The 115,343-nt window shown below is 48.4% G+C and carries 91 protein-coding genes, 2 tRNA genes, 5 pseudogenes and 1 CRISPR repeat array (2 of these 99 running past the window's edge); of the genes and pseudogenes, 59 read left to right on the top strand and 39 right to left on the bottom strand.

What is annotated here, in order from left to right:
* From JOY44_RS21125 to JOY44_RS21060, 15 genes and pseudogenes are all read left to right on the top strand, one after another.
* On the top strand, positions 1-176 hold the 3' portion of the coding sequence (locus tag JOY44_RS21125; RefSeq protein WP_171575487.1) for a type IV pilin-like G/H family protein. Its footprint begins 1,648 nt before the window's first position; the window shows 176 of its 1,824 coding nt (coding positions 1,649-1,824); its start codon lies beyond the left edge, outside the window; its stop codon occupies positions 174-176.
* Between the two features lie 208 nt (positions 177-384).
* Positions 385-630 (top strand): toll/interleukin-1 receptor domain-containing protein, encoded by a 246-nt coding sequence (locus tag JOY44_RS21120; protein WP_171575486.1) that lies wholly within the window; start codon positions 385-387, stop codon positions 628-630.
* Positions 631-664: 34 nt separating this feature from the next.
* On the top strand, positions 665-1,039 hold the full coding sequence (locus tag JOY44_RS21115) for a hypothetical protein (protein ID WP_171575485.1): 375 nt from the start codon (positions 665-667) through the stop codon (positions 1,037-1,039).
* Between the two features lie 9 nt (positions 1,040-1,048).
* Entirely contained in the window at positions 1,049-2,548 is a 1,500-nt protein-coding gene (locus JOY44_RS21110) for a caspase, EACC1-associated type (RefSeq protein WP_171575484.1), read from the top strand.
* Positions 2,549-2,787: 239 nt separating this feature from the next.
* Positions 2,788-3,162 carry a hypothetical protein gene (locus tag JOY44_RS21105; protein WP_171575483.1) on the top strand — a complete coding sequence of 125 codons (375 nt, stop codon included), beginning with the start codon at positions 2,788-2,790 and terminating at the stop codon, positions 3,160-3,162.
* A 9-nt stretch (positions 3,163-3,171) separates the two neighbouring features.
* The gene (locus JOY44_RS31570; RefSeq protein WP_197985633.1) at positions 3,172-6,261 is read left to right on the top strand and encodes a caspase, EACC1-associated type; all 3,090 of its coding nucleotides are present in this window, start codon (positions 3,172-3,174) and stop codon (positions 6,259-6,261) included.
* Between the two features lie 46 nt (positions 6,262-6,307).
* Positions 6,308-6,721: a hypothetical protein gene (locus JOY44_RS21095; RefSeq protein ID WP_171575482.1), complete on the top strand. Its 414-nt coding sequence runs from the start codon at positions 6,308-6,310 to the stop codon at positions 6,719-6,721.
* Positions 6,722-6,779: 58 nt separating this feature from the next.
* A protein-coding gene (locus JOY44_RS21090; RefSeq protein WP_171575481.1) for an IS630 family transposase occupies positions 6,780-7,648 on the top strand; the annotation gives its coding sequence in 2 pieces (ribosomal slippage) (positions 6,780-7,106 and positions 7,109-7,648; 867 coding nt in all).
* 49 nt (positions 7,649-7,697) lie between these two features.
* A pseudogene (locus JOY44_RS21085) lies at positions 7,698-8,092 on the top strand (IS1 family transposase); the annotation flags it as partial.
* 864 nt (positions 8,093-8,956) lie between these two features.
* The gene (locus JOY44_RS21080; protein WP_171576172.1) at positions 8,957-10,867 is read left to right on the top strand and encodes a Mu transposase C-terminal domain-containing protein; all 1,911 of its coding nucleotides are present in this window, start codon (positions 8,957-8,959) and stop codon (positions 10,865-10,867) included.
* A gap of 3 nt (positions 10,868-10,870) precedes the next feature.
* Complete coding sequence (locus tag JOY44_RS21075) at positions 10,871-11,737, top strand: AAA family ATPase (protein ID WP_171575478.1); 867 nt, start codon at positions 10,871-10,873, stop codon at positions 11,735-11,737.
* A gap of 30 nt (positions 11,738-11,767) precedes the next feature.
* On the top strand, positions 11,768-12,298 hold the full coding sequence (locus JOY44_RS21070; RefSeq protein ID WP_171575477.1) for a hypothetical protein: 531 nt from the start codon (positions 11,768-11,770) through the stop codon (positions 12,296-12,298).
* A 278-nt stretch (positions 12,299-12,576) separates the two neighbouring features.
* Positions 12,577-15,522: pseudogene (locus tag JOY44_RS21065) on the top strand (caspase family protein); the annotation flags it as partial.
* 5 nt (positions 15,523-15,527) lie between these two features.
* Positions 15,528-15,617: pseudogene (locus tag JOY44_RS32925) on the top strand (hypothetical protein); the annotation flags it as partial.
* 102 nt (positions 15,618-15,719) lie between these two features.
* Positions 15,720-16,349, top strand: coding sequence for a WD40 repeat domain-containing protein (locus JOY44_RS21060; RefSeq protein ID WP_203032078.1), 630 nt, complete (start codon positions 15,720-15,722; stop codon positions 16,347-16,349).
* A 330-nt stretch (positions 16,350-16,679) separates the two neighbouring features.
* Here the strand turns inward: JOY44_RS21060 and JOY44_RS21055 are convergent, their stop codons facing one another.
* Entirely contained in the window at positions 16,680-17,069 is a 390-nt protein-coding gene (locus JOY44_RS21055; RefSeq protein WP_171575476.1) for a CU044_2847 family protein, read from the bottom strand.
* Between the two features lie 81 nt (positions 17,070-17,150).
* Between JOY44_RS21055 and JOY44_RS21050 the strand changes: the two genes are divergently transcribed.
* Positions 17,151-21,437, top strand: a complete 4,287-nt coding sequence (locus JOY44_RS21050; protein WP_171575475.1) for a caspase family protein — start codon at positions 17,151-17,153, stop codon at positions 21,435-21,437.
* 2 nt (positions 21,438-21,439) lie between these two features.
* Here the strand turns inward: JOY44_RS21050 and JOY44_RS21045 are convergent, their stop codons facing one another.
* The 5 genes from JOY44_RS21045 to JOY44_RS21025 all read right to left on the bottom strand — a co-directional run bounded on the left by JOY44_RS21045 (position 21,440) and on the right by JOY44_RS21025 (position 23,316).
* Positions 21,440-21,733, bottom strand: a complete 294-nt coding sequence (locus tag JOY44_RS21045) for a hypothetical protein (RefSeq protein WP_171575474.1) — start codon at positions 21,731-21,733, stop codon at positions 21,440-21,442.
* Between the two features lie 97 nt (positions 21,734-21,830).
* Positions 21,831-22,031, bottom strand: a complete 201-nt coding sequence (locus JOY44_RS21040; RefSeq protein ID WP_171575473.1) for a hypothetical protein — start codon at positions 22,029-22,031, stop codon at positions 21,831-21,833.
* Positions 22,028-22,291, bottom strand: coding sequence for a hypothetical protein (locus JOY44_RS21035; RefSeq protein ID WP_171575472.1), 264 nt, complete (start codon positions 22,289-22,291; stop codon positions 22,028-22,030). The genes JOY44_RS21040 and JOY44_RS21035 overlap by 4 nt, the downstream gene beginning before the upstream one ends.
* 102 nt (positions 22,292-22,393) lie before the next feature.
* Complete coding sequence (locus JOY44_RS21030) at positions 22,394-22,705, bottom strand: helix-turn-helix domain-containing protein (RefSeq protein WP_171575471.1); 312 nt, start codon at positions 22,703-22,705, stop codon at positions 22,394-22,396.
* Positions 22,702-23,316 (bottom strand): hypothetical protein, encoded by a 615-nt coding sequence (locus JOY44_RS21025; protein WP_197985629.1) that lies wholly within the window; start codon positions 23,314-23,316, stop codon positions 22,702-22,704. The genes JOY44_RS21030 and JOY44_RS21025 overlap by 4 nt, the downstream gene beginning before the upstream one ends.
* Positions 23,317-23,489: 173 nt before the next feature.
* On the opposite strand from JOY44_RS21025, the gene JOY44_RS21020 reads away from it, so the two are divergent.
* Complete coding sequence (locus JOY44_RS21020; protein ID WP_171575470.1) at positions 23,490-23,705, top strand: ribbon-helix-helix domain-containing protein; 216 nt, start codon at positions 23,490-23,492, stop codon at positions 23,703-23,705.
* 89 nt (positions 23,706-23,794) lie between these two features.
* Here JOY44_RS21020 and JOY44_RS21015 read toward each other — a convergent pair whose 3' ends face one another.
* The 3 genes from JOY44_RS21015 to JOY44_RS21005 all read right to left on the bottom strand — a co-directional run bounded on the left by JOY44_RS21015 (position 23,795) and on the right by JOY44_RS21005 (position 27,530).
* Positions 23,795-24,085, bottom strand: a complete 291-nt coding sequence (locus JOY44_RS21015; protein WP_171575469.1) for a hypothetical protein — start codon at positions 24,083-24,085, stop codon at positions 23,795-23,797.
* A 148-nt stretch (positions 24,086-24,233) separates the two neighbouring features.
* Complete coding sequence (locus JOY44_RS21010) at positions 24,234-26,324, bottom strand: DUF262 domain-containing protein (RefSeq protein WP_171575468.1); 2,091 nt, start codon at positions 26,322-26,324, stop codon at positions 24,234-24,236.
* Positions 26,325-26,345: 21 nt separating this feature from the next.
* Complete coding sequence (locus tag JOY44_RS21005) at positions 26,346-27,530, bottom strand: type IIL restriction-modification enzyme MmeI (protein WP_307822077.1); 1,185 nt, start codon at positions 27,528-27,530, stop codon at positions 26,346-26,348.
* A 335-nt stretch (positions 27,531-27,865) separates the two neighbouring features.
* Here JOY44_RS21005 and JOY44_RS21000 point away from each other — a divergent pair, with 335 nt between their 5' ends.
* The gene (locus JOY44_RS21000; protein WP_197985628.1) at positions 27,866-28,792 is read left to right on the top strand and encodes a transposase family protein; all 927 of its coding nucleotides are present in this window, start codon (positions 27,866-27,868) and stop codon (positions 28,790-28,792) included.
* Positions 28,793-28,803: 11 nt separating this feature from the next.
* On the opposite strand, the gene JOY44_RS20995 is transcribed toward JOY44_RS21000, so the two are convergent.
* Complete coding sequence (locus JOY44_RS20995; protein ID WP_171575466.1) at positions 28,804-30,897, bottom strand: class I SAM-dependent DNA methyltransferase; 2,094 nt, start codon at positions 30,895-30,897, stop codon at positions 28,804-28,806.
* 213 nt (positions 30,898-31,110) lie between these two features.
* Positions 31,111-31,344, bottom strand: a complete 234-nt coding sequence (locus JOY44_RS20990) for a hypothetical protein (RefSeq protein WP_171575465.1) — start codon at positions 31,342-31,344, stop codon at positions 31,111-31,113.
* 110 nt (positions 31,345-31,454) lie between these two features.
* On the opposite strand from JOY44_RS20990, the gene JOY44_RS20985 reads away from it, so the two are divergent.
* Both JOY44_RS20985 and cas12k read left to right on the top strand, forming a co-directional pair.
* Complete coding sequence (locus JOY44_RS20985; RefSeq protein WP_242541813.1) at positions 31,455-31,967, top strand: DUF4385 domain-containing protein; 513 nt, start codon at positions 31,455-31,457, stop codon at positions 31,965-31,967.
* Between the two features lie 768 nt (positions 31,968-32,735).
* Positions 32,736-34,631: a type V CRISPR-associated protein Cas12k gene (gene cas12k, locus JOY44_RS20980; RefSeq protein WP_171575463.1), complete on the top strand. Its 1,896-nt coding sequence runs from the start codon at positions 32,736-32,738 to the stop codon at positions 34,629-34,631.
* Positions 34,632-35,212: 581 nt separating this feature from the next.
* Positions 35,213-35,612: a CRISPR direct-repeat array (repeat unit 37 nt; unit sequence GTCGCAATCGCCTTCCCAGAGATGGGTGGGCTGAAAG).
* Positions 35,613-35,846: 234 nt separating this feature from the next.
* On the opposite strand, the gene JOY44_RS20975 is transcribed toward cas12k, so the two are convergent.
* Together JOY44_RS20975 and JOY44_RS20970 are read right to left on the bottom strand one after the other, a co-directional pair.
* Positions 35,847-35,918: transfer RNA gene (locus JOY44_RS20975), tRNA-Thr, on the bottom strand.
* A 17-nt stretch (positions 35,919-35,935) separates the two neighbouring features.
* Positions 35,936-36,017 (bottom strand) — tRNA-Tyr (locus JOY44_RS20970).
* A gap of 421 nt (positions 36,018-36,438) precedes the next feature.
* Here JOY44_RS20970 and JOY44_RS20965 point away from each other — a divergent pair.
* The 4 genes from JOY44_RS20965 to JOY44_RS20950 all read left to right on the top strand — a co-directional run bounded on the left by JOY44_RS20965 (position 36,439) and on the right by JOY44_RS20950 (position 42,454).
* On the top strand, positions 36,439-38,292 hold the full coding sequence (locus JOY44_RS20965; RefSeq protein ID WP_171575462.1) for an aspartate kinase: 1,854 nt from the start codon (positions 36,439-36,441) through the stop codon (positions 38,290-38,292).
* A gap of 1,120 nt (positions 38,293-39,412) precedes the next feature.
* Positions 39,413-40,474 (top strand): SpoIID/LytB domain-containing protein, encoded by a 1,062-nt coding sequence (locus tag JOY44_RS20960; protein WP_171575461.1) that lies wholly within the window; start codon positions 39,413-39,415, stop codon positions 40,472-40,474.
* Between the two features lie 102 nt (positions 40,475-40,576).
* Entirely contained in the window at positions 40,577-41,077 is a 501-nt protein-coding gene (locus JOY44_RS20955) for a hypothetical protein (protein ID WP_171575460.1), read from the top strand.
* A gap of 252 nt (positions 41,078-41,329) precedes the next feature.
* On the top strand, positions 41,330-42,454 hold the full coding sequence (locus JOY44_RS20950) for a Gfo/Idh/MocA family protein (RefSeq protein ID WP_171575459.1): 1,125 nt from the start codon (positions 41,330-41,332) through the stop codon (positions 42,452-42,454).
* A 341-nt stretch (positions 42,455-42,795) separates the two neighbouring features.
* Here JOY44_RS20950 and glyS read toward each other — a convergent pair whose 3' ends face one another.
* The 3 genes from glyS to JOY44_RS20935 form a co-directional block, all read right to left on the bottom strand.
* Entirely contained in the window at positions 42,796-44,943 is a 2,148-nt protein-coding gene (gene glyS / locus JOY44_RS20945; protein ID WP_171575458.1) for a glycine--tRNA ligase subunit beta, read from the bottom strand.
* Positions 44,944-45,137: 194 nt separating this feature from the next.
* A complete protein-coding gene (locus JOY44_RS20940; protein WP_171575457.1) occupies positions 45,138-46,124 on the bottom strand; it encodes an endonuclease/exonuclease/phosphatase family protein in 987 nt (328 codons plus the stop codon).
* A 203-nt stretch (positions 46,125-46,327) separates the two neighbouring features.
* Positions 46,328-46,738, bottom strand: coding sequence for a YkvA family protein (locus tag JOY44_RS20935; RefSeq protein WP_171575456.1), 411 nt, complete (start codon positions 46,736-46,738; stop codon positions 46,328-46,330).
* A 254-nt stretch (positions 46,739-46,992) separates the two neighbouring features.
* On the opposite strand from JOY44_RS20935, the gene JOY44_RS20930 reads away from it, so the two are divergent.
* From JOY44_RS20930 to JOY44_RS20915, 4 genes are read left to right on the top strand one after another with little or no spacing between them, the layout of a single operon-like run.
* Complete coding sequence (locus tag JOY44_RS20930; RefSeq protein ID WP_171575455.1) at positions 46,993-47,721, top strand: DEAD/DEAH box helicase; 729 nt, start codon at positions 46,993-46,995, stop codon at positions 47,719-47,721.
* Positions 47,708-48,052: a helix-turn-helix domain-containing protein gene (locus JOY44_RS20925; RefSeq protein WP_171573986.1), complete on the top strand. Its 345-nt coding sequence runs from the start codon at positions 47,708-47,710 to the stop codon at positions 48,050-48,052. Before JOY44_RS20930 ends, JOY44_RS20925 begins: the two co-directional genes overlap by 14 nt.
* A complete protein-coding gene (locus JOY44_RS20920; protein WP_171571819.1) occupies positions 47,965-48,606 on the top strand; it encodes an IS630 family transposase in 642 nt (213 codons plus the stop codon). Before JOY44_RS20925 ends, JOY44_RS20920 begins: the two co-directional genes overlap by 88 nt.
* On the top strand, positions 48,578-50,593 hold the full coding sequence (locus JOY44_RS20915) for a helicase C-terminal domain-containing protein (protein ID WP_171575454.1): 2,016 nt from the start codon (positions 48,578-48,580) through the stop codon (positions 50,591-50,593). Before JOY44_RS20920 ends, JOY44_RS20915 begins: the two co-directional genes overlap by 29 nt.
* 232 nt (positions 50,594-50,825) lie before the next feature.
* On the opposite strand, the gene JOY44_RS20910 is transcribed toward JOY44_RS20915, so the two are convergent.
* The 4 genes from JOY44_RS20910 to JOY44_RS20895 form a co-directional block, all read right to left on the bottom strand.
* Positions 50,826-52,181, bottom strand: a complete 1,356-nt coding sequence (locus tag JOY44_RS20910) for a DNA methyltransferase (protein ID WP_171575453.1) — start codon at positions 52,179-52,181, stop codon at positions 50,826-50,828.
* Between the two features lie 130 nt (positions 52,182-52,311).
* A complete protein-coding gene (gene asnS, locus JOY44_RS20905) occupies positions 52,312-53,700 on the bottom strand; it encodes an asparagine--tRNA ligase (RefSeq protein WP_171575452.1) in 1,389 nt (462 codons plus the stop codon).
* Between the two features lie 88 nt (positions 53,701-53,788).
* On the bottom strand, positions 53,789-54,280 hold the full coding sequence (locus JOY44_RS20900; RefSeq protein ID WP_171575451.1) for a peptidoglycan-binding domain-containing protein: 492 nt from the start codon (positions 54,278-54,280) through the stop codon (positions 53,789-53,791).
* A gap of 59 nt (positions 54,281-54,339) precedes the next feature.
* A complete protein-coding gene (locus JOY44_RS20895; RefSeq protein ID WP_197985627.1) occupies positions 54,340-55,587 on the bottom strand; it encodes a hypothetical protein in 1,248 nt (415 codons plus the stop codon).
* 255 nt (positions 55,588-55,842) lie between these two features.
* Here JOY44_RS20895 and JOY44_RS20890 point away from each other — a divergent pair, with 255 nt between their 5' ends.
* The 3 genes from JOY44_RS20890 to JOY44_RS20880 all read left to right on the top strand — a co-directional run bounded on the left by JOY44_RS20890 (position 55,843) and on the right by JOY44_RS20880 (position 57,854).
* Entirely contained in the window at positions 55,843-56,694 is an 852-nt protein-coding gene (locus tag JOY44_RS20890) for an ABC transporter ATP-binding protein (RefSeq protein WP_171576166.1), read from the top strand.
* Between the two features lie 239 nt (positions 56,695-56,933).
* Positions 56,934-57,467 (top strand): SMC-Scp complex subunit ScpB, encoded by a 534-nt coding sequence (gene scpB / locus JOY44_RS20885; protein ID WP_171575450.1) that lies wholly within the window; start codon positions 56,934-56,936, stop codon positions 57,465-57,467.
* A 39-nt stretch (positions 57,468-57,506) separates the two neighbouring features.
* The gene (locus JOY44_RS20880; RefSeq protein WP_171575449.1) at positions 57,507-57,854 is read left to right on the top strand and encodes a DUF760 domain-containing protein; all 348 of its coding nucleotides are present in this window, start codon (positions 57,507-57,509) and stop codon (positions 57,852-57,854) included.
* A gap of 110 nt (positions 57,855-57,964) precedes the next feature.
* Here the strand turns inward: JOY44_RS20880 and JOY44_RS20875 are convergent, their stop codons facing one another.
* Positions 57,965-59,173 carry an HhoA/HhoB/HtrA family serine endopeptidase gene (locus JOY44_RS20875; protein WP_171575448.1) on the bottom strand — a complete coding sequence of 403 codons (1,209 nt, stop codon included), beginning with the start codon at positions 59,171-59,173 and terminating at the stop codon, positions 57,965-57,967.
* Between the two features lie 164 nt (positions 59,174-59,337).
* Between JOY44_RS20875 and JOY44_RS20870 the strand changes: the two genes are divergently transcribed.
* Positions 59,338-60,285: a LysM peptidoglycan-binding domain-containing M23 family metallopeptidase gene (locus JOY44_RS20870; RefSeq protein WP_171575447.1), complete on the top strand. Its 948-nt coding sequence runs from the start codon at positions 59,338-59,340 to the stop codon at positions 60,283-60,285.
* 941 nt (positions 60,286-61,226) lie between these two features.
* Here the strand turns inward: JOY44_RS20870 and JOY44_RS20865 are convergent.
* The 6 genes from JOY44_RS20865 to JOY44_RS20840 form a co-directional block, all read right to left on the bottom strand.
* Positions 61,227-63,431, bottom strand: coding sequence for a prolyl oligopeptidase family serine peptidase (locus JOY44_RS20865; protein ID WP_197985624.1), 2,205 nt, complete (start codon positions 63,429-63,431; stop codon positions 61,227-61,229).
* Positions 63,432-63,521: 90 nt separating this feature from the next.
* On the bottom strand, positions 63,522-64,760 hold the full coding sequence (locus tag JOY44_RS20860) for a hypothetical protein (protein ID WP_171575446.1): 1,239 nt from the start codon (positions 64,758-64,760) through the stop codon (positions 63,522-63,524).
* A gap of 210 nt (positions 64,761-64,970) precedes the next feature.
* A complete protein-coding gene (locus JOY44_RS20855; protein ID WP_171576163.1) occupies positions 64,971-66,212 on the bottom strand; it encodes a Zn-dependent hydrolase in 1,242 nt (413 codons plus the stop codon).
* A gap of 54 nt (positions 66,213-66,266) precedes the next feature.
* Complete coding sequence (gene uraD, locus JOY44_RS20850; protein WP_171575445.1) at positions 66,267-66,764, bottom strand: 2-oxo-4-hydroxy-4-carboxy-5-ureidoimidazoline decarboxylase; 498 nt, start codon at positions 66,762-66,764, stop codon at positions 66,267-66,269.
* A gap of 27 nt (positions 66,765-66,791) precedes the next feature.
* Positions 66,792-67,205, bottom strand: coding sequence for a gamma-glutamylcyclotransferase (locus JOY44_RS20845; RefSeq protein ID WP_171575444.1), 414 nt, complete (start codon positions 67,203-67,205; stop codon positions 66,792-66,794).
* A 117-nt stretch (positions 67,206-67,322) separates the two neighbouring features.
* Positions 67,323-68,051: a GntR family transcriptional regulator gene (locus JOY44_RS20840; RefSeq protein ID WP_171575443.1), complete on the bottom strand. Its 729-nt coding sequence runs from the start codon at positions 68,049-68,051 to the stop codon at positions 67,323-67,325.
* Positions 68,052-68,223: 172 nt separating this feature from the next.
* Between JOY44_RS20840 and JOY44_RS20835 the strand changes: the two genes are divergently transcribed.
* The 4 genes and pseudogenes from JOY44_RS20835 (at position 68,224) to JOY44_RS20825 (ending at position 71,813) form a co-directional block, all read left to right on the top strand.
* Entirely contained in the window at positions 68,224-68,919 is a 696-nt protein-coding gene (locus JOY44_RS20835) for a queuosine precursor transporter (protein ID WP_171575442.1), read from the top strand.
* 154 nt (positions 68,920-69,073) lie between these two features.
* Positions 69,074-70,270: a hypothetical protein gene (locus tag JOY44_RS20830; RefSeq protein WP_171575441.1), complete on the top strand. Its 1,197-nt coding sequence runs from the start codon at positions 69,074-69,076 to the stop codon at positions 70,268-70,270.
* Positions 70,271-70,608: 338 nt separating this feature from the next.
* Positions 70,609-70,791 (top strand): annotated as a pseudogene (locus JOY44_RS32920) (IS1 family transposase); the annotation flags it as partial.
* A 131-nt stretch (positions 70,792-70,922) separates the two neighbouring features.
* A complete protein-coding gene (locus tag JOY44_RS20825; RefSeq protein ID WP_171572156.1) occupies positions 70,923-71,813 on the top strand; it encodes an IS982 family transposase in 891 nt (296 codons plus the stop codon).
* On the opposite strand, the gene JOY44_RS20820 is transcribed toward JOY44_RS20825, so the two are convergent.
* Entirely contained in the window at positions 71,761-73,743 is a 1,983-nt protein-coding gene (locus tag JOY44_RS20820) for a sensor histidine kinase (protein WP_171575440.1), read from the bottom strand. The genes JOY44_RS20825 and JOY44_RS20820 overlap by 53 nt on opposite strands.
* Positions 73,744-73,817: 74 nt before the next feature.
* Positions 73,818-74,711 (bottom strand): PhnD/SsuA/transferrin family substrate-binding protein, encoded by an 894-nt coding sequence (locus JOY44_RS20815; RefSeq protein ID WP_171575439.1) that lies wholly within the window; start codon positions 74,709-74,711, stop codon positions 73,818-73,820.
* A gap of 750 nt (positions 74,712-75,461) precedes the next feature.
* Here JOY44_RS20815 and JOY44_RS20810 point away from each other — a divergent pair.
* A complete protein-coding gene (locus JOY44_RS20810; protein ID WP_171575438.1) occupies positions 75,462-76,565 on the top strand; it encodes a hypothetical protein in 1,104 nt (367 codons plus the stop codon).
* A gap of 323 nt (positions 76,566-76,888) precedes the next feature.
* On the opposite strand, the gene urtE is transcribed toward JOY44_RS20810, so the two are convergent.
* The 7 genes from urtE to fmdA all read right to left on the bottom strand — a co-directional run bounded on the left by urtE (position 76,889) and on the right by fmdA (position 83,620).
* The gene (gene urtE / locus JOY44_RS20805; protein ID WP_171575437.1) at positions 76,889-77,602 is read right to left on the bottom strand and encodes an urea ABC transporter ATP-binding subunit UrtE; all 714 of its coding nucleotides are present in this window, start codon (positions 77,600-77,602) and stop codon (positions 76,889-76,891) included.
* On the bottom strand, positions 77,577-78,377 hold the full coding sequence (gene urtD, locus JOY44_RS20800; RefSeq protein WP_171575436.1) for an urea ABC transporter ATP-binding protein UrtD: 801 nt from the start codon (positions 78,375-78,377) through the stop codon (positions 77,577-77,579). The genes urtE and urtD overlap by 26 nt, the downstream gene beginning before the upstream one ends.
* Before the next feature lie 62 nt (positions 78,378-78,439).
* The gene (gene urtC, locus JOY44_RS20795) at positions 78,440-79,528 is read right to left on the bottom strand and encodes an urea ABC transporter permease subunit UrtC (RefSeq protein WP_171575435.1); all 1,089 of its coding nucleotides are present in this window, start codon (positions 79,526-79,528) and stop codon (positions 78,440-78,442) included.
* 64 nt (positions 79,529-79,592) lie between these two features.
* Positions 79,593-80,555 carry an urea ABC transporter permease subunit UrtB gene (urtB, locus tag JOY44_RS20790; protein ID WP_171575434.1) on the bottom strand — a complete coding sequence of 321 codons (963 nt, stop codon included), beginning with the start codon at positions 80,553-80,555 and terminating at the stop codon, positions 79,593-79,595.
* 93 nt (positions 80,556-80,648) lie between these two features.
* Positions 80,649-82,049, bottom strand: coding sequence for an ABC transporter substrate-binding protein (locus JOY44_RS20785; RefSeq protein WP_171575433.1), 1,401 nt, complete (start codon positions 82,047-82,049; stop codon positions 80,649-80,651).
* Between the two features lie 78 nt (positions 82,050-82,127).
* Positions 82,128-82,388 (bottom strand): FmdB family zinc ribbon protein, encoded by a 261-nt coding sequence (locus JOY44_RS20780; RefSeq protein ID WP_171575432.1) that lies wholly within the window; start codon positions 82,386-82,388, stop codon positions 82,128-82,130.
* Positions 82,389-82,411: 23 nt separating this feature from the next.
* Positions 82,412-83,620: a formamidase gene (gene fmdA / locus JOY44_RS20775; protein WP_171575431.1), complete on the bottom strand. Its 1,209-nt coding sequence runs from the start codon at positions 83,618-83,620 to the stop codon at positions 82,412-82,414.
* Positions 83,621-84,176: 556 nt separating this feature from the next.
* Here fmdA and JOY44_RS20770 point away from each other — a divergent pair.
* The 18 genes and pseudogenes from JOY44_RS20770 (at position 84,177) to JOY44_RS20685 (ending at position 106,158) form a co-directional block, all read left to right on the top strand.
* Positions 84,177-86,957, top strand: coding sequence for an ATP-binding protein (locus JOY44_RS20770; RefSeq protein WP_197985622.1), 2,781 nt, complete (start codon positions 84,177-84,179; stop codon positions 86,955-86,957).
* Between the two features lie 30 nt (positions 86,958-86,987).
* Positions 86,988-88,193, top strand: a complete 1,206-nt coding sequence (locus tag JOY44_RS20765) for a MarR family transcriptional regulator (RefSeq protein ID WP_171575429.1) — start codon at positions 86,988-86,990, stop codon at positions 88,191-88,193.
* 307 nt (positions 88,194-88,500) lie between these two features.
* On the top strand, positions 88,501-89,586 hold the full coding sequence (locus tag JOY44_RS20760; RefSeq protein WP_171575428.1) for an aliphatic amidase: 1,086 nt from the start codon (positions 88,501-88,503) through the stop codon (positions 89,584-89,586).
* Positions 89,587-89,773: 187 nt separating this feature from the next.
* Entirely contained in the window at positions 89,774-91,321 is a 1,548-nt protein-coding gene (locus JOY44_RS20755) for a tubulin-like doman-containing protein (protein ID WP_171575427.1), read from the top strand.
* Between the two features lie 14 nt (positions 91,322-91,335).
* Complete coding sequence (locus JOY44_RS20750) at positions 91,336-91,662, top strand: hypothetical protein (RefSeq protein WP_171575426.1); 327 nt, start codon at positions 91,336-91,338, stop codon at positions 91,660-91,662.
* 145 nt (positions 91,663-91,807) lie between these two features.
* Positions 91,808-93,484 carry a hypothetical protein gene (locus tag JOY44_RS20745; RefSeq protein ID WP_171575425.1) on the top strand — a complete coding sequence of 559 codons (1,677 nt, stop codon included), beginning with the start codon at positions 91,808-91,810 and terminating at the stop codon, positions 93,482-93,484.
* 266 nt (positions 93,485-93,750) lie between these two features.
* The gene (locus tag JOY44_RS20740) at positions 93,751-94,746 is read left to right on the top strand and encodes a CobW family GTP-binding protein (protein WP_197985620.1); all 996 of its coding nucleotides are present in this window, start codon (positions 93,751-93,753) and stop codon (positions 94,744-94,746) included.
* Between the two features lie 144 nt (positions 94,747-94,890).
* Positions 94,891-95,067: pseudogene (locus JOY44_RS32915) on the top strand (hypothetical protein); the annotation flags it as partial.
* A 109-nt stretch (positions 95,068-95,176) separates the two neighbouring features.
* Positions 95,177-96,868, top strand: a complete 1,692-nt coding sequence (locus tag JOY44_RS20730) for an iron uptake porin (protein WP_171575424.1) — start codon at positions 95,177-95,179, stop codon at positions 96,866-96,868.
* A 113-nt stretch (positions 96,869-96,981) separates the two neighbouring features.
* Entirely contained in the window at positions 96,982-97,272 is a 291-nt protein-coding gene (locus JOY44_RS20725) for a tetratricopeptide repeat protein (protein WP_203032075.1), read from the top strand.
* Positions 97,273-97,564: 292 nt separating this feature from the next.
* Positions 97,565-98,260: an energy-coupling factor ABC transporter permease gene (locus tag JOY44_RS20720; protein ID WP_245404937.1), complete on the top strand. Its 696-nt coding sequence runs from the start codon at positions 97,565-97,567 to the stop codon at positions 98,258-98,260.
* 3 nt (positions 98,261-98,263) lie between these two features.
* Positions 98,264-98,560: an energy-coupling factor ABC transporter substrate-binding protein gene (locus JOY44_RS20715; RefSeq protein ID WP_171575421.1), complete on the top strand. Its 297-nt coding sequence runs from the start codon at positions 98,264-98,266 to the stop codon at positions 98,558-98,560.
* The gene (locus JOY44_RS20710; protein ID WP_171575420.1) at positions 98,557-98,976 is read left to right on the top strand and encodes a DUF1636 family protein; all 420 of its coding nucleotides are present in this window, start codon (positions 98,557-98,559) and stop codon (positions 98,974-98,976) included. Before JOY44_RS20715 ends, JOY44_RS20710 begins: the two co-directional genes overlap by 4 nt.
* Positions 98,977-98,983: 7 nt before the next feature.
* The gene (gene cbiQ / locus JOY44_RS20705) at positions 98,984-99,787 is read left to right on the top strand and encodes a cobalt ECF transporter T component CbiQ (protein WP_171575419.1); all 804 of its coding nucleotides are present in this window, start codon (positions 98,984-98,986) and stop codon (positions 99,785-99,787) included.
* The gene (locus JOY44_RS20700; protein ID WP_171575418.1) at positions 99,771-100,625 is read left to right on the top strand and encodes an energy-coupling factor ABC transporter ATP-binding protein; all 855 of its coding nucleotides are present in this window, start codon (positions 99,771-99,773) and stop codon (positions 100,623-100,625) included. Before cbiQ ends, JOY44_RS20700 begins: the two co-directional genes overlap by 17 nt.
* 76 nt (positions 100,626-100,701) lie before the next feature.
* Complete coding sequence (locus JOY44_RS20695) at positions 100,702-101,712, top strand: alpha/beta fold hydrolase (protein WP_171575417.1); 1,011 nt, start codon at positions 100,702-100,704, stop codon at positions 101,710-101,712.
* Between the two features lie 12 nt (positions 101,713-101,724).
* The gene (locus JOY44_RS20690) at positions 101,725-103,806 is read left to right on the top strand and encodes a thioredoxin domain-containing protein (RefSeq protein WP_171575416.1); all 2,082 of its coding nucleotides are present in this window, start codon (positions 101,725-101,727) and stop codon (positions 103,804-103,806) included.
* A 123-nt stretch (positions 103,807-103,929) separates the two neighbouring features.
* The gene (locus JOY44_RS20685) at positions 103,930-106,158 is read left to right on the top strand and encodes an FAD-dependent oxidoreductase (RefSeq protein WP_197985618.1); all 2,229 of its coding nucleotides are present in this window, start codon (positions 103,930-103,932) and stop codon (positions 106,156-106,158) included.
* A gap of 12 nt (positions 106,159-106,170) precedes the next feature.
* Here the strand turns inward: JOY44_RS20685 and JOY44_RS20680 are convergent, their stop codons facing one another.
* The 3 genes from JOY44_RS20680 to JOY44_RS20670 are packed head-to-tail and all read right to left on the bottom strand — an operon-like array spanning position 106,171 to position 108,624.
* Positions 106,171-106,872, bottom strand: a complete 702-nt coding sequence (locus JOY44_RS20680) for an ABC transporter ATP-binding protein (protein WP_171575415.1) — start codon at positions 106,870-106,872, stop codon at positions 106,171-106,173.
* A complete protein-coding gene (locus JOY44_RS20675; protein ID WP_171576158.1) occupies positions 106,872-107,591 on the bottom strand; it encodes an ATP-binding cassette domain-containing protein in 720 nt (239 codons plus the stop codon). Before JOY44_RS20675 ends, JOY44_RS20680 begins: the two co-directional genes overlap by 1 nt.
* The gene (locus tag JOY44_RS20670; RefSeq protein ID WP_171575414.1) at positions 107,584-108,624 is read right to left on the bottom strand and encodes a branched-chain amino acid ABC transporter permease; all 1,041 of its coding nucleotides are present in this window, start codon (positions 108,622-108,624) and stop codon (positions 107,584-107,586) included. Before JOY44_RS20670 ends, JOY44_RS20675 begins: the two co-directional genes overlap by 8 nt.
* Positions 108,625-108,953: 329 nt before the next feature.
* Between JOY44_RS20670 and JOY44_RS20665 the strand changes: the two genes are divergently transcribed.
* The 4 genes from JOY44_RS20665 to JOY44_RS20650 form a co-directional block, all read left to right on the top strand.
* Positions 108,954-109,838, top strand: a complete 885-nt coding sequence (locus tag JOY44_RS20665) for a nitrilase family protein (RefSeq protein ID WP_171575413.1) — start codon at positions 108,954-108,956, stop codon at positions 109,836-109,838.
* A 46-nt stretch (positions 109,839-109,884) separates the two neighbouring features.
* A complete protein-coding gene (locus tag JOY44_RS20660; protein ID WP_171575412.1) occupies positions 109,885-111,174 on the top strand; it encodes a substrate-binding protein in 1,290 nt (429 codons plus the stop codon).
* Between the two features lie 140 nt (positions 111,175-111,314).
* On the top strand, positions 111,315-112,172 hold the full coding sequence (locus JOY44_RS20655; protein ID WP_171575411.1) for a branched-chain amino acid ABC transporter permease: 858 nt from the start codon (positions 111,315-111,317) through the stop codon (positions 112,170-112,172).
* Positions 112,173-112,273: 101 nt separating this feature from the next.
* Positions 112,274-115,343, top strand: the 5' portion of a protein-coding gene (locus JOY44_RS20650; protein WP_171575410.1) for an ATP-binding sensor histidine kinase. The gene runs 2,489 nt beyond the window's last position; only the first 3,070 of its 5,559 coding nucleotides appear in the window; the start codon lies at positions 112,274-112,276; its stop codon lies off the right edge, out of view.

Genomic DNA, 115,343 nt, shown 5'->3' with positions numbered 1-115,343 from the left:
TGAAGAGCTACGTTGGCGGAGTATACTTTGATGGAGTATTTCGGGCAATGACCAATACGCTTACGGCAGCTATTCTCTGCGAAAGCACAGAGCCTTCCAGGTCTCCTCCTATGTCACCTCAGCTCGTTGGAAATGATCCCCAATGTGCTCCAGGCTCAGTAGATTTGTCAAAATAAGAACATCAGATATATGGGCAACGATCCCCCTTGAAGAGACATTCTTTGGGAGCGCGATCGCGCGTCATCCAATCGCAAACGCAATCGCGTTACTCTAGGATTCCCATCCCTCACGGTAGGCGATCGTACCCTACTCGCCTCTGACCCACAATCGCCAAAAAATCGTGGTTAAAATGATGCCAACCCCTGCCATGCTTGGTCGAGAACCATGAAAGACTTTTTCATCAGCCACACGGGCAACGATCGCACCTGCGCAGAATGGGTTGCGTGGATTCTAAAAGAGACAGGCTACTCGGTCGTCATCCAGGCATGGGATTTTCGGGTGGGTGGCAATTTTGTGCTGGATATGCAGCGAGCTACCATTGAAGCAAAACGGACGATCTCAGCCCTCTTCTCTTTAATCTTTCTTGCTTTTGACGGATGTGGAGTTTTTAGCTGTTATAAACAGGAATGAATGCTCCAGATCTTTCTTCGCAGATAGGATTCACATGACAGATACTGCAAACGTTAAGCTGACGATCGCCTTCAATGACCCTGACCTCGACGCAGAAGAGCGGGAAGAGCAGGCGCAACAGTTCATGGCTGAATTGCAGCAGATGGACGAAATAGAGGTAGATCGGGTTCTCGATCCGAATCCACCGGAAGGGAACAAAGCAGTGGGCGCAATTTTGGTAGGACTGCTGACGGCTCAGGTGAATAAAGAGAATGCCCAAAAAGTGATGGGATTTCTGGGCGATCGCTTGGGTGGAAAGCCGATCGAGCTGGAAGTCGAAGCAAACGGCAAGAAGCTCAAGGTTTCAGCCCATAGCCGAGAAGAGCTAGAGGCGGCGATCGCAGCAGCGCAGAGATTTTCAGCAGCGTAGGGCACTGAAATGGCAAAGATCGCATTGCTGGTTGGCGTGAGTGAGTATGAGCCTGGGCTAAATCCCTTACCTGGAGCGGTGAAGGATGTGGATGCCATGCAACGAGTCTTAGCCGATCCAGAACTGGGAGGTTTTGCCGAGGCGGACATCACAGTGCTGAAAAATCCACAGCGGCAAGCGATGGAGGATGAGATCTATCGACTCTTCAGCGATCGTAAGAAGGATGATCTGCTGTTGTTTTACTTTTCTGGTCATGGCATTAAGGATGAGAATGGCAGACTTTACCTGGCAACCCGGGTGACCCGTAAGGACACTAACGGCAGATTGGTCAAACCATCAGCCGTAGCCACTGCGTCTCTCCATGAAAATATCAACGAAAGTCGATCACAGCGACAGGTGATTATTCTGGATTGCTGCTTTAGTGGCGCGATCGCTCAGGGCATGACGGTGAAGGATGATGGCACCGTCAACTTGAAAGAATATCTGGGTGGCAAGGGGCGGGCGATTCTGACCTCTTCCACTTCCACTGAGTATTCTTTTGGCGCAGCAGCAGGGCATGATGAAGCGGGGTTATCAATTTACACCCGTTACTTGGTTGAAGGGATTGAGACAGGAGCCGCCGATGCCAGCGGAGATGGTTGGATTGCGGTGGAAGAACTGCATGAGTATGCTGCTAGCCGGGTCAAGGAAGCAGCCCCAGCAATGACCCCTAAGTTTTACCCGGTGGAGGAGGGGTACAAAATTGTGTTGTCGCGATCGCGGCAAGACGACCCGAAGCTAAAGTATCGTAAGGAAGTGCAAGCGTCTGCTGAAGCAGGACAAGGTAAACTTTTGTTCTTTGCTCAGAAGTTACTAGAAGGTAAACGTGCTGAGTGGAACATTTCGGTTGAGGAAGCCAAAGCGATTGAAGACGAAGTATTGGAGCCATATCGCCAATATGAGCGCAAGCTATACGAGTACGAACAGGCGTTAACTGAAGCAGTGCAAATCGAGTACCCTTTTAGCGTTGCGAATGAAACTGCATTAAACAAATACCAACAGCAATTAGGGTTGCGCGATTCAGACATTGCAGCCATTGAAGCGCGAGTGCTGGCACCCTTAAGAATAGAGTCTGAACAGGACGCTGAACCGCAACGACAGGCAAAACCTATGCAGCCAGCGCAGGAATTAAGCTTTCCAGGGAATGTCACTGAGCGACAAGTGCCAGAGCCTGTTCTGATTCCAGAAACACCTGAACCAGCAGCACAACCCCCTCAACCTGTCCCGACTCAACCCGTGACTCAGAAATTAACCGCTTCTCAAAAACGACGCTTAGAGCAACGTCAGCAAGCCCTGGAGGAAGAACGAGGCATTCGCAATGAGAAACTAGGGCATCTACGGAAAAGCTTTGCGATCGAGGCAGGAGAAGCCGTCAAGTTCCAGCTACAGAAGCAAATTCAAGATGAGGAAGACAAATTAGCCGCTCTGGACGACGAACTGGATGCGATCGATCAGTCATTACAGAGCTGATTTGCTTCAACCTAACGATGTGACAAGCAGGACTGAATTCATCAGAGCACACTGATTTTGTAAAAGCGCTTACGACAAACAGCTTGTGATTTCAATTGAAGGGCTGCTACGACTAGTTTGAAGCTACTGGAAAGCTTTATAAAGTTCGTTAAAATTTCTTCCTTTTGCGGATGTGGAGTTTTTCGGCTGTTATAAAGAGGAATAAATGCGCTAGACCTCTTCACACAGATAGGAGTGACATGACAGACACCTCAAACGTTAAGCTGACGATCGCCTTTAATGACCCTGACCTCGACGCAGAAGAACGGGAAGAACAGGCGCAACGGTTCATGGCTGAATTGCAGCAGATGGACGAAGTAGAGGTAGATCGGGTTCTCGATCCGAATCCACCGGAAGGGAACAAAGCAGTGGGCGCAATTTTGGTAGGACTGCTGACGGCTCAGGTGAATAAAGAGAATGCCCAAAAGGTCATGGGTTTTTTGGGCGATCGCTTGGGCAATAAAGCGATCGAGCTGGAAGTCGAAGCAAACGGCAAGAAGCTCAAGGTAAAAGCTAGCAGTCGAGAAGAGTTGGAAGCGGCGATCGAAGCAGCACAGAGATTTGCAGCAGCATAGGATATCGAAATGGCGAAGGTCGCGTTGCTCATTGGGGTCAGTGAATACGAGCCGGGGTTGAATCCTTTACCTGCGGCAGTTAAAGATATTGAGGCGATCCAGGAAGTGCTGTTGGACCCCAAGATCGGCGGTTTTACAGGAGCAGATATTACCTCACTGAAGAATCCTGATCGGCAGGTGATGGAAGAAGCCATCTACAATTTGTTTGCCAGTCGAAATAGAGATGACCTGTTGCTGCTTTTCTTCTCAGGGCACGGTATCAAGGATGATGCGGGCAAGCTTTATCTGGCAACTCGCAGCACTCGTAAAACGCTTCGAGGCGAATTGATTAGCCCAACAGCAGTGGAAGCAAGGTTTGTGCATGATTGCATGAGTCGTAGCCGATCGAAGCGACAGGTTGTCGTGCTGGATAGCTGCTTTAGTGGCGCTTTTGCGGAAGGCTTATCAGCAAAAGATGACGGCACTGTTGATGTCCGCACGCAGCTAGGCGGCGAAGGGCGAGCGGTACTCACCTCTTCCAGTTCGACCCAGTACTCGTTTGAGCAAGAGGGGGAAGAGCTATCGCTTTACACCCGCTTCTTGATCGAGGGTATCAAAACGGGAGAAGCGGATCTCGATGGGGATGAAGTGATCTCAATCGATGAGCTTCATGAGTATGCCAGTCGTAAAGTACGCGAAGTGAAGCCAGAACTGAAGCCAGAGATTTATGCCATTCGGGAAGGCTTCAAGATTCGGTTGGCGAAAGTGCCTCCTGGCGATCCAGTGCAGAAGTATCGCAAAGAAGTCGCCCGGTTTATTAATCGGGGTGAAATTTCATTTGTTGGGCGCAGAACGTTGGATGTGTTTAGAACGCGGCTAGGACTGGAGGCAGCAACAACAGTAGCGATCGAGGATGACGTTCTCGAACCGTACCGCAAGGATTTTCGGGACAAGCTCCAGCAATACGAGCAAGTGTTTAGGGAATTAAGCGATCGCGATGAGCCAATCAGCGAAGGTGATCACGCTGATCTGCAAAATCTGCAACAAATTTTGGGGCTAAGGAACGAAGATACAGTGCCAATTGAGGCGCAGGTAACAGCCGCGTTGAAAGCTCACAAGCACAATCTGCAAGCCTACGAGCAAGCATTGGTAGAAGCGCTGCGACAAGCGTATCCCTTGAGTGAAACACGACAGCAACAGTTTCGTCAGATGCAGCAGCAGATGGAACTGACAAACGTTGAGGTAGAGGCAATTACAGCACGTGTTACGGCGGCTGTAGAAACTCACCATCAGCACTTACAGCAGTATGAGCAGACGTTTGCTGCGGCAGTGCAGCAGCAGTATCCCTTGAGTGAGTCTCAACGGTTAGAGTTACAGTCCTGCCGGGAAAGCCTGGGCTTAGCGGAAGTGGATGTTGCGCCCGTTGAAGCCAAGATCACGACTGAGATTAAGACCTATCAGCAGAAGCTCCAGCAGTACAAAGAGGCATTCATTCAAGCGACCCAAGGCAAGTATCAGCCGAATGAGGTGATTCGTCAGCAATTGCAGCAAACCTGGCACACGTTGGGCTTGGTTGCCGCCGATGTGCAGAGAGTGGAAGCGCCCATTCTGGCTCAAATTGAAAGGCATCAGGCAAGTCTGCGCCAGTATGAGCAAGCATTTACAGAGGCGACTCAGCAGCAGTATCCGCTTGGTGAAGAAACGCGACTGAGCTTGCAGCAACGCCAGGAGCAATTGCATCTGAGCGATGAGGATATTGCACCGATTCAAACCAGCATTACGACTGAGATCGAGGAACATCTGCAAAAGCTAGAGCAGTATCAGCAGGTGTTGAGTGAATCCATTCAGTTTGAGTACCCCTTAAGTGAATCGACCCGCGAGGAAATTCGACGCTTCCAGCAGGTATTGGAACTGTGTGATGAGGATGCCACACGCATCGAAGCGCAGCTTTTAGCAAGTAAAGAGGTTAATAATCTAGCGGATGAGCCTGTCGTTGAATTGCCTTTAGAGCCAGAAGCAGTCGTCATCCTTCCTCAAAGTGAAGTGACAACTGAAGACAGCTTCATAGAACTGCCTTCAGAACCGCTCCAACCTTTAGAGCCGCTAACGGTTGCAGAACCGGAAAGCCAGGTAAGAGAGGCAAAGACTGAGCCAAAAATTTTGCCGCTGCTGGAACCAGTGCCGAAACCGATCTCCAAACCTCGATCGCGGAAAACAATGGTGCTGGCTGGAATGGGTGTGGCAATTGTTGGTTTGGGTGGCATTACCACACTTGTGATCAATGGACAGGCTCGGCAAGCAGAAGAGTCAACCCTTAAACGCATTAAGGATTTAAAGGTTGCCAGCAAATACGATGATTGTGCCAATGCTGCACAGGGAATTAAGCAAGATTCCCGCATTTATGCTGATGCTCAAGCCTTGCTGAATGAGTGCCAAACTGCAAATGCTCAAGCGACCCTGGCAAAGACAAAACAACTGGCGAAAGACAGCAAGTTTAAGGAAGCTATTACCGAAGCTGGAAAAATTCCTGCGAGTGCACTCGTTGCCAGTGAAGCTAAAAAACTGGTTGGTCAATGGTCAGAGAGTTTGATTCAGCAAGCAACTAAGCAGTATGAGGATGGCAAGTTAGATGATGCTACTGCGGCTGTTCAGGTTATTCCTGCTGGCAGTGCTGCTGGAAAGAAAGTGCAGCCGCTTATAGCTCAATGGAAAAAGGAATGGGCTGCTAATGATACCAATTTGAAGGCAGCACAGAAGGCAATTGAGCAAAGAAAATGGCAAGCTGCACTTGATTCCGCAAATAAAGTAACCGCTCATCCTTTCTGGAAACAGAAAGCACAACCAATCATTCAGAAAGCAGAAACTCAAATTGCTGCTTCTATTCCTGCAACGGCACCAGTCATTACTACATCACCTGATCCAGGGTATACAGAACCAGCTAATTCACCAAGTCAACCTTCTGAACCAACACTTCAACCAACACCTCAACCAACACCTCAACCAACACCTCAACCAACACTTCAACCAACACCTCAACCAACACTTCAACCAACACCTCAACCAACACTTCAACCAACACCCACTCGACTTAGACTGAGAGTACAGTCCCCCAGGGGGTGAATTTCGTCCTAACAATGCAATCAGTCGAAAAGAGTTTGTTTCAATTTTGAATGCAGCCTTAGATCGAGCAAATGAAGTCATTGTTTCTGAAGCAACTGAGAAGTGTTCTGGTAGATGTTCAGAGCCAGAACCAAGCTCTGATGATTCACCAATATCCGTTCCTATTCGCTTTACCTTCAACACACCAGGAGTTTATAGCCGCTGTGTAAAAGACATTCTGCAACTCTATCAAGATCGGCGAGAATTGCAGAAGAACGGTAGAACGAGCGATTGTTTACCAGAAGTTTTTCAAACTTATACAGAGAAGGGGCTTTCTAGGAATCAAGCATTTGAGTTAATTCAAGCAGCAAATGCCTATGCGACAACAACCTTTTCATCGAAGTTGTTTCCACCTAAAGGGCAACGCTTAAGAATTCAGCAGCTCTTTGGTTTTGCATACACAATAGTGCGACTAGTATAGCGCTACAAATCAGTGCTAGGACATATCATAGGGATGAGAGTGCATAGAGAAATTGCCCATGCCAGGACCCTACAGCGATGACCTTCGCCAAAAAGCGATCGCGGCAGTTGAGCGCGGAGAAGGCAAAAGTCATGTGAGTCAGATGTTCAACATCAGTCGTAACACCCTCGACCTGTGGCTGAAGCGAAAAGAGCAAACAGGAGAGTGCCGAGCGATTACTCACTATCAGCAGGGATGTAGACATAAAATCACAGATTGGCAACGGTTTCGTGAGTTTGTCCGAGAGCATGGCGGCAAGAGCCAAGGGGAAATGGCGAAGTTGTGGGGAGACGGGGTGAGTCAGCAAAACATCAGTGATGCGTTAGGTAAACTTGGATTAAGTCGAAAAAAAAGACCTACGGCTATCAAGAACGCGATGACCTCAAGCGTCAAGAGTTTGAGGAACGCTTGAAGACAAAACCAACGGCTCAGGTGGTGTACGTTGATGAAGCAGGCATTGATAACCGAGAGGACTATGCCTACGGCTACTGCAAGGTTGGGCAACGCTTCCACGCGCTCAAATCGGGTAAACGAACTGAGCGCGTCAGTTGGATTGCCGCACTCTGTCAAGGAAAGCTGATTGCTCCACTAACCTTTGAAGGTTCGTGCAACCGAGACTTATTCGAAATCTGGTTAGAGCAATGTCTGTTACCTCAATTGCAACCCGGTGATGTCATTGTGATTGACAATGCCAGTTTTCATCGCTCTCAATACATCACTGAACTGGTGGCTGAAGCAGGATGTGAGATCTGGTATCTGCCGACCTATTCTCCTGACTTGAACAAGATTGAGCGTTGGTGGTTTGTGCTCAAAAACTGGATGCGGCAACGGTGGGATGAATTTGACAACTTTCGGGATTGTGTCGATGCCGCGTTTAAGAACTGGTAGTGCTCAAGATGTAATGATGGAGCAGTAGAGTTTATGCTTCTCTCCTGCCATGCCAGCCTGCCCCCTTTGTGGGTCCTCCCAAACGGTCAAGAATGGTCATATCCACAACGGTAAACAACGGTTCAAAGGCCAGGACTGTGGACGACAGTTTGTCGAGCAACCGACCAAAAAAGTAATCGACCAAGCCACACGGGAATTGATTGACCGCTTGCTGTTGGAGCGCATTTCTCTAGCTGGAATCGCTCGAGCAGCGCAAGTTTCTGAGCAGTGGCTGCAAACCTCCGTCAATGAGAAGTATGCAAAGGTGCCTCGCCAAGTGCAGGTGACACCCAAAAAAAGGGGCGGTTGACGATTGAGTGTGATGAATTGTGGTCCTTTGTAGACAACAAGCAGAACAAGCAATGGGTCTGGTTAGCGCTTGATGCCGATACTCGTGAGATTGTGGGTGTTTATGTACGTTCGCACATTAAATGTCGCAGTTCGCAGCCCATTTTCGCTCACCATAACCAACCTCAAACGACCGCTCACCAAGTAATCTAAGAGCTTTTTGCCAGAAAAGCGACATTCAACCGGATTCGCAAGTTGCGTGTCGTAAAGTTAACTTTGCAAATTAAGTGACGTTTTTCTGTGTCAACCCGCTTCGCAAATTGAGTGTCGTTTTTTAAGGTCATCGCCGCTCCGGCTGCTATGGCGATCGACCAGCCTTGCCAGTCGATCTACGCCTGGAAAGTGTGATGGTATAGCTGTCGCCGGGTGTGTTAGGACAGATTGGTGATGAACATCAACACCCGTGAGCTTTGTGAATTGACCCTTGTCCTAAGTCTTCCGTCCGTTGCTATATCCCTCTTGAATCACTTTCGGAAAAGCAAATTTAATCAAAAATGCTGAAGCTTCTATACGGCTTGAGTCTTAGCATACGCAGCTTATTTCCGATATTTCAAAACATTTGACAATGAAGCGTATATACCAGACAGCAGTCGGTGAAAGACTTTCAGCGTTTTGCCTGGATTTTACTTTAACTAGAGTGACATATGAGGGATATGAAGTTGCTGGGGGATGCTTGTCAGTGTCGCTTTGCTTCTTCCTGCACCATGTATGAGGAGCCTGTCGCCTCTTCTTTCGTGAGCTGGCGCTAGCGAGAATCGTCAATGAGCAGGAAAGAGCCTGAAAAAAGATGGCTGTCAGGCGAACTCAGGTCGCGATCTACGTTCCCTTAATCTCTCGCAAATTTCATGTCGCATACTCTAGCTGTATCGGGAGGATAGTGATACATTTTTACTACCTACGCTAGAAATGAGGCAATCTCCGATGGACGAAAGCCAAGTTGCCTGTTTAGACACTGATTCGCAAGCCTTGGATGAGGTTATGTTGAGCGATCGCGCTTTCGACACTGACCCAGCCAAAATCGTGCTGGACGCATCAGAGCCACAAAAGCTGCGTTTTCGGCTCATTGAGTGGCTGGCTGAGTCTCCCAATCGAAAAGTGAAGGCTGAACGGAAGCAGGCGATCGCCCAGACTCTTGCTATCTCAACGCGTCAGGTTGAGCGGATGCTCAATCAGTACCAAGAGGATCAGTTGCGCGAAACCGCAGGCATTGAGCGTGCTGACAAAGGACAGCACCGGATTGATGACTACTGGCAAGACTATATCCGAACGGTTTACGAGCAAAGCCTGAAGCAGAAGCATCCTCTCAAGCCCGCTGACGTAGTGCGCGAGGTGAAGCGACATGCTGTGATTGATCTGCGGCATGAAGAAGGTGACCATCCACACCCGGCAACGATCTATCGGCTTTTGGAACCCCTGATTGAGCGGCAAAAGCGGAAACAAAAAATCCGCAATCCGGGGTCAGGTTCTTGGATGACGGTTGAGACACGGGATGGGAAATTGCTCAAAGCGGAGTTCAGCAATCAAATCGTTCAGTGCGATCATACCAAGCTAGATATTCGGATTGTAGATCAGGAAGGCAACCTTCTACCTTGGAGACCCTGGCTTACTACGGTTGTTGATACCTTGTCAAGCTGCGTGCTTGGCTATCATCTGTGGCACAAGCAACCAGGGGCGCATGAAGTTGCTCTTACCCTCAGACATGCCGCTTTACCTAAGCATTATCCACCAGAGTATGAGCTTGAGAAGCCTTGGGATGTTTGTGGCTTGCCGCTACAGTACTTCTTCACTGATGGTGGCAAGGATTTAAGTAAAGCAAAGCTTATCAAAGCTATTGGTAAAAAGTTGGGATTTCAGTGTGAATTACGCGATCGACCGATTCAAGGTGGTATTCAAGAGCGAGTCTTCAAAACAATCAATACTGAAGTTTTAGCTCCTCTTCCGGGATATATATCCAAAGGCAAAAACGCAGAAGAGAATAAGGAAGGAGCAAGACGAGCCGAGAAGGAAGCTTGTCTCACCTTGGAGGATATCGACAAGTTTCTAGCTGAGTATTTCTGCGACGACTACAATCACGGGCTCTATCCTAAAGGTCCGAAAGATACCCGTTCTCCGAAAGATACCCGTTTTGAGAAATGGTTCAGAGGAATGGGAAGCAAACTGCCTGAGCCTTTGAGTGAGCGTGAGTTGGATATCTGTTTGATGAAAGAGGAGCAACGAGTCGTTCAAGCGCATGGATCTGTTTACTTTGAAAACCTGACCTACCGCTGTGAAGAACTGCGATCGCGGCAAGGTCAGTATGTGACGTTGGGCTATGACCCCGACCATATTCTGACCCTATACATTTACAGCCAAGCGACAGGTGATGCTGCCGGGGAGTTTATTGGCTTTGCTCACGCGATCAATATGGACACTCAAGACCTGAGCCTGGAGGAACTGAAGCAACTGAACAAAGTCCGGAGCACGGCTAAGCGTGCCCATTCAAACTATGATGCGCTCCTGGCTTTGGATAAGCGCCAAAAACTTGTAGAGGTACGGAAGCAAGAAAAGAAAGAACGGCAGCGCTCAGAACAGCGAAAGCTGCGAGGCAACAGTAAGCAGAACTCGAACGTGGTGGCCTTGCGGCAGGAGCGTGCAGGCAACGCTGCTGGCAGTAGCAACCCAATGGAACTCCTGCCTGAAAGGGTTACACCCGAACAAAGGAAGCCTCAAGCCCTTTTACCCCTCCCCGTAGCGACACCACAGATCCTTGAACCTGCTGCGTCTACTCCGCCACCAGAAGAGCGACACAAACTTGTAGTTTCCAAAAATCAGACGTTGAAGAGGATTTGGTAAGGCATGGCACAATCACAACTGGCAATTCAGGTTCCGGTGGAGGTTCTGGCACCTCAGCTCGACTTAACCGATGTGCTGAGCAGAACGGCTGCGATCGAGGAGCTATTCAAGACTGCTTTTATCCCGACCGATCGCGCCTCGCAATACTTTCGATGGCTGGATGAGTTGCGCCTGCTAAAGCAGTGTGGTCGAGTGATTGGACCGAGAGATGTGGGCAAGAGCCGCTCATCGGTGCATTACCGAGAAGAGGATCGCAAACGGGTGTCCTGTGTCAAAGCGTGGTCAAACTCAAGTTCTAAGCGGTTATTTTCCCAAATCCTCAAAGACATTCACCATGCGGCTCCGAGGGGCAGACGGCACGATTTACGCACCCGCTTGGCTAGCTGTCTGGAGCCTTTCGGCATTGAACTTCTGCTCGTGGACAATGCCGATAATCTGCAACGGGAGGCGTTGGTTGACCTGAAGCAGCTACATGAAGAGTCGGGGGTGTCCATCATCCTCATCGGTGGGCAGGATCTCGATAGCAGCCTGCAAAACTTCGATTTACTGACCTGCTTTCCGACGCTGTTTGAGTTTGACAGACTGGACTACGAAGACTTTCAGAAGACCCTGCGGACGATCGAACTGGATCTTTTGGCGTTGCCTCAAGCCTCCAATCTGTCAGAAGGGACTCTCTTTGAGCTTCTGGCAGTCAGTACTCAAGCCCAGATGGGTACGTTGATTAAGCTTTTGACCAAGGCGGTTTTGCACTCGTTGAAGAAGGGGCATCGGAAGGTTGATGAGGCGATTTTGCACAATATTGCCAATCGTTATGGCAAGCGCTATGTCCCCCCAGAATCCAGAAAGAAGTCAGAGTTGGGTGAAGGCTGAGCATCGATCGTTTTGAGAGGAGAGTCTGCGATGAGTCAGCTTGATGAAACGTTGCCCCGACTAGGGTCTGTGGAAACGTTGGAGCATGAGAGTATTAGCCACTACCTGGGGCGTTTAAGACGATTTAAGGCGAACAGTTTGCCCTCGGCTTATGCTCTAGGGCAAGCGGCAGGTATTGGTTCAGTAACTGCCCGTGGGGAAAAACTCTATTTCAATCCGTTTCCAACAGAGCAGGAGTTGGGAGCGATCGTCCGCTTAGTTGGACTCGAAACTGGACGACTGCAAGCTATGCTGCCGAGTCGAGAAATAACCTTGCAACCCCGCCCCATTCGGCTCTGTGGGGCTTGTTATGCTGAAGTGCCCTGTCATCGGATGGCGTGGCAGCACAAGGATATTGCTGCGGTTTGTCCACATCATCCGTTGCGTTTGCTGGAGCAATGCCCTAGTTGCAAAAAGCCCTTTCAGATTCCGGCGCTGTGGACCGACGGGAGGTGTCATCATTGTGAGATGCGTTTTACATCGATGGTGAAGTATCAAGAGAGAATTAAGAGAACTGGATGAGACGGGCGATTGCCTCCCAAAATGACTTCTCTCTAAATGCCCTCAGTGTTAGTAAATCTCTCCAATTCTGCCTTCATTAGGTTGAGGGGACATATCAGAACTGCTCTCTGCTTTTTGTCAAGATACCGAGGTTTTCAAGATCGCTGTCAGGGTGCATCATCTGAATAAACCTGCCGGGATACCTTACCTCCAAAAGCCAACGTTAATTTTTACTTCTGAAAAGTTTTAGGCTATGGTGATGGTCAAGTTCTTTAGCGATCGCCCACACACCCTTAAGCATGAAGCGATATGCCTTTGTCATTGGTATTGGCAAGTACGCCAATCTGAATGAATTGTCTAAGCCTGCAAGTGATGCCCAGGCTGTTGCCGAGGTGCTGAAAAAGCATGGCGACTTTCAGGAAGTCACGTTACTCAATGGAACCAAGGCAAAACCGGGATGGGTAGACTACGACACGCTGGACGCAGAGCTGACTAAATTCTTGAAACAGGCGGATATCCAGGATGCGCTGATTTACTTTACGGGGCATGGCTTCACTGTAGAGGAGAGCGAGTTTGATCAGCGGGGTTACCTGGCGACTTCGAGTTCAAAAGTGAAGTTCAAGGGGAAGCAAATTATCTCGCAGGAAGATGGCTTTTCCTTCAATAAGCTGAATGGGCTGGTGCAGAAGGCAAGTTTGAGCAGTTTGCTGCTGCTGATGGACTGCTGCCACAGCGGTTTTTTGATTGAGGATGACCTGGTCAAGCAGAGCTTACAGGCTTTTTCTAAGAGTAATTATTTTCTGATTTCGGCGTGCCGGAGCTTTCAGGAGGCTTATGCGCTAAAGCGGGAGACCCACAGCATTTTTACAGGGGCGTTGCTGGAGAGCTTGTTGCCGGAGCAGGCCAAGCAAGGGGTGGTGACGGCTTTGAATGCGCTTGATTTTATCGATCGCGAACTCAAGGGCAGCGGGCAGGAGCCAATTTTCTTGGGGATGGGCGGGGCAATTCCTGTGGTCAGCTATGCGATCGCGGCTCCGATCGAACCGGATGAGACTTGTCCATATCAAGGGCTAGAGGCCTTTACAGAAGCGACGGCACGTTTTTTCTTTGGGCGACAGACGGATGTGGAGGCGCTGTGGCAGAAGCTGGAAAAGAGTGCGTTTGTGCCGGTGATCGGAGCATCAGGTAGTGGCAAGTCGTCGCTGGTGCGGGCGGGGTTAATTCCAGCATTGCAGCAGAGTGGCACGAATTGGACGGTGCTGGAGCCGATTAAACCAGGAGAAGAACCGCTGACTCAATTGCGGAAACCATTGGAGTCACTAACACAGCAGTTAACAAGCAAGGTGCAACTGGCTAATTTGCTGCGGAAAGCACCGGAAGGCTTGCAACCCCTGCTTCAGCAGTTACCCGATACCGCTCGGTTTCTACTGGTGGTGGATCAATTTGAGGAGGTGTTTACGGTCTGTCTGGATGAAGCGGAGCAGGCACGGTTTATTCAACTGGTGACCCAGGTGGCAACGATGCCGCATTCGCGCCTGTCGGTGGTGATCACGATGCGGGCAGATTTTGTGGAGTCTTGTCTGCATTATGAGGCGCTGAAGCAGTTGATTCAGACGCAGGCGGTTTACCTGTCACCACTAACAGGAGCAGATTTGACGGATGCGATCGCCAAACCTGCTGAGCAACAGGGCTATCACCTGACTTCCGCGCTGCTGGCGGAGATCGTTAAAGACACCCGTGAAGAACCGGGATTTTTGCCGCTGTTGCAGTTTGCCTTGACGAAACTGTGGGAGTGTCGCGATAGTGAAGCACACGCACTGACCGCCGGGGCATACGTCACTATTGGCGAACTGGCGGGTGCTCTCGATGCCCATGCCGATCAGATTTACGAATGCTGTGAGTACATCGACCCCTATACTGGCGAGATTAATCTGTCTGCCGAACAGAACAGATCGCAGATAGAGCAAGACTGGATACGGGCAATATTACTGCGGCTGGTGCGCTCGGGGGAGGGCGAAAAGGATACCCGCCAACGCCAACCGCGATCGACTCTGGTGGCACTGGCGGGTGAGACACCAGAGGCTCAACAGCAGATAGGACTGGTGCTGGAAAGCTTGATTAAGGGGCGATTGTTAGTTTCAGAGCGGGAAACCATTGACCTGGCGCATGAGGCGCTAATTAAAGGCTGGAAACGACTGGATGGTTGGTGTCAGGAAAGTCGGGAGTTACGGCGGTGGAGCCAACGGCTGGAGGCAGCCCGATTGGAGTGGGAGAAAGACCAGCAGAACCCCAACCTGAAGCCAGCAGAAAAAGACCGTAACCTGATGATGGGTGGGCTGCTGGCGGAAGTGCGAGAGCAGTGGCAGGCGTTGATTCCCTACTTGCAAGACTTGAGTAAAGATGAACCCTTCTGGCAACGGAGTGATGCCCACGAGCAGGATCGAATTACCACTCTGCAACGGGCACTGACAGAGTCCAGGTTACGGGAGATGTCAGCAAGGTCACAACATCTTGTGCTAGCACAACCACGAATGGGATTGGAACTAGCAATGCAGGCAATGGGAGAAAACCTGGAGAACTTTCCAGCCCAGTTATTCAGTACGGTTCAGGGAAGCCTGCATCAGGCACTCGATCTGGCACGGTTGCCTGAGACCTTCCAGGGGCATGGATCCAGCGTCAGGTCGGTGGCGTTCTCCTCGGATGGCAAGACCCTTGTTAGTGGCAGTGATGACGACACGATTCGCCTGTGGAGCCTTGATGGCACCCCGCTAGGGCAACCCTTCCAGGGACATCAGGACCACGTCAGGTCGGTGGCGTTCTCCCCCGATGGTCAGATGATTGTCAGTGGCAGTTCTGACAAGACGATTCGCCTGTGGAGCCTTGATGGCACCCCGCTAGGGCAACCCTTCCAGGGGCATCAAAACTGGGTCAACTCGGTGGCGTTTTCCCCCGATGGTCAGGCGATTGTCAGTGGCAGTGATGACAACACAATTCGCCTGTGGAGCCTCAATGGTGCCCCTATCGGTCAACCCTTTCAGGGACATCAAGGCTCTGTCAACTCGGTGGCGTTCTCCCCCGATGGCAAGACCGTTGTCAGTGGCAGTAATGACAACACAATCCGCCTGTGGAGCCTCAATGGTGCCCCTATCGGTCAACCCTTTCAGGGACATCAAGGCTCTGTCAACTCGGTGGCGTTCTCCCCCGATGGCAAGACCGTTGTCAGTGGCAGTAATGACAACACAATCCGCCTGTGGAGCCTCGATGGCACCCCGATGGGGCAACCCCCTTCCAGGGGCATCAAAACTGGATCAACTCGGTGGCGTTTTCCCCGGATGGCAAGACCGTTGTCAGTGGCAGTAATGACAACACGATTCGCCTGTGGAGCCTCGATGGCACTCCGATCGGGCAACCCTTCCAGGGGCATCAAGTCTCTGTCAACTCGGTGGCGTTTTCCCCGGATGGCAAGACCGTTGTCAGTGGTAGTGAGGACAAAACGATTCGCCTGTGGAGCCTTGATGGCACCCCGCTAGGGCAACCCTTCCAGGGGCATCGATCCGGCGTCAAATCGGTGGCGTTCTCCCCGGATGGCAAGACCCTTGTCAGTGGTAGTGAGGACAAAACGCTTCGCCTGTGGAGCCTTGATGGCACCCCGCTAGGGCAACCCTTCCAGGGGCATCGATCCGGCGTCAAATCGGTGGCGTTCTCCCCGGATGGCAAGACCCTTGTCAGTGGCAGTTTTGACAACACGATTCACCTGTGGCGGGGCAACTGGCAGGCGTGGTTGGGGGTTTGCAGTGCGCGCCTGGGCTATCACCTGGTCTCAGCAGACCCGGAAATCGACCTGCTCACCGCCGACCCCGGTGCGATTCTGCGTTCGGACGATCCAGCCATCACCACGACACAAAAAGCCTGCGCTACCTGCCAAAAATATGCCTGGGCTGAGGGGTCAGGGCGCAGGGATCTGGCACAAATCCTGCGACGGCAGGGGAATGATCTGGCACGATTGGGTAACACTGCGCTGGCAGCGGAACGGTTGCGGCAGGCGGCAGAGTATGGGTTGGGTGAAGGCTAGCGGGCACTCACGCTCAAAGCAGCACTCTTCAGGCTCAAAGCTGAATCGCTCCTACCAAAACCTCGGAGGTTTAAGTGCCGAGGTTGGTCAGCGGTTCAATTTCTGGTCAAAACCTCCGAGGTTTGCGTAAGCCTTCCTCCTTAAACTCCAACCTTCACGCTTGAATCTCCAACATTCGCGCTCGAACCTCAACCATTCACACTTGAACCTCCAACATTCACGCTTGAACCTCCAACATTCACGCTTGAAACTGGATCATTCACGCTCGAACCTCAACCATTCACACTCGAAGCAGAATCATTCACGCTCCAACGATCGCAGCATAACCGCTTATCCTCCAGCTTGTTTCGGTTTATCGGGAAACTTGCATTTAACGGAAATCTCAAAGTTTGCTTCCGCCGAACCTTCCGTAACGATCGGCACTCCCGTTTTCCCGCCAATCTTCAGCCCAAACTTCAGGTTCAGTTCTTCTACCTCAGCATCGCCAAAGTTTTTGAAGGCACCGATCGCATACCAGGCATAGGCGCGAATCGTCCCGTGGATTTCTTTGAGTTTGGCGATCGCATCGTCGGTAATCCCCATCGACTCGCGCTCATCTTCATCTATTTCTCCCGGTGAGGGCAGATCGGGCGGCAAGATAATAGGCGCGGTCGATTCAACATAGATTGTGTAAGTAGTGCCGTCTTCGTCCTGAAGGAGCACGGGTTGTACGTCTGCCATGGGTGACCTGAGAGAAAATTCGAGGTTATCTTATTACTGAAAGTGTGCGATTGTCCGTCCTATCCCGGAAAACTTAACTTTATGGCTCGTCGTTATGCCCTTGTAATTGGCATTTCAGAATACCAGAGTCCTCTCAAGCCTTTGAGTAAACCTGCCAGCGATGCGGCAGCGGTTGCAGCGGTGCTGAAGCAAGGGGGTGACTTTCAAGAGGTGACTGTCTTGAAAGGAGCCGTCACGAGCGCCAAGCTGATTCAGGCATTACGAACTTTGCTTTTAGAGCAAGCAACTCAGAACGATGTGCTGCTTTACTTCACTGGGCATGGCATTCCAGTAGTTGATCCGGTGGTTGGTAAACCCAGAGCCTACCTGTCAACGTCAGATACCGCGATCGCCCTTGAAGGGAAGCAAGTGATCGAAGCACGGCGAGCAGTGCCCCTCGATAGCCTCAACGACCTGATTCAGGAATCCCAGTTAAGCAGCCTGGTCATGTTGTTTGACTCCTGCCACAGCGGTGATTTTCTGGAACGGAGTCTGGTCGAGAAGACCTTTACTGCTTTCAGTACCCACAAGGACTATTACCTGATCACCGCTTGCCGGGGCTTTGAGCAGGCATACGCCATCAAGCGTGAGCAGCACAGCATTTTCACGGGAGCCTTGCTAACAGGGCTATCTCAGGCAAATGCTAACGAAGATGGACAGGTGACGGGCGATCGCTTGTTTGAGTCTGTTGCCAGAGAGCTAAGAGGCAGTGGACAAGAACCACTCCGCATGGGTTATGGCGGCTTGATTACGCTCATGAACCATCAACCGCAGCCAACGAGGCTAACGGCGATCGTGGATGCAGCGGGAGAAACCATCTGCCCCTATCAAGGGTTGCAAGCGTTCACCGCAGAGCAACAAGCTTTCTTCTTTGGGCGGCAGCGAACGGTTGAAGACATCCGGCAACGGTTAGAGCAACAGCCGTTTGTTCCGGTGATTGGCGCATCCGGCAGCGGTAAATCTTCAGTGGTGCGAGCTGGATTGATGCCCTGGCTAGCGGCAACAGGTTGGCAGATACTTGACTCGATCAAACCAGGATTCGACCCACTGGCAGCGCTGAGAGCCGTCTTTGAACCGTTTTTCCCTCGCTCCAACCGCGACATTCAGCAACTCCATCAACTCATCAAAACTGACCCCGATCCGTTACCTGCTCTGGTCAAGCGACTCTCTAATGCAACGACTACCACCGATCAGGAAGTACCAGAACGCTTTCTATTGGTGGTGGATCAGTTTGAGGAAGTGTTTACGCTCTGCCCAGATGAGGGCGATCGCCAGCGCTTTATTGACCTGCTGACTCAGGTGGTCAATCTCCCTGATGCTCGTTTGGCAGTGGTCATCACGATGCGAGCAGACTTTCTTGAACCTTGTCTGCGTTACCCCGCACTGCACCAACTGATTGAAACGCAAACCAAGTACCTGGCATCACCAACCGGGGTTGATTTACGAGATGCGATCGTGGAACCTGCAAAACGGCAGGGATACAACGTCGAGGAACGCTTGCTCTTCAAGATTCAGGACGATGTGGGAAAAGAGCCAGGGTTCCTGCCCTTATTAGAATTTGCTCTGACTAAACTATGGGAGCAACGAGACACGGAGCAAAAGCTGCTGACCCTAGAACAGTATGAAAACCTGGGAGGCTTGACTGGAGCATTGAACTTCCATGCTGAGCAGGTCTACCACTTTCGAGACCTTGAGCGGGACACCCCGACAGAGCCACGAAGTGAGCAAGAGCAGGCATGGATTAAACGAATCTTTCTGCGGTTAGTGCGAACCGGAGAAGCAGAAAAGGACACCCGCCAGCGTCGCCCTAAATCTGAGCTATTGGCGATCGCAGACGCTGATCGCAATGCTCAAAACTTGTTGCGTGGATTACTTGAAGATGACGGTGGATTGGTACAAGGGCGTTTGCTGGTAACGGGGCAGGAACAAGCCAATTTAGATTCCTGGGTGGATTTAGCGCATGAAGCACTGCTAGATGGATGGGTACGGTTTGCCGAGTGGCGCAAGGGAGATCGGGATGTGCGGAGGTTGATAGACCGCATGGAAAATGCTCGCCGCGAGTGGGAACAGCATCAGCGGAGTGTTGACTTCCTGCTACCGAAAGGATTGTTAGTGCAAGTTGAAGTTCAAAGCAAAAATTTACAACCTTACTTAACTTCTGCATTAAAAGAATTTTATGAACTAACTAAGGCGCGAGAACAGGAACGGGAAGCAGCCATTAAATGGGCAAAATCGGAAGGAGCTTTAAATGCACGAGCCGACGAGGCAATTAAGTTACTACAACGCCAACCTCTAGAGGGCTTAGTCCTTGCTCTTCAATTGGTGAAGTTGAACCTTGAGAAACCGAATCAATGCCTTTTAGGAACTATCCAAAATAGCTTACATCAGGCAATGACTAATGCTCGTGAGTGTAATCGTTTTCAGGGACATGAGGATACTGTTTGGTCAGTCGCATTTAGCCCGGATGGTAAATCAATTGTCAGTGGTGGTCGGGACGGCACGATTCGTCTTTGGACCTTGGATGGTAAACCAATCGGGCGACCATTTGTGGGACATGAGTCTACTGTTACTTCAGTCGCATTTAGCCCGGATGGCATGAGAATTGTCAGTAGCAGTAGTGACGAAACAATTCAACTCTGGGACTTAAACGGCAATCCAATCGGGCGACCATTTCTGGGACATCAAGGCTCCATCAGGTCGGTAGTATTTAGCTCGGATGGCACCAGAATTGTCAGTGGCAGCAATGACAAGACGATTCGACTGTGGGACTTGAATGGCAACCCGATTGGACAACCATTTTTGGGACATCAAGACTCTATCAGGTCAGTGGCATTTAGTCCGGATGGTGCCAGAATTGCCAGTGGCAGCAATGACAAGACGATTCGACTGTGGGACTTGAATGGCAACCCGATTGGACAACCTATAGAACATGGAGACAGGGTTACTTCAGTAGCCTTTAGCCCGGATGCAATCAGGATTGTTAGCGGTAGTGATGATAGAACAATTCGACTGTGGGACTTGAATGGCAACCCAATTGGGCAACCGCTTTTAGGGCATCAATCCTTTGTCGTATCAGTGGCATTTAGTATTGATGGTACTAGAATTGCTAGTGGCAGTGTTGACAAGACGATTCGACTGTGGGACTTGAGTGGTAACCAGATCGGGCAACCGCTTTTAGGTCATGAGGCTGATGTTACTTTAGTAGTCTTTAGTCCTGATAGCACCAAACTTTTGAGTAGCAGTAGTGACAACACAGTTTGTCTATGGGATCTGCAAACTGGATCGCTCAATCAGCCGATTGCACGGCATGAAGATGCTGTTCAATCAATAGCGTTTAGCTCAAATGGTGAATTAATTGCAAGCGGCGATATCAGAGGAGCCATCTATCTATGGAATACTCACGGTACTTTGGTCAAGCAATCCTTTCAAGGGCATAAAGGCTCAGTGAAGTCAGTAGCATTTAGCCCTGATAGTCAAACAATCGTGAGTGGCGGAAGTGATCGAAAAATTCACTTTTGGGATATTGAGGGCAATTTGATAAGTTCATCCTTTGAAGAACATGGGGATTCTGTTGAATCAGTAGCATTTAGCCCGAACGGTGAGTTAATCATCAGTGGTAGTAAAGACGGGGAAATCCAACTTTCGGATGCTCAAGGAAATCGAATAAAAAGATTTTGGTGGAACTGTGAGGATAAACTTTGTCGGCATCACAGCTCGGTTTGGTCAGTAGCATTTAGTCTGGATGGTCAGACAATTGTTAACACTAGCTCCAATGGAACAATTTGGTTGAGAGCTATTGAGGGAACTCCAATTGAAAGAGCGTTTGAAGGACATGAGGGGAATGTTTGGTCAATTGCCTTTAGCCCAGGCGGAAGACTAATCGCTAGTGGTGGTAATGATGGAACAGTCCGGCTTTGGGATATGCGAGGCAACGCGGTAAGACAACCATTTAAGGGACATAAGGGGTCTATTTGGTCAATTGCATTCAGTCCAAATGGGGAACTAATTGCTAGTGGTGGTAATGATGGAACAGTTCGACTGTGGGATATACAAGGCAACACGATAGGGCAACCATTTAAGGGACATAAAGCTGCTGTCAAATCAGTAGGATTTAGTCCGGACGGCAAGATAATTGGCAGTGCGAGTGATGATCACACAATTCGTCTATGGACAGTTGGTACATGGGAAGACTGGTTAGCCATCTGCTGTAATCGCATCCGTCATCACCCTTATTTCAAAAATCCTCAAACTGAAGAAGCAAGAGCCGCATGTGAAGTCTGCCGCAAGTATGTCTGGGAGCGGGAGTCACTTGATATAAACAATGCTTAAGCCTACAGATTATCTGGCAGAGAGCGTAGGAGCATTACTTTTTTAAGCTTGACCGCAGTAAGGGCAGAACCAAAACTTGAGCGACACGATTGGTTCCTGCAACTAGCGCAGCGATCGCGCAACTGACTCCCACAGGCGAAGCAATGCTTAGAGCGCGGGTGTGTCCACATGGGGTCAGGTGGTGTTCCCGGCACCCAGCAGTGGGGGCAGAACTTGAGGGCAGCGATCGTGTCTACAGCCACTCCCTTACAGACCGCATCCACATACTCCACAGTGATACTCAGAGCATAAGCCAAGCTACTCTTGGGGTGCTTGCTTTAACCGAATCGTCTGCCCTGGCTCGACTTTGCCCATATTCTTACCAGGAAAGTGAGTGTTGAAACCCAAAGCCGTTCATCCCTCACCCGGCAGCTTGGCTTGGTGAGGGGCAGTATCAAACATGATGTCGTAGTGCAGGCTTGGAGCCTGTTGACGAAGGATGCGTAGATGGGCTTCGGCATCATTGCGGCGGCGAAAACGAGCCACTACACGTTGCTGCATCCTGGACAGCAAGCGGACGATGCACCAGGGATGGAGCTGTTGGTGATACGTCATGCTCGCCTCCTGTCGCTAGTGGCAAGGTTGTTGAGCGCCTGATCGATTACCCCCAGAAGGCGAGAAGCATTGTTGTCAGGCGGATGCAGCGACCAGGCACTGATAGGAACAGGCTGGTACGTCAGGCGGTAGGACTTGCCACTATGGTGATAAATAACCCAGACCGCCTGCCGGGGTAGTTTTTGGATGCGATCGCCCTGCTGCTTTAGAGCAGACCGAATTAGTTTGATTTCTGCGATGACTCGTTGACCCTGGTTCACCTTGAATGCCTCCAGTTGTTTGATGTCGTCAAAAGACTGAAGCCACCCTACAAAGAAGGTGGCGAGTCAAAACAGGTCAGGGTGGTATTGACATTCTGGAATTCAGGTGATTTTGTCTTCCGGTTGAGTAAAACAAAGTGTAGAGCGGAGGTCTTCGGGGATTTGCTCAAAATGCTCTAGCAGAAAGTCCATCAGGGCAAGGTGACGGAGGTCGATCGCAGTAGGACGACGATAGCTGCGACCACGACGGAACCAACAGCGCACGGTAGACGTAGAGCGAGAACAGATAGCCGCGATCGCTTCCTGGCTGACGTGCCACTTGGCATAGAAGGTCTGGGGTGTCATGCCAAGCTGGCAATAGCTGTAGCGGTCAATCAGGGCTTGTTCGCGTGGGGTAAGGGAACGGGGGTTCATAGAGTTTCCTCTGCTACCGTTGGTTCGAGGTCGTCTTCCCAGGCAATGTCAGCTTGCACCCATGCGGCACTAGGCGAGTCGGCATCGAGCCAAATGAGGTAGCACCAGTGCCAACAGCAGCGATGGGGAGCAAAGCTGTAGAAACGACCAATCGCAATGCCCCAATCAGTTATTTCCCCATTGGAAATCCAACGCAGGCGATCGCCGTAGAGAAACCGAGGCATTTCGACATCGGGGAAAGTGGTCGGTAGGTCAGTTGCAGGGGGTGGGAGTTGCAGGCTGGACAGAGCGTTCGAGGTGTCGAGTGTGCTGCTCCGTAAGGCATCCAAATAAGCAGCGAGAAGTTTACCGTCGAGATTGGCAGTCAGGGTTTGGATGAGGCTAGCAGCAAGGGTTTCGGCTTCCTGAGTTTTGATCACGACCCAGGCGGCATCGAAGCTGGCATCGGAGTAAGTTTTGAGGCGGCAAAGCAAATCAGCAATGGCAAAGTCAGCCAAGGCTTGCTGATAGCCTGCCTGGTAAGTCCCTGTAGATACTATGGCAGGGCTAGGAGTGCGGCAAGGTGGTGTTTGACGACACCACAGTCGAGTTGTTTTGGAACGATTTGGCATAGGATTGAAACTGCTCCTAATGAAGTGGGAGTAAGTGCCAGACCCCGTGCCGACCAAAGCTGTGGGTCTGGCCTTTGACGTTAGTTTAGAAGCTTTAAGGCGATAGGGCAATAGGGCATAGTGACAATTACCCTTTATGCATCTTGCGATAAGGGAGAATAGCCCTAGAGGAGATGTTTAGCCCTGACTCCGAAATGGCAGAGAAAAAAGCTCAAATCCGCGTTTACTTGCCAACTGATACCGACAAGATTCTCAAAATCTTGGCAGCGGTGAAGGACTCGTCTGTCAATGCTCTGGTAAATGAGGCGATCGAGCATTGGTTGGAGGAGGCAGAGCAAAAGGAAATTGTGGAGAAGTTTAACCTCGATCAGTTAGATGAGATCGGCTAAGAGATACCTTCAGGAGCAATTTTCACCTGACGGCTATGTGCTAGCTAGAGATGATTCATTGATGACTGACTAAGAGCGATCGCGTTCCCTCAAGCAAACAAGCTCTCCAAAAACTTCTCTCCTGCCTGCTGCAAGTCTCTATCAACCGCGAAGGTTAGGGTGCGGATACGAATCTCCTGGACTTTGGTATGTAGAGGCTTTTGTAACGGTTGTGGATAGATGAGAATCGCTTCGGAGCACCCTTGTGTAGTTGCATAGGCGATGATTTGCGCCACATTATCGGTTCCAGGAGTGCTTGGGGCTTTGTATTTGGTGTCCATCACATAGCGGGTCTGCCCCGTCATAATGTCAAAAAGCACAAGAGCGCTGTCTTTCAGCATTGCTCTTGTGCTTTTTGATGTGAACTTGATGTCGGGCTTTAACATCCTTGTCCTAACCAATCAGTTTTGTACCATCCGGTGCGATATGCTAGCGTACGATCGCTCCATGCGTAACGTCGGCAAGCATACGCACCATAGAAATTAGCTGTCAGGCGGTGACTTCGGCTTCTTCAAGGTTCCAGGCTGTTGCAGGCACTCCAACCGCTAACAAAAGACGGCGGCAGAAGCTTTTGTGCCCCCTAGCAGAGTCTGATTGGTAAACATAAGTTCCATTGGAGAGTTTATGCCAATCACGCGGGTATTTCTTGCCCGTGAGATCATCGCAAAAATGAGTTTCTAACTGCTGCCGGACATGCTTAAACTGGTCGGGATGGTTTTGAATCACCCATTCCACTACAGTTTTCATAAACTGCCGCCAAGTCTTATCTGAGATTGGTAAGGTTTCTCCACAGATCGTGACCGATTTGGGGGCACGATAGCTTTCCTGAGTCACGGCGCTGGCTTCTCCAAAGGCAGCCCAGATCGCAAAAAAGGTTTGAGCCAGACTATCTGCTCTTGCAAGGATAGCAGATTCGTTCCAAAGAGAGATTTCTTGAGAGAAGTAGTCCCTGTTCATTTTCAAAGCATGTCCCGACAGAGCATTCCTTTTGTCTTTAAATGGTCCATTCGAGAGTTGGGAGTTCCACTCCTGAGTCACCAGCGTGAGATTGCCTAAGGTGTGCAGATAATCTCGGTAGGTACGATCAAGGGCTTCACCCAATTCTTCTTTCCAGGAGGGACTAGGTTTTTGAGGTAGGATATGTTCAATCGTTGGAGATCCGTCCAGCACCGTATATCCCCCCATACCTTGATATAAGTGTCGATTGATGCTTTCTAGAACCAGGCACAGCTTTTCTTGACTGCCGGAGTCGTACTGTTTGCGCGTACGGATTGCCTGCTGCACATTGCGATCGCTGGGATAACCTTTGTTTGCAAGTAGCTGTCTCAGGGCATTTCTAAAAGTAAGACCGTTTTCCACCTCAATTTGGATATCGCGCCAGAGCGTTGGAAACATCTTGTTGAGGTAATTGGTAGGTTCTCCACAGACCTGTCGCCGAATGAGGTAATTCTCTAGAACACTTAGCAAATCTAGAAAATCATCTTTACTAACGGCGGTAGAGTGATAAGCAGCATAAGCAGCCAGTAGAAATGGATAGGCTGTTGAAAGTTCTAATTGGTTCAGCCGACGCAAAGCCTTCTGAATGGCTGGATCTGCCTCATGCTCCGGTCGCAAAAGCCGATCGTAATACTCTGCGAAAGTTCGCAAGGTACTAATTTCTTGAATGAATAGTTTAATTGCATCGAATTCGCGTTCACAGCGATCGCGAAAGCGCTCATAGATATGCTCCTGGCTGCATAGCACTCTAGAAGCCATTGCCAGGTAGTGGCGCAAAAATGCTGTTAGTTCACCAATCCGGGATTTGCCGACCATCCGCTTTTCTTGCAGCAAGTATTCTATTTTTTCCCAGTGGTCTTTGAACACCGTTTCCTGCTGCCGAGTGGGCAGCTTCATCGCAATATAGTTACGCACCAAGTCAGCTTGAGACAGCGGCTTGCCCTTGGCATTCAAACTCTCAAAGATTTTGTAGGGGCTTTCGTCGTGATTAAGGTCAATAAAAACAACCTGAAAGCAATTGGAGATAACAATAAAGAAGAATTCAGGCTGTATCTCTCCATCATTTATTTTCTGCTCTAGCTGTTTGCGTAAATAGTCATAAGCCGCAGGAATCCCAGACTCACTGAGGAGGGGTTTTTCACCTCGAATCAGGGCAGTGTAGGCATCGCGATCGCCATATTTTGTGGTTGGCAGGAGTTTGTAGCACACATCTCCTGTCTCATCCAGGTTCATCAAAAGCCGCTTTGTTCGCTTGGCGACTGCTGGGTGAGTATCTTGAACAAGGTCGTGCAAAGCGCAGAGTAGTAGAGAGATAGTCGTTAGGCGTTGCTGCCCATCCACTAAATTAAAGGCTGGGATCACACCATTGCGTATGCCATCGTTAATAACAACGAGAGAACCGAGGAAGTGCTCCGGTGGTTCCTTTTCAGGGTCATACTCTTCGTAAAGCGCAAGGGCATCATCCAGAAGCGTCTGCCAGTTTCTTTGCTCCCAGCTATACTGGCGTTGAAAGTGAGGTAAAACATAGTGGATATCACCCCCACTGCTAAATACTCTGGAAACTTTGAAACTATCAGCTTTCATGATTGGGAGCCTTGAGAAGAATTAAGCGGCTTGGGCAGATGAATCAGCAAACTGCCACCGTTTAGTGTGCCCATCTTCACGGCAGAGAAGTACGCCAAACCATTCGAGGCGTTCCAGGTTTTCGGCGATCGCCCCTTTATACCGCCCGCCCCCCTTGAACTGAGCGGCGATTTGTAGTACTGTCCATTCGCCGCCGCTGGTACGAAGCAGATCGCGGATGGCGGCAAGCTGTTCTTTGGGCTGTTTGGGGAAGGGCTTTTGTTCGACAGGCGCGATGACGGTTTCTTCGGCGACGATTCCCTCAAGAACTTGCTGGGTTCTCACTTCGTTGGGGGCTTGATACTCAGGACGAAGCCAGCGAATGATGCCGTTGCGTTCTTCTTCGGCACGTTCGGCATTCAGCTTGACCAGTCGTTCGAGAATTTCTTCATCGCTGAGGTCGGGTTGCCAGCCATATGCCTCAAAGACCGCGACATCAAGTTCGTCGTGGATTTGTTTGAGAGTAGAAACGAGGGCTTTGTCGTTGTAGGCGCGATCGCTCTCACTAAACGCTTCGCCTTTCCGCAGCTTTTCGAGCAGGTTATACATTCCGGTGATAGTGACTTCAGGATGCTGTGCCTGAACTCGCTTGCGGTGCGCGTCTAATCGTTCTCCCAATCCTCGAATTTTTTGTTCTTGTTCAGGGGTGCGATCGGGGAATGGGAAGGGATCAAAACAACGACTATGGTTATATACGGGATCATTGCCTACACCTAGCCACCCTCCTGCTTCTGTTGCCCACATCACATGGATAGAGCTTGAAAGAATACCAAGGAAATAGGGGTCGTTGAGAGCAATGACCACTAACTTTTGATCAGGAACAATTCGAGAAGCCAAAAATTGAAAAATTCGGTGCTTGCTAGTTTGAGTTGTTGCAATATACCTATCTAAATTTTCAATTGATGTACGCATTTTTCTATTAGATCTTCCAAACCTCCACCATTTATCGCGCCTTTGTTTATCCCGGTGTACTTCTCTTTCTGGCTTGACAGTCTCTAAAACACGCTGGAATGGTTCCAAGTACTGTGATGCTTTCTCCTCCGAAAAATCGTCAAAATCGATCACAAATACATCTCTCGATTTGCCCATCAAATCTTTACCATTTCTGTATTCTTTTATTACATTGTTATTTATTGCCAATACCCCGGCGGTTTGACCCAAACCCATTTCTAATGCTTCTTTTCTGTTCAGAATAAAGCCGTTACCAAGGAATTGTATCCCTGTAGAAGCCAACTCTGAATTAGCTTGCAAACTAGCCGAAACACTTACATCTGCTCCTGAGCGCAAATCACTAAAAATCTTTCCTATCTTCTTCCATTGCAGTTGAGTTTTATCCGAAGACTCTTCTGGAGCTAATATGTCTTCCTCCTCAGCAATAACTATGCCAAGAGTCGCGAGTTGAATTACATTGCCTAAATTGCTGGCTTCTACTGAAGTCATTAGACTTAATCGGAAATAGAATAGGATGCGAAAAAGATAACGCAAGTCGAACGGAACCAGCGATGTTGAGCTATAGCAAAGTTCAAGGTAAGCCCTACGTGTTGCAAAGTCTCACGGGATTAAAGCCTGCGGAATTTGAGCAATTGCTGGAAAGCTTTGAGGTGGCATGGCAAGAATATATCGAACGGGAATACATTAAGCGACCTCGTGCCCGTCGCTATGGGGGAGGACGACACGCTGAGGTGTCCAGCAGTGCAGACAAACTGTTATTTATTTTGGTGTACTTCCGAGTGTATCCCACCCAAACGGTGCAAGGGTTTTTGTTTGGGATTGGACAAACCCAAGCCTGGGAATGGATTCACAAGTTGAGCCGAATATTGAATCAAGCATTGGGCTATGAGAAACAATTACCGGAGCGAGAACCCGCACGGCTAGAAGCGGTGTTAAGGGAGTGTCCCAGTTTGGAGTTCATCATCGACGGCACTGAGCGCCCGATGAATCGGCCAAAAGACCCAGAGCGCCAGCAGGATTATTACAGTGGCAAAAAGAAGCGTCATACGATGACCAACAATATCATCAGTGAGCGGGGGGGAAAGGTTGTGTTTTTAAGCGACACCTACTGTGGCAGTGTGCATGACAAAGCCATTTGTGACGGCGAGGAATACCAGTTTCCACCCGGCAGTACCTTGTGGCAAGACAGAGGGTTTCAAGGGTTTGCACCCCCTGGAGTGACGATTAGACAACCGAAGAAAAAGCCTCGAAACCAGCAGTTAAGCGACCAAGATAAACACCACAACCGGGAGATTTCCAGCGAACGAGTCGAAATAGAACATCAAATCAGTGGCATCAAACGCTGCAACATTGTGGCACACAAGTTTCGCAACCGAACTGGCTATTATGCGGATGATGTGATGGAAACTGCCTGCGGACTGCACAACTTTCGGCTCACTCATCGTCAACTCACCCATCCTCAACTCAAAACCGCCTAAGCTTAAAATTGCTAGAAGTACTCTCTTGTCGTGCTTTCTAGTGCTTCGCTATTTCCAATAATGTCTATTGAAATTCTGACATCAGCGCCATTATCTGACCAAGGATGGTCTGGTATGGCAAAATTTATCCGAACGGGATTCTGTTTTGAGTTTAAGTGCTTTTCAATAACTACTCTTTGCCATGCTTGACGTATTGTATTTGTGGTGATTAGTCCGAATCTTAATGATTGATTGGAGCCTACCAGTTCTGCTGCTTTGTGCCACCAATACATGACATAGTCAATAGTCTCCGGTATCTCAGCGTAAGTTTTTCTGAGTGTCTCTGTATAGCCATCACCCAAGCTTTCTCTCATCCGCCTAGTGCCAATAAAGGGTGGATTGCTCACTATATAATCTGCTTCCTGCCACTCTGCGGGACGCGGATTGATATAGCAATAAATGGGAAGTTGATCGCTCGGATCGGGCACATTTTCACCTGTCACCGGATGCTTCATCATCCGACCGCCCCAGCGCGTTTTCACCTTGCCCGTTTTCGGGTCGATCGCCTCTTCCTTTCCGTCATACGCCAACACCGCATCGCGATATTCAATATTGTGAAAATCCTGCAAAATCGGTTCTGGTGGCGGCGTGCTGCCAGAGCGTTTGAAGTGCCACTGCAAATAGCCAATCCAGATCACCAGTTCTGCAATACCCGCCGCTCTAGGGTTAATCTCAATCCCCAAAAACTGTGACGGGTTCACCTGCTTTCGACCTGCCAAACGCGGATCAAACTCCTCCAGCAAATCCGTCGTCACCTGCCCCACCACATCCAGCAAGCGCATTTGCACCTCCTGTTCCAGCGTCTTCAGCAAATCCAGCGTCACATACAAAAAATTTCCTGTCCCACACGCCGGATCAAGAATGCGAATCTGCTGGAGCTTGTCGAGAAACGCTTGAATCTCGATCGCTGCCTTTTGCCGCTGCGCTTTGGTTGGCTCCTGCTGATTATCTTTGAGGATGAGCAGGCGATCAACCTCACTCTCCACTAACAGCCACTCCTCGCGCAACGGCTCCATCACCACCGGACGCACCAACCGTTCTACATACGATCGCGGTGTATAGTGCGCCCCCAATCGGCTCCGCTCCTTTTTATCCAACGCCCGCTCCAGCAGCGTCCCAAAAATCGCAGGCTCCACCGCACTCCAATCCTTGTCTGCCGCCTCATGCAAAATCTCTAGCTGCGCCTGGGGCAAATCAAACGCCGTTGCATTGGCAAAAAAGCTGCCGTTAAACCGCAAAATTCGCTCAAATCCAAAGCTACCGCCCGTATTCATCGTTTGCCACAGCGCCTCAACCTGCGGCTTAAACGAAGTTGGCTCAGCAATCCAGCGTTCCTTCAAGGCTTTGGTGAACACCTCACCCCTCAGCAAATCCACATCTTCCGCAAACATCGTAAAAATACAGCGCATCAGAAAACTGGAGGCTTCCTGTGGCTCATGTCCTTGCTCCTCCAGCCATCGCGCCAGCTTTGCCAGCGTATCAGCAACCTCGCGTGTCACCTTTGCCCGATACTTCTCCGGGTTCAGGCTTTGCGGATCGCTAAAGATAGCAACGAAGCGATCGAAGACCTTCTCATCAATCAGCTTGTCGAGCGGAATCCTTTCCCGTGCCCCATAGCCGCCATAGTTGCCGCTAAAACTCATCCACACTTCAAAGTGCGAGCCAATATCGCAGGTCATCACAAACGGTGGCTTATTCGCCAAAAACGGCGTGTAGCTAAGTGCCTGATAAAAGGCTTTCTCCATCGCCGTATCGTAGGTTTTCGTGCCCCGCTTCGCTGTGCCCTTGTTGGAAGCACTCCCACCCTGTTTCGCCTCAATCAGGAAGTGCCCGTCCTTGTAGAAATCGGCATAGTTCGTGCTAAAGCCATCTTTGTGAATGACGCGAATATCCTTATCAAAGGCATAGGGATCGCCAGTGATGTTCCCCTTTGGCGGTGGGCGATCGACTCCTAGCGCATCGCACAGGTCAAGAAAGAATCCCTGATAGTTGGCTCTCTCGTTCCCCTGAGAGCCTTTCCACGTTTTCAGAAATTTCTGAACTCGTTGCCTGTCTGCGTCATCCATCCGGCACTCCTTAACTTGAGTGAAGCAGCATTACCACGGGAAAAAGATCAATCACTCTATCCCCTAATACAGTGTTGACACAGCCACAGCCGGATGGAACAAATTCTTCAGAAAGTCATTGCAAAGTCTTTACAAATGGTTTCGGCACTCTTGAAAACTGGGGACTTTACGAGCTGGAGTAGCGCTGCTGAGAAGAGCGATCGCCCCTCGAAATTACTCCTTAAACGCCTCATCCACCTGATTGGATTGAATCTCCATCACGCGATCTGGGTTAAACCGCCCCCTCAAGTCCAATCCTTTACCCTTTTGAATACTCACAGGCACCAGCAGTAGGTAAATTAGCACCTGGTAGAAGTCGGAATTCTTTTTCCGTCCCGTTTTGCAGTCTTCCACAAGACCTTGCTGGTATGCGATCGCCAAAATATCTGGTTTCCCTGCCAACTTCATTGTCGCGACACCTATGAGCCTGACATTTAATACGTGCGGTATATCAGTAGGGCGATTGCAACGGTAATGGATTCAGTCAAGATAAAAAAACTGCATCAAAATTGGTCGTCTTGGATTTAGCTGAGCTTTTGCCGATGAAGGAATTTGATTACTCCCTCAATTTCAAGGCGATCGACTTTCGCCAGCATCCAGAACTATATCGGGTCGGTCGGGGCGAACAGGGTGTTTTGCTGGTTGAACCCTACAAGAGCGAGATACTACCCTACTGGAAATTCAAAACCCCAGACATTGCTCGTCAATCGGCTGACCAAATCTACAGTCTGTTTCTTCAATACAAAGCCGAAGGCGATTTCGTGGGTATGGACATGGCACGAAAGTTTTTGCAGATGGGTTATACGCGATCGCGTCGCTATGCCAATCACAAGTCAGGACGCAAGTATGCAGTAGGTTCCAAAACGGTTCTGCCCCGCGAGGAAGATCCAATCAAAGCTCAATCTGCCAAGATTTTCTATGAAAAGTGGCAATTGGCGAAGAGTGATCCAGAGTATGTGCGATTAGCCGCACGTCATCGCGAGCAGTACGAAGGCTTTGAAACGGTTGCCGCAAAAAGTCCAGGTTCTTAACAGGAGTAGAGAGGTGAAGTTCTCGGCTCTGAAAGGCATTTTCGCTCAGGAACAAACAAGCCAAAGCTAGTGTTTGTGGGTTAGAGGCAGAAGGGCGAAAAGTTGAGGTTCTCTTTCACGCCACTTATGAACCAAAAGCCAACTTATTGTCGCCACACCACTATGAACTCGACATTTAATACTCAGCCTCCAATTCAAAAATTCGCCGATGAGAAAGCGCGCGATCGCCCTACAATCTCAAACAGGATTCGGCAGAATAGTACAATTAAATTATAAATAGCGACAAGAAAATCTTGCCATTTGACAAGTCCTAAAACCATCACTTCCGTCTAGGCTTTTCTTGATATATTTCCCGCAAAACCTGTAAATATTCCGGTTCTGTTTCAATCGTTGTCCAAACATGGTGAGCCAAAGCCAACTTTTGCTGATGCCTCTCACCAGGAAATCTACGGTGTTCTCCCTGAGAGAACCAGTGATTAACCGTTGTCAGCGAGCAGTCACAGATGAACGCCAGTTCCTCCCGTGACACCTCCCAAATCCGTAGAAACTCCTCAAGCTCCATCACTTTGCTGTGCGCTAATTGCAAATAAAGTCGTAGCGCCCTCCAGTGTGTATGAGACGGGGTTCAAGGAGCAAGAGCCATGTCAATCAGCTTGCCATTTTGACAAGGTTTGATGTATGATGCCTCACAGAATAGCAGTATGCTTGAACTGCTGTCAGAAAGCCTAAAACTTCTTAGCAGTTTAGTAAGCTGGGTTGTTGCCAACCATGAGCCTGATCACGATTCACTGTCGCCTCATCGCCTCTGAGCCAGTTCGCCGTCACCTCTGGCACCTCATGATCGAGAGCAATACCCCCTTAATCAACGACCTGCTGAAGTGCGTGAGTCAGCATCCCGACTTTGGAATCTGGCAACGCAGAGGCACCATTTCAGAGAGCGTCGTCAAAGGGCTTTGTGAGCCACTCAAACTGGTTTACCCAGATCAACCTGGGCGCTTCTACGCTTCTGCCATCCTCATGGTGACGTACATTTATGAGTCATGGCTGTCACTTCAGCAGAACCGTCGCCTCCGCTTGGATGGAAAACAACGCTGGCTAAATGTGGTGAAGAGTGATGCTGAATTGCTTGAACTCAGCGGTTCCACCCTCGATGCGCTCCAACACCGGGCGCAAGACATCCTGAGCCAACGCAATACAGAGCGTCAGACTCAAATAGCTCATCTGTTTGCAACCTATGATGCTACAAACGACATCCTAAGCCGTTGCGCGATCTCATATCTGCTTAAAAACGGCTGCAAAATTCCTGAAACGGAAGAAGCCCCGGAGAAATTTGCCCACCGCATCCATCGCAAACAGAAAGAAATTGAGCAACTTGAGGCGCAGCTTCAGGCTCGCCTACCCAAAGGACGAGATCTGACCGGGGAAGAGTTTCTGGAGACGCTGGAGATCGCGACGCAGCAGATTTCCGAAAGCGTCACTCAAGCAAGAGAGTGGCAAGCCAAACTGCTAACCCGACCCGCCTTCCTGCCCTATCCCATCCTCTACGGCAGCTCTACGGACATACGCTGGGGCAAGACGGCAAACGGTAGAATTGCCGTCAGTTTCAATGGCATTGATAAATATCTCAAGGCGGCTGATCTGGACATCAAAGGATGGTTTAAAGCCCACAAAGAATATCCATTCCGGTTGTACTGCGATCAGCGGCAACTGCCTTTTTTCCGACGCTTCTTGGAAGATTGGCAAGCCTATCAAGCTAATAAAGATACGTATCCAGCAGGCTTACTCACCCTCAGTTCGGGCATATTGGTGTGGAAAGAAGGCGAGGGCAAAGGTGATCCCTGGAATGTAAACCATCTCTCTCTGCACTGCACCTTCGATACTCGCTTGATGACCGCCGAAGGAACTCTGCAAGTCCAGCAAGAGAAGCTAGCTAAAACTACTAAGAGTCTGACCCTTAAAACCCTTGAACATGAGTTAACCGACCACCAGAAAAAGTTTCATCAGCGTAATGCCTCTACTCTCAACCGTCTGACTAATTTGCCTTCTCGCCCCAGCCAGCAACCCTACCAGGGCAATCCCGAAATTTTGGTTGGACTCAGTATTGGGCTGGCTGACCCCATAACAGCAGCCGTGGTGAATGGCAGAACCGGAGAGGTGCTGACCTACTGCACCCCTCGTACCTTGCTGGGCGATCACTACCACCACCTCAACCGTCATCGCCACCAGCAGAAGCAAAACGCTCTGCAACGTCACAAAAATCAGAAGCGTGGGGTAACGTACCAACCGTCGGAATCAGAGCTTGGACAAACTATTGACCGTTTACTGGCAAAAGCAATTATCCAACTTGCTCAAACTTATCGAGCAGGGAGCATCATGATGCCCAACCTGACGCATCTTCGAGAATTACTCGCCAGTGAGATTCAGGCAAAGGCTGAACAGAAATGTTCCGGTTCCGTTGAAGCTCAAGATCAATACGCCAAAGAGTACCGCAGGACTATCCACCAATGGAGCTACAACAGACTCATTGAAGCAATTCATTGCAAGGCTCAACAATTGGGTATTCCGGTTGAGTCAGGATTTCAGCCGATCCAATTCAACCCTCAGAAACAGGCAAGAGATCTGGCGATCTCGGTCTATCACTCCCGTGCGATCACCACAAAATAATCCTGTTTTCCCAGTACGCCTGAACCTAGACAAGTTAATATACAAATCAACAGCGCCGCAGTTTAAGCTCTTTGAGCCGCTGAATTGTGAAAAATATGGGTCAGTTTGGTCGTTGTGAGACGACTGTGCTTTCCGACCCTAGTAGCTTGCCCGCTTGCTGACTGCATCCTGGTACAGATTTCATTTTGAGATGTGTGTGGGGATGGAAAGCTGCATTCGTTGAGTCTGTTTTTCAAATGTAGCGCAGGTGCGCACCCAGCAGAAGTGAGTTAAGCCTTCATCATCTGGAGGTACAGGAGCATTATCTCTTCAACTTGTTGATTGGGATGGTGTGACTGAAGTGGCAGTTACCGAATCGCCTCCGATCAAGGGGGAGTCCTCCAATAATTTTTGGCAAACCGAAGCGAGGGCGAAAACCCTGGGAGGTTTGCCAAAACCCTAAAATCTTCTCCTGGCAATGCTTTCATTAATTTGAAAATCGCTAAAGTCCAGCTTTCAAGCAAGTTGAAAGAGTACTTCTTATACAGGTTTGCCAAAAGCCAGCCTGGAGAGCTTACAGGAAAAGAATTCTAGCGCTGGGAGTCGCAATCGCCTTCCCAGAGATGGGTGGGCTGAAAGAAAAGAAGTCACGCCACTCTTCAAAGTAGATCGGGGTCGCAATCGCCTTCCCAGAGATGGGTGGGCTGAAAGTTCGGTATTGCCATCGCGGGAGTAGTGGGCAATGCTGTCGCAATCGCCTTCCCAGAGATGGGTGGGCTGAAAGACTTCATAGTGCTGGCAATGCCGGAAAATTGCTCACGTCGCAATCGCCTTCCCAGAGATGGGTGGGCTGAAAGTGATCTTTGCCATCACTGCCGATGTTTGTCTGTCCAGTCGCAATCGCCTTCCCAGAGATGGGTGGGCTGAAAGTGATGAGCTTGCTTGTAGCTTTACCAAAGCGTCTGGTCGCAATCGCCTTCCCAGAGATGGGTGGGCTGAGCTTTTTGTGAAATAGAGAGCATTTGCGATCACGCTTCTAAATTCAATAGGATTTGGTTTTAGTTCTAAAGGAGGACTGAAAGGAGCACACTCTTGGTAAGTAGCGACATTAATTTGCGAAAACCAGAAGTGCGATGATTAACGACACTAATTTGCGAAAAAAGCACCTAAAATGACAAATCGCGTCAGAAACGACACTAATTTGCGAATTGCGACATTTAATGTGCGAATGTACAAAGCCCGTGACGAGGATTGAACTCGTGACCTCACCCTTACCAAGGGTGTGCTCTACCACTGAGCCACACGGGCAGATTTGAAACTATGGATGGGCCGAGCTGGATTTGAACCAGCGTAGGCGTAGCCAGCGGATTTACAGTCCGCCCCCATTAACCACTCGGGCATCGACCCACATTCCACAGTTAACAACAATAGCATAAGAGCGATCGCATGTTGTAAACAATGTAGCCGTATTTTGGACTATTTTCTTCTCATTTTGGGATAGCATCAATCCTCAAAAAGATCATCCACTTTAGTCTCAGAATGAGATTTTTGGACTTCAAGCGAGTCTCATTTATGGTCTTGAAAATCTCTCCTCAAGACGAAATTGATCTCAAATCAAGATCTTAAGTCTCATATATAGTCTAACATCAAGTCTCGGAGTCTAGGTTTGCATATTTCTTAAGAATGTATGGTTTTATGGCAATCTAACGAGAGGATCGATGTATACCAAAGTGATTAACCTAGATAAAATTGAGGCTTAGTGAGTACTGTGTTTGGGTCAGTGTACGGATTTAAAAGTCTTTTGCGTCAGGTTTGGTGAGGCATAATCATGGCGCTTATTGTTCAAAAATATGGTGGTACGTCTGTTGGGACGGTAGAACGTATCCAAGCAGTAGCTCAACGAGTCAAGCAAGCCGTAGACGCGGGTAATTCGGTAGTTGTGGTCGTCTCGGCAATGGGCAAGACTACCGATGGATTGGTAAAGCTTGCTGTCGAAATTTCAGCTAATCCTGATCGACGTGAAATGGACATGCTGCTGTCTACTGGAGAGCAAGTCACGATCGCGTTACTGAGTATGGCGTTGCAGGAAGTAGGGCAGCCTGCTCTTTCAATGACAGGGGCACAGGTTGGCATTGTGACAGAGGCAGAGCATAGCCGTGCGCGGATTTTACGAATTGAACCTGATCGGCTGAAACGGCATTTGGCTCAAGGAAAAGTGGTGGTGGTGGCAGGGTTTCAAGGGATTAGCAGTACCAATGAGCTAGAAATTACAACGTTGGGGCGGGGTGGTTCAGATACGTCGGCGGTGGCTTTGGCAGCTGCGCTACGTGCAGATTATTGTGAGATTTACACGGATGTTCCGGGCATTCTCACAACCGATCCACGCCTGGTGCCGGATGCTCAGCTTTTGGCAGAAATTACGAGCGACGAAATGCTAGAGCTTGCGAGTTTGGGTGCAAAAGTGCTGCATCCTCGTGCCGTTGAGATTGCCCGCAATTTTGGTGTGCCGTTAGTGGTGCGCTCTAGCTGGACGGATGAGCCTGGAACTTGGGTGGTGTCGCCTCCACCTAAACCACGATCGCTAGATGGATTGGAATTGACTCGCGCAGTAGATGCGGTGGAATTCGATACTGATCAGGCGAAGGTTTCGTTGCTGCGGGTTCCCGATCATCCTGGTGTGGCGGCGCGGTTATTTGGCGAAATTGCATCTCAAGCATTGAATGTGGATCTAATCATTCAGTCTATTCATGAAGGGAATACAAACGATATTGCTTTTACGGTGACTCATGACTCTCTGCGGCAAGCAGAAGCGGTTGCTAGTGCGATTATTCCGGCTCTGTGTGGCGGTGACCCCGCAGCAACGGAAGCGGAAGTGATGGTAGAGCAGCAAATCGCGAAAGTCTCTATTGCTGGGGCTGGCATGATTGGTCGTCCGGGTGTAGCGGCGCAGATGTTCACTACGCTAGCAGCAGCAGGAGTGAATATTCAAATGATTTCCACATCAGAGGTAAAGGTTAGCTGCGTGGTGATGGCAGCAGATTGTGATAAGGCGATCGCGGCACTCTGCAACACGTTTAATCTCACTAGTTCTCCCTATCAAGAGATGAGAACTAGCGAACTGCCAGCATCTAGTCCCATCGGGCACTTTAAAGATGCCACCCATCATTCAGTCCTTCCCCCGGTTCGGGGTGTGGCGCTGGATCGAAAACAGGCTCGGATTGCGATTCGTGCAATTCCTGATCGTCCGGGTATGGCGGCACGAGTCTTCCAACTTTTGGCAGCCAAAAATATCAGCGTAGATATGATTATTCAGTCTCAACGGTGTCGCGTGGTCAATGATGTTGCAACGCGGGATATTGCCTTTACGGTGGCACAAATGGACGGGGAAACAGCCCGACTTGTTTTAGAAGAAGCAAGACCAGAGTTGAACTGTGATGACATTGTGCTGAATGCTGCGATCGCCAAAGTTAGCATTGTCGGATCGGGAATGGTGCAACAGCCCGGTGTGGCAGCTCGGATGTTTGCCGCCCTGGCCCATCATCAGATTAATATCGAAATGATTGCCACATCTGAGATCAAGGTTAGCTGTGTCGTGTCTGAAACTGACGGGGTAAAGGCACTTCAGGTGATCCATGCAGCCTTTGAGCTATCGGGCGATCGACAAATTCAAATGTTTGCATAAGGGCGAATGGAGAAGTTGTAAGTTTTGAGTTAAGCCGAAACAGAGCTGATATTGAGCAACAATCTGGAATTCTCTCTAGATTGTTGAAGCTTTTGATGGAAGCCCCCATACAAAAAGAGACAGCAATAAGCCCCCTTACCGCTGTCTCTTTGATTTCTCACATTCGGTTGATGCCACACAACCTATGTTTCAAAAATAACGTTGCTACTTCCAAAATAGGTAAAGCTAGAATGAACTCTCGATGATGAATGTGTAAGGTTTGCAATAGGGTTTGGGAGTCGAAATCTTATGCTAAAACTTGAAATCTGTACCTACTACCCGGTCATTATTTTTACATTGCCGAAGAAATTTTTGCTGTTGTCACACCTGAAAAGTTTTGACTATCGCAGGCGTGACTAAATCCATCAAAGTGACATGCTCAGTGCAGGGTCGGCGATGAAGGAATCTCTGCGCCTGCCCTGTGGCGATCGCTCTGCTTCACCAAAATAACCAGTTAATAATCTTACTGTTGCTGACATAAATGGCATTCAGGGCAAGTAATAAGACAATAGGCTGAGGCGATCGCCACTTTCACATTGAGCGACACTATATTGAAGTATCCGATACAGCTGATTCATGGATTTGTCAGTTTGCCTACAGATTACTCATAGCAGGATTAAGTAGGGGCAAAGTTAGCTGTATAACAACACAACCATACAGACGGCTGAATGAGGTATTTCCTTTAGTTGGTAGAATTACATCTTCAGAATGATGACAGCTTCAAAAATGAGAATGATATTAGATAGTTACTACTCTATGTATTGGACTGTATCTATTTTGTACGTGCAACTAACCGCCCAAACCATAAATGCTGCTCTTGATAGAAAAAAGCTTTTTGATGGGTCTTAAATACTTAGAATAAAATTCTTATTGTTGTTTCACTGTCTCATTTGAGTCTATAGTTTAGTCTCAAGTAAAGACGAGAGAATCTTGATTGATACAAATGTTCGATCGCTTTTAAATTTATAAATCTGACCGAAAAACTCACCAACATAGCTCTTAGACTTGTTTACGGAGCTAAAATGCATGAGGAAATTTTTGGCAGATATCATAATATGGGTCAAATGCAATGCCTGAAAACATGGATAGACATGCAATCTTTGATTGGATCAAGCAAAATCCCTGGTTGATTGTGCCAGTGCTTGGGCTAATTCCATTGCTCAATCTACCGTTTGCGAAGAGTCAACCATCACTTCCGCCTACTTCAGTGACAACTTCAACGCCAATGCTGCCAACGTCGGTGTCAACGATGCCATCATTGGTTTCGGCGTCGCCTTCCCCTCGCGTGACACCCTCTCCTCGTTCGGTTCCGGTCTCTGTTTCTGTTAAAAAGCTCCCTCAAAAAAAATCAACGGCTCCACTTCGTAAACCTGTCGCAGCGTCTATTCCTTTACCTGCCAATTTATCGGTTGATGCTGCAATTGAAATGAGGGTGGCGATCGCTTCGGGAGTAACGACTTTACCGATTAGCACGTCCATGGGCGGTGTGATACTGGGTGTGAATGGGCGGCCGATTCACACCCTTCCGGCTCAGTCTACCTACACTGTGGAAGCAGATGGACAGGGGCTGCTGCTGGATTCGATGCAACTTCCATCGGTTGTGGTGATTGACTCAACTCCCAATGGGTTAATTCGAGTCGGCGATCGCGATTATCGTGGACGAATGCTGCTCGTGCTTCAAGAAGGGCGTTTGTGGGCGGTGAACTATGTCAGTATGCAATATTACCTTTACAGTGTTGTGGGTAGTGAAGTGTCACCCAGTTGGCCAATGGAAGCATTGAAAGCTCAAGCTGTAGCGGCGCGATCGTATGCATTGACGTACCACATTAAGCCCGTAAATCGTCAGTTTTATGACATGGGTGATGACGAGTACTATCAAGTCTATAAAGGGATCGAGAGCGAAACAGACACTACTCGACAAGCAGTAAACTCCACGAGAGGAGAGTTTGTCAGTTATCGGGGTGGAGTGGTGGAATCACTTTATGCGGCGACAGACGATATTGTAATAGATGCGTTTCAAGGGAAGGGAATGAGCCAGGTTGGAGCTTTAGGACTGGCGGAGAAGGGCTACGGCTATCGTGCCATTCTGGGAAATTACTACGCTGGAACAGGAATCGGACGAATTGAGATGGATATGGAATAGTCCTGAAGGGGCAAAGCTTGGCGATCTCATTCTTACCATTGGTGGGTGGCATCTCTTGTGGTACGACCTACCGTGATAGGAGTAAAAGCGAAATGGACCACCATGAAAAAACTACTCTTTCAAACCGTTGCTCTCTTGATTAGTGCATTTGCCATTGCCCCAAATGGCTCTGCACAATCTCAAATTCCTTCAGGTGGCACTTTAACACCTGGTAATAGCACTCTCCCCACGTCACCTACTGGTCCTAGTACTACAACGCCTAGCATCACGACCCCTAGGACTACAACTCCCAGTACTGTAACACCCAGGACTACAACTCCCAGAACAGTAACGCCCAGGACTACAACCCCAAGAACCACAACGCCTACCACCATTACTCCCAGAACCACAACGCCTACACCTACTAGTACTTTTCCAATTACTTCCCCTCGTACCGTTACCCCCCCAAGCGGCACGGTTATAACCCCGTCTTCCGGCTCAGGAACGGTGACTCAACCATCCGGCGGAAGCACTCCTCAAGGTAGTACAATTTCTCCCCAGGGCGTTCAGACCTATCCCAACACCGCGCCCGGCGGAGCAGTAATTATTACGCCGGTGCAATAAAGGCTCAGTTTTAAGCTGTGGGTGATGAGTCTTATTCTCCCTGATCGGTGCTGACGTTTGTAAGGACTGGTCACATGGCAACCTTACAAACGTTACATTCTAGAGATTTTTTTCACGAAAATGATGGGCGAAGTAAGCCTTTCAAGCAGCGATACGCGTTAGCTAATTAAGTCGACACAAGAACAGGTGACTTGTTGCTAGGCACTATTTTGATTCAGGAATGAACGCAAATCACTCACTAAAAATTAAGCAATGACTTCAAATACTTCTAACCAAAAAATTCGTTATGCCGTAGTTGGACTCGGTTGGTTTGCCCAATCGGCTGCTCTACCTGCTTTTGCAAATGCTGAAAATTCTGAGCTGGTTGCTCTTGTTTCTGATGACCCCGTTAAGCTGACGGAGATTAGTGGTCAATATAGTTCAGTGCAGCGCACCTTTTCTTATGAGGAATACGATGATTGTTTGAGCAGTGGCTTGATTGACGCTGTATATATCGCGCTACCCAATCACTTACACCGAGATTACACAGTACGGGCAGCTAATGCGAAAATTCATGTGCTGTGTGAGAAGCCAATGGCAATCACTGAAGACGAATGTGAGGCAATGATTCAAGCTGTCCAAAAAAATGACGTGAAGCTGATGATTGCCTACCGCCTGCACCTAGAGGAAGCAAATTTGCAGGCAGTGGAGGTGGTTAATTCGGGACAACTGGGAGAGCCGCGGATTTTTAATTCAGTATTCACTCAACAAGTTGAAGCAAGCAATATTCGAGTTGACAAGGAGATTGGTGGCGGCACGCTGGATGATATTGGGATCTATTGCATTAATGCTGCGCGTTATCTGTTTCAAGATGAGCCAATTGAAGTTTTTGCGACTAGCGCAAGTAACGGAGAAAAGCGCTTTCAAGAAGTCGAGGAAATGACCAGTGTGATCTTGCGGTTCCCAGGCGATCGCTTGGCAAATTTTACCTGTAGTTTTGGAGCAGCAAAGGTTTCAACCTATCAAGTTGTTGGTACCAAAGGTGATTTGCTGGTTAAGCCAGCTTATGCATCTCAGGGAGAAATAAAACACTACCTGACGATTGATGGCGAAATGCAGGAGCGCAAGTTTGAACCACATGATCAGCTTGCTGCTGAATTTGTTTACTTTTCAGATTGCATTTTGAATAACAAAGAGCCAGAACCATCAGGTCAGGAAGGTTTAATAGACGTTCACATTATTCGTGCGCTCTACCGTTCTATTGAGACGGGTCGCTTTGTGAGGTTAGATGAGTTTGATCAAGATCAACGCCCTACGGTTGACCAAACTATCAAGCGTAAGCCAAGTCCGAAAGAACCAGAGTTAATTAATGTGGCTCCCCCCGGTGGCAAGTCCTAGAGAAGATGCTTGGGCAGTATACAGATGCGATCGCATCTGTATACTGCTACCAAAAAACACTAAGGTTAACATAGTATGTTTTACTTAGTATAGCTGTCGCCGGGTGTGTTAGGACAGATTGGTGATGAACATCAACACCCGTGAGCTTTGTGAATTGACCCTTGTCCTAAGTCTTCCGTCCGTTGCTATAAATTTGGATAAGGGAAGCTCGACTAATTGCTGCCCTCGCAATTAGTCACACCTTGTTTAAACCCTTGATAGACATTTATACAAGGCTTTTACAGCACTAATATATTTTCAAAAAAATCTCTGGACTGAATTTGGACTAAATTTTCAAGCCTTCAACTCTTCACGATCGCGCCAAAATCCGCCAATACCCGTGCATGGTTTCGCAATATGCCTAATAGATTCAAACGATTTTGCTTAATAGCTGAATCTGAGTCCATCACCAGCACGCTATCTTCTCCATCAAAAAAGTTAGCGACAGCGGGCGAGATCTGTCGCAAAGCTTCTATCAGCTTTTGGTAGTTCCGGGTTCCTTGCATTTGCTGATTCACGTGATTCAGTGCATCAAACAGAGCTTGCTCTGATTTTTTTTGAAACAGGGCTGGTTGAATCACTGTCGTTGGATCAAGCTGCTGTGTATCCAGCGTTCCTTGAGCCGCAAGGCGAGAAGCTCGATTGACAGTTTCATAGATCGTTGCCAACGTGCCGTCATTGCGAATGGATTGAAGGAACAAAGCGCGATCGCGCACTTCTAGCAAATCTGTTAGCGATCGCTGGGTATATTCCAAATCGTTTTCCCCTAGCACGGCGTTTACCAAGTCGTAATCAATCTGGCGATCGTCCTGTAGCAATGTGCGAATGCGCTGCAAGAAAAAATCTTGTAGCAATTGCCGCAGTTCCGCCACCTGATGCTTTAACACTGCTGCAAACGACTCCGCAAAATCAGCAATAACTTGATCCAGCAAAAGCGCCAGATTAATAGGCAAGTTCGCTGACCAAATGATATTGACGATCGCATTGGCAGCCCGACGCAAAGCAAACGGATCAGAAGAACCAGTTGGAATCATCCCTAGCCCAAAAATGCTGACCAATGTGTCCAGGCGATCGGCTAATCCCACTACCTGTCCCGTTGGAGAACCAGGCAAAGCATCTCCAGCACCCCGTGGCAAATAATGTTCAAAAATTGCATCCGCCACTGCTTTGGGTTTGCCTGATGCCAGCGCATATTTTTGTCCCATCACGCCTTGCAGTTCTGGGAACTCACCCACCATCTGCGTCACTAAATCCGCTTTGCAAAGCAGCGCCGCCTCTTCAACCAGGCTGCGATCGCAGGCTTCACTTTGGAGTTGATCTACAATATGCCCTGCCACTCGACCAATGCGATCAACTTTTGCCCGTACCGATCCTAAGTCTTGCTGGAACGTGACCGTTTCTAATTTAGGGAGATACTTTTCTAAGGAAATGGCGCGATCAGCATCAAAGAAAAACTTTCCATCTGACAAACGCGCCCGAATGACTCGCTCATTCCCTTTCGCAATCAGGCTTGCCTGACTCGGATTGCCGTTGGAAATCGTGATGAAATAAGGCAACAGTTCATCCGATGCCTGCTTTAGGACTGGAAAATAGCGCTGATGACTTTCCATCTCCGTGGTGATCACTTCCGTTGGCAATTCCAAAAACTCCGCATCAAACTTGCCCACCACTGCCGATGGATACTCTACCAAATTTGTCACTTCTTGCAGCAGCGTTGAATTGATCACCGCGACTCCATTCACCGCTTCTGCCGCCGCTTGAATTTGCTGCTCTATCAAGGCGTGACGTTTTTCAACATCTACTTGTACAAAGGCACTCTCTAAAATGTTCACATAGTCTTTAGCGTGAGTAATGTTCACGGCGGCTGGATGCAGCACGCGATGACCTTGGGAAACGCGATCGCTGTGGCATCCTTGCGATTCATTCCTCAGTTCAATCGGCAGTATCTCATCATTTAGTAAGGTCACCAACCAGCGAATGGGACGAGGAAACTTCAGCTCTCCGTCCGACCAACGCATAAATCGTTTGCCTTCTAGCTTCGTAATCCACTCTGGCACCAAGATTTTTAAAATATCTGCGGTTACTTGCCCCACAATTGTTTTACGCATAAAAACAAAGTCGCCCTTCTCCGTCGGACGAACTTCTAGATCCGCCAGGGCGACTCCCTGTTTTTGAGCAAACCCTACCGCCGCTTTTGTCGGTTGACCATCTTTAAAAGCCGCTTGTGCTGGAGGACCTTTCACTTCTTCCTCCTGATCAGGCTGGCGTTCTGGCAACCCCCAAATAATTACGGCAAGGCGGCGAGGGGTGCCAAAGTATTCAATTTTTTCTGGAGTTAGGCATCGTTCAGCAAGGCTGTTGGGAATGCGCGATCGCCATTGCTCCAACGCCTCATCCACAAATCTTGCTGGCAATTCTTCTGTTCCAACTTCCAATAAAAATGTCGCCATGACTAACCCTAAAATGCCAGATTTTATCCAATTAAATCTTTACCAGTGTACCGCTAGCAAAGAAATGCAGAGGTAAAGTAACGCAATGTGCAATTTTTTCTAAAACACCTGCAAAAACTGCCGTAGCCCTCTCACTGGGGCAAGAACTAGAATATCCACCTTGGAGGAGAAAGATTAAAAGGAGGGGTCAAGCATTATCGTCCCAGTTCGATCGCTGCCACCACCTGTCCATGATCAGATTGCCATAGTTCCACCCCATCGCGGCTGAGAGTCTGATCCATCAAGTGATCATTAAACACCGATACATAATTCACTCGCCCAACGCGATCGGGATTTTCGCTTACAAATTCTTGACTCACCATAATGTGATCCAGGCTTTCGTAATGTCCATTGTGAATATGCGTGTAGTAAAAATCCCCATAGCTGCGACGGGCTTGAATATCTTTAACATTGTAAAGCAGCACATCCCACAGTTCTGTTTTGCGCTCAAACTGCATCTTGTGAAACGGCGGCTCTCCCGAAACGATTTGCGACGTAACCGCCAAACCACCATCGTTGATGTCACCCATCAAAATTACAGGGTGAGCCTGTCCCTGCAAAAACTCCATCAAGATCGCCCGCAGCGCTGTTGCTTCTGCCGCTCGTTGAATCAGTGCCCTCACCTGACCTTTTGCTTTTTCAACCGGATCATTTCGGTCTATGTCATCTGGAAAAATCGGACGTTTCGATTTGAGATGAACCACAAACACCGTGCATTTCAAATGCTCAGTCAGCGCCAGGTCTACCGACAGCACCGCCCTAGAAAAACGATTAAAGGGAATGATGACCCCGTCCACATCTAGCTGCGCTTTTGCCGGAAACACCTCAATGACTCGGTGGTCTAGTACCGGGAAGCGAGACACCAGAGCGACTATGGGGCTTTCTCCGGTGCGGGTGGGTGCCAGCAGTTTAGCGTGGCGATACGAACCACTTTCATCTAATGCTTGCTGGAGCGCTTCGACGTGAAACACCTCCTGAAAACCCACGATGTCGGCATTCATGCCGTTAAGCTGGTGAGCGATCCAGCTTTTCTTTTTCGCAAATTCTTCGGGGCTATAGCGACGGTTCTCGTAGTAAGGGACGTTAGGCAAAATCAGATTAAACAGATTGAAGGTGCCAACTTTAAAGATCTTGGAAGTCATAAGTTTCAGTAGAAGGTGCGATCGCTCCTCTAAAATCTATCGGTAAAGCCTTTCACTACCCTGTTTCCTTGCAATTCCTTAAGGTGGGCGCTCTCGTCGGTTATGCTAACCCACCTGGAAACATAAAATCGTCTTATTCATCGTCAACTATTCAATCCACTGGAATATTGACGATTCTAGATTGCATCCACGTCATCATTCAATTACGCAGGCAAATTTTCCCGTTTGCTTTGTTTGCGCACCTTCAAACCGTCCAGAGCCACTTGAGACATTTCTGCCGCCAAAATCGTTACCACAACTGCATCATCAATCTCGCCAATTACCGGAAACACATCAGGCACAATATCAAATGGGTTCAGCACATACAGCAATGTGCCTGCAACGATCCACCAGCGCAGTTTGGGATGACGCAGCGTGTTGCGATACCCAGAGTAAACAAATTTGAGGGGAGACATGGCTAGCTTCTGTATGACTACAACGTAAGAATTCAAAAAATTTAGCGATCGCTCCGGCAAGCAATTTAAACGGATAGCCGCCTGAAACTGACTGGAGGTCAACACTAGATTTTTGAGTGCAGATTTACTTAACGCTTTTCTTGCACATGCTAAAGTCATCAGATCAGGATACTACACAGAAAGTTTCGTACTGCTCCACCCAATTTTTTCCACTACTCTACCCAATTTAAGGTGGCATGCGGAGATCATCTATTTATGTTTCCCAAATTTGGAATGATGTGCGGAAACTTTCTCTTTAAAGAGAAGTTATCTGGCTCTGCATCAAAGGTGTTGTACTACTGTAGAAGCACTCATGGCGGAGATGTATGAGATAACTTCTACATAAGCCCTAGTAAATTACGATATAAGATAGCATGGCATTTCGGAAAAAGAAAAAATTTACCACATCGTATGATAATCCTGAAGCACTTTTTCGTGACAGAAGAAACCGTACTGTACAGGGTTTAATTTCACATCAATCTGACATATTGAGGCGCTATCAAGATGAGGCATTCAATCAACCTAATGTTGCGCTTGAACTACCTACAGGCAGCGGGAAAACACTTGTTGGTTTGTTAATCGCTGAATTTCGTCGGGTGACACAAAACGAACGTGTTTTATACCTTTGCCCTACGAAGCAGTTGGCATTACAAGTTTGTGAGCAGTCAGAGCGTAAATATGGAATTACAGCCACACCTTTTATTGGAAAAGTAAAGGATTATAGCCCAAGCGACAAATCAAGTTATCAAACTGGAAAAACAATTGCGGTTGCACCATATAGTGCGTTTTTTAACACGAATCCGTTTTTTGATAGTCCTCAACTTATTATTCTCGATGATGCTCATGCTGCTGAAAATTATATTGCCTCAAATTGGTCACTCAATATTAGCCGTATTGAGCACAAGCTCATTTATTTCGGTTTTTTAGACATAATTAAAAAATTCTTGCCTCCATCGGAGCAGCAGCGTTTTCTCTCTTCTGATCCGGATACAGCGGATTGCAGTCAGATAGAGGACAATGAAGGATTACAACGTTGGGTCAAAAATGAAGCCGTATTCCATAGACTTTCGAGAGAAGATTGTAAGTGCTATGGAGAAGGGTGATAGCTCGATCCGAAAAGTTGCTGCCCGCTTTGCTGTCAGCAAGAGTTGCGTCGAGAGATGGATGATTCAGAAGCGCACAGAAGGTCACGTCGTTCCCCATAAGCAGGGTGGTTCGGTGAGTCCTGTGATGGAGCACAAAGACCAGTTAGTGGCGATCTTCGAGAACCAGCGCGATGCGACCTTAGCGGAATATTGTGAGCTACTCTTTGATGAGACTGGGCTATGGGTTAGCCAAAGTACTATGTGCCGAACCTTTCAGAGACTCAATTTACCGCGCAAAAAAAAACGCTCCGCTCCAGCCAAGCCACCAGCGAACGAGTCCAACTCCTGAGACAGGAGTACTGGGCACAGGTGACGAGTATAGAACTCAAAGATTTAGTGTTTCTCGATGAGATGGGTGTTCTACTGGGACTCATGCGAACCCATGCCCGTGCTGCACCTGGGGAACGAGCGTATGACTTCAAACCTTTTTATCGGGGCAAGAAGGTGAGTGTCATGGGCGCGATTACCGTCTCAAAGGTGCTGGCTGTGATGACGATAGATCAGTCGATGGACGCGGTTGTCTTTGAGGTGTACGTCTCAAAGTGTCTTGTGCCTCAACTGTGGAAAGGGGCTGTCGTGGTCATGGATAACCTGCCTGCTCACAAGGTAAAAGCCATTGCACCTTTAATTGAGGCGGTTGGAGCGAAGGTTCTGTATCTGTCTCCTTACTCTCCCGAATTTAATCCGATTGAGCATTGGTGGTCACAGTTAAAGGCTTTCCTAAGACAGTTCTCGCCGACAACCTCGAAAAGGGTAGATACCCTCATTGCCACAGCGATGGATTTGATAGATCCTCAACATTTGCACAACTGGTTTGCACACTGCTGTTACTGTCCCTCTTAACACTGCAATCCGCCGTAAGTTTAAATGGATAGAGAAAATTCCAACATCTTTCTTTATTGAAGTTTTGCCTCAGATTTATGCATTTCTGGCAGAAAACATTGCCCCAAAAAGTAATCTTTCTTATCCCTGGTCACTTCTACATGGACATCTAAAAGCATGTCACGTCTACGTGAGCTATAGCCATATTCTTATTCGTCCATATATTCCGCCTTCTTTATCTCATGAGCCATTTGCAAATGCGACTCAAAGGATTTTTATGTCTGCCACTTTAGGTCTTGGTGGTGATCTAGAGCGCATAACGGGAATCCCTTCTTTTCATAGGTTACCAATACCCACTGGTTGGGATAAGCAGGGTATTGGAAGACGGTATTTTGTGTTTCCAGAAATGAGCCTGCCAGCTGATGAAATTGATTCATTAACGAAGGCAGTTGTTGAACGTGCCGGACGTGCCCTGATACTAGTTCCAAACGATCATAGGACAGATAAATACAAAACTTTGTTTGAGAATTTTCCTGTATACAAGGCGCAGGATATCGAGGCATCTAAAGATAAATTTATATCAGCACAAAAGGGAGTTGCAGTATTAGCTAATAGATACGATGGAATTGATCTACTTGATGATGATTGCCGATTACTAATTATCGAAGGGCTTCCTAAAGCAGGAAACTTGCAAGAATTATTTTTTATGACACGCATGCTTGCAGGAAACCTGTTTAAGGATAGAATTCGAACCAGAATAATTCAAGCTTTTGGGCGCTGTACAAGAAGTGCAACTGATTACGCTGCCGTAATCATAATTGGACAGGACTTTCACGATTGGCTTGTCCTTAAAGAAAAACGCTCTCTATTTCATCCAGAACTTCAAGGCGAACTCATTTTTGGAATTGAGCAATCTGAAGAAAGAACTCATGACGATTTTCTTGAAAACCTTGAGATTTTTCTTGGGCATGGGAGTGATTGGGACGATGTAGATACGGAAATCCTAGAATATCGAGATGAGGCTTCGCAACTACAAATTCCCGGTCAGGATAAGTTGTTTGAAGCAGCTCGATTCGAAGTGGATTATTTATATGCACTGTGGAACGAGAACTATGAAAAATGCCTTGAACTTTCCCAACAAATAGCAAGTATTCTTTCTGGAGATGATTTACAGGGGTTACGTGGTTTTTGGTATTACTTAGCTGCATCAGGAGCTGAACTGGCTTATCAAAAAAATGAGAACCAAGTTTTCACAACTAAGGCAATAGATCTTTATAAAAGAGCTTCAGGTTGTCTACCTGCTCTCAACTGGCTTCGTGTTCTCGCTGCTCGATTAGCCAAAGATAATGATATGCAAGTAGTAGTAGAAGATGATGGGTTTCTAGATGCAAATGTTGAGCGAATAGAGTTTCTATTTGAAACTAGCTCTTTTGCTTCTCCGCAAAAATTCGAGGAAGCTGCAAAAGCCATTTTGGAAGGATTAGAGTCAAATGACAGTGAGCAGTTTGAAGAGGCGCATCGAAGATTGGGAGAAATGCTAGGCTTCACAGCGGCTAATTCATCTGGGCAAGCTACTCCTGACCCATGGTGGATTTCAAATGAAAAGCTGTGTCTAGTCTTTGAAGATAAAAGTGACTCTAATCCAGATCACGCTATATCTGTAAAGCACGTGCGCCAGGCTGCTTCTCATCACAAGTGGATTAAAGATAATGTTTCGCTTAGTCCTAACGCTGAGATTTACACAGCTATGATCACTACGCAGTCGAAGATTCATCATGATGGTCCAACATTTGCTGATGAAGTGGGCTGGTGGCACATTGAGAATTTTAGGAATTGGTCTCGTGAAGTAATAAGTTTACTCCGAGAACTACGGTCAACATTTACAGGAGCAGGTCAATCAGAGTGGAGATCCGTTGTACGAGAACAATTTCTGAGAAACTCCCTTGACCCAAAATCTATAGTTGCAAAAGCAAATCAAAAATTATTAAGAGATTTAGACATTGAATAGATTTAATTAAGGAAATACGAGCAATTCTAATTTTGGATTGATTACCTTCATTACTTGGGCTGCCAATAACTGAAATTTAGAGACCTGACTAGTAAACGATATAGCTAATAATGGCGTGTAAGGTAATGACCGATGTCTTTCTACTTCGTTCAAAAATGTTATCCACTATACAGCTTGAGCTATCTGTGTGGGTAGAAATTAACTTGGCGTTTTCCTTTTAGATGTTGAAAAGTCATAAGGGGCGATCGCTGAATGGATAAGACGTAGTTGGCATCTTTCCCGACCAGCGAAGCACCACCACTTCTTCACGAATTTGTTCCTTTAAAGCCGTTGCTAGACGGGTGCGAAATAGATCAATTCTGACCACTTCATAGCCTAAACCTTGAGCAATATCCGCCAGCAGTTCTCCTGTGCGGATCATCACCTGAAGATAGGATTTTTGATCGCCGACGACGTAAGCAAGCTGGGCATTGGGGCGGAGTGCCCACCGCAAATCTGCCAGATGTTTTGCCATTCCGCCAAAGTAATGCTTTGCCGCACGATGATAGAGTCGCTCAAAGCCGCTGGTTTTGCCCAGTTCCAGCCGGCGATCTTCAATTTCTTGGGCGATCCGTTGAATTTCAGCATGGCGAGAAACCCATTGATCATCTAAATCTGCTTTATAGACGTTGCGCGTATTCGATCGCATCAATCCTTGTTTCAACGCTCGTAGCTCTGCCTTATTGTTCAAAAAGCCCAGCAGCACAGACTCTAGCCGGGTCGTGCGGGTGTAATCTTTTTCGTTGGGATAGGGTGGCGAGGTGATCACCGCATCAATCGAGTTTGGCTCTAACACCTGCACCAACTGGCGAGCATCGGCATGGTGAATGGTGGCGGGTGCATTGGGCAAGGTTTGTAAATAGCGTAAGTCGGCTGCCATGGCTGCCACCCGTGCCAGCCATGCTTCAACCACGGGCACATCGGACTTGAGCTTGCTGCTTACGCCAACTTCTGGACCAAAGCGCAGATTGCTAATATCCGTGACGATCGCCCGTGCAAAAGCTAGCAGAAAATGGCGTTGATAACCCGACTTCTCCGCTAAAATCTGCTCTTTCAAAATTAGGGCTTTGTGCAGCGGCAAAGGACTAATGGAGTTTTTCAGGATAATTTTGGTGCCGTCTTCCGGCAGCGATCGCCAATCTTCTGATCGCTCAATTTCTCGGATTGCTCTTTCCGCAATTCGCTCAGCCTGATGTATCAGCTCATCAGGCTTGGGATTCCAATCTAACTTCACCGATCCGGCAAAGTGCGCCATTGGATTCGCTTCCACGCCGACACTAGCAATGCCTAGTTTTTTTGCATCCACCACCGTTGTGCCCGTGCCACAAAATGGGTCCAGCACGCGCTGATCAGCGTTGATGCCAAACCGCTCCAAATAGTCCTGCACCAAGTGAGGCGGAAAAGACAGCACAAATCGATACCAATCGTGAGCTGCGCGATCGCAGTCTTTCAGTTGGTTAAGATGCAGCAAACTAAAATCCGGTATTTGCTCCAGCGGATCAACAAGATTGGGCAAGTTTGTTTCGAGGTTAAAGGTAGCTTTATGCATTAAAGGAGATCAATTGCACTAATGCAACCTCAATTAATTTGAGTAACGTATCATACCTGTTCATTTCTGAAATGCAAGAACCTAATGACACTCTCCTTGTTTTGCTAATGCCCATCAACTCGCAGATCCTTTAAAATTCGACTTCTTGGGGAGCGCGGGGGAAGGGGATCACGTCGCGGATGTTGCCCATGCCAGTCATGAACTGCACTAGCCGCTCAAAGCCCAGCCCAAAGCCTGCATGAGGCACGGTGCCATAACGGCGCAGATCCAGATACCACCAGTAATCAGCGAGGTCGAGTCCTTGGGCGGTGATCCGTTGCTCCAACACATCCAGTCGTTCTTCTCGCTGAGAACCGCCGATGATTTCGCCAATTTTGGGGGCGACAATGTCCATCGCGCGGACGGTGTTGCCATCTTCGTTCATCCGCATGTAAAAAGCTTTGAGCTTGGCGGGATAATCCGTGATGACGGTGGGCTTTTTGAAATGATCTTCTGCCAGATAGCGTTCGTGTTCCGATTGCAGATCCAAGCCCCATTCCACCGGATATTCAAAGGTCTTGCTGGATTTTTCGAGTAGAGCGATCGCTTCGGTGTAAGTCACTCTGGCAAACTCATTGTTAATGATATTGTCTGCCGTCGCCAAGATAGAATCATCAATCCGCTGGTTAAAAAACTCCATGTCTTCTGGGCAAGTTTCCATCACAAACTTGAATACATCCTTGAGAAAAGCTTCTGCTAGTTCCATGTCGCCATCCAAGTCGCAGAACGCCATTTCCGGTTCTACCATCCAAAACTCTGCCAAGTGGCGTGACGTATTGGAGTTTTCAGCCCGAAACGTAGGTCCAAACGTGTAGACATTGCTGAACGCCATCGCCATGATTTCGGCTTCAAGCTGTCCGCTCACCGTTAAGTAGGCGTGCCTGCCAAAGAAATCACGACTAAAATCTACCTGTTTATCCTCTGTCAAGGGCACCTTATTCAAATCGAAACCCGTGACGGTGAACATTTCTCCCGCCCCTTCGCAATCGCTAGCGCTAATGATCGGCGTATGCACCCAGAGAAAGCCGCGCTCTTGAAAAAACTGGTGAATCGCTGTTGCCGCCGCATTTCGCACCCGAAACACCGCCCCCAAAGTATTGGTGCGTCCGCGCAAGTGTCCAATGTCTCGCAAAAACTCAAAGGAGTGACGTTTTTTCTGTAGCGGATAGGTTTCTGCGTCGGCTTCACCGTAAACAGTGACGGAATCAGCTTTCAATTCGATCCGCTGTCCTTTGGCGGGAGACTCTACTAAAATGCCAGAGATTTCCACGGAGGCTCCGGTGCTGAGCCGTTTGATAGTCGCGGCATACTCTGGTACATCCTGACTGATTACCGTTTGCAGCCCTGCCATGGAGGAGCCATCATTCACCTCAACAAAGCTGAATTCTTTTTGTTCACGTTTGGTGCGAACCCAGCCTTTGATGGTGACGGTTTCGGTGGGCTGTCCGTGGCGGAGGAGGTCGGCGATACGGCGAGTCATAAGGGGGAGGAAGTGAAGAAGGATGGAGAGCGAAGGCTGAACTTGAGTGTAGCAAAGTGCTTAGAATTCTATGCGATCGCATGAAGAACTAGTGACCGCGGTTTTGCAGCATTGCCCACATGACGCGATCAACCATGCCCGTGTCTCTAAGCTTGTGCTGGTGCTGAAATTCCATCACTGCTTGATAGGTCTGCTCTTCAAAAAATCCATCCCGCTCGATCGCGTAACCATTGATGTTTAACAATCCTTGCAGCTCATACACATCAAACCCCGAAAGACCTTTACGCAAAACCCGGCTGCCTGGTTTCACGCCGAGTTTAAGTGCTGCCCAAGTTTTGGGACCAATCACCGCATCAACTCGAAACCCATGGCGGCGCTGAAAAATCATGACGCAATCTTCGGTGCGACTGTCGTATGCACCCGTGACAACCAGCTTAAAACCAAACGCTTTTAACAATTCTTGCAGTTCAATCACATCATCTCCCACATCCCAGGGGCGCAAAATTGTACCCGTTGTAGCGGTGTCTAATGTGGCATAAATCGGGTTTAGGCGGCTGTGAATTAAGTTGTGGATTGACATAGAGCGGTGCAGGATTGCTTACTTTCCACACCATACACCGCTCTACAGAGCAAGTCGAGTTAACGATCGCTCTCGGCTTGAGCATTGGCTTGCAGCACTTGGCTGACGGATAGGGGCAGTACCCGCGAGCCGCGTTCATTGGATTGATAGCCCCATTGCTGTTGACCGTTGGATACGATCGCCAGCCAGTTCGTTTCGTCGCGGCATCCACCCAGCAGAACGCAAGAGCGATTCGGCTGCTGCTTTACATCCAAAAAGCGAAGTGCTTCGGGACGAGCGGCCCGTCCATTTCGTTGGAAAAGATCTTGAGCGATCGCGTCTGCAACTTGAGTCGGCAGCGTGGGGCGGCGATCCATCACAAGCTGTGTCCCCGTTTGATTAGCGCGATAAGTCCAGTCCATTTTGCCAGTGCTGACCTTCACCTCCCAGCCTTCAACTGGCTGATACAACATGGGGCAAATTCTGCCAAAGCCAAAAGAGCAACTATTGCCCCATGTTTGCTGTTTTGCTTCGGTAATTTTTACAGTTTGCGATCGCGACCATTTCATTGCATCTTGCATCACCGCAGTTTGCACCTGCGTCGGTAGCTGGGCATTGGTGTCCCCCACTTTAGGATCTAGCGCAATTTGCGAACCTGTTTTATCAATGTGATACGTCCAAGTTTGTCCCCGCACGGCGACTAACACATCCCAGCCTTCAATCGGGCGGTAGTCGAATGTGCAAACTTCGCCAAAATTGAAGACGCAGGGATTGCTAAAAGTTTTGGCGGTGGCTTGAGTAATTTTTATATTGGTAGGGGGCAACCCAGCCCGGTTTGCGGCAGCAGTCAAAATCTGATTCTGCAAAGCAACTGGCAGGCTAATCGCGGCAATATTTTTGGGATTGATCGCAATTTTAGAACCCGTTTTATCTACGCGATAGTTCAAGGTCTGATTGTTGCCCTGCAATACCACATCCCAGCCTTCCACCGGGTTGTATTCCTTTGTGCAAATTTCGCCAAAATTGAAGATGCAGGGATTGCCAAAAGTCATAGCCTTCGCCTGACTAACTTTGAGCGTAGCAGGGGGAAGATTGGTACGCTGATAAGCATCCTGCAACACCGTGTTGATCAATGTTCCCAGCATTGGAACTTCGCGAACGGTGGTGGTTTGAGCCAGTATTATGCTGCGATTGGATAACTCAGCCGCGATCGCGGGGGCATTGGCAGCCGAACACATCATCAGGTTAGTGACCGCGAGGCCCAGCGGGACAATGGATTTGAACGGTAAGAGGCTCGCAATAACAGGTGGAAGATAGGTAGATTTCATGGCAGTAACCTTGAATGTCGAATAAAACAGGGGCACACGACAGCACTCATGCTATCTTTCTCCACAGGCGATCTCGCTGCGTCAGGAACGTTTTATTTGCTCACAAAGTAACGAGCTGTAACAAGAAATCCGCTAACCTGAAAAAGTGCTTTCGCATAGCCATTTTTGATGGTGTATTTAGGTTGCGCACAACACATGCTGTGCGATCGCCCTTCGCTCTTTGCCCTTCACCACTCGCCCTTTCGCCTTTTCCCTATGACCGTTGCCGTTTCTTTACAACATGTCTCCAAAACCTTCACCCAAAAACCTGTAGTCAATGATCTATCCTTCGACATCAAAGCAGGAGAAATGTTTGGGTTATTAGGACCTAATGGTGCAGGCAAATCGACGACCATTCGCATGATTACCACCCTGACCAAACTGTCTGGCGGAGCGATCACTGTGGCAGGGTATGATGTAGCGCAGAACTCAATGCAGGTTCGCCAACGAATTGGTGTCGTGCTGCAACAAACCAGCGTAGATGGCGACTTAACGGTGTGGGAAAACATGGAGTTTCATGGACGGCTGCACCACATTCCGAACTCGCGCCGCAAGCAGGATATCGATCGCTGGCTAGAGTATGTGGAACTGAGCGATCGCCGCAATGATGCTGCTAAAACCCTTTCGGGTGGCATGAAGCGCCGACTGCAAATTGCCAGAGCCTTACTGCACGAACCCGAAATTCTTTTTTTGGATGAACCCACCGTCGGACTCGATCCCCAAGCCCGTCGTCGCCTGTGGGAAATCATTCGCGACCTGAATAAGCAGGGTGTAACGATGCTGCTGACCACCCATTATATGGATGAGGTCGAGTATCTCTGCGACAGAATTGGCGTGATGGACAACGGCACCCTCATCGAATTGGGCACTCTAGCAGAGTTTCGCCAGAAGCATGGAGAAGGATTGGTGATGAAGCAACTCGGCGATCGCTGGGAGTATCAGTTTTTTCCAACCCTAGAAGATGCCAACACTTACCTCAATCAGCAACCCGACAAAACAGGCATGATGGTAAGAGCCTCAAATTTGGAAGACATTTTTGTAGAACTGACTGGGCGCAACTTAGATTAATTGCGGAGTGCGGGGTACGGAGTGCAGAGTGTGGAGTCCGAGTGCAAAGTACGGATTGTAGAGCAGCAAGAAATCAACTTAGCAAATTGGAACTGACAGAGTGCCACGAGCGGGGCAAGGCATCAAAGTAGAATTTCAATTCGGTTGACTTGTAATAAACTAACGGTTACCTCATTATCATTCTTGAACTTGAGCGAAGTTTTTTGACTCTCAACTCCATACTTCCAACTCTGTACTTCATGACCCATCTTTCCAGCACGATCGAAGCAATTCTCTATCTCAAAGCACAGCCGTTAACAGTGATTGAAATTGCTGAATATGCCAGGTGCGATCGCGCTGCCGCAAAAGAAGCACTGCTGGAACTGATGGAAGACTATGCTCATCGTGACAGCGCTTTAGAAGTGACAGAAACCCCCAGCGGCTACAGCTTGCAGTTGCGTGACACTTTTCATAGTTTGATTCAAACATTGCTACCAGCCGATGTCGGATTGGGTGCCTTACGAACTCTAGCCGCGATCGCCCTCAAGGGCAAAATCTCTCAGACTGACCTGGTGGAAATTCGTGGCTCAAATGTTTATCAGCACGTCCAAGAACTGGTTGAACTAGGGTTCGTCCGCAAACGAAAACAATCCGATGGGCGATCATTTTGGCTTCAGGTCACCGAAAAATTTCACCAGTATTTTCAACTCAATTCTGACCAAACTTTAGAGCTAACCCAGTATTTAGGCAATAACAGCACGCCTTCGCCTACTACAGGTGAAACTCTGAGTTGAAAATGCCAGAATAGTCACAACGAATCCTACTAAGTCTTCATGATTTTCAATTCTGACAGCGCAAACTTTTTGAATTCTGATTCTGAAGTCCAAGAAGTCAATCCACTTCTGCAATATCTTCAGCATCAGCCGCCGGAAGTATTGGCTCAGGTGGCAAAGTCGGTCAGCCCAGAAGTCAAGCAAATCATCACTCACAATGTGCAAGGCTTATTGGGAATGCTGCCCCCGGAAGGCTTTAACGTCAAAATCACGACTGATCGCGAGAACCTGGCTGGGCTGTTAGTTTCTGCCATGATGACAGGCTATTTCTTGCGTCAAATGGAGCAGCGCATGGATATGGAATCTCTTTTGGGAAGTTCGCTCCCCTCTGCGGACAGCCCAGAGTGACGGTTTAGGTTTTGAGCTATAGGTTTTGGGCTATCAGACTTAATACCGAACCGTTATAGCTTGGGGAAAATCATTGGAGTATCAAGGATTCTGTCCTAGATTTTCGTCCCCTAATTTTGCCGCTCTTTGGGAAAGGCTTTTGGCTGAATCTGCACTTGTCTAGGTTGACCGTTGCGACTGATCTCCAAGGATAAGTTCTCACCAATTTTGCTGGTTTCTACCTTCGCTTGCACTTCTGCTGCAGACTTCACTGGTTGACCACCCACTTTTTGAATGATGTCGCCCTGCTGAATACCCGCTTTATTTGCCGGAGAGTTATCCATTACTCGGACAATCAACACACCTTGATCTCGGCTGATTTTGAGGTTTAAATCGTTATTTTCGTTGATTTCTCTTCGCAGAGTGGGGGTGAGATCGACCATTTGCACACCGAGAAAGGGATGCTCGACCTTACCTTTACTGATCAATTGTTCAGCAACCCGTTGAGCGGTTTCAATCGGAATGGCAAACCCTAATCCTTGGGCATCGGCGCGAATTGCGGTATTCACTCCAATGACTTCGCCCAAATCGTTGAGCAGTGGACCACCGGAATTGCCTGGATTAATTGCTGCATCGGTTTGAATGAAGCTAACACGCTTGTCAGGTACGCCCACTTGAGAGCTTGATCGCCCGATCGCGCTAATGATTCCGGCTGTCACAGTGTTGTCTAACCCAAGAGGATTGCCAATCGCGATCGCCCACTGCCCCGGAGCGAGTCCTGCCGATTTACCCAACTTCACCACAGGTAGATTGTTCGCGCTGATCTTTACCACCGCCACATCCGTCACAGAATCTGCACCCATGACGCGCCCCTCAAACGTCCGTCCATCCTTCAGCGTAACTTCCACAGTTTGTGAGCCAGACACCACATGGGCATTCGTGATAATTTGCCCGTTTTTAGACAAGATGAACCCGGAGCCTGTGCCCCGTTCAACTCGCTCTTTCGGTTCAGCGGGAGAATCATCGCCAAAAAAGCGGCGAAATAAGGGCGATCGCAATGCTTCTGGGAGATCGCTGGTGACCTTGCGAGATGAATCAATTCGCACGACAGCAGGTCCAACTCGTTCTACCGCTACCGCAATAAAGTTTGAGCTAGCTGACGCGTTTTTTGCCAGCAGTTTACTGGCATTCACGATGGGCTTTGCTAAAACAGATGGCTCTGAACTATTTGGCTTTTCCTGGGCTTGATTGACCAAATATTGACTGCCTACAATGCCCGCACCACTACCTACTGCTAGTAACGATAGATAGGTAGCCAGTTGTTTAAACGATAGCTTCATAGATCAGCGTGGTTAATCAGTAGCAGTAATCCTAACTTACTTTACTTCAACTGAAATGGGCAGCGCTTTTTGAGAAAGAAGGGTAGGTTCGGTCGATCGCGTTATCTGTCGATTAACCTGGAAACAGATATCAATTGCTGTGTTGATTTAGCTTCTATCTCTTTATGCCCTCTCACCCATCGCGATTTCGCCATTCGGTCTGGTCACTTTTTTTGTTAGTTGCCCTCGGCTGGGAATTCAGCTTTGCCGCAAATGGAGTTAGCCAACCGGCAAGACAATTCTCTGGCGGAGAGACTACACCTAGCTCCTGCCCGGCTCCAGCGCTGTCTCGGTTGAAGCGCCATACGGTGGCTCCGGGGGAAACGTTGGAGGCGATCGCCCAAAAATATAGTCTGATTCCAGCAACCCTGCTTGGCTTTAATCCCTCTTTGCGCGGTGGGAAAGCTCCCGTCGGTGCCACCCTTGTGGTGCCGCCCTTTAACGGAGTGCGGGTTGAGCTACAGCCAGGGCAAAGTTGGCGCGAAGTGGCGAAGGCATACAAAGTGCGCCCGGATGTGTTGTTTGAGGTCAATGGCTGTCAGCGATCGCCCAGAGTTGTTTTCATCCCCGGTGTAAACTGGTCGCCCGTAGGAGCCGCTACGCAAGCTTTACCGCGTCAATCTAGAGTTATCCTGTCTGGCTATCCTTTACCTGCTACCCCTGCGGAATCGGCGGTATTGCTCAACTACGGCTATGGCGTACAGCCAGAAACGGGGAAGGTGGGCTTTCATAGCGGCGTGGATTTGGCGGCACCCATAAACACTGCTGTGCAAGCAGTCGGCAGCGGCACGATTGCCTTTGCCGGAATGCAGGGCGCTCTAGGAAATTTGGTGGTGGTTAACCATGTGGAAGGGTTGCAAACTCGCTATGCCCAACTAGGACGCATTGCCGTCAAAGTTGGGCAGCGAGTCGCTCAGGGGCAGACTATTGGTATGGTGGGCATATCCGGTCGCCCTAGTTCTAAGCAGCCGCACCTCCACTTTGAGATGCGATCGCGCTCTAACCTAGGCTGGGTGGCGGAAGATCCCAGAGCAATTCTGCTAAAAAACACTCGACGTGCCGAGAATCGGTAGGTTGAGTATTTTCAACCTTTCCAAATAGCATCTATTCAGCAAAATTTGCTGAATATTAAACCGAATGGGGATACCTGAATTATGCTGTGCAACTTTCCGTCTCGGCTGCAATTGAAAGCCCATACTCTCTACCTTCTGATTGCCCAAAGTCGTCTATTGTGAGCGGTGCTCGAGTGCTATGACGACCATACAACACATAAACTGTTGTGTCTCGAATTATAAAAAGCGCTCAATATACGTTTTTAGATTTCCCGTACAGCAGTTGACGGACTTCTTCTGGGAAAATTTCGTGTTTATCGGCTACGGAACAGATAGTCAGACCTTTTTTTCTACACAAACATGGCCTATACCCAAGCTCATGGGTCGTAATGCGTAATTATGGCAGCGGCCCGATTCGTGACAAGAGGGATCGGCGACCTCTCAGTACCGCCACAAATGCCTCAATTCCCAGTGAAAGAATCACAACCCCACAAATGACTCCGCCAAAGTTATTGCTCGGTACCTCAAGCAGGATCATTCCTCCACAAGCCATGAAAAAGACTGCAATGATCAATGTAGCCACCGAGATCACCTTCTCCATTTTCAAGATTTTCTAGAAATCGTCTCACTGAAGCAAGCGATGATTGGTCTTGTTGCCTAACGGATAACGAGCCAATCACTACTCAATTTTCAAACGCGAACTCAGCACCTTTTAATGTTAATACCCAGAATACCTCGCCAAAATTCAACCCAGACTCCCTTTATCTTTAAAGGTCTGACTGTTGATTATGCGGAAACTTTCCTTATATCTTCTTGATTTGGGGAGATACCCCGAAGCTTTTCGTGTATCTCCCCTCACCTTCCAGCAGATACTTTGATTTTATGGAATCACATCAGTTATTTTGTTGAAGAATTATAGAATAAGGTCTTGGAATAGAGTAAGCGCTGCTCTACGAGGCAGACTAGGGTTCAAGTCGATCGGCGATCGCCATATCGAACGTCTTCACCAAAAAAGCCCAGCGATCGCTGGATTCTTCAATGATTTTTGTGGTGGGTTTTCCGGCTCCATGTCCCGCTTTAGTTTCAATCCGAATCAGCACGGGCGCAGTCCCCTTGTGAGCAGCTTGCAGGGCAGCGGCAAACTTAAAACTGTGGGCAGGCACCACGCGATCATCATGGTCGGCAGTGGTAATCAGCGTTGCCGGATACGCAGTGCCCGGTTTGAGATTGTGCAACGGCGAGTAAGCATAGAGGGCTTTGAACTCCTCTGGCTTTTTCAGGTCGTCTGGAGAACCATATTCCGAAATCCACGCCCAGCCAATGGTGAACTTGTGAAAGCGCAGCATATCCATTACGCCCACGGCAGGTAATGCTGCTCCAAAGAGTTCCGGACGCTGAGTCATACAAGCACCCACTAACAACCCGCCGTTACTGCCACCCGCGATCGCCAGTTTTGCCGAACTGGTATATTTATTCGCAATCAGCCACTCTGCTGCTGCAATAAAATCATCAAACACCGTTTGCTTTTTCAGCTTCATGCCTGCCTGGTGCCAGTCTTCACCATATTCACCGCCACCGCGTAAATTGGGTACTGCATACACGCCACCCATTTCCATCCATGTCAGCAGACTGACGGAAAAACTTGGCGTGAGGGATACACCAAAGCCGCCATAACCATACAAATAGGTGGGATTGCTGCCATCCAACTTGAGTCCTTTTTTGTGGACGATAAACATGGGCACCGAAGTGCCATCCTTGCTGGGATAGAACACCTGACGAATTTCGTAGTCCTGGGGGTTGAAATCGACGGTGGGCTGGCGAAAGGGAGTGCTTTCACCCGTGACCAGGTTGTAGCGATAAATGGTGGGTGGAGTGGTGAAACTGGTGAAACTATAAAAGGTTTCGGTGTCGTAGCGTTTGCCATCAAAACCTCCGGCGGAACCGATTCCCGGCAATTCCACTTCGCGCACCATCTGACCTTGCAAATCATAGAGTCGGATTTGGCTGCGGGCATCTTTCAGGTAAGAGGCGACAAATTGATTGTTCAACAAACCCACACCCTGGAGGGTTTCTGCTGATTCGGGAATAATTTCTTGCCATCGCTCTTTAGCAGGATTGCCCAGATCGATCGCAATCACTCGACCGCGCGGGGCGTTTAAATCGGTGCGAAACCAAAAATTGCTACCGTCATTATCCACCAGGGAATATTCGGCTTCAAAGGTGTTAATTAGTTCCACCACAGGCGCATTTGGGGCCGTGAGATCTTTGTAAAACACTAAATTGCGCGGATCGGTGCCTAGCCATACTGAAATCAGCAAATAGCGCCCATCCTCAGTTACACTGCCGCTAAAGCCCCATTCTTTGTGATCAGGGCGATCGTAAATCAGCACGTCTTCTGCCTGAGATGTGCCTAAGCGGTGGTAATACAGCTTTTGGAAGTAGTTGACCGCTTCCAGTTGAGTTTTGCTGTTGGGTTCGTCATAGCGGGAGTAGAAAAAGCCCGTGTGGTCGTGGCTCCAAGATGCGCCAGAAAATTTGACCCAGTTTATTTCGTCGGGTAGGTCTTTTCCTGTTTCCACGTCGCGCACTTTCCAGGTTTGCCAATCAGAGCCAGAGGTGGATAAGCCATAGGCAAGTAGATTGCCATTATCGCTTACGGACAGCCCTGCAAGGGCCACAGTACCATCGGCAGAAAGGGTATTGGGATCAAGCAGCACCCTTGGCTCGTCGGTCAGAGTTTTGAGGGTATAGAGAACGCTTTGGTTTTGTAAGCCGTCGTTTTTGAAATAAAAATAGCGTTGGGTAGAGTCATTTTGCTGCTGATCGCCCTGTTTGAAGGGAATACTGTATTTTTCGTAGTTCCACAGTTTCGTCAGGCGCTCTTTCAGGCGATCGCGGGCGGGGATGCCAGCTAAAAATCCCATCGTTAATTTGTTTTGCGCCTCAATCCAGGCTTGGCTTTCGGGAGAGTCAGGATTTTCGAGCCAGCGGTAAGGATCGGCAACCTGCGTGCCGTGGTAATCATCAACCTGTTTTACCTGGGCACTGGTGGGGTATTCAAAGGGCTGGGCGATCGTCATAGCGTGAGACATGGAAGGATATCCCCCACTATGCCAGATGAATGCCAGCAGCATGGCGACACCCATCAGAATCAGTCGGTTTTTCATTCGGTGGAGCGGGTTTTGGGTTGAAAGTGTCGGGTATCAGAGTTTAGGCAGATGAAAAGAATTCTTCCAGGTGAAAGCTGTCTGCTGATCCTAATTGATATCGACTAAAGAAGGGTTGAAGCGAGCCGCGATCGCACTGGCAGCCACAATGACGCTTAACATGCCCAACGTAATCCACAGCAGTGGCACTCCACTCCAGGGACGGACTTGGAGCTTGCCAGACGGCAAAAAAGTGACATCAAACTGTGCCAAGGGCGGGACAATGCCGTTGTCCGGGTTCAACACTTCGGGAATGACTAATTTGGGTAGCGGCGTTTGTTGCACCTGGTCAATGGCAGCCGGATTCATCGGTTTGTAGGTTGCGATCGCTCCAGTTTCAGTAACTGCTACCAAATAGTTAAGTGACTCTTGATTTAAATGCTCCTTCGTCCAGGCATCGCTCAGGTGTTGGTGTAATCGTTTTCCTAATCGGTTTGCCTGGGTGTAATCCACTTCTGGAGCTGTAGTGAATGGCGCAGTCAGGACATTATTACCTGTTCGACGTTGCAAAGCACAGAGCGAGATCGCCTGCGTGATTCCCAAAATGCCTGCCCCCAGCACATTCACATCCAAAGGAAAATTGACCTTTAGCAACACCAGACCTGCGCTAAATGAGGTGAATAGCGCCGAAAAAATCACCGCGATCGAGGGCACCCCAATCCACCAACGGCTTGAGCGAGTGTATTGCCGCAGCAATAACCACTGAGTCACTCCCAACCAAATTGAACAAATAGCCGCTAACACCGTGCGAATCAAACCTGTGAGCATCACCATCGTCTGTGGACTCACTCTTTCGGCGAGAGCATTGACTTCCGGCAAGATCATTGCCTGACCAATCCATCCCCACCAAGATTCCAAAGTTGTGGTGAGCAAAACATAGCCCGTCGCACTTGCCAAAATCCACAGCCAGTCGGGTAGATACCGCCGTAACACTAACCACTGCGTTGCACTCACCACCAGTCCAGAAACTAAGCCAGTGACCAACGCCGACAGCAATCCTCTGCCTTCTAGATAGTTGACCAACGTGGGATCTTGCACCGATCGCAGGATTGACCAAATCAGAAACCAGCCAACCCCCGTCGCCAGCACAAATAATCCCGTAAATTGAATTCGCTCAAAAGGGGGAATCAGAGAGTGCTGAGAATGGGTTTGCGGTATGGAAGGCATAGTTGGAGAAAAAATAGCGGGCGATCGCATAAGGCTAGAGGATGAATAGCAGCAGCATTGCAGACAAAATGTACACCATGCAAAAAGCACGATCATGACCGCGATCGCGTCTGATGCAATCATTATCAGCTTTTCGACGTTTTTATAAATTTAGGATTTTCTTTACATCTGATCACAAGCAGGGTGGAAAAATTAATGATCAAGTCCTTCCTCACATTGCCGCTCACTTTATTAATGTAGAAGCGCACAAAAATTTAGGTTCTGAGCCAAAAATTTCCGCTGATTTGTCATTCACCCGTCATTTCTTTTGCCACTTAAACTTGCCTCCTCTCTCTAGTCATACAGGCGATCGAGTTTCAAAAAAGTTTTCAGCAGGACATTTGCCCCTTGAGTGCATTCGTTGGGAGCAGTGTATTCGTCCTTGGAATGGCTGATTCCGGCACGACTAGGGACAAAGATCATCCCCATGTCGGTGATGCGTCCAATCTCTTGAGCATCGTGTCCAGCGCGGCTGGGCAAATGCGTATAACCCAGGTGCATTTCCTGGCACACCTCTTCGATTACGTTCATGATGGGCGACGCTGCAAGCGTAGGCAAAATGTGCAAGGTTTGACGCATTGTGATTTCGGTGCCCGTTTCAGCCGCGATCGCCCGAATTTGCTCCTCAATCTGTCCCTTTAAATACTCCAAATTCTGCTGAGATAAATCGCGCAAATCGATCCGAAAATCTACCTTGCCAGCGATCGTATTGGTCGCGTTAGGATGAACATTCATGAACCCAACTGTTGCCACCTGATCCCCTGGAGTATCCACGGCAATTTTATTAATTGCCACAACCATCTGCGCGGCGGCAAACAACGCATCTTTTCGCAGGTGCATGGGTGTTGTACCCGCGTGGTTTGGGCGACCCAGCACATCCACTGCAAACCGATATTGCCCCACCACGCCAGTCACCACGCCTAAAAGCACATCCCGATGTTCCAACACACCGCCCTGTTCCACATGAAGTTCCACAAAAGCTGCGATATCTTTGCGATCGCGTTTCGCTAAAGCAATTTGCTCCCAGTTTCCCCCTATTTTTTCTAAACAGGGCTGGATCGGAGTACCATCCAAGCGGCAGTAGTGTTCCGGTGCTTCCTTAATTTCCCCTGCCATAGTTTTGGAGCCAATCACTGATCGTTCTTCATCGGTGAATACAATCACTTCAAGCGGGTGATTCAAACGAATTTTATTTTCGTTTAAGGTTCGCACCACTTCAAGTCCAGCGAGTACGCCCAGGCAGCCATCATAGCGCCCTGCTACGGGCACTGTGTCGATGTGAGAACCCGTTGCCAAGGCTGGCGCATCTGTTTGCAGCCCGGCATAGCGACCTATCATATTGCCAGCCGCATCAATCCGAACAGTCATGCCAGCATCCAGCATCCAGGACTGAACTAGCCGACGTGCCAGTAAGTCTTCAGTGGTAAAGGCAATCCGGCAAACGCCGCCATTTTCCAGTTTGCCGACCTCCGCTAATTCATCAATACTGCGATTTAGGCGATCGCCATTCACCACCAGTGGCACTGTTGCAATCATCTGCACCTCCATCCATATAAAGTGGGTCAATCTTGCCGCATACGAGCAATCTACTTAGCCAATCAAGCTGTGCAGACGGAAACGAGCAATTTCGATAATTTCCAACAAGGCTTGCTGTCGTTCGGCTTCGGCATCGTTTTTTAAACGGTGTTCAAAGGCTTGCAAAATACTGGCTTTAGTGTGATTTTTAACCGCAATGATGAACGGAAAACCAAATTGAATTTTGTAAGCCTGATTAAGCTGATGAAAGCGATCGTATTCGCTAGCCGTCAAGCGATCGAGTCCAACTTCTGCCTGTTCCGCTACTGAAGCATCTGCCATTTTTGCCTTACTGCCTAAATCTGGATGCGCTTGAATGAGCGATAGTTGTTCGGCTTTGTCTAGTTGATTCACAACCCCGACCATCTTCCGATGAAGATCGTCCTGATTGCTAAATGGGCGATGATTCCAAGCGCGCTCCGCGATCGCGGGTGTCTCTTCAAACACTGCTCCTAGGGCTGCCACAAAATCTGACTGGCTCATCTGGTTTAGGTCGGCGATTGAATACCCCATGGCTGCTTTTACTCAGAACTTGAACTTTTATGCGCTTACGGTTTGAGATTGCGCTTTATAGGCTGCCCAACCGCCAAAGTGAGAAATATCGATCCAGTTGTGTTGCTCGACGAGCGCTTGAGGATAAAGAAAGGCAATCAACACTTCGCCATCTTGCAACACAATATTGCTGGGATACATATTGGGTGGTTCAGATGCGGTGAGTTGATTAAACTCATCCAACGTGATTTCATACACTTCTCCTGGAATGGAAATACCGCCTGTTTCCACCTCATAAATGGCAGGATGCCAACCCTCACCAGCGGCATGAAGCCGATAGCGGGGCTGGGTTGCTGCTTCTTTAATAAATTGGGCAGATTGCAGATTTTTGTGATCAGGCTGTCCTTTGAGGGCAGAGCCGCAGATAAAAATACGCTGAGTGGAAGCAGGGTTTGTCGTCATTGTGATCTCCTTAAAAATGAAAAACTTAAATTCTTCTGGAGTCCTCAAAGGGCAGTAATCGAAGTCAGCACGGTGTTTAATGGCAGCGGACGAAGCATTGCTCAAATCATTAGCCATTCACCAGATAGAGTCTGCTTCTACAGAGTCCGCTGAGCCGAGTGATCGCGGCTCCAGCACTTTGATTTCCCGAACCACCCGTTCCTTACTTGAAATCAAATGAGCTTGAATGGCTTGGGTGGCAGCAATTGGATTGCGATCGCGCACCGCCTCATAAATCCGGCGATGTTCGCCCCGAATTTCTAACACGCCCGGATTATGCTGCACGGTACGTAAGCGCAGCAATGCCATTTTGTCGAATACCTGATCTAAAATCTGCACCAGCCAGTTATTAGCAGAACTTTCAGCTAATAGCCGATGAAATTGATAATCCATATGCAGCAATTGAAAATGGGTCAACTGATTCGGTTCCCCAAAAGCTTTTTCTGCCTGTACTATCGCCTGTTCAAGCCGTTTAAGCTGCTCATTCGTTACATTGCAGCAGGCTTCTGACACGGACAGTTGTTCCAATGCAATCCGACAATCATAAAGCTGCATAGCATCCACAATTGAGAGCATTGCAACTCGAAGCGACCCCGTTGCATCGGTCACGATCAAATTCTCTCGTTGCAATTGCCGAATCGACTCGCGGACAGGCGTTCTGCTAACCTCTAACAGGTCTGCAATCTGCGTTTCTACAAGCCGTGAACCTGCTACCAAATCTCCCGATAGAATAGCGTTTCGCAAAGCTTGATAGGTTTGCTCATGAAGCGACTGATGACGCTGAAGAGGACGCGAGGACAGAGCCACCGTTGAAAAACTCCCAAATAGTCGAAACGAACTGTCTTCTGTATACAGTATACGAATGGTCCATCTTAAACAACTTCTTCATCGGGTCGAATAACTTTTCTACTACCGGGTCTTTTGCCAAAAGCAGCGGAGCCAAGGTAACCTAACTCTACGCAGAGATAAGTTGCATTGAATGAATCGCCCCCACACCCACGCCTCAAAATCCTTTCAGCATCTAGATACGCTTACTGCGCTATTTGTGGCTGTGCTGTTGATCTCGAATGTGGCTTCTACAAAAATTTTGATGGCGGGACCCTTCACCTTTGATGGCGGCACCTTGTTGTTTCCCATCAGCTATATTTTTGGCGACATTTTAACGGAAGTTTATGGTTATCGGCGATCGCGCAAAGTAATTTGGCTGGGGTTTGCCTCAGCAATATTAATGTCTTTCACCTTTATTCTGGTTGGAGCACTACCTGCTGCACCAGAGTGGAAATATCAGTCAGCCTACGACCAAATTTTAGGATTTACGCCTCGAATTGTGATTGCCAGTTTGATCGCCTACTGTGTTGGAGAGTTTTCAAACTCGTACATTTTGGCGAAGCTAAAAGTATTGACTCACGGCAAATATCTTTGGATTCGCACAATGAGTTCTACTCTAATTGGGCAATTGATTGATACCGCAATTTTTAGTGCGATCGCATTTGCAAACGTCATTTCTACTCAATTGCTGATCACGTTAATCGTCTCTAATTACGTATTTAAATGTGGTGTTGAGCTTATTTTTACACCAGTGACTTACGCCCTCACCCAATGGTTAAAGCAGCAAGAACAAGAAGATTACTTTGACATTGATACAAACTTTAACCCGTTTCAGATCGAAGATTGAACTCAAACACTGCGCTATACCACCGCGTTCAGCAAATTTTCGCTGAATAACCAGCTATCGTTCTTTTATGGTACTATTGTACTGACTTTGTGGCTGCCTACGGTGTCTTAATACTGTAAGCGCCTGTTATTTGCACCGGTGGTTATCCTCAAATATGGAAGAACAAAAACCACGAATTCACCCACCTTCATCGTTTCATCACTCTTTAGCCCGGCAGCCTTATTCAGAGAATGAGAATGATCCCGCGCCTTTAGAGAAGGATAATAATGTGATGCCAATGCCGATTCAAAATCCCATCACTGAAGATGAATGTCGTCCACACACCGCCTCTAAACGCAAACAGCGGGGGGAAACTGGAGGCAAAACGCGAGCCACTCCAGGCAGTAAAAAAACTTTTAAGACTGTTCGTCAGAGTCAACCCACTCTGCAACATCCGTATTCAGATGAGTTACAACGGCTTGAAGCTCATGCAAAGCGAATCAATCAAATTCTTGCTGAGCAATCCAATAAAAGCGCGATTCGTGAGACGAACCCCACAGAAATCGCAGATACCAGCCTTCCTCATTCAACCGACTATCGAACTATACCTGAAGCCTCAACACCTGCTACAAAACAGATAGCTCAGGAATCTCCCCACGCTCAACCTGTCAAAAATCAGTGGCACTCTCCAACCCCAGTTGAAGAACAAACGATAGAAACCTCAGCTTCTCAAGAACATAGCATTCATCAACGGTTAGTTGAATTGGGTCTGCATCTGAATGAGGCCGGTGCCCTCATTTCTGTCTCTCGTATGCCCAGCCCCTCAGAAAATGGGAATCATGCTCGTGGGCAATCCCCAGCACCCCAGCCTCCAGCCCCAACATCGCCAATAAACCATTCACCCACTCAAGCTTGGGAAGCTGCACCCAGTGAGCTTTGGGATGAGGAACCATCGTATCCTGCTAAAACTGGATATGCCCCTAGCAGGGATAGAGGAATTGCCGCCAATCGTGATTTACCTCGCGATCGCTCCCGTTCTCGATCTTTTCCGGTATCTATTACTACGCTTCGCCGTTATTTTCGAGAATGGCGTGGATATTTATACAATTGGCGATCGCTAGAATTACCTCGCCAACCAATCGATCGCATTAGCGATGCTGCCCTATGGATTGCTGCTTCTGCAATAGTTCGGGTTGCATCTCGCTATGTGCTTGCTGCATTTCCGATTCTTTCACCACTTTTTTTGATTCTGATGCTGAGTCCGGCGATCGCTGCTGTATATCTTGTATTCTGCGTTCCCAAAGCTGGCTGGGTTTCCTATTACCGTCTGTTTTTGACAATGGTGGGATTTCTCATTGGCGGCAAACTTTAGACAGAAATCATGGAAAACCCAGTTTTTGGCGCTCAATTTCCATTGTGTCTCTGTGCACTTATGAAGAAGGCCTAGCAATGATGAGCTAAGTCTTTCTAAAAGAGCGAGGATAGCACATCCTCAAAAGTCGAGCGATGCAGCAACCAGTACTCATCGATGAAGCCAACTGTGGCAACGGGTTGTCGTAGAACCATATTCTTACCCTAAAGCCTAGTTTGCCTCTCGTTAAAAAACAAAAGAGGGATGATATTACAGCGTTCGCGTAGTGACCGCAGGTTTAGGTTTAGGAGTCTATGTTGGCGTAGCCTGCCAAGTCACGGCATCTTCAACCCGTGTTTCACAGGGTTAGCAAGGCCAATACCAAGCGATTGAACGCAGACTTCTCACCTTGCGCACCTGAATTGAGCGACCGACTCGAAAAACGATTTGCTGCTCCAAGTCGATTTGGCTCGTCGATTTGGTTCCATGATTCAGTTATTATACTATTCATCAATCGCTATGAGTTTGGCTTGAACATTTAAGTTTCATCCACCGATCTAGAACATAACCCGCGGTCAAATTGCTACTGAACGCGATGTGCAACTAAGTTGTTGCAAGGAAAGTCCCACTGGACAATGCTAGACGTACAACCTATCTAGCTGGAGTGGGACTGATGTTTACTATTGAAGAGTTTATCACCGCTGTTTTTTGCTGTGTAGATGACTTGCTCAAGGAGATCACCCAAGGGCAAGCGATTCGAGAAAAAGGATTTGCTCCTGGTTTAGCAGACAGTGAGGTGCTGACGATGGAAATTGTGGCAGAGTACCAAGGGATTGATGCTGACCAAGCGATTTGGCACTACTTTCGGAGGCATTGGCTGGGTCTATTTCCAAGGTTGAGCAGTCGGTCCGCCTTCGTGCGACAAGCCGCTAACCTATGGCAATACAAAGAACTGTTACAGCAACGGTTCGCGATTCAACTCGGTGCATTTGCCGATGCCGTTCATCTGATTGATGGCATCCCCATTCCTTTGTGCGGCTTTAGCCGTGCGCCGCGATGTCGAAGTTTCAAAGGGGAAGCCGCTTATGGCTACTGTGCGGCAAAAAAGCAGACCTACTATGGATTTCATGGTCATTTGCTCCTCAGTTCCACCGGAGTGATTACTGGGTTTAGCCTGACTCCAGCCAATGGCAGTGAGCGAGAAGCGCTCTGGGACATCGTATCGACGGTTCGCGGTTTGCTAATTGGAGACAAAGGGTATCTCTCCGGTCAACTCGAGCATCAACTCCAAGCGGTCGGTATCCAGCTAGAAACGGCGCTACGTTCTAATATGCCCGATGAGCGAGACCCGGCTTGGGTTAAGTTACTCATGCGGGTGCGACGACTCATTGAAACCGTGATTGGGCAGCTTGTCGAACGGTTCTCAATTGAAAAAGTTCGGGCACGCGACCTGTGGCACTTGACTAGTCGGCTCAATCGTAAACTGTTAGCTCACACCGTCTGTCGATGGCTCAATCGTCACAGCCCCAACCCGCTGCAGTTTGAGCAGCTTGTGTCAGACTAATTCTAGTCGCACATCGCGTTACTGATGAAGTTAATTTACTGCTCGGTAATAGGATCTGAAACTCCGTTCCCTGCCCCATCTTTGAGATGACCTTGATTGCTCCTTGATGTTTCTCAATAATCTGATAACAAATAGAAAGACCTAACCCTGTGCCTTTTCCAACCGATTTTGTTGTGAAAAAGGGATCAAAAAGTTTTGCTTGATTTTCAGGTGAAATTCCTGGACCATTATCACAAATCTGAATGGAAACGTGATGCTGATCTACTTGTCCTGTGCAAATGGTGATGGTAGGAGCTAGAGGCTGGGAATTGTAATTTGAGGATTGAGCATCGTCCATTCTGGATTCTATATCGACCCCAGTACATTCTTCTAATGCGTCGATCGCGTTTGCAATCAAATTCATGAACACCTGATTAAGCTGCGCTGGATAACATTCCACTAACGGTAAATCCCCATACTCCTTAATCAGATGAATCCTCTGTTTTAGCCGATTATTGAGGATCAGCAATGTATTTTCGAGGCCTTCGTGAATATCAACAGGTTTCATTTCGGCTTCGTCCAGACGCGAAAAATTGCGGAGTGACAACACAATTTCTCTAATTCTTTCAGTCCCCATTTGCATAGAGGCAAGGAGCTTAGGTAGATCTTCCTCAATAAAATCCAAATCAATCGCATCGATGTAAGTTTGCACAACCGCAGCCGGATGTGGGTATTGTTGCTGATAGAGATGAATCAGTTCCAATAAGTTCATGGAGTATTCATCAGCGTGCTTGAGATTTCCATGAATAAAATTGACGGGATTGTTCACTTCATGGGCAATGCCAGCAACGAGCTGACCCAGACTAGACATTTTCTCATTTTGAATCAATTGGGATTGAGTTTGCCTGAGCTGTTGCAGAGCTTCAGTTAAATCATGAGTGCGCTCTTTAACCCGCTGTTCTTGAGTTTGACGAGATTGTTCCAGAGCCTCGGTGTGTTCTCCAACCCACTGAATCAATTGGTTCAATGAAGTTGCCAGAGACCCTACTTCATCCTGTGTGCTAATGGGGCTTTGCAACTCAAAATTGGACTCTTGAACAACTGCCTGAGCCAGCTTAGTCACTGATCTAAGAGGACGCGCGATCGCTTGTGAAGTCATTATCGCCAGCATTGCTGCCATCACAACCGATAGCAGCATACTTACGATTACAATTTGCATTCGCAGTTCTTCAGCTTGCTCAACCTTGGCGATCGCTTGCTCATGTTGCGCTTCAGCGATTTCCTTGAGTCGCATCAAACTCTCTGTCAATCGGTCCAATTGAATGTTGACTTTGATGGAGGATTGGTTTCTTAGTGACGCTATAAGGTTTTGTTGCGCGGCTAAAACATCTGGTGGCTTTGATAAATCTGTAGTCTTAAACTGCTGCCACAGAACTTCTATCAATTGCCGATACGCCTCAATGTTAACGGTATACCCTTTTACCAAGTCCTTTGATGCCTGGGTGTTAATTGCCAGTTCGCCAGTATGTTGATTGGTGAAGAACTCAAATTCAACAAGCAATGCTTTTACCTGACTCATTGAACCTAAAAACTTGGTTCTTTCGTAGTCAAACCAGACTGATTCTCCCAGGACTCCTACCAATCGTTGTGGATGAATTCTAATAGTATTGACCGTGTTCTCTAGCTCACTCAAAAGATGTTGCTGGTGGTCAGTTATCGCTTGCTGTTCCTGGGCTTTTTCTTGATAGTAATTTCCCGTTGTTAATCCAATGGTTGTGCCTAATACCGCAACGCCGATTGATAAAGCATAACCAAAACTAATTTTGTGCGAGATACGCCAATGCTGAATCAGGCGTTCTAGCGGATATTTTTGTTGAGTGAGCTTAATTGAGGAAATTATAGGGGGACTGTCGATCTTCTTCGGGGAACGTTGATTAGCTCGAAATAGCATAGAAAACTAGCCTTGTAGGCCTGTTACAGGCAGCAAAATTGACGTTTAAACCAGATGGCAAAAAATGCTCTCGACTAAGAAACAAAATTGCCCTGCCCAATGGCTTTGTAAACATCACGAATCATGTTGTAGTCGGTGTCCTTAATCTGCACCATCTTGGCGCCCGCGAACTTGTTTCCATCCGCAGAAGCGATCGCTTTTAGAAGCCTATCCTGATTTTGCAGCAGTCGCTGCCCAATGTATTCCACAAAAGCTGAATCTAGTTGGCTGCTTGCGACAAACGGATCAGACGGCAGCGTCGGTCCCTTAACGAGAATAGGAAAGTCTTTCTCAGACAGTCCGTTAGACTTTAAAAACTTGTCATAGCGGTTAACCGAGCCACCCCAAGCAGCAATGGTGCCTTTCTGAAGTGCAGAGAGCCCTTTCTTGCCTAATAACTGAATTTTGAGATCTACTTTGGGGTCTAATCCAGCATCAATCAGTAGTTTGGTTGGTCCTAAATAGCCGCTGGTTGAGCCAACTTCCCACATAGCGATCGTTTTTCCTTGCAAAGCTGCCACTGACTGGATACCACTGCCTGAGTGCGTTGCAACGATAGAGTAGTATTTCTGGCGCATAATCGCAACGATCGGAACCGCATTGGTTCTGGCACGCATAACGACATACTCTGATGGACCTGTAAATACCAAATCCACCTGATTAAGCTGAAGTGCAGAAGCCGCAGCAATATAGCTTTCTACAGGAAAGAATTCAATCTTCTTCTCTAAAATTTCCTCTAATAAAGTCCGTAAGGCTCCATAGTCTTTCTGCAAGTCATCGAGTCCTTTCACGTCGGATACTGCAAAGCGCAGTTTTTCAGGTTGGCTGAACGTTTTTAGCGTAGAAGATTGCTTCGTTGAAGTGCTTGTGGCGGTCGTACAACCTGCAACAAATAACGAGCTAGTCCAAAGAAAATGACGACGTTTCATAGTTTTTGCCACTTCAATACACCTATAAAGTGCCCAAACTGAAACGTTCTTAACGGCAAAATAGTTAACTTAACCTTGAAAAATACTAAAAACGCTACAGTTTCTCTTAAAAAGATTCAATCTTAAAAAGTAATTATGCTCTGATTAAAAAAGGTCTTAATATAACTTTTGAATAGAGTAAAAGCGATAATTTATATTATTGATAATTGCTTAAATAACAGTTAGCTTAACTGAATAGGAGATTCACGGCACGAACAAAATCAGTTGCTTTCTAGACCTACAGATAGGGACTGAGCTTTTAGGGCTGGTTAGCTGCAATGACATTCGGGCACATGCTTCCGCATCCTGATCTAACTAAAAACCTAGATACTCACACACACGGGGCAGTTTTGTGGGATAAATGTTTCAGGTTTTGCGGGCAAGTTGAACGGTATAAACAAAAAGTTGTGACGGTTGAGGAATGTCATCAAGGTCACAACAAGCCTGAAGCACTCCCTTCTCAAAAGAAGCATTATTTGGGCAGCTAGAAGAAGCGGCACCCTACAAGAGGGGTTGGATTGCAGCCCATCGATCGCTGAAGACAGGTTGGTCTGCAACATCCTGCCACAATCCCATGAATGTGAGTGAATTGGAAGAAACAACGAATGCCTATGCTTCATTGCTGTACCAAATTCTGAAACGGCGACCACAACTTTTGGATCTACTGTTTAAGGTAGAACCATTATCCACACCGTTCACAACATTCTGATCATGACAAACACATTACAGAGAACCCCCAAATTCCCGCGTCAAATTCCCACTATTGTCCTGACTGGACTAATTTTACTGATCAGTGCCGGGGTTTCAAAGCAAGCTGGACTCACTGCATCATTGCCTCAAAATGCTGTGCCTTCATCAAGTTTGATGGTGGCGCAATCGGACTCTTTGCCGCGATCGGTTGAACAAAGGATGCGCCAAGCGGCATCGCTGCAGTTTGGCGCATCTTTGCAAGATGTCAAAATTGTAGGTTTTACGCGGCAAACCTGGTCAGACAGCTGTTTGGGGTTGGGAGGCGCGGCTGAAGGTTGTTTGCAAGCGCTCGTCGAAGGTTGGCGGGTTGAAGTGACCAATGGGCAGCAAAATTTGTTTTATCGCACAGACAGAACTGCCAATGCAATTCGCTTAGAACCGCAGCCCTCTGTCGTAGCTTTACCGACCAATGTCAGTCAGCGTTTGCTGCAAACGGTTGCCAGACAAGTGCGTGTGCCAGTCAACCGCTTGCGTGTTGCAGCGGTCAAACCGGCGACTTGGGATGGTTGCCTAGGAATCTATAAGTCGGGGCAAGCTTGTACCAGAATTGCGATTTCTGGGTGGCAAGCGATTATAACGGGCGGCGATCGCACTTGGGTCTATCACCTGGATGAAGCGGCAAACCGGATTGTGCAAAACTCAACAGCAAGCGGTAGTCGCGGCAAATTAGTGCCTTCATTTATGCCCGAGGAGAACAAGCCTATGCCTGAAGCTAACGTTGTTTTTCAGTCGATCGTGAGCGGTGGTCTTATGGGCAAAGTCACACAGGTCACGTTAACCAACGATGGCGTGATGACGCAATTGATTAGCGCTCCCAATATCCGCTCACGTCCTGTTGTGATGAAGCGGTTATCTCAGCAACAGTTGAAGCAGTTTCAACAGATGCTTGAATCAAAACAGTTCCGCAGTTTGAGCGACTTGAGCTATCTCAGTAGCGCTGCGTTTGCAGACTATCCCACCACCATGCTGCAAACAACGGGGAGCACAGTTCAATATATTGACTTGGAGATGAAAAACCTTCCTCCAGCATTGCGGCAAGTGATTCAAGCCTGGAAGAAATTGTAATCGCTCTAGAGGGTGTTAGGCATTCTGAAAATGAGCGGCTCTCTGAGCCAGCTTTAACCACGACTCAAAAAGATGAACGAGTGCTGCATTCCGCTTCTAGCTTGAGTTCTACAAAAGTGCATAATACCCTCTAGAGCCGAGAGAGCAAATATGGCAAGCAACAGAAAAATTGAGAACAACCCATACTTCACCCATTGGATTGGCTGTACCCATGTTTCACGCGGCTGCGCTCACTGTTACGCCAGAGAATTGATGAAGTTAACTTTAGCCTCTCTACCCCTACATTTTAGGGCTGCCCTATATATCTGTACCCAGAGTTTTTTTCAGATCGCCAGATATTTATGTACTAATTCATCGGTCAGATGAGACGTTGCGCCATTTGCAACGATCGCGCCTTTTTCCATGATGAAAAATTTCTGAGCTAGCTGCCGCGCAAAGTCAATCTTCTGCTCCACGACAACGACAGTGATGCCTTTCTCGCGGTTGATTCGCTTTAGCGTCTCTTCAATCTCTTGAACAATTGATGGCTGAATTCCTTCAGTGGGTTCATCCAGAAGCATGATTTTCGGATCGCTCATCAGCCCACGGGCGATCGCCAACTGCTGCTGTTGTCCGCCACTCAACAAGCCACCCTGACGAGCCAAGTGCTGCTTTAGCATCGGAAAAAATTCAAAGATTTCATCAGGAATTTTTCGGTGCTTCCGTTTGCCAGCCGATGTACCCAGCTTCAAGTTGTCTAAAACCGAGAGGTAAGGGATGATTTCACGTCCTTGAGGAATATAAGAAATGCCATAGCGCGCGCGTTTGAATGTAGGAATCCGGGTAATTTCATCTGCATCAAAGACAATGTTGCCGGATATAACTTTATTCAGCCCAATCACGCTGCGTAAAAGTGTGGTTTTACCCACGCCATTGCGCCCCAATATACAAGCAATTTCACCTTCATCAACGGTCATATTCACGCCAAACAAGACGGGCGTTTGACCGTAGGAAACCGTAACGTCTGTTAGTTCAAGCAGCGATGTCGATTTGTTCACGACCTAAATACACCTCAATTACTTTAGGATTTGATTGCACGTCGCGGACGGACCCTTCAGCGATCTTCTCGCCCTGATGCAGAACGACAATTCGTTGAGCAATCTGTTTAACAAACTCCATGTCGTGTTCAATCACAACAACAGAGTGGTTCTGTGAAATCATTTTGATGATCTCACCCGTTAGATGAGTTTCATCTGGAGTCATGCCTGCGGTTGGTTCGTCGAGCAGCACCACTGCTGGGTCTTGAGCAAGTACCATGCCAATCTCTACCCACTGCTTCTGCCCGTGAGAAAGCGAAGACACTTTAGCAAAGCCTTTGTCGAGCAGACCTACGCGATCGAGCACCAGCTCAATCTTCTCTCTTTTGACGCGGGTGAGCTTGGACTTGATGGAAGCAAACACGCTGTGAGTGCCTTTCAGCGCTAGCAAAATGTTTTCAAATACCGACAGTTCGTTGTAGACATTGGGGTTTTGAAACTTCCGCCCAATTCCCATCCGCGCAATGTCGTAGGGGCTGTGGTTAGTAATATCTTGTCCCCGATAATACACATGCCCGGATGCAACCGGTGACTTACCCACGATCGCATCCAATAAGGTACTTTTGCCAGCACCATTGGGACCAATGATGGTGACAATTTCGTTATCACCCACGGCTAAATTTACACCTTTCATTGCCTTAAAGCCTGAAAAAACCACATGCAGGTCTTTCACTTCCAAAATCGGGTTTTGAGGCTCGACAACCTTGATGCTAGAAATTGATGCGAGTGTATCCATAAATAAATCCTGCGGCTAAATCACTAAAGAGTTAGAAAAACGTGCCGTGAAAAATTCAGAACTTAAGACGATCGCTCCAGCCGATCTGCATCTGTAAGGCGAAATCGCTTTGGAAGCAAACTCATTAATCCATCTGGCAGAAACAGCACCACGAGCAAAAGAATCACTCCGACCACTAACTGCCAATCTTGCGTTACTCGGTCTGCTGAGTTCTGTAGCTGACCTAACAAAATCGCTGCAATGATTGGACCAAATAGTGTGCCCCGACCGCCGACCGCAACCCAAATTACCACTTGTGTACCAAACGCAACCCCCAAGTAAACGGGTGAAATAAACCGATTTAAGGGCACAAACAAACCGCCAGCAATGCCAGCAATGCCAGCCGATAGCGACCAAATAAAGATTTTGAAACTAGCGACGTCATAGCCTAAGTACGAAATGCGCTTTTCATTCTCTTTAATCGATCGCAAAATTAAGCCGAAATTAGACTGGGTTAACCACCAACTGCCCGCCAGCACAAGGGCAGCAAACGACAAGATGAGAAAGTATAGCCCAACTGGTGAAAGCACCGTCCCAAACAGGCTGAGCCTGGAAACGTCAGTGATGCCGTTGGTGCCACCGGTATACGCCTGTTGACTAACAAAGAATGTGGTCAGGGCTGAAGCGATCGCCAGTGTGATGATGGTGATGTAAACACCGCTTACCTTAGAGCGAAAGATAAACCAGCCGATGATGTAGGCGAAACCCGCAGGAACTGCAACCATGGCGAGTACCGCGATCGGGAAAAACTGTAGGGGCGCAATGAACCAGGGCAGTTCCTTCAAACCATTCCACACCATAAAGTCTGGCAATGTTCCACCATAGTTGTTGGCAGTTGCCGACAAATTCAGCTTTAAGTAATAGGCCACTGCATAGCCACCGAGGGTAAAGAACACTCCGTGGGCAAAGCTTAAAATTCCGGTAAAGCCCCAGACCAAATCTAGCGAAACCCCTAGCGCACCGAACAGCAGCAACTTTGCCATTAAGCTTGTTTGAAATTCGCCAGCTACAAACGGAAAGATACAAAAAATCAGCAAAATTACCCCGCTGGTAATCAGCAGTCTCTTTGGAACTGTTGTCGCCTGTCGAATACGACCCATTACTTCTGTCATATCGGAGTCTCCCTTAAATTCGCGCTGTGCTGTTTGGAACAATCAAAAATTCAAATCGCTTTATTTAGCCGCGCTTCTGAACCGTAAATAAACCTTCTGGACGATAGCGAATCAAGACAATCACAGCAGCCAGCACGATGACCCTAGCAGCGGGATCATTCAACAGGTAAGCGATCGCCGAATTTGCCTCCCCAATTAAGACCGCGCCTGCCAGAACCCCGACTAGCTTGTCCACTCCTCCCGTTACCACTGTCATCCAAGCATCTACTAAGTAATCTTGACCCATCGGCGGAGCCACACTCTTAAGCGAAGAGATCACCGTTCCAGCGATACCCGCTAAGCCACACCCATAAGCAAAGGTTGCCATGTCTACCAAGCTGGTATTAACGCCTAGGCACCTAGCCATATCCCGATTTTGAGTCACTGCCCGCACCTCTCGCCCAAAGTTGGTGCCATACAGCAAATAGGCAGTCACTCCTAACAGCAGCAATGCCATAAAAACAATGAATAAGCGGTAAAACGATATTTGAACGGCCTGTCCGCCGACTTCAAACAGGGTCCAGTTGCCGCGAATGTAGGGAGGAGCTTTCACATACTTTAACTGGGCGCTAAAGATCAGTTTCACAATCCCCTGAAGCACGATACTCAAGCCCCATGTTGCCAGTAGGGTTTCCAAAGGTCGCCCATATAATCGTCGAATAATGGTTACTTCAACTAGGGCACCGACCAATGCCGTAAATAAAAAGGAGAATGGAATCGTCAATAGCAAATCCATCTTGAATGTACTTTGCAGCACAAATGTTGTGTATGCACCCAGCATGATGAATTCGCCATGAGCCAAGTTAATGATTCGCATTACGCCAAAGGTAATGGCAAGCCCTAATCCGGTAATTAGCAAAATGCCAATAATCCCAACTCCGTTTAGGAGTTGGTTGAGTATTGCGATCGGATCTATCGTTTTGTCTGGCGGCGATGCTTGCGCCAAATAAATCAACGACGATATCGCCTGAAATGGCAAAACGTTCATAGCCCTCCCTTAGTCAAACCATTTGATGTCATGCTGCGTCAGTCAAGGCTCGTTGATTTCTGACAAAATCAACGAGCCGGAAGCATTAAAAGCCTATGTACCTGCTGCCTTCAAGAATTCAACTGGAAGATCTTTCTTTGTTTCGACGGTTGAATTGCTGCGATCGTCTGGGGTTTTGTGAACACAGACACGACCTTTATACAGCGCTTGGCTCCAAGGAATGGGTTTAACTGCTGCCTTTGTCGCAAATACAATCTCCGCTTGACCATCTGCTTTCCACTTACCAATTCTGGAATAGAGGTAGGTGTGATAGTTGTCTGGATCAATTTTCACGGTTCCTTGAGGCGCATTAAACACTTGACCGCGTGTGGCTTCGCGCAGATTGGCAGTCGTGAACTCTTTGCCCTCTTTGGCGCACTTCTCCATCGCCTGTGCCATGAAAAAGGTTTGTAGATAAGCGGCTTCCATTACCCCATTGGTAACGCGATCTTGCCCAAACTTCGCCTTGAACTGCTCCACAAATGCTTTATTTTCAGGCGTATCTACAGTTTGGAAATAGTTGAAACTGCTGTAGTGTCCTTCAGCAAACTCTGGACCCATTGCCTGAATCTCTTCTTCGGTAGTGGGATACGCCATGATTGGAATATCTTTAGAGTTGATTCCGGCATCCTTAAGCTGTTTGTAAAACGCTGGAATGCTATCACCCACTAGATTGCTAAGAATGAAATCAGGCTGGGCTTGCTTGATCTTGTTAATGATCGTGATAAATTCAGTTGTTCCTAAAGCTGCGTATTCATCTCCAACAACTTGCCCTCCACCTTTGACTAGCTCTGCTTTCGCAATCCGATTACTTTCTTTGGGATAGATGTAGTCAGAACCAATGAAGAAGCCCTTCTTACCAAAGTTCTTAATGCAGTAGGGAATAGAATCGGTGATTTGCTGGTTGGGCGCAGCCCCGGTGTAGAAGACGTTTGAGCTACACTCGTTACCTTCATAATAGACAGGATAGTAGAGCAGTCTATCCTTCTCTTCAAACACGGGCAACACTGATTTGCGGCTGGCTGAGGTGTAGCAACCCAGTACACACACAACTTTGTCTTCATCAATTAGCCGTTTCGACATTTGATTGTATAAATCCCAGTTAGAGTCTGGATTGACAACCACTGTCTCAATTTTCTTGCCGCTGATTCCTTGCTTGCCAGACCAGGGACCTTTGCCCTCGTTGATTTGCTCAACTGCAAGAAACGTTGCATCTTGCAATGATTTTTCAACGATCGCGATCGAGCCAGTGGTGGAGTACATGACCCCGACCTTAATGCCATCTCCAGCGGTGGAGGCAGCGGGGCTTGAGCTTGCCGTTGTCGTGGTGGTGTTTGTGCCACTGCCACCCGAACAAGCCGCGACAACACTACTACCTACGGCAAGAGCACCATATTGGATAAACTGGCGACGGCCGATGCCGCTCAAGGACACACGAGGCTTACGTGACTTCATTCGTTGAACTTCTCCTTAATTAATAAAACTCACACCAACGCTAAACTGCCGGACATGGTGCCACGGCCAGACTTAACTCTAATGACCAATCATCCAGGGACGGCTCCCAGAATGCTGCCGAGCTCTGGCGGCGATCTGTTCAGACTCGCGCTTGACCAATTGCGGCTCTGGATTTTCTCGCTTTAGCCGCAATGAACCTGACAATAACGCAGGCGGTGAGAAAAGCCGTCTCCCTGGCTCCTCGCACGTTGGGCAGTTAGCCGGATCGCTGGACTCAGCCAGCGATCGCCACACATCAAACACACCACATTCTTTGCACTGAAACTCATACAGAGGCATACTCAAGACCACATAATCTATAGCTAAACCGGGAGAATATTCTGGTCAAAAATCGCAGTTGGAATGGCGACCGTGCAGCAGGCATTTGGAATGTCCACAATCCCACTGACTCTTCCCTCCACAGGGGCACAACTCAATAGCAAGTATGCTTGTTCGCCTGTGTAACCGAATTTTTTGAGATACTCGATCGCATTCAAACAAGCTCGACGGTAGGCAATATGGACATCCATAAAGTATTGCTTACCCGAAAACTCATCCACCGAAATCCCCTCAAACACTAGATACTCTGAGTAGTGCGGCTCTACTGGACCTGGCTTGAAGATTGGGTTGACCATGGCATACTTTTCCATGCCGCCTTTGATGATATCGACATGCAGATCGATGAAGCCAGACATCTCGATCGCACCGCAGAACGAAATTTCACCATCACCCTGAGAAAAGTGGATGTCGCCCATCGATAGCTTTGCCCCTTCCACATAAACCGGGAAGTAAATACGCGTTCCCCGTGAAAGGTTTTTGATGTCGCAGTTACCGCCATGTTCCCGTGGAGGAACAGTCCGAGCCGCTTCTGCCGCGACGCGATCGTAGTCAGCCTTAGGCAAAGTGCCCAACACCGCATTTTTTGGATTAGGCAACGCTGCTAGCACAGGCACCCCGTCGATGTTAATGCCGGCCCCATAGGTGCGGCGATCAGGCTGGGTTTCCATCAGCTCTGTTTCTCGCTTGTTCCACTTTGCAAGCAGCTCATGGGATGGCGCACAGCCGATCAAACCAGGGTGAGTAATTCCGGCAAACTTTACTCCAGGAATATGGCGAGAAGTGGTGTAAATCCCTTGAAAATCCCAAATTGCCTTCGCAGGAGCAGGAAAATGATCCGTTAAAAAGCCGCCACCATTCTTCTGGTCGAAAATGCCTGTAAAACCCCACTCATCGCCTTGCAGGGCACCAATGTCAACTAAATCCACGACTAAGATGTCACCTGGCTCAGCCCCATTTACCCAAATCGGTCCACTCAACACATGAACAACGGTTAGATCAACGTCCCGAATATCATCAGGACTGTCATTATCTTTAATCTGTCCATCCGTCCAATCTTTACATTCAATCCGAAATACATCGCCCGGATTGACCGAAACCACCGCCGGAATATCGGGATGCCATCGATTATGTCCAGGCAATTCCTGCTGATCCATTGGCTTAGTCAGGTCAACTTTGAACAACGTCTTAGGCATCAACCTCTCCTCAGATTTTAAGATTTAAACTTCAACAAAATCTCATGAAAATTCATATACGCACACATTAAGCAAATACGATCGCCTTAAATCTTCACTCAGAACGCAGCGAATTACCACGGAGCGGAGTTGCTCGCCAAGATTGAATGAAAGATATGCGATAACAATGCATTTGCAACTAATGCACCAGTTTGTCTGGCAATGTTATGTCTGGCAATGTTAGCGTAAACTCTTTAACAATCGCTTTTGATGGTAAGTATATAAGAACAAGAGTTTTGTGCTTAGTTATACTATTTTTTGTGAAAATTCTAACTTCAGGAAGATTTACAGCTTCTATAGTCCGGGCCTGATTCTGCGCTACGTTGTTTGGATGTCAACGTCAGGATTATTCTGGGGGCATGAATTTATCTAACCATCAGTTGTCGAAGCAGTGGTCGAGGGCAATACTGAACAAATCCAACAAATTTTGACAGATTTGTGGCTGACAATTGCAACGCCGTAGCCTGATAGTTTTCAAGCTAAGTTCTCTACTTACCCCATGATCAATAACCTGAGTTTGAAAATTCTTCAAAGCAGACGGGATTACAATACTTGGGTTGCAACAGAAACCTTAGAAGATTACGCGCTGAGATTTGCGCCCAAATCGTTTAGAAAATGGTCGGCGTGGCTGGTTGCTAACACCGCAACGGGAGGGCTTTCATTTTTAGCGTTAGAGGCGATCGGGGGGTCGCTGGCAATCAACTATGGGTTTGCTAATTCTTTCTGGGCAATTATTGCGGTTGGAGTAATCATTTTTCTGACTGGATTGCCGATCGCCTACTATGCTGCCAAATACAGTGTAGATATGGATTTGCTCACACGCGGAGCCGGATTTGGATACATCGGCTCTACGATCACCTCTCTGATTTATGCCTCATTTACCTTCATTTTCTTTGCGCTAGAAGCAGTTGTAATGGCGCAGGCGTTAGAGCTGTATTTCCATCTACCGTTGGCGATTGGCTACGTGCTTTGTTCGCTGGTGATCATTCCCCTGGTCTTTTTTGGCGTGACGTTGATCAACCAGTTGCACCTATGGACGCAACCCCTCTGGTTCACGCTTCTCATCTTGCCTTATGTCTGCATCCTCTATAAGGAGCCAGACGCCCTGGAGAACTGGATGCATTTTGCAGGTCAGTCGAGCAGTGGAGCAGCATTTGACCCGCTGCTATTTGGCACTGCTGCGACCGTCTCGTTTTCTTTGATCGTGCAAATTGGTGAGCAAGTAGACTACTTGCGGTTCTTGCCGGATAAACAAGAAAACGATCGCGGTCAGTGGTGGTTGGCTGTGGTGTTGGCGGGTCCAGGATGGATCTTTTTAGGCTGTGCCAAGCAATTGGGAGGTGCGTTTCTAGCGTCGCTGGCAATCGAACATGGAGTTAGCCTTGCCAAAGCCAATCAGCCAACTCAGATGTATTTGGTGGGATTCGAGTATGTGTCCTCAAAGCCAGAGGTAGTTTTGGCAGTGACGATTTTCTTTGTAATTTTGTCTCAAGTCAAAATCAACGTGACGAACGCCTATGCTGGATCGCTGGCCTGGTCCAACTTTTTCTCCCGGTTGACTCATAGCCATCCGGGGCGAGTGGTATGGCTGGTGTTTAATGTGGCGATCGCTCTGCTGTTGATGGAACTGGGCGTGTTTTCGACCTTAGAAGCGGTGCTGGGACTTTACTCGAACGTCGCGATCGCCTGGGTTGGAGCCTTGGTAGCTGATTTGGTGATTAATAAGCCGTTAGGTCTAAGTCCGTCCTACATTGAGTTTAAACGGGCATATCTCTACAATTTCAATCCCGTGGGCTGTGGCTCCGTCTTAATCGCCTCTCTCGTTTCTATGGCGGCCTTTGTCGGTATATTTGGTCCCGTTCCCAAAGCTTTTGCTTCGTTTATTGCCCTGGGGTTAGCGTTAGTACTGGCTCCGGCGATCGCGGTGCTAACCAAAGGGAAGTACTATCTCGCCCGCGAAGATCCCTACTCAAACTGCACCTACACCATCAATTGCTGCATTTGTGAGCAAGCCTACGAACCTCAAGATATGGCATTTTGTCCGGTATACGATGATTCCATTTGCTCTCTCTGTTGCAGCTTAGATACGCGCTGTCATGATGGCTGTAAGACCTGTCCTACCCGCGACCAAAATTTAGACCCAGTCTCACCCATCGTTCGGAGATTCTTACAAGATAAGTTATCTCCCCATTTGGGGGGAAGGCTGCTTAGCTACTTGGCTGTTTCTCTCGCGTTATCGGCGTTGGTCGGAGCAATCTTGGGATTTATCTATTATCAGCAGGTGATTAGTGAACCTGATATTTCTGCTCTCACTGCCCAACGGTTGACTGAAACCTTAATTGAAGTGTCTGCTGTTTTCTTCGTGCTGATTGGTATCGGTTCCTGGTGGTTAGTATTGACTCAGGAGAGCCGCCAACTCTCCCAGGAAGAGCTTGACAAGCAAAACCTTCAGCTTCAGCAAGAAGTAGAAGAGCGCCAACTAGCAGAAGTGCAGTTGCAGGAAAAAGCACAACAGCTTGAACAAACCCTCTACAACTTACAACAGGCAGAGGCTCAATTGATTCAAACTGAAAAAATGGCGGCTTTGGGGGGATTGGTGGCTGGAATTGCTCATGAGGTCAATACACCCATTGGAATTGGCGTAACCGCCGCCTCTTTGTTGGTGGAAAAAACCACTGCGTTTTCCGAATGTTTTCAGAGCGGCACAATGAAACGCTCAGAATTGAAAAAATTTCTGGACATTGCCCAGCAGAGCAGCCAGATGACCCTAGCGAATCTGAATCGAGCTGCCCAATTGATACAAAGTTTTAAGCAAGTTGCTGTCGATCAATCCAGCGAATTAAAAAGAGTATTCAACCTCAAGGCGTATCTAGAAGAAGTTTTGTTGCAGCTTAGTCCAGTACTCCAAACCACTCCACATATCATTACAGTGCAAGGAGATGCTCACCTGATGCTGAACAGCTATCCAGGCGCATTTTCTCAAATTGTAACGAACCTAGTAATGAATTCTCTGATCCATGCCTATCCTCCCGACCAGCTAGGACACCTGACAGTGACCTTAAAACACATCGAAGCGCATGTGGTTTTTGAGTATGCTGATGACGGTCAAGGAATTCCGCCGGAAAACCTGGGTAAAATCTTTGAACCCTTTTTTACCACCAAACGCGGTCAGGGGGGCAGTGGCTTGGGCTTACATATTGTTTATAACTTAGTGACTCAGAAGCTAGGTGGAACCATTCGGTGCGAGAGCCAACCGTCCATAGGAACAAGGTTTTGCATCAGGCTACCCACATCTTAAGCGTCGATCAGTTTTCCCGAAAGGCTTTTCATGTCGAATATTGCCCAAGACTCTCTCAATGACTTGCACAGCGACGAATTTACGTTCGCTCCAGAGGATGAAGCAGAAATTGTCACTACATCACAAAATCAACCAGAGCAAAGCTGGAAAATTCTGATTGTAGATGATGATATTGAAGTTCACGAAGTAACCAAGCTAGCGCTGAGCGACTTTATCTTTGAAAACAAGCCTCTGACTTTCATCAGTGCTTACTCTGGGCAGGAAGCCAAACAGATTATCCAAACCCATCCAAACATCGCCATTATTTTTTTGGACGTAGTGATGGAAACTGAGGATGCTGGATTACAGATAATTCAGTACATTCGAGAAGAATTAGGCAACTCACTGGTTAGAATCATTTTGCGGACAGGGCAACCAGGACAAGCACCAGAAACGGTTGTAGCAGCAAATTACGGAATTGATGACTATAAGACTAAAACAGAACTGACTTCCAATAAACTGTTTATCAGCGTGGTGACAGCGCTCAGAGTATTTTCGACCCTGATGCAGATGCGAGAACTGAGCCAAGGTCTGAAGCTCGAGCTAACTAAGTATCAACAGGTTGAAGCGGATCTACAGCACAGTGGGAAGCAGCGAGAGAAAGCAGGAGTGCTGAGTCAAGCAGTGACGGCAACAACTCAAGAAATCCTACACACTCCCAATACAGACACACTCCACACGATGGCGATCCTTACCCGCATTGCCAGAATGGTGCTGCGAATTACCGATGAGCATTCAGCAAAGCTGGGATTATCGCAAAGCAAACTGGCGGTGTTGATGTATCTCAACAGCAAACCTCAATTGGGTGCCAGCCCATCCTTTTTGGCAAAGCATTGCGGGGTTTCACGCGCTGCGATGACTGGATTGTTGGATGGATTAGAGCAAGAAGAATACGTTGAGCGGGATGATCACCCATCCGATCGCCGGGCGTTGATGGTTAAACTCACCCAAAAAGGGCAGCAATTTTTGGATGGGATTGAAACCCAAGATCAGTATCAGAGTATTAAATTGATAGACATGCTGGATGAAGTAGAACGCCAGAAATTTATCGAATTTGCCAGGGAGGTCTTGAAGCTGTTTGAGGACAGACTACAGACCACGTCAGTAGTTGGGGAGGAAATCTCAGGTGAGGCATTGAGCGTCAGCATAAAGAGTTCGCCGATTACCGACCTCAGTTTAAGGAAAAAGCAAAAGTAGTTAAGAGATTAACTATCAAGTGTAAAACTAGATACAAACTATTCTCTGTCTACTCTTTATGATTACCCCATGCTGCTACAAGTTCTTAAGAACTAAATAAGGTGGCAATAAAGAAGATTCTAAAGACTAACAGATTGGCAATAGGGATTCGGTTGGCAGCTTCAGTTTCAGTTAAGCGCGATCGCAAATCAAGATCGGTTGGCAATACAAGTAGCAATTCAAAGTTTTTGGAGGATTAATTTTTAGTCCTCCAAACGTTTTATTTTGTCCATCAATGTTTACAAATTGAAATTGATTGGAGTTTGAAATGGCTTACCACGGTGATATTTCTTCGAGTGCTGATGCGGTTGGAGTTGCGGTTGTTAATTATAAAATGCCGCGGTTGCATACCAAGGCAGAAGTAATTGATAACTGCCACAAGATTGCCGCAATGATTGATGGAATGAAGTTGGGATTGCCAGGGATGGATTTGGCAATTTTCCCCGAATATTCCACTCATGGCATCATGTATGACCCCAGCGAAATGATGGATTTGGCAGCATCTGTTCCCGGTGAGGAAACCGCGATTTTTGCCCAAGCCTGCATCAAAAACAAAGTTTGGGGAGTCTTTTCACTCACAGGTGAGAAGCACGAAGACCACCCCAACAAGGTTCCTTACAACACCTTGATTTTGATGAACGATCACGGTGAAATCGTGCAGAAGTATCGCAAGATCATGCCGTGGACACCAATCGAAGGCTGGTATCCCGGCAACTGTACCTACGTTTCTGAAGGTCCGAAAGGCTTAAAGGTTAGCTTAATCATTTGCGATGACGGCAACTACCCCGAAATTTGGCGAGATTGCGCCATGAAAGGGGCTGAACTGATTGTGCGTTGCCAGGGTTATATGTATCCTGCCAAAGAACAGCAAATCATGGTTTCTAAGGCAATGGCGTGGATGAATAACGTTTATGTTGCGGTTGCCAATGCTGCTGGATTTGATGGTGTTTATAGCTACTTCGGGCATTCAGCGATCGTTGGTTTTGACGGTCGCACTTTGGGTGAGTGCGGTGAAGAAGACATGGGTGTGCAATATGCCCCCCTGTCTAAGTTTGCCATTCGCGATTTCCGCAAACATGCTCAATCTCAGAATCACCTGTTCAAGCTGATGCATCGTGGCTACACCGGTATGATCAATTCGGGCGATGGTTCCGAAGGCATGGCGGAGTGCCCCTATCAGTTCTACCGGGATTGGGTGCTGGATCCAAAGAAGGCAAAGGAAACGGCAGAAGCGATTACTCGCGAAACTGTTGGCACAGAAGAGTGCCCGATCGAAGGTTTGCCCAATCAGAAGATCAGCACTCCCGCAGAAAAACCTCAACCTGCCAAAGTGACCGTATCCACTAGCGTTTAGCAGCGTGCTAAGCTTCTTCGTTCTCAAGTTCTAGGTAGAGACAAATAAGCTTAGCTTTTCAAGGCATCGACGATTAAGGTTGCTGACCGTCTGAAGCAACATACAGATTGCAATTATCTCGCTCCCTTGTGTGAGGGAGCGAGTCAAATCCAATTGCGTTACAAGCATTCTTTAGGAAAAAATTATTATGGTTGATCCACAGGAAGCGCTTCGGATTAAGAAGAGACTAGAGGCTTTAAAGCGGGGAGGTGTGCATCGAGTAAAGGATGAGAACCCGATGCCATCTGCGGTGCATGTAGTCGGAATTGGTAAAGCAGGAGCCGATTTCATTGCTGAGATGATTCGACAGGCTCCCGATGACTTTTTGGAAGACAGCCGCAAGCGTTTTACAGCACTGGCAGTAGATATTGGAAATCAAGACTTGTTGCAGGTTGAAGAGCTTGCCAAGACTTTACCGAGCGATCGCACGCACATCAAGACCGTAGCACTCGAAGTTCCTACCCGCGATGAGTTGTTTGGCTCACTCCGACGGTATCGCGAGTACTTAAAGCTGGAGTATCCTCGCTACTACTGGAATCCCAACTACGAACCCTGGCTTCCTGACACGGTTGAGATTCCCCAAGCTGGAGAGCAGTTTCCACGGGCAATTTCTAAAGCGATCTATGGTAAAGCTTACTATGAAGGCGAGAAAGTTCTAGATCAAGAACTAGAAGCATTCGCCAAGAGCGTTGATTCGACCACTTGCCAGTCCATTGTTTGCGTTGTGTTTGGTCTAGCCGACGGTACGGGCAGCGGTATTGTGGTTGATCTAGTTCGCCACCTATCCAATGTGAAGTTCGGTCGTCGTGCGTTAGTGTTGGGCATCGGCATCGCCCCCTCTGAAGGAGATACTCCATCTAGTCAAGATCCCAGCCTCTTCCCAGTGCTCAACGAGCTGGACTGCATGTTGGATCAAGAGAAAAATCAGGGCGTAGTGCAGGTTTGGGGCGATCTCTATCGCAACCCCTTCACCGCTGGTTTTTGGTTGGTGCCTCAGAAGCCCACCTATGAGGAGACCCACGATTTGGCGGCAACCAGTAAGCGCGTTTATTCCGAACTTGCGTCATTTATGACCCGCAATCAAGGGCTGGACATCTACGAGTCGCTGCGGCTACTCAACTGGGTCGGCGCACCACCGTCGCAGCACATGGCAGCCCGGAGCCAATACGGCGCTCGTTGGGTACATATCTTTGGGTTCACGAGCATCGACAAAATTCCGACAGCAGAGCAATTGCCCAAGCAGCTTGGCATTATTGACGGTACCTTCCAGCCAGACTTCTTTGAGGTGCGTGTTTCGGCTCCCGAAGGGGCGGCGATCGATGCTCCTCTTGCTGAACTCGCTAGCAAAATGAATGCCTCGTTCACACCCATCCTGGAACCTGAAATCATCCGATCTGGCACGACTGATGAAACCTATGTGCAGTTCATCCTTCCCGGTGCCAGCAAGATCAATCTGGAATTGTTCATCGACTCCAGACTTGCTTATGACGAGCAAACCTGGGATGAAAAACTGCTGCAACACTCCTGGTTACTTGAGTTGGGAGTCATGCTCTCAGAACCGGCAATCCGGTTTGAAGGGATGGCAGGCGAATGCCTCTGGGGTTGTGCATGCTGGGTCGTCGTTCCCTACAGTGCAATTCGTGGCGAAGACTTAGAAGGTCTCCGCGAGAAGCTTGAGCAAGTCGTCAAAGTATAAGCAAAGGAAATTATATGCCGTTGGATTGGTCAGTCGTTAGTCAGAGATACGGAAATGGCGCTCAAGTTCCTACCGTTGCCGGCGGCAAGATCTTGAATGTCACGGGCGTTGATGATGAAAAAATTCACATTAAATCGCCGCTCTGGGTTGCTAGCTTGAGCCGTCATAACCTTGAGAAAGGTGTTGAACTGATTGAGGAAGGGATAATCGATCGCCAACCCGGTCAGTTCGTGGAAGATTACAAGATTTATGTTGCGGATGAACGCGCTACTTCAGCCGCTCATATTCTCAAAGATTTGGGCTTTTTGACCGAAGACAAGGGGTATTACCCAACTTGTTAAGCCCGCTAAGAAATGGCTATTAGCTGTCAGCGTTCAGCGATCAATTCTAAGTTCAGTGCTGACTGTCGATAGCTATTGATTGATGGCTTCTAAGCCAGCATGTCACGTTGCAGTTTTCAATTCATACGAAAGAGGAAATTGAGTAATGTCAAAGTCCATGTACCATAGTGCCTCCGGTTCGCAATCGCCCCATTGCATCCACTTCCTAGGAATTGGCAAAACGGGTGCGAACATGTTGGATTCCATGCTGCGCCAAGGCGATCTAGAAGACCAGTTAGCTGATCCACGCGCCCGTTTCACCGCCCTGCTGGTAGACATTGGCGAACAGGATATGTATCAGGCGAAGGATTACGCTGAGGGTTTTCTGAAGCGTCTCGAAGAGGGCGGGATTCCATCTGATCGCGCCCAAATCCGCTTTGCGCCTCTAGAAGTTCCCACTCGTGACGACCTATTCACTTCTCTGCGTCGCTACCGTGAATTTCTAAAGCTGGAATATCCCCGCTACTACTGGAACCCCAACTACGAACCCTGGTTGCCTGACAACGTTGAGATTCCCAAAGCGGGCGAATACTTTCCCCGCGCAATTGCCAAAGGCATCTATGGCAAAGCTTACTACGATGGCGATCGCCCCCTTGAAAAAGAACTAGACGATTTCGCTAAGAGCATTGATGCGACCAAGCTACCGTCCATGGTGCTGTGTTGCTTCGCGATCGGTGATGGTACAGGCAGCGGCATTGTCGTTGACTTGGCGCGCCACCTGTCGAACGTCAAATTGGGACGACGCATTCCGGTGATTGGAGTTGGTCAGTTGCCTTGTACTGGTGACCCAGAAACCTCTAGAGATGGTAGTTTCTTCGCCACGATGAACGAGCTAGACTGTATGCTCGACGAGGACAAAAATGCGGGTGTTACGACCGTTTGGGGCGACCTTTATCGCAACCCCTTTACGGGCGGGTTCTTTGCCCTGGCAACCGAAAACTCCTATCAGCGCCTGACGAAGTACACATCTACAGGTGTACCCAGTGAGCGCGATCGCATGCGTGTGCAAGTGACGCACAAGTTTGTGGCTGATGCCTTCATGCGGATTGCGTTGGATGACTACGGTCGTACCATCTTCAAAGCGCTACGCTTGGTTGGACAAACCACCGCACCCCACGAAGCGATCAGCACCAAGGCTCGTAGCTGGACTCTATACGACGTTGCCAAACTGACCCACCCCGCAGTGCAAGTATTGCCCGGTGAGCCGTTGAGCAAGTGGCGCAGTGTCATTAGCGAGTGGATTGGTCACATCCCCGATTACGCGGGTCTAAAACCAGGCTTCAAGACCGACTACGCCGAGTGTATTGTGCATGCGCCACGGGAAATGTGGAACGACAAACTGGATGACGAGTTCAAGAGGGTTGTTTCAACCTTCCTGCTCGATTCAGAAGATTCGACGCTGCATGTCAGCCATCGGGAGTTCTTCGATCACCTAACAGCGTTTGCCGACATCATGCTGCCCGGCGTTGCCAAGGTGGATTTCCTCGCCTTCTACGAAAGCCGTGACAAGTACGACACCCTTACCTGGGATCAGAAGCTGCTCCACCACTCCTGGTTGATGGATCTGGGCGTGATGATGTCTGAGCCTGCAATCCGCTTTGAAGGAATGGCGGGCGAGTGTCTTTGGGGTTGTGCGTGCTGGATTGTGGTTCCTTACGACCAACTTAGAGGCGATAGCGTTGTGCCAGATAACCGACGCGACATTCTGGAAGCAGGAATTGCGGCGATGACCAAAACGGTTGTCTCGATTCCAGCTGATGCAGAGGCAGTGAAAGCCATCTAAGTCGTATATTGAGCGATCGCGACTCGTTTAAGTCGCGATCGCTCAAAAAAGTTAAGCCTGTTGTGAATTTTGCAAGCTTAACTGGATGTTTTCTCCCCGGATATAGATAGGGGATTAAAGTCTTGGCTTTGTCCCCTTTTCTGACAGGCATTTTCCGGTGAGAAGTTTAGCAATTTGCAGCTTTTCAAGCCACCGCTTGAAACCATTACATTTACATTTTTCTTAGTTTTTTAGAGCGTTAATCGCTCTCAACAGGAGTCGCAACGATGGTAATGTCACAAGCCAGACCGGAAATTAAGCAGCGTGTTCCAGTCACAATCGTCACAGGATTCCTTGGTTCTGGCAAAACAACGCTGATTAATCACATCTTGAAAGGGCAGCACGGTCAGAAAGTAGCAGTGATTGTCAACGAGTTTGGTGAGATCGGAATTGACGGTCAACTGATGGTATCTGACAGCGAAGAGCAACTGGTGGAATTTAATAACGGTTGTCTTTGTTGCACCGTCCGGGGTGATCTAGTTCGCACCCTAGAAGACCTAACCCAACGGGCTGATCTCGATGCTGTTCTGATCGAAACCACTGGGTTAGCAGATCCGGCTCCGGTGGCTTCCACATTTATCGTGGCAGATGAAATCAAGTCCAAATTCAATTTGGATGCGTTTGTCACGGTAGTTGATGCTCCGAATTTACAGCGAAACTTGGCAGACAGCCACGAGGCACAGGAACAGGTCGCGTTTGCTGACATTATTCTCATTAACAAGACCGACCTAGTTTCAGCCGAGGATATTGCCAAAGTTGAGCAACAAATCCGCAATCTAAATCCGATCGCCAAGATCTACCACTCCGAGTTCAGCGTAGTTGACTTGCCATTGATTTTGGGGACAGGCGCGTTTGATCTAGAAGCCAAGCTAGAAGTCGATCCAGAGTTTCTGGATGATTTGGAGCATGAGCATGATGCTGCGATCGGCTCATTTGCTCTCACTACCGATAAACCCATTGACATGAACAAGTTCATGCTGTGGATGAACGCGCTGGCTCAAGAGAAAGGCGAAGACCTGTACCGCACTAAGGGTTTGTTCTACGCCCAGGGATTTCCTGAGCGCGTGCTGTTTCAGAGTGTGCGAATGTTGACCTCAATGAAACGAGACAGACTGTGGAAACCAGATGAAGCTAAACAGACTCAGCTCGTTGTGATTGGACGCAACTTGAATCGAGATGAGTTCACAGACGGATTTGCGAAATGCGTAGTTTCTAGCAAATAAAATAAGTTTAAGAGCGCAGAATATGGCAATTAAAGTTGGTGATCAAATACCGTCAGTGAGTCTGTCCTATATGGACTCCAACGGACCTCAAACAATATCTACAGAAGAGCTTTTTAAGGGAAAAAAAGTGGTGCTGATTGCGATGGCGAGTTTACTAAAGCGATCAGTCAGGATTGCAACTTAGACAGATTGGGATTAGCGCTGCGATCGCGGCGCTACGCAATGATTGTGGAAGATGGCGTAGTGAAATCTCTGGACGTTGACGACCCTGTTGAGGTTGCTGAAGTTAGCAACGCAAGTAAGGTTTTGGAGAAGCTATAGGCTTTGCCCAATTCAGATATTCAGGTCTACAGATCGCTTCATCGATATCGGACTGTAGATCTAAATGTTCAAACGATTCTTAATGTATTTAAGTGTGAGGAGCATAACTATGTCGAAATTTTTGCTCAATTCATTCCTAATTGGTTCAGCAATTTTGGGTGCTGCCCTGGCGGTTTCTGCTCCTGCGATCGCTGCTGAGCCAGACCAAACTGCGCCTGTTGCCTCTAGTTCTGATACTCCTCTGATCGATCAGATCAATCGCTATAGCTTAGAAGGAAAGCCATTTGAGAATGACACAGCGGTCGTCGGACAGGTTACCTCCGTTTCTCAGCTTACCGATGTTCGCCCCACCGACTGGGCATTTCAGGCACTGCAATCGTTAGTAGAACGCTACGGCTGCATTGTTGGCTATCCTGATAAAACTTATCGCGGCAACCGGGCATTAACCCGCTATGAGTTCGCCGCTGGTTTGAATGCCTGTTTAGATAAGATTCAAGAACTGATCGCTGCCGCCACTGCTGACTTCGTGAAGAAGGAAGATTTGGAAGTCGTGAAGCGGCTGCAAGAAGAGTTTGCCTCGGAACTATCAGCGCTACGCGGTCGGGTCGAATCGTTAGAAGTTCGTACAGCAACTTTAGAAAAGCAGCAATTCTCGGTTACTACCAAGTTGTCAGGCGAGGTCGTTTTTGCTGTCACCGATGAATTTAACAACTCCAGAGAAAACAACACAGTTTTCCAAGATAGGGTTCGTTTGACCCTCAAAACTAGCTTTACGGGTAAAGATCTTTTGATCACCCGTCTTAGAGCTGCAAACGCAAGATTTTTTAACCTTGCTGGCAATGGCGTAAACGTCGAAGGTCTTCAAACTTTTAACTTGGGCAACACGACAAACTCAGTGGATGCGGATTGGATCGCCTACTATTTTCAACTGAACGACAGGGTGAGTTTCTATGTTCCCGCTGTGTTCGGCTTTCATGCTGACCACACCCCTACACTTAGCCCAGTTTTGGATACGGACAGTGGGGCAACAGGGCCGCTTTCAGTGTTTGCTGAAAAGAACCCCATTTATGACATTGGCGGCGGCTCTGGACTATCAGTGAAGGTTAAACTGGCTCCTTCAATTACCGTCAATGCTAACTACTTGGCAGATAATTCGCCCCCTACTGGTTCGATCGCGTTTGCCAACAATCCCGCTTCCAAGAATGGCTTATTTGACGGCAGCTATTCAGCATTAGGGCAGTTGACCTTCCAGCCTAATGACAAGTTTGGTATTGGTTTAACCTATGTGAATGCCTATCGGCGATCGGCCCTGTTTGACTTAGGCAGTGGTGGCACGGGTGTATTAGGAACGCTGTATGCCGCTCAGGGAAGAAATTTGCTGGGTGCTATTACCCCTGCAAAGGTGAATGCTTACGGAGTCAGCGCCGTGTATAGCTTTAGCCCCAAGCTTGTGATTAATGCCTTTGGCTCTTATATCAGTGCTGACTTTGTGAATGACGGTGTTGACGAGCGCGATATCTGGACTTATGGTCTTGGGATTGCATTGCCCGACTTTGGCAGGAAGGGCAATCTCCTGGGTGTAGTCGCGGGTGCAATTCCTTATTTGGGTAATCCAACAGCGATTCAAAGAGCAGGGGGCGCTGGCAACGACATCCCGATTCACCTTGAAGCCTTCTACAAATACCAACTGAACGACAATATTTCCATTACTCCGGGTGTTATTTACATCATCAATCCTGGTCAGAATGAAAACAATGACGATACTCTGATCGGTACAGTGAGAACCACATTCACGTTTTAACGCCTCATAGATTAATTCAGCGCAAGGGCGCACCGCAGCGCGCCCTGACAAAGTTTGATTCGTAGCCGTCCATTTTCCAAATGTATATCAGCCGTCGATCAGGAGATCAGCCAGTGATCAACACAAAAGAAATTTTGGACCCTGCCAAAGCGTTGTTTCAGCAAGGCGTAGATCAGTCTCGCCAAGGGAACCGCGTGGAAGCGATTCAAGCTTTTGATCGAGCATTGGAGCAGGAGCCGGATCATGCAGATGTTTACGGTCACCGCTGTGTTGCTCGGTGGCAATTGGGCGATCAGCAGGGCGCGATCGCAGATTGCCAGCAAGCCGTCATATTCTATTTAGAACAAAGGAGGGGAAAGCAGCATCAATATGCGCTGAACATGTTGCAAAAGCTCCAGAAGTAAAATTTGAGGCAGACTTAGCTGTAAACAGTTTCTAAAATCTTGCTAGTAAAATTCTGCGCTGTCCCGCTCCTATGAAGAAAGTGATGAGTGATGAATCCTAGTTTTTGAAATTGGACTCAATTCAAAAACTAGAACTTGCAAATTAAAACTCTCTAAGTCAGAATGCCTAGCGATTGCGTTAGTCTCCTAAGGAGAATTGCCAATTAACCCTCTTATCTGCGAGGTATAGATGAAAATACGACACCAAAAATGGATAAGCCTAGCGTCAATAGCTGGATTAAGCTGCTATCTGTTGCTGGGTTCAGCCACGCCTGTTCAGGCAATGCACATTGCCGAAGGATTTTTACCTTTGCAGTGGGCAGTTTTTTGGTGGGCGGTTTCACTCCCGTTTTTTATGGTAGGGCTGCGATCGCTTACCCGCATCACAAAGAAAAACCCCGAATTAAAGCTTTTGCTGGCATTGGCAGGCGCGTTTACATTTGTTTTGTCTGCCTTAAAAATTCCTTCGGTCACAGGGAGCTGTTCCCATCCAACGGGAACAGGCTTGGGCACGATTCTGTTTGGTCCCTTAGTGATGACGGTGCTAGGTAGCCTGGTCTTAGTATTTCAAGCGATATTGTTGGCTCATGGAGGCGTGACGACTCTGGGCGCAAATGTGTTTTCGATGGCGATCGTCGGTCCAATTGTGGCTTACGTGGTCTACAACACAGTGATGAAAACTGGTAAACAAAAGCTTGCGGTATTTCTTGCTGCTACATTAGGAGACTTACTCACCTACCTGATGACTGCCCTACAGCTAGCATTGGCATTCCCCGCTGCACAGGGTGGCTTTATTGCCTCATTTGGCAAGTTCGTGAGTATCTTCGCCATTACCCAGTTACCGTTAGCAATTACCGAAGGATTATTGACCGTATTGGTTTGGGGCTGGCTGCAAAAATATGGACAGCAAGAATTGAAAACACTCAAGTTTTTAGAGCAGGAGTCATAAGCGATGAAGAAACTATCTAGTAGCTGGCTGTTGATGGTTGGAGTAGTCGTTTTGGCGCTTGGACCACTGTTAATTCTCCAAGGCAAAGAATTTAGCGCAACTGATGGCAACTTTACAGCTGCAATTGAGCAAGATCATCCAAACTATAAACCCTGGTTTGAACCCATAATTAAGGATTCTGGTCCTGAGGTTCAAACCTTTTTGTTTGCAGCCCAAGCTGGAATTGGTGCAGGTGTGACAGGTTATATTTTGGGTTTGTATAAAGGGCGATCGGAAAAGCGTGAAAAGGATGAATCATGAGTGACCAACACATCATGTTCGTTTGTACAAGCTGCGCTAGCGCCCATCGAACGAAGCAGGCAATTCGGGTCAGTGGGGGAGAGCGCCTGTTGGGACAGTTGCAAGCTCTGCATCACGATACGCCACTGCAAGCAGAATTTTCCATCCAGCCCGTTGAGTGTCTGTCGGCATGTGAACAAGATTGCGCGATCGCTCTGATCGCTCCTGGCAAACCCACCTATTTGTTTGGTCGCTTACCGGTTGAAGAGGAACAGCTAGAATCAACGGCAGCAGCTATCTTAGCGTTTGCTGGTCAATATCACGCCAAATCGGATGGCAGCATCTCCTACATTAAGTGCCCTGAACTGCTCAAGAAACGAGTCTTAGCAAAAGTTCCGCCTCTGCCCGAAAATGCTGTCCGCCTTGGAGCCAGCTAGAAAGTCTATGACGCTACACATTGACACCCTTGCCTACACCAATCGACTGCGGCAACTACCAGCCGAACAGAAACTATTGTTTGCCAGCGTTCTGCTGCTGATTACCTACTGCACTTACATTCCGGTGCAAGTCTTAATCGCGATTTGGATCAGCGTTTGGACAGTGGTCTATGCTGGAATTCCAGCTTCAGTTTATCTGCGCTTACTCTCAATCACGGCTGTGTTTTGGCTAACCAGCTTACCCGCGTTGGTTCTGAGCGGTGTCAGCTTATCGGCTCTGTCATCAGTTCAAGCGGATGTTTGGCAAGGGTTTAGCTTGGGTAATTACTACATTTACTTGAGTGATCACGGTGTACATCAGGCAAGCGAACTGGCTGCACGGGCGATCGCTGCCACATCCTGCATCTACTTTGTGGTGTTGACGGTCCCGTTTTCGGAGATTCTAGATACGCTCCGCCGCATCGGTTGCCCTGCATTGCTCACCGATTTGCTGATGCTGATGTATCGCTTCATTTTCGTGCTGCTGCGAACGGCTCGTGAACTCTGGACTGCCCAACAGTCGCGTGGTGGCTATCGGACTCACAAACTCTGGATGAAGAGTCTGGGGCTGTTGATTGGGCAGTTGCTCAGACGCACTCTAGAAAACTATCGTCAAGTGTCGCTGACGCTAGAGTCTCGCGGCTTTACGGGCGATTTTCGGGTCTATCGTTCTCGTCGTGGTGTGCCTTCTAAGCGATATACCCTGGAAGCCCTGTTTGGCTGCACGATATTACTGATACTCACAGGATGGCACTATGCTGTTGGAATTTGAACAGGTTGATTACACCTATTCTGGCAGTCCTCAACCTGCCCTCCAGAGTCTAACTTTACGCATCCCGGCGGGTAAACGCTGTGCGCTAATTGGTCAAAATGGCTGTGGAAAAACAACACTGTTTTTATTGGCAAACGGTCTGTATAAGCCTCAAAAAGGATTTGTGCATTGGCAAGGCTCACCCCTACGCTACGATCGCACCTCCCTGATGGATCTCCGGCAGAAAGTTGGCTTGGTGTTTCAAGACCCAGAACAACAGCTTGTGGCTTCTACGGTCGAAGAGGATATTTCTTACGGGCTGTGTAATCTGGGGTTGCCAGACTCAGAAGTTGATCAGCGAGTCGGGGAAGCGATCGAGGCGTTCAATCTATCGAGTCTAGCGGTGCGTCCAGTTCACCACCTGAGTTTGGGGCAAAAGAAACGAGTGTCTTTGGCAGATGTCATGGTGCTCAATCCAGAATTGCTGCTCTTAGACGAGCCGACTGCCTACCTGGATCAAATTCACACCCGCGACTTGATGGCAAAACTGCGCCATATTCACGAGAGGGGTACCACGATCGTCATGGCAACGCACGATCTCGATTTAGCCTACTGTTGGGCAGACTGGATTTTCATTCTAGATAAAGGGCAACTAGTTTTAGAAGGAACGCCTCAAGACGTGTTTGCCCAACGAGAGACTCTGGAGCGACTTCAGTTGGGCGTTCCCCTAGTCTTTGACGTTTTGGACAAAGTTGCAGAAGCCTTGTCTAACGACTCCGATCAAACTGAATATCAGGTGATGAATACGATTCCTGAGCCGTTGCGAAATCGAATCTTAGATGTGTTCAAATACAGCTAAATCAGTATACCTAGCTTCATCAGTCAAAAATTGACCAGCCAGTAAAGCAAATTCTTTAGTGTGAGAGCAGTTTAAAATGCCTGATTACGAAATGTTTGAGTTGGGAGATCTGGCGCTTCAGTCGGGGGCAACGCTCCGCAATGCCAAACTTGCCTACAAAACCTACGGCACCTTGAACGCCGATAAGAGCAATGTGATCGTTTACCCGACCTGGTATTCCGGTCAACATTACGATAATGAATGGCTGATTGGGGAAGGCATGGCGCTTGATCCTCAGAAATACTTCATCATCATCCCCAACATGCTCGGTAATGGGCTATCTTCTTCGCCCAGCAACACCCCGCAACCCTACAATAAAGCTCGATTTCCAAACGTCACTTTCTACGATAATGTTCGCGCCCAACACCAATTGGTGACTGAGAAATTTGGCATCGAGAAAATCGCCTTAGTCGTTGGCTGGTCAATGGGCGCGGGGCAAACTTACCAATGGGCAGTCAGCTATCCAGACATGGTTGAGAGAATTTTGCCCTTCTGTGGATCTGCTAAAACGAGTTTGCACAACATCGTCTTTTTAGAAGGCGTGAAAGCTGCACTGCAAGCAGATGTGGCGTGGAAGGGCGGTTGGTATGACGAGCCGCCAACAACCGGACTGCGGGCAGTGGGACGAGTCTATGCGGGCTGGGGGTTGTCTCAGGCGTATTATCGCGAGAAAGTTTACTTACAGCAGGGATATTCGTCGCTAGAAGACTTTCTCGTTGAGTTTTGGGAGGGATTTTTTCTCAAGAAAGATGCTAACAATCTGCTAACAATGCTGTGGACTTGGCAAAACGGCAATATTGGCAATACTCCCGGCTTCGACGGTGATTTTGAGAAAGCGCTCGCTGCCATCAAGGCGAAAGCAATCGTCATGCCTGCTGAAATGGATCTCTATTTTCCACCCGAAGACAACGAGTATGAAGTGAAGCTGATGCCGAATGCAGAATTCTGCGCGATTAAATCAGTTTGGGGACACTTTGCAGGCGGTGGAGTGAACCCAGTTGATACTCAGTTTATTGATGAAACTCTTAAAGCACTGCTTGCCAGTTAGCACACTCTTGCTATGAATCGTCTTATCGACTCCCAAAGCCTCTACCTTCGCAAGCACGCGGAGAATCCGATCGACTGGTGGACGTGGTGTGATGAAGCATTAGAGAAAGCCAAGCGAGAGAACTTGCCGATTTTTCTGTCGATCGGCTATTCAAGCTGTCATTGGTGCACGGTGATGGAGGGAGAGGCGTTTTCAGATGCAGCGATCGCTGCTTATATGAACGCTAACTTTTTGCCGATTAAGGTTGATCGAGAAGAGCGCCCCGATCTCGACAGCATCTATATGCAAGCGCTACAGGCGATCGCAGGCGCGAAGGGATGGCCCCTCAATCTCTTTCTTTCGCCTGTTGATCGCGTTCCATTCTACGCAGGAACTTATTTTCCAGTCGAAGCTAAGTACGGCAGACCTGGGTTTCTGAATGTACTTCAGCAAATTCGCCAAGTTTACGATACTGATGCAGATAAAGTCTCTGCAATCAAAAATCAAGTTTTTAGTTATCTACAGCAGACCATTACTTCTACACAGCAAGAACTGTCGGCAGACATTCTGCTCAAAGGGCTGACCCAAAATGCTGAGACGTTAATTTCGCGGGGAACGGAGCCAGGTTTCCCCATGATTCCTTATGCAACCGCAGCACTAAGAACTGCACGATTTGAACCACCCAACGCCTCTTATGGTGCTGCTGGAATCTGTCAACAACGTGGACTAGACTTGTTTCTTGGCGGCATTTTCGACCATGTAGGCGGCGGATTTCATCGCTACACTGTGGACCCGACTTGGACAGTGCCTCATTTCGAGAAAATGCTTTATGACAATGGGCAGATTTTGGAATATCTTGCCAACCTGTGGAGCACGGGTATGCAGGAACCCGCTTTGGAGCGGGCGATCTCTCAAACGGTTCAGTGGCTCAAGCGAGAGATGATTGCGCCCCAGGGCTACTTTTACGCAGCTCAAGATGCAGATAGTTTTGTGACTGCTGAGGACTCTGAACCTGAAGAGGGCGCATTTTATGTCTGGAGTTATGGCGAACTTGAACAACACCTGACCACAGACGAATTGCAAGCCTTGATGAATCAATTCACGATCAGTTCATCGGGCAACTTTGAGAGTAAAAACGTCCTACAGCGCTATCAAGTCGGTCAGCTTGCCCCCGAATTAGAAGTTGCTCTCGCCAAGCTGTTCCGCATCCGATATGGAGCAATGCCGGAAGCAATTTCTACCTGCACGCCTGCACGCACCAGTCAGAATGCTAAAACCTATTCCTGGCAGGGTCGCATTCCCCCCGTTACTGATACGAAGATGATCGTTGCCTGGAACAGCCTCATGATTTCGGGACTCGCTAGATCCGCGGTGGTGCTGCAAAATCCTGAATACCTCGACCTAGCTACGGCAGCCGCTCAATTCATTCTCAACAACCAATGGAGCATTGGCGCAGCGTCCTCTTCACAGAAAAATCGCCTGCATCGCCTCAGTTACGAAGGGCAACCCAGCACGATCGCGCAGTCAGAGGATTATGCGCTGTTGATCAAAGCTCTTCTGGATCTCGAACAAGCCACACTCTCCATCCATTTATCTGACTCCTCTCCCCATCCTTGGTTGGCGCAAGCTATTCGGGTGCAACAGGAATTTGACGATCATCTCTGGAGCGCAGAAGGCGGTTATTACAACACCGACGCCAGTGATAATTTGGTAATACGAGAGCGTAGCTATGATGATGGTGCCATTCCTTCAGCGAATGGGGTCGCGATCGCCAACCTGGTGCGGCTTTTCTTGCTTACTGAAAAGATAAGTTACTTCGATCGGGCTGAACATGCGCTCAAGTCTTTTAGCAGCGTCATGGTCAAAACTCCTCAGCGCTGTCCCAGTCTATTTACCGCTCTCGACTGGTTTCACAACCAGACCTTGATTCAGACTGGTGCTGACGCGATCGCCCGTTTAAGCCAGCGCTATCTGCCAACTGCCGTGCTGCAACTAAAGGTGGATCTGGACAGCAATTTTGTAGGGTTGGTCTGCCAGGGGTTAAGCTGCCAGTCTCCTGCCTATAGCTGGGAGCAACTGCAAGAACAGGTCTGTCAAAGCATCAAGAGAGGCTGATCGTGTTCGGTAGATTGGGGGCGTTAAGGTTAAAGACATTCCCTCGTTTTCCTAAATAAATGCGGCAATGAGCGGTGGGTGTGTTACAACGTTTTCGTTGTTATGTGACTTGGATGTGTTGATGTGAAGCCACAGTCATCGGCTCGGTCGGCTCGTCAACAGGCTGCTCGGAAAAAGCGTTTGGCGTCTTCTGTTTCTGTTGCAAGCGTTCCTCGGTTGAAGCATCGTACTGCTCGGTCTAAACAACCGTTGCCAATCAGTCGGCGAAGAGCAGCGCGTAGAAGTGAGCCAGGTTTTTTAAAGGCGATTGTTCGGGTATCGGCGATCGCGGCAATTCGGTTCGCTGCCTTTAGCTTAAGGAGCGCAGTCAAGCTTGGACGGAAAAAAATCGCCGGACAGCCCGTATGGTTGATTTCTTTAGCCGCACTGGGCTTGAGCTTTTTTATTGGGACAAGTTTGGGCATGAGTCGGGCTGGGATGGAGCGATCGCCCAATGCCTCGGCTCAATCGGTTGCCTACAGCGAAGGTGGATTTGGCAGCAATGGCAGACCGCACCTATCCCCATTGCCGACTGCAAAAGAAGTATGGACGTGCGATGTGGTGGTGATTGGGGGTTCTTTGGGTGGGGTTGCTGCTGCCTCCCATTCTATGCAATCCGGCGCTACAACGTGCTTGATTGAGCTAACGCCTTGGTTAGGTGGGCAAATTAGCTCTCAAGGAGTCTCAGCGCTGGATGAATCCCAGGTAATGCGATCGAATGAAACCCTTTCTGAAAGCTGGATGCACTTCAAGCGCTTGCTTGCCAAGCAAACCGTGAAATTGCCAAGCTGGACGACTTTAAAGGGCGATCTCCGCGTAGATGAAATCAATAGCTGTTGGGTCGGCATATTATGCTTTCCGCCCAAAGCTGGAGCCTCCGCCTCAGAACAGCTTTTAAAGAATGCAGCGACGCGATCGCCCAAGAGCCGTTGGAGTACTTCCACCGCATTCAAAGGGGCAGACTTTGATGACAGCGGTCGGCTTGTGACTGCCATCCACGCCGTGCGTCGTACTCCCCGCGACCCCAACTACTTACCCAAAGGGCGATTTTCAGCCGAATTATCAAAATGGTATGCCTGGAGTTCCACGGACGAGTTTGACAAAACGCCGATTCGGCTAGAGGCTCCCCCCGGCAAACAAATGATGGTGATTGATGCCACCGACACCACAGAGTTAGTCGGCTGGGCTGGAGTTCCCCATCGCCTTGGCTCCGATTCGATCGCCACCACTGGTGAACGCAACGCATCCCGCCAAGACAATCAAGACTGTACCCAGGCTTTCACCTACCCGTTTGTATTGGCAATTCGGGATGATCAAGGCGCCAGCCTCAAAACCTTAACCCGGTTGGAATCCGATTACTCTAAAGAAGAACATCGCAAAGACTACGATTTGCAGGGGTTTCCAGTTTTTACAGGACGCAGCTTTTTTAACTACCGCCGGATTGTCAGCGTCAATCCCGGTGATCCTTACGCCTCAACGCCGTCACCAGGCGACATGACCCTGGTGAACTGGAATCGCGGCAATGACTGGAAATTTATGGACCCGCCGCTAATTTTGAGCGATACCGACCTTGATAAATCGGGGCAGCGGCAAAACTGGCTGGGTGGCTTATCCATAGTGGCGCTGCGACATGGAGAAAACCATGCCCTGTTGTTTGCCCACTGGCTGTTAGAAAATCATGCAAAAGAGTTGCCGCTGTCTTATCTGTGGGGCACTGAGTCGCCCTTGAACACTGCATCTGGCTTAAGTATGGTGCCCTATATCCGTGAAGGGCGGCGGATTGTAGGACGCAAGGCATACAATCAGCGGGAATTTGCCGTGCGCGAGGCAGACTTGCGGATCGATCTCCCTGGATCGCGCGATCTTAGCCCCACGGCGATCGCCCGCGTTCATTACAGCATCGATATTCATGGCTGCCGCTATCGCAATTCGGAAGATGATGGCGAAGCTGCCAGCGCGCCGACTTTAGAAACAAATGTGCGTCCGACCCTGATTCCAATTGAAGGCTTGATTCCGCGCGGAGTCGATAATCTATTAATTGGGGGTAAGGGAATTGCCGTCACCCACATCGCCAACGGCATGACACGAATTCATCAGGGCGAGTGGAGTATTGGCGCATCGGCCGGGGCGATCGCAGGCTGGCTGACAACCCGCGCTCAACCGGGGTTGCTGCCCCAAGACATTGCTTCAAAGCATCTAATATCTCAAGTGCGCGACCACATGAGCCGCCAAGGCTTGGGCTTGGATTGGCACCAGACCACCAGCGAATCAAAATTTATGAAATCGTTTAACTCAGCAGAGGAACCTGAATAGATTAACAGCCTATTAAATGGCTAAATATTCAGTCATAACTTCACTGTGAGCCAAATCAGCAGGCACTCCTTCAGCAACAATTTGCCCCTTTTCAAGCAGGATGCAGTGAGTTGCCATGCTAAAAACCATCGGCACATTTTGTTCGACGATGATGATCATCATCTGTTCGCGCCGATTGATTTCTTGAAGAATCTGAGCAATTTGCTTGACCAGGATTGGCATGATGCCTTCAGAGGGTTCATCCAGCAGCATGAGTTTGGGTTCAGTCATTAAGCCGCGTCCGATCGCCAGCATTTGTTGCTCTCCCCCACTTAAGGTGCCTGCGACCTGATCTAACCGTTCTCCTAACCGTTCAAAATAGGTCAGCACCTCCTCTTGGCGATCGCGACGGGCACGACCAGAGGCAATGCGCCCCATTTCCAGGTTTTCTCTCACTGTCAAGTTAGAAAAAATTCCCCGTCCCTGAACCACGGTTGTAATGCCCAATTGGGCGCGACGATGGGGTTTTAACTGAGTAATCTCGCGTCCGTCAAACCAGATAGAACCACTTTGGGTGGGCAAAAGACCCGACAGGCAACGAATCAACGTCGTTTTGCCCATGCCATTGCGCCCCAGAACTCCCAAAATTTCTCCCTGTGACACCTGCAAAGAAAGCTGCCGCAGCACCGTTAAGCTGCCATATCCAGTTGTGACGGAGTTCAGTTGAAGCTGCATTACTCTTCGCCCAGATAAACCTTACGAACCGTTTCATTTTGCTGAATCTGGTCAAATTCTCCTTCTGCCAGTACGGCTCCTAAATGCAAAACAGTCACAGGAGCACGCAGATCACGAATGAAATTGATATCGTGTTCGATGATCATGGCAGACAAATGTAAGTCTTGCACCAGCCCCCGCACGAGTTCTCCAGTGGCATGAGTCTCTTCTGCCGTCATGCCAGCCGTGGGTTCATCCAGCAGTAATAATTCAGCATCGTTGGCAATCAATAGCCCAATTTCTAACCATTGCTTCTGTCCATGGGAGAGACGGCTAACGGAGGTACGGATAAACTCAGTCATGCGAACGAGTTCCAGCACTTGCAAAATCCGGGTGTGACGACGCTTAGGGGCGCAACGGCTACCCAAAACAGCTAGCTCTAGATTTTTATAGGTCGAGAGGTTGTTGTAGAGTGTCGGGGTCTGAAACTTGCGGACAATGCCCAAGCGCGATCGCTGCGGCACAGAACGATGGGTGACATTTTCACCTTTGAACCAGATCTCACCGGTGGTAGGCGTTTGGTGCCCCGATACCAGACTGATCAACGTTGTTTTGCCAGCGCCATTGGGACCGATAATGCAACGCATACTTCCAGATGCCACCGTTAGATTGACATCCTGGTTCGCCACTAAGCCCCGATATCGCTTGCTCACATGCTTGATTTCCAGGAGTTCAGCCATCGTGTTTGAGATGCCTCCGTCGCCAAACTGGGATCTGAGCCAGCGCCCCAGCAACGCCACCCTTAAAATAAACGATCGTTGCAATGAACAAAATTCCTAGCAGTAGCTGCCAGTATTTCGGTGTCACGGTACTGAGATAGTTCGACAGGGAGGAGACGAGCGTGCCACCCAAAAAAGCGCCCAGCAGGTTGCTTCGGCCACTAATGGCAACCCAAACCACAACCTCAGTCGAAAACAAAACGCCTGCTAAAGAGGGAGCAACAAAGTTGGCAGCGGTGCCGTAAATGGCTCCGGCCAAACTGGCAACGGCACCCGAAACCGTAAAGGCAAGCGTCTTGTAGACCCAGGTGTTGAAGCCGAGGGAGAGTGTACGGTCTTCATTCTCACGAATGCCGACCAGCACCTTACCGAATTTGGCATGGGTCAGCCCATACAGCAGCCCATATAGCAGGATGGCGATCGGCAGCACAAAATAGTAAAGTGCGCGATCGCTAGACAAATCGAGAGTGCCGAGTGGTCCTAAATTCAGCCCCATGCGATCGATAAATAAACCGTTAAAGCCGCCCGTCAAAGCCGATTGACTCACAGCAATTTGCTCTACGACAATGGAAAGCGCCAGCGTGACAATGACAAAATAGGTGTCGCGCACACCCGCACTAAACAAGAAATAGCCGATCGCCCCTGACAGCAACGCTCCCACCACCAGACTCAGCGCTAACCCCAGATAAGCGGAAGGGATGACAGTCTGCCCCAGCTTCATCGTTAGACCCATCGTGTAAGCCCCCAAAGCAAAAAGGGCTCCCTGCCCAAAGCTGAGAATGCCCACAAATCCCCAGAGCAAGGCCAGCGACATCGCTAACACACCAAACAGCATGTATTGAGGCAGAATATAGACGACATAGCCCGATATAAACAGCGGCAGCAGCCCCAATCCCAAAAATACCAGCACGGCAAGACCCAGTTCCGAACTTAATGGGCGATCGCCCCAACGTCTCTGCAACTGTGCTGCTAGTCTTTCTGCAAAATGTGGCATGGCTAAATCTAAACCTAGAGGCAATGCATTTCAACGGACGCAATTAAGGCGGTCAAGCAACCTATGTGACGGCTACCTTTGCAGTGCTTACAATTTGCGCTTCAATTGTAAGGCTTTAACACTTGAATAATCGAGTATTGCTGGTAAAACACCAGAGCCGTAGTGAGCTACTGATCTTTGTATCAGGGAAGAATGGAGGACGGGATGTCCTCGCAATCAAAAATCGAAAGTAAACTCTCAGGTGCTTGATAGATTGCATCAAGAGTATCGTTAAATGATTGATAGGCATCGCCTCTAGTGTGATCTCAGATTTATTGTCGAGAAAGAATATGGATCATCGAACAGGGCGAAATGAGAGTGTGATTAAGGTTGCCTGTATCCAGATGGAGCCGATCGTGGGTGAGAAAGCTAAAAATGTGGCTCATAGCATCGACTTGATTCGGCAAGCAGCAACTCAGGGCGCAAACTTAATTGTGTTACCAGAATTGTGTAACTCTGGCTATGTCTTTAAAGATCGGGAGGAAGCCTTTGCCTTATCTGAAGCAATTCCAGCGGGATCGACCTGTCAGGCATGGGCAGAAGTTGCTGCTGAACTGAAGGTATATGTGGTAGCTGGTATCAATGAGCAGGACGGCTCAACCCTTTACAATTCAGCGGTGATTATCGGTCCAGCAGGCTACATCGGCACGTTTCGTAAGGTGCATTTGTGGAATGAAGAAAATCTGTTTTTTGAACCCGGAAATTTAGGGTTTCCTGTGTTTAAAACTGAAATCGGACGCATTGGCAGCTTTATTTGCTATGACGGTTGGTTTCCCGAAAGCTACCGCCTCTGTGCGCTCCAAGGAGCCGACATCATTTGCGTTCCAACTAACTGGGTGCCCATTCCAGGGCAAGACCAAAAGCGAGAAGCGATGGCAACGATTTTGACAATGGCAGCAGCTCACTCAAACTCCGTCTTTGTTGCGGCGGCCGATCGCGTCGGCGTGGAGCGAGGACAGCTCTTTAACGGTCAGAGCGTGATTGTTAGCTATACCGGCTGGCCCATTGCTGGACCCGCTAGCCCCGATCAGGAGGAAATCATTTATGCCGAAGTGAATCTGGCAGATGCTCGTCGCAAGCGGAACTGGAACGAGTATAACCAGGTATTGCGCGATCGCCGCACTGATGTTTACGACGAAATGCTAGGCACAAAGACCACTCCTGGTTGGTATTAATGCGCGCTCAATCAACCACTATTCCCTTTCAACCCGCGAGGAACAAATGAGCAACTCTCAACAGCCTTGGAATTCTCTAATCTCCCGCCGCAGTGCTTTGAGATATGCACTACTGGCAAGTGCAACGGCAGCAACAGCAGCATCCTGCTCCAAGCCCAATGAACCCAATACAAGTAGTTCTCCTAGTACAGGCTCCGACGGACCTCCCATTAAAATTGGGGTCATTTCTCCCTTGACCGGAGCCTGGACCGTCTACGGCAAAGCCCATCTCTCCGGCTTTAAAATGGCGGTAGATGAAATCAATGCGGCTGGAGGCGTGCTGGGACGCAAACTGGAAGTAGTGGAAGGCGACTCCAAAACCGAACCCCGGATTGTGGTTGAGCAAGCCAATCGCCTCATTCGCCAAGACAACGTTGATTTTCTGGCAGGCACATTTAGCAGCGCTGAGCGCAATGCTGCCGGACCTGTGGTCGCCAGTGCTAATAAAATTCTGCTCTACCCAACCTGGTACGAAGGTCAGGAGAAAGAATACTATCCGGGCGTTTGCAACAAAAATATGTTTATGTTCGGTCCCGAACCGACCCAGCAGGTGTGGCCCCACCTGGAATATATGATCACAACGTTCGGCAAAAAGTTTTTCATGATTGGTTCAGACTATGCTTGGCCAAGAGTGACTAATCAAGTGACAAAACAAAAACTGAAAGAACTGGGCGGCAGTGTTGTGGGTGAGGTTTACATCCCGTTCAACACTCCACAATATGAATCAGTACTGCGAGATATCCGTGCTGCCAAGCCGGATATCGTCTTTCATAGCTTGACGGGCAGCGATACGGTGAACTTCCGCAAGCAAATGCACGCAGCAGGCATGAATAAAGACGTAGTGCTATGGACAGTGGACGATGAGGAAGTCGTTACCAGTGGTCTAGGTCCAGAGGTGTCTGCTGGAACCTATGTCAGTTTTGACTACTTTATGACTATCAAAGAGCCTAACAATAAAGCCTTTCTGGAGAAATTTCGAGCCAAGTTTGGTCAGGCGGCGCTGATGAACACCGTTGGAGTGGGGATGTATAACGCCGCACACATGGTTGCTAAAGCCATTCAAAAATCGGGTGCAGTCAATACGGATGCGATTCGAGAAGGGCTGAAAGGCATGACGTTTGACGATGCGCCTCAAGGCAAAGTCACCATGCGAGCAGACGATCATCAATTGGTTTTGCCGTCTTACTTGATGAAGGTACGGGCAGGCTGGACCAGTGTGAACGATATGTTTGAAGAGGTGCAATCATTTCAGGCAGTGGAACCCCAGCCTGCCCGGTGTAAGCTACCGCTTGCTTAGAACCTAACATTGCAGAGCTGCACTATTAACGATCGCGTAGGAGCAGAGCTTTACAGTCATTGTGGGGCGATCGCGCCACCGCTCAACGGCCATAGGCTCTGCCTCTGCGGGTGCCCATACTCACACTTTTCCTTCACTGCATGAACTCAGTCATCAGCATTTTCGTGGATGTGCTTTCCCTCACCCTGATTCTGGCGTTGGCAGCATTTGGCTTGGCAATCATCTTTGGTCTGATTGGCGTAATCAATATGGGGCACGGTGCTCTGCTCACGCTGGGAGCCTATTTCACTTGGGCCGCCACATCGTTAGGGCATGTGCCCTTTTTTTTGGCAGTGCTGCTAGCGACCCTGGGCGTGGGATTGGTGGGTTTAATCTTAGAACACACGCTGATCCGCTACTTTTACGATCGCCCGGTGGAGACATTGCTGATTACCTGGGGCTTTTTCTTGGTCACAACAGAACTGATCAAAATTGTCTTTGGCACCGATTTGCGGAGTGTGGTGAATCCCTTACCCGGCAGCTTGACGATTGGGCAAGTGGTGCTGCCAGCCTATCGATCGCTGATTGCAGCGGTTTCTCTGATGGTGATTGGTGGCAGCGCGATCGTCTTATATCGCACCACTTTAGGTATCAAAATTCGCGCCATGATTCAAAACCGTGAGGTGGCGAGTTTATTAGGCTTAAACATTGGACTGATGTATAAAGGGGTGTTCGTTGCCGGTGCCTGCCTAGCGGGGTTCGCTGGTGCCTTGCTTAGTCCGACCCTCAGCGTTGATCCCTACATTGGCAATATTTATCTGGTTCGGTCTTTTTTTGTAGTGACCGTTGGCGGAGTGGGGCAAATTTTGGGCGGCACCTTAATTGGTAGCTTTTTAATTGGCGGCTCGGAGACTCTATTTGCGCTCTTTTCCAGTCAAGAGTTTGCCCAAACCATTGTGTTTGCATTGGCGATACTAGTGTTGCGATTTCGTCCGGCTGGCATCCTCACCCGCAAATAACGCGTGGGGCGGTCTGGCGGAGATTCTCAAGCGGCATCATCCTTTCGCTTTCAATCCTTTGTTTAGTTTCTCTATTTATCTTTTTGTCCACATAAAAAGATTTGCAACGCATCCGCCAAAATGCTCAAGAATTGGCTGGATTTGTTCATGCTTCGGTTGGGATGGGAAAGCTAGTCATGTCAACCCCATCGTGTGAACGTATGACGACCTGTATTGCAGGCTATTCAATATTAGAAACCCTTTATCAAGGCACTCGAACCATCATCTATCGAGGACTGAGAATCGGTGATAGCAGCCCTGTGATTATTAAAACGTTCAGTAGCGATCGCCCAACGCCAGAAGCCTTAGCCACACTTAAGCATGAATATGACATTGCTAGAGGCTTGGACTTACCCGGCATTGTCAAACCCTATGCTCTAGAACGCGAACACCACACGCTATCTCTAGTTATGGAAGACTTTGGGGGTTGCGCTTTGAAGGACATCATGACTACCGCAACCCTTCCCCTTCAAGAAGTACTCAAGATCGCCCTTCAGGTAGCAGAAACCCTCGGCGAACTCCACAAGCGCCATATTATTCATAAAGATATTAATCCCAGAAACATTATTATGAATGCCCACTCTGGGCAGTCAAAGATTGCCGATTTTGGCATTGCTTCCTTGTTGCCTAGAGAAAATCCCTCAATCAATCACTTCAGTCTGTTGGAAGGGACATTGGCATACCTGTCTCCCGAACAAACGGGACGAATGAACCGCGCGATCGACTATCGCACTGACTTTTACTCCTTAGGTGTCACCCTTTACGAAATGCTGACTGGGCAATTGCCGTTTTTAGCAACCGACCCGATGGAATTAGTACATTGCCATCTCGCAAAAGCACCGATCGCAGCGATCGAGGTTAACGCCGCCATTCCTGCCGCTGTTTCTGACATTGTGATGAAACTGCTCCAGAAAGCAGCCGAAAACCGCTACCAAAGTGCCCTAGGACTGAAAGCCGATTTAGCCACTTGTTTATTACAGCTACAAACGACGGGCAAGGTCGAACCGTTTGAGTTGGGGCAGCAGGATATATCTGGACAATTTCATATCCCCCAAAAGCTGTATGGTCGGACACAGCAGGTCGCCGATCTGCTAACCGTGTTTGAACGGGTCAGTCACGGTAGCACGGAATTAATGCTCGTATCCGGCTACTCTGGAATTGGCAAATCTGCACTGGTCAATGAAATTCATAAGCCAATTTTGCGGCAGCGAGGCTATTTTATTTCGGGCAAATTCGACCAGTTCAAGCGAGATATTCCCTACGCCTCCTTGATTCAAGCATTTCAAGAACTGATCCGGCAGCTTTTAAGTGAAAGTGAAGCCAACGTCGCCCTGTGGAAAGAAAAGCTGTCAGCCGCATTTGGCGCAAATGGACAGGTCATGATCGACGTGATCCCTGAAGTGGAACTCATCGTCGGGCAACAGCCTGCGCTCAAGCCCCTAGCACCCGCCGATGCCCAAAACCGCTTTAACTTGGTTTTTCGAGATTTTGTTCGCGTCCTTGCCAGTGTTGATCATCCGCTCGCACTCTTTCTGGACGATTTGCAATGGGCGGATGCCGCGACCCTAAAACTATTGCAGTTGTTAGTCACTGACCCAACGACCCAATATTTACTCCTACTTGGGTCTTATCGAGATAATGAGGTCAGTTCTACTCATCCCCTGACGTTGACGATCGAGCAAATTAAACGAGCCGGAGCAACCGTTAGCGAAATTCTGCTGAAGCCGCTGGAACTGAGCCATTTGAAGCAATTGGTTCAAGATACACTCAGCTGCACCGCTAAAAAAGTTGAGCCGTTAGCCGCACTGCTGTTTCAAAAGACTGGTGGCAATCCCTTTTTCGTCAATCAATTTCTCCAGGCTATCTACGAAGAAGACTTGCTTCAGTTTGACTGGGACCGGGGTGGTTGGCAGTGGGACTTGGATGCCATCAGAGACATGCAGTCAACCGACAATGTGGTCGAACTGATGACGAAAAAGATGCAGAAGTTGTCATCTGAAACCCAGCATGTTTTGCAACTTGCTGCCTGCATTGGTAATCGATTCGACTTGAAAACACTAGCTGTTGTTTATCAGCGATCGCAGTCTGTTACCGCGATCGCGCTTTGGAGGGCTGTTCAGGAATCGCTGATTTTGGCGATCGACGATCGATTCAAAGTCGTTCAAGCATCTGCTCAGAGTGGCAGTGACTTTCTGGTCAAGCCAGAGTTTCCTGTTTGTTATAAGTTTCTCCACGATCGAGTCCAGCAGTCTGCTTATACCCTCATTCCTGATACTGATAAACAAGCCATTCACCTCAACATTGGGCGGCTACTGCTCAACAGCACCTCTGCTACAGAGCTGGACGAAAAAATCTTTGATATTGTTAATCAGATTAATATTGGTCAAGCTTTAATGACCGATCCCGTTGAGCGCTATCATCTAGCAACGCTTAACCTCACAGCAGGAAAAAAAGCCAAAGCATCGAGTGCTTACGAATCTGCCCTAAACTATTTCGCGACGGCAACCCAGCTTTTACCCAAAAACTGCTGGCAAAACCACTATGAAACTGCTTATGATTTAGGGCTAAACTATGCAGAATTGCTGGCAATTTCTAGTGATATTGATGCCGCCAGCAATGCTTTTGAGTCTCTGATTGAACAAGTGAAAACCCAGCACGAGAAGGCAAAATGCTATGAAAAGTATAGCGAGGTGCTTCAATCTGCGGGTCAGGCTGCCGAGTCTTATTTAGAAGCAACCAAAGGACTACGACTATTCGGCATTGATGTTCCTACCGATATTGAAACTGCTCAACAAGAAGCAGAAACGTTAAAGGTAGAACTGCGACGACCAGAAAATATTCAACAGTTTAAAGCACTTGAAAAAGCTGGAGAGCAAGAAATTCTGATTGCTCGTCTCTACGAACGAGCGATTTTTAGCTCTTACTTCGCTTATCCAGACATTCTAGAGTTGATTATTAGTAGAAGTGTCCGACGAATTCTTGATTTTGGCATTACACCTCAATCGAGTATGGCGCTTGCCTGGTTTGGGGTGATTACTGGTTTGCGAGGAGAGTCGCAACTCTCATTTAGCTATGGCGAACTATCGTTGACCCTCGCCGATCGCTTTCACGACTTATATGTCAAAGGTCGCA

Origin of the sequence: Leptolyngbya sp. Cla-17 (assembly GCF_016807185.1) — a bacterium.
In the GTDB taxonomy this organism is placed as follows: domain Bacteria; phylum Cyanobacteriota; class Cyanobacteriia; order Leptolyngbyales; family Leptolyngbyaceae; genus ULC077BIN1.
The sequence above is the reverse complement of the archived record's forward strand: the minus strand, read 5'-3'. Positions and strand labels throughout refer to the sequence as shown.

Excerpts from the sequence above, each read along its gene's own strand:
- JOY44_RS20755 (WP_171575427.1), top strand. The coding sequence starts at position 89,774 with ATGGTTGATCCACAGGAAGCGCTTCGGATTAAGAAGAGACTAGAGGCT.
- JOY44_RS31570 (WP_197985633.1), top strand. The coding sequence starts at position 3,172 with ATGGCGAAGGTCGCGTTGCTCATTGGGGTCAGTGAATACGAGCCGGGG.
- JOY44_RS21080 (WP_171576172.1), top strand. The coding sequence starts at position 8,957 with ATGGACGAAAGCCAAGTTGCCTGTTTAGACACTGATTCGCAAGCCTTG.
- JOY44_RS21030 (WP_171575471.1), bottom strand. The coding sequence starts at position 22,705 with ATGAACCCCCGTTCCCTTACCCCACGCGAACAAGCCCTGATTGACCGC.
- cas12k (WP_171575463.1), top strand. The coding sequence starts at position 32,736 with ATGAGCCTGATCACGATTCACTGTCGCCTCATCGCCTCTGAGCCAGTT.
- JOY44_RS20950 (WP_171575459.1), top strand. The coding sequence starts at position 41,330 with ATGACTTCAAATACTTCTAACCAAAAAATTCGTTATGCCGTAGTTGGA.
- JOY44_RS20780 (WP_171575432.1), bottom strand. The coding sequence starts at position 82,388 with ATGCCTCTGTATGAGTTTCAGTGCAAAGAATGTGGTGTGTTTGATGTG.
- JOY44_RS21050 (WP_171575475.1), top strand. The coding sequence starts at position 17,151 with ATGGCTCGTCGTTATGCCCTTGTAATTGGCATTTCAGAATACCAGAGT.
- JOY44_RS20845 (WP_171575444.1), bottom strand. The coding sequence starts at position 67,205 with ATGACGACAAACCCTGCTTCCACTCAGCGTATTTTTATCTGCGGCTCT.
- JOY44_RS21020 (WP_171575470.1), top strand. The coding sequence starts at position 23,490 with ATGTTTAGCCCTGACTCCGAAATGGCAGAGAAAAAAGCTCAAATCCGC.
- uraD (WP_171575445.1), bottom strand. The coding sequence starts at position 66,764 with ATGGGGTATTCAATCGCCGACCTAAACCAGATGAGCCAGTCAGATTTT.
- JOY44_RS20955 (WP_171575460.1), top strand. The coding sequence starts at position 40,577 with ATGAAAAAACTACTCTTTCAAACCGTTGCTCTCTTGATTAGTGCATTT.
- JOY44_RS20865 (WP_197985624.1), bottom strand. The coding sequence starts at position 63,431 with ATGAAAAACCGACTGATTCTGATGGGTGTCGCCATGCTGCTGGCATTC.
- JOY44_RS20825 (WP_171572156.1), top strand. The coding sequence starts at position 70,923 with ATGTTTACTATTGAAGAGTTTATCACCGCTGTTTTTTGCTGTGTAGAT.
- JOY44_RS20910 (WP_171575453.1), bottom strand. The coding sequence starts at position 52,181 with ATGCATAAAGCTACCTTTAACCTCGAAACAAACTTGCCCAATCTTGTT.
- JOY44_RS20810 (WP_171575438.1), top strand. The coding sequence starts at position 75,462 with ATGACAAACACATTACAGAGAACCCCCAAATTCCCGCGTCAAATTCCC.
- urtC (WP_171575435.1), bottom strand. The coding sequence starts at position 79,528 with ATGACAGAAGTAATGGGTCGTATTCGACAGGCGACAACAGTTCCAAAG.
- JOY44_RS21015 (WP_171575469.1), bottom strand. The coding sequence starts at position 24,085 with ATGCTGAAAGACAGCGCTCTTGTGCTTTTTGACATTATGACGGGGCAG.
- JOY44_RS20925 (WP_171573986.1), top strand. The coding sequence starts at position 47,708 with ATGGAGAAGGGTGATAGCTCGATCCGAAAAGTTGCTGCCCGCTTTGCT.
- JOY44_RS20935 (WP_171575456.1), bottom strand. The coding sequence starts at position 46,738 with ATGACTTTAGCATGTGCAAGAAAAGCGTTAAGTAAATCTGCACTCAAA.
- JOY44_RS21075 (WP_171575478.1), top strand. The coding sequence starts at position 10,871 with ATGGCACAATCACAACTGGCAATTCAGGTTCCGGTGGAGGTTCTGGCA.
- JOY44_RS21070 (WP_171575477.1), top strand. The coding sequence starts at position 11,768 with ATGAGTCAGCTTGATGAAACGTTGCCCCGACTAGGGTCTGTGGAAACG.
- JOY44_RS20965 (WP_171575462.1), top strand. The coding sequence starts at position 36,439 with ATGGCGCTTATTGTTCAAAAATATGGTGGTACGTCTGTTGGGACGGTA.
- urtB (WP_171575434.1), bottom strand. The coding sequence starts at position 80,555 with ATGAACGTTTTGCCATTTCAGGCGATATCGTCGTTGATTTATTTGGCG.
- JOY44_RS21025 (WP_197985629.1), bottom strand. The coding sequence starts at position 23,316 with ATGCCAAATCGTTCCAAAACAACTCGACTGTGGTGTCGTCAAACACCA.
- JOY44_RS20900 (WP_171575451.1), bottom strand. The coding sequence starts at position 54,280 with ATGTCAATCCACAACTTAATTCACAGCCGCCTAAACCCGATTTATGCC.
- JOY44_RS20830 (WP_171575441.1), top strand. The coding sequence starts at position 69,074 with ATGGAAGAACAAAAACCACGAATTCACCCACCTTCATCGTTTCATCAC.
- JOY44_RS20740 (WP_197985620.1), top strand. The coding sequence starts at position 93,751 with ATGGTAATGTCACAAGCCAGACCGGAAATTAAGCAGCGTGTTCCAGTC.
- fmdA (WP_171575431.1), bottom strand. The coding sequence starts at position 83,620 with ATGCCTAAGACGTTGTTCAAAGTTGACCTGACTAAGCCAATGGATCAG.
- JOY44_RS20675 (WP_171576158.1), bottom strand. The coding sequence starts at position 107,591 with ATGGCTGAACTCCTGGAAATCAAGCATGTGAGCAAGCGATATCGGGGC.
- JOY44_RS20860 (WP_171575446.1), bottom strand. The coding sequence starts at position 64,760 with ATGATTGCATCAGACGCGATCGCGGTCATGATCGTGCTTTTTGCATGG.
- JOY44_RS20715 (WP_171575421.1), top strand. The coding sequence starts at position 98,264 with ATGAAGAAACTATCTAGTAGCTGGCTGTTGATGGTTGGAGTAGTCGTT.
- JOY44_RS21115 (WP_171575485.1), top strand. The coding sequence starts at position 665 with ATGACAGATACTGCAAACGTTAAGCTGACGATCGCCTTCAATGACCCT.
- JOY44_RS20855 (WP_171576163.1), bottom strand. The coding sequence starts at position 66,212 with ATGATTGCAACAGTGCCACTGGTGGTGAATGGCGATCGCCTAAATCGC.
- JOY44_RS21040 (WP_171575473.1), bottom strand. The coding sequence starts at position 22,031 with ATGACGTATCACCAACAGCTCCATCCCTGGTGCATCGTCCGCTTGCTG.
- JOY44_RS21000 (WP_197985628.1), top strand. The coding sequence starts at position 27,866 with ATGTTGAGCTATAGCAAAGTTCAAGGTAAGCCCTACGTGTTGCAAAGT.
- JOY44_RS20895 (WP_197985627.1), bottom strand. The coding sequence starts at position 55,587 with ATGAAATCTACCTATCTTCCACCTGTTATTGCGAGCCTCTTACCGTTC.
- JOY44_RS21110 (WP_171575484.1), top strand. The coding sequence starts at position 1,049 with ATGGCAAAGATCGCATTGCTGGTTGGCGTGAGTGAGTATGAGCCTGGG.
- JOY44_RS20820 (WP_171575440.1), bottom strand. The coding sequence starts at position 73,743 with ATGCTATTTCGAGCTAATCAACGTTCCCCGAAGAAGATCGACAGTCCC.
- JOY44_RS20700 (WP_171575418.1), top strand. The coding sequence starts at position 99,771 with ATGCTGTTGGAATTTGAACAGGTTGATTACACCTATTCTGGCAGTCCT.
- JOY44_RS20750 (WP_171575426.1), top strand. The coding sequence starts at position 91,336 with ATGCCGTTGGATTGGTCAGTCGTTAGTCAGAGATACGGAAATGGCGCT.
- JOY44_RS20890 (WP_171576166.1), top strand. The coding sequence starts at position 55,843 with ATGACCGTTGCCGTTTCTTTACAACATGTCTCCAAAACCTTCACCCAA.
- JOY44_RS20880 (WP_171575449.1), top strand. The coding sequence starts at position 57,507 with ATGATTTTCAATTCTGACAGCGCAAACTTTTTGAATTCTGATTCTGAA.
- glyS (WP_171575458.1), bottom strand. The coding sequence starts at position 44,943 with ATGGCGACATTTTTATTGGAAGTTGGAACAGAAGAATTGCCAGCAAGA.
- JOY44_RS20710 (WP_171575420.1), top strand. The coding sequence starts at position 98,557 with ATGAGTGACCAACACATCATGTTCGTTTGTACAAGCTGCGCTAGCGCC.
- JOY44_RS20695 (WP_171575417.1), top strand. The coding sequence starts at position 100,702 with ATGCCTGATTACGAAATGTTTGAGTTGGGAGATCTGGCGCTTCAGTCG.
- JOY44_RS20660 (WP_171575412.1), top strand. The coding sequence starts at position 109,885 with ATGAGCAACTCTCAACAGCCTTGGAATTCTCTAATCTCCCGCCGCAGT.
- JOY44_RS21005 (WP_307822077.1), bottom strand. The coding sequence starts at position 27,530 with ATGGGTTTGGGTCAAACCGCCGGGGTATTGGCAATAAATAACAATGTA.
- JOY44_RS20785 (WP_171575433.1), bottom strand. The coding sequence starts at position 82,049 with ATGAAGTCACGTAAGCCTCGTGTGTCCTTGAGCGGCATCGGCCGTCGC.
- cbiQ (WP_171575419.1), top strand. The coding sequence starts at position 98,984 with ATGACGCTACACATTGACACCCTTGCCTACACCAATCGACTGCGGCAA.
- JOY44_RS20655 (WP_171575411.1), top strand. The coding sequence starts at position 111,315 with ATGAACTCAGTCATCAGCATTTTCGTGGATGTGCTTTCCCTCACCCTG.
- JOY44_RS20875 (WP_171575448.1), bottom strand. The coding sequence starts at position 59,173 with ATGAAGCTATCGTTTAAACAACTGGCTACCTATCTATCGTTACTAGCA.
- JOY44_RS20990 (WP_171575465.1), bottom strand. The coding sequence starts at position 31,344 with ATGAAGTTGGCAGGGAAACCAGATATTTTGGCGATCGCATACCAGCAA.
- JOY44_RS21010 (WP_171575468.1), bottom strand. The coding sequence starts at position 26,324 with ATGAAAGCTGATAGTTTCAAAGTTTCCAGAGTATTTAGCAGTGGGGGT.
- JOY44_RS21105 (WP_171575483.1), top strand. The coding sequence starts at position 2,788 with ATGACAGACACCTCAAACGTTAAGCTGACGATCGCCTTTAATGACCCT.
- JOY44_RS20745 (WP_171575425.1), top strand. The coding sequence starts at position 91,808 with ATGTCAAAGTCCATGTACCATAGTGCCTCCGGTTCGCAATCGCCCCAT.
- JOY44_RS20670 (WP_171575414.1), bottom strand. The coding sequence starts at position 108,624 with ATGCCACATTTTGCAGAAAGACTAGCAGCACAGTTGCAGAGACGTTGG.
- JOY44_RS20995 (WP_171575466.1), bottom strand. The coding sequence starts at position 30,897 with ATGGATGACGCAGACAGGCAACGAGTTCAGAAATTTCTGAAAACGTGG.
- urtD (WP_171575436.1), bottom strand. The coding sequence starts at position 78,377 with ATGGATACACTCGCATCAATTTCTAGCATCAAGGTTGTCGAGCCTCAA.
- JOY44_RS20835 (WP_171575442.1), top strand. The coding sequence starts at position 68,224 with ATGAATCGCCCCCACACCCACGCCTCAAAATCCTTTCAGCATCTAGAT.
- JOY44_RS20765 (WP_171575429.1), top strand. The coding sequence starts at position 86,988 with ATGTCGAATATTGCCCAAGACTCTCTCAATGACTTGCACAGCGACGAA.
- JOY44_RS20665 (WP_171575413.1), top strand. The coding sequence starts at position 108,954 with ATGGATCATCGAACAGGGCGAAATGAGAGTGTGATTAAGGTTGCCTGT.
- JOY44_RS21120 (WP_171575486.1), top strand. The coding sequence starts at position 385 with ATGAAAGACTTTTTCATCAGCCACACGGGCAACGATCGCACCTGCGCA.
- JOY44_RS20730 (WP_171575424.1), top strand. The coding sequence starts at position 95,177 with ATGTCGAAATTTTTGCTCAATTCATTCCTAATTGGTTCAGCAATTTTG.
- JOY44_RS20930 (WP_171575455.1), top strand. The coding sequence starts at position 46,993 with ATGGCATTTCGGAAAAAGAAAAAATTTACCACATCGTATGATAATCCT.
- JOY44_RS20960 (WP_171575461.1), top strand. The coding sequence starts at position 39,413 with ATGGATAGACATGCAATCTTTGATTGGATCAAGCAAAATCCCTGGTTG.
- JOY44_RS20815 (WP_171575439.1), bottom strand. The coding sequence starts at position 74,711 with ATGAAACGTCGTCATTTTCTTTGGACTAGCTCGTTATTTGTTGCAGGT.
- asnS (WP_171575452.1), bottom strand. The coding sequence starts at position 53,700 with ATGACTCGCCGTATCGCCGACCTCCTCCGCCACGGACAGCCCACCGAA.
- JOY44_RS20690 (WP_171575416.1), top strand. The coding sequence starts at position 101,725 with ATGAATCGTCTTATCGACTCCCAAAGCCTCTACCTTCGCAAGCACGCG.
- JOY44_RS20940 (WP_171575457.1), bottom strand. The coding sequence starts at position 46,124 with ATGACTTCCAAGATCTTTAAAGTTGGCACCTTCAATCTGTTTAATCTG.
- JOY44_RS20870 (WP_171575447.1), top strand. The coding sequence starts at position 59,338 with ATGCCCTCTCACCCATCGCGATTTCGCCATTCGGTCTGGTCACTTTTT.
- JOY44_RS20680 (WP_171575415.1), bottom strand. The coding sequence starts at position 106,872 with ATGCAGCTTCAACTGAACTCCGTCACAACTGGATATGGCAGCTTAACG.
- JOY44_RS21055 (WP_171575476.1), bottom strand. The coding sequence starts at position 17,069 with ATGGCAGACGTACAACCCGTGCTCCTTCAGGACGAAGACGGCACTACT.
- JOY44_RS20760 (WP_171575428.1), top strand. The coding sequence starts at position 88,501 with ATGGCTTACCACGGTGATATTTCTTCGAGTGCTGATGCGGTTGGAGTT.
- scpB (WP_171575450.1), top strand. The coding sequence starts at position 56,934 with ATGACCCATCTTTCCAGCACGATCGAAGCAATTCTCTATCTCAAAGCA.